General features: G+C 56.4%; 103 protein-coding genes, 2 tRNA genes, 1 pseudogene, 1 riboswitch and 1 other annotated feature (1 of these 108 running past the window's edge). Of the genes and pseudogenes, 67 read left to right on the plus strand and 39 right to left on the minus strand.

What is annotated here, in order from left to right; genetic code table 11:
* The 3 genes from QMN93_RS08345 to rsmC all read right to left on the minus strand — a co-directional run bounded on the left by QMN93_RS08345 (position 1) and on the right by rsmC (position 1,393).
* Positions 1 to 69: transfer RNA gene (locus QMN93_RS08345), tRNA-Leu, on the minus strand.
* 36 nt (positions 70 to 105) lie between these two features.
* Positions 106 to 192, minus strand: a tRNA-Leu gene (locus QMN93_RS08350).
* Between the two features lie 172 nt (positions 193 to 364).
* Positions 365 to 1,393, minus strand: coding sequence for a 16S rRNA (guanine(1207)-N(2))-methyltransferase RsmC (gene rsmC, locus QMN93_RS08355; RefSeq protein ID WP_032660827.1), 1,029 nt, complete (start codon positions 1,391 to 1,393; stop codon positions 365 to 367).
* Between the two features lie 102 nt (positions 1,394 to 1,495).
* On the opposite strand from rsmC, the gene QMN93_RS08360 reads away from it, so the two are divergent.
* The 8 genes from QMN93_RS08360 (at position 1,496) to QMN93_RS08395 (ending at position 7,857) form a co-directional block, all read left to right on the plus strand.
* On the plus strand, positions 1,496 to 1,909 hold the full coding sequence (locus QMN93_RS08360; RefSeq protein ID WP_029740017.1) for a DNA polymerase III subunit psi: 414 nt from the start codon (positions 1,496 to 1,498) through the stop codon (positions 1,907 to 1,909).
* Positions 1,878 to 2,321, plus strand: a complete 444-nt coding sequence (rimI, locus tag QMN93_RS08365; RefSeq protein ID WP_033144573.1) for a ribosomal protein S18-alanine N-acetyltransferase — start codon at positions 1,878 to 1,880, stop codon at positions 2,319 to 2,321. Before QMN93_RS08360 ends, rimI begins: the two co-directional genes overlap by 32 nt.
* A gap of 19 nt (positions 2,322 to 2,340) precedes the next feature.
* Positions 2,341 to 3,018, plus strand: a complete 678-nt coding sequence (gene yjjG / locus QMN93_RS08370) for a pyrimidine 5'-nucleotidase (protein WP_039260913.1) — start codon at positions 2,341 to 2,343, stop codon at positions 3,016 to 3,018.
* A gap of 91 nt (positions 3,019 to 3,109) precedes the next feature.
* Positions 3,110 to 4,699, plus strand: coding sequence for a peptide chain release factor 3 (gene prfC / locus QMN93_RS08375; RefSeq protein ID WP_087823447.1), 1,590 nt, complete (start codon positions 3,110 to 3,112; stop codon positions 4,697 to 4,699).
* Positions 4,700 to 4,998: 299 nt separating this feature from the next.
* Positions 4,999 to 5,616, plus strand: a complete 618-nt coding sequence (osmY, locus tag QMN93_RS08380) for a molecular chaperone OsmY (protein ID WP_028015434.1) — start codon at positions 4,999 to 5,001, stop codon at positions 5,614 to 5,616.
* Between the two features lie 127 nt (positions 5,617 to 5,743).
* Complete coding sequence (locus QMN93_RS08385; protein WP_003856556.1) at positions 5,744 to 5,905, plus strand: DUF1328 domain-containing protein; 162 nt, start codon at positions 5,744 to 5,746, stop codon at positions 5,903 to 5,905.
* Between the two features lie 120 nt (positions 5,906 to 6,025).
* Positions 6,026 to 7,078 carry a patatin family protein gene (locus QMN93_RS08390; protein WP_064673199.1) on the plus strand — a complete coding sequence of 351 codons (1,053 nt, stop codon included), beginning with the start codon at positions 6,026 to 6,028 and terminating at the stop codon, positions 7,076 to 7,078.
* Positions 7,075 to 7,857, plus strand: a complete 783-nt coding sequence (locus QMN93_RS08395; protein WP_193138835.1) for a TatD family hydrolase — start codon at positions 7,075 to 7,077, stop codon at positions 7,855 to 7,857. The genes QMN93_RS08390 and QMN93_RS08395 overlap by 4 nt, the downstream gene beginning before the upstream one ends.
* Here the strand turns inward: QMN93_RS08395 and QMN93_RS08400 are convergent.
* The gene (locus QMN93_RS08400; RefSeq protein ID WP_064673201.1) at positions 7,852 to 8,712 is read right to left on the minus strand and encodes a YjjW family glycine radical enzyme activase; all 861 of its coding nucleotides are present in this window, start codon (positions 8,710 to 8,712) and stop codon (positions 7,852 to 7,854) included. The genes QMN93_RS08395 and QMN93_RS08400 overlap by 6 nt on opposite strands.
* Complete coding sequence (locus QMN93_RS08405) at positions 8,687 to 10,234, minus strand: YjjI family glycine radical enzyme (protein ID WP_193138836.1); 1,548 nt, start codon at positions 10,232 to 10,234, stop codon at positions 8,687 to 8,689. Before QMN93_RS08405 ends, QMN93_RS08400 begins: the two co-directional genes overlap by 26 nt.
* Positions 10,235 to 10,496: 262 nt before the next feature.
* Between QMN93_RS08405 and deoC the strand changes: the two genes are divergently transcribed.
* From deoC to deoD, 4 genes are all read left to right on the plus strand, one after another.
* Positions 10,497 to 11,276 carry a deoxyribose-phosphate aldolase gene (gene deoC, locus QMN93_RS08410; protein ID WP_023310320.1) on the plus strand — a complete coding sequence of 260 codons (780 nt, stop codon included), beginning with the start codon at positions 10,497 to 10,499 and terminating at the stop codon, positions 11,274 to 11,276.
* A gap of 109 nt (positions 11,277 to 11,385) precedes the next feature.
* Complete coding sequence (gene deoA / locus QMN93_RS08415) at positions 11,386 to 12,708, plus strand: thymidine phosphorylase (RefSeq protein ID WP_047060215.1); 1,323 nt, start codon at positions 11,386 to 11,388, stop codon at positions 12,706 to 12,708.
* A gap of 53 nt (positions 12,709 to 12,761) precedes the next feature.
* Positions 12,762 to 13,985: a phosphopentomutase gene (deoB, locus tag QMN93_RS08420; protein WP_193138837.1), complete on the plus strand. Its 1,224-nt coding sequence runs from the start codon at positions 12,762 to 12,764 to the stop codon at positions 13,983 to 13,985.
* Between the two features lie 125 nt (positions 13,986 to 14,110).
* Positions 14,111 to 14,833 carry a purine-nucleoside phosphorylase gene (deoD, locus tag QMN93_RS08425; RefSeq protein ID WP_010427122.1) on the plus strand — a complete coding sequence of 241 codons (723 nt, stop codon included), beginning with the start codon at positions 14,111 to 14,113 and terminating at the stop codon, positions 14,831 to 14,833.
* A 61-nt stretch (positions 14,834 to 14,894) separates the two neighbouring features.
* Here the strand turns inward: deoD and lplA are convergent, their stop codons facing one another.
* Both lplA and QMN93_RS08435 read right to left on the minus strand, forming a co-directional pair.
* Positions 14,895 to 15,911: a lipoate--protein ligase LplA gene (lplA, locus tag QMN93_RS08430; RefSeq protein WP_033144580.1), complete on the minus strand. Its 1,017-nt coding sequence runs from the start codon at positions 15,909 to 15,911 to the stop codon at positions 14,895 to 14,897.
* A gap of 39 nt (positions 15,912 to 15,950) precedes the next feature.
* A complete protein-coding gene (locus QMN93_RS08435) occupies positions 15,951 to 16,595 on the minus strand; it encodes a YtjB family periplasmic protein (RefSeq protein ID WP_032660794.1) in 645 nt (214 codons plus the stop codon).
* A 117-nt stretch (positions 16,596 to 16,712) separates the two neighbouring features.
* Here QMN93_RS08435 and serB point away from each other — a divergent pair, with 117 nt between their 5' ends.
* From serB to nadR, 3 genes are all read left to right on the plus strand, one after another.
* Positions 16,713 to 17,681, plus strand: coding sequence for a phosphoserine phosphatase (serB, locus tag QMN93_RS08440; protein WP_023310325.1), 969 nt, complete (start codon positions 16,713 to 16,715; stop codon positions 17,679 to 17,681).
* 74 nt (positions 17,682 to 17,755) lie between these two features.
* Entirely contained in the window at positions 17,756 to 19,141 is a 1,386-nt protein-coding gene (gene radA / locus QMN93_RS08445; RefSeq protein ID WP_014068810.1) for a DNA repair protein RadA, read from the plus strand.
* Positions 19,142 to 19,178: 37 nt separating this feature from the next.
* On the plus strand, positions 19,179 to 20,411 hold the full coding sequence (gene nadR, locus QMN93_RS08450) for a multifunctional transcriptional regulator/nicotinamide-nucleotide adenylyltransferase/ribosylnicotinamide kinase NadR (RefSeq protein ID WP_015572616.1): 1,233 nt from the start codon (positions 19,179 to 19,181) through the stop codon (positions 20,409 to 20,411).
* Positions 20,412 to 20,507: 96 nt separating this feature from the next.
* Here nadR and QMN93_RS08455 read toward each other — a convergent pair whose 3' ends face one another.
* Positions 20,508 to 21,509 carry a zinc-binding alcohol dehydrogenase family protein gene (locus QMN93_RS08455; protein ID WP_193138838.1) on the minus strand — a complete coding sequence of 334 codons (1,002 nt, stop codon included), beginning with the start codon at positions 21,507 to 21,509 and terminating at the stop codon, positions 20,508 to 20,510.
* A 108-nt stretch (positions 21,510 to 21,617) separates the two neighbouring features.
* On the opposite strand from QMN93_RS08455, the gene QMN93_RS08460 reads away from it, so the two are divergent.
* Positions 21,618 to 22,517: a LysR family transcriptional regulator gene (locus tag QMN93_RS08460; protein WP_193138839.1), complete on the plus strand. Its 900-nt coding sequence runs from the start codon at positions 21,618 to 21,620 to the stop codon at positions 22,515 to 22,517.
* A 129-nt stretch (positions 22,518 to 22,646) separates the two neighbouring features.
* Here the strand turns inward: QMN93_RS08460 and ettA are convergent, their stop codons facing one another.
* Positions 22,647 to 24,314 carry an energy-dependent translational throttle protein EttA gene (gene ettA / locus QMN93_RS08465; protein WP_047060206.1) on the minus strand — a complete coding sequence of 556 codons (1,668 nt, stop codon included), beginning with the start codon at positions 24,312 to 24,314 and terminating at the stop codon, positions 22,647 to 22,649.
* 227 nt (positions 24,315 to 24,541) lie between these two features.
* Between ettA and sltY the strand changes: the two genes are divergently transcribed.
* Entirely contained in the window at positions 24,542 to 26,479 is a 1,938-nt protein-coding gene (gene sltY, locus QMN93_RS08470; protein ID WP_039260878.1) for a murein transglycosylase, read from the plus strand.
* 55 nt (positions 26,480 to 26,534) lie between these two features.
* Positions 26,535 to 26,864, plus strand: a complete 330-nt coding sequence (trpR, locus tag QMN93_RS08475) for a trp operon repressor (RefSeq protein WP_023310330.1) — start codon at positions 26,535 to 26,537, stop codon at positions 26,862 to 26,864.
* 27 nt (positions 26,865 to 26,891) lie between these two features.
* On the opposite strand, the gene yjjX is transcribed toward trpR, so the two are convergent.
* A complete protein-coding gene (yjjX, locus tag QMN93_RS08480) occupies positions 26,892 to 27,407 on the minus strand; it encodes an inosine/xanthosine triphosphatase (RefSeq protein ID WP_023334447.1) in 516 nt (171 codons plus the stop codon).
* A 50-nt stretch (positions 27,408 to 27,457) separates the two neighbouring features.
* On the opposite strand from yjjX, the gene gpmB reads away from it, so the two are divergent.
* On the plus strand, positions 27,458 to 28,105 hold the full coding sequence (gpmB, locus tag QMN93_RS08485; protein ID WP_023310332.1) for a 2,3-diphosphoglycerate-dependent phosphoglycerate mutase GpmB: 648 nt from the start codon (positions 27,458 to 27,460) through the stop codon (positions 28,103 to 28,105).
* Here gpmB and robA read toward each other — a convergent pair.
* Positions 28,102 to 28,971: an MDR efflux pump AcrAB transcriptional activator RobA gene (robA, locus tag QMN93_RS08490; RefSeq protein ID WP_033144587.1), complete on the minus strand. Its 870-nt coding sequence runs from the start codon at positions 28,969 to 28,971 to the stop codon at positions 28,102 to 28,104. The genes gpmB and robA overlap by 4 nt on opposite strands.
* A gap of 211 nt (positions 28,972 to 29,182) precedes the next feature.
* On the opposite strand from robA, the gene creA reads away from it, so the two are divergent.
* Genes creA through creD form a run of 4 tightly spaced genes read left to right on the plus strand, consistent with a single transcriptional unit; the run spans position 29,183 to position 33,190 of the window.
* A complete protein-coding gene (creA, locus tag QMN93_RS08495) occupies positions 29,183 to 29,653 on the plus strand; it encodes a protein CreA (protein ID WP_023334448.1) in 471 nt (156 codons plus the stop codon).
* A gap of 14 nt (positions 29,654 to 29,667) precedes the next feature.
* A complete protein-coding gene (gene creB / locus QMN93_RS08500; protein ID WP_069303645.1) occupies positions 29,668 to 30,357 on the plus strand; it encodes a two-component system response regulator CreB in 690 nt (229 codons plus the stop codon).
* A complete protein-coding gene (gene creC, locus QMN93_RS08505) occupies positions 30,357 to 31,781 on the plus strand; it encodes a two-component system sensor histidine kinase CreC (protein ID WP_193138840.1) in 1,425 nt (474 codons plus the stop codon). Before creB ends, creC begins: the two co-directional genes overlap by 1 nt.
* Positions 31,782 to 31,837: 56 nt before the next feature.
* Positions 31,838 to 33,190, plus strand: coding sequence for a cell envelope integrity protein CreD (gene creD / locus QMN93_RS08510; protein ID WP_193138841.1), 1,353 nt, complete (start codon positions 31,838 to 31,840; stop codon positions 33,188 to 33,190).
* 46 nt (positions 33,191 to 33,236) lie between these two features.
* On the opposite strand, the gene arcA is transcribed toward creD, so the two are convergent.
* On the minus strand, positions 33,237 to 33,953 hold the full coding sequence (gene arcA, locus QMN93_RS08515) for a two-component system response regulator ArcA (RefSeq protein WP_003856501.1): 717 nt from the start codon (positions 33,951 to 33,953) through the stop codon (positions 33,237 to 33,239).
* Positions 33,954 to 34,048: 95 nt separating this feature from the next.
* Here arcA and yjjY point away from each other — a divergent pair, with 95 nt between their 5' ends.
* The 7 genes from yjjY to QMN93_RS08550 all read left to right on the plus strand — a co-directional run bounded on the left by yjjY (position 34,049) and on the right by QMN93_RS08550 (position 40,875).
* The gene (yjjY, locus tag QMN93_RS08520; RefSeq protein WP_085928893.1) at positions 34,049 to 34,189 is read left to right on the plus strand and encodes a protein YjjY; all 141 of its coding nucleotides are present in this window, start codon (positions 34,049 to 34,051) and stop codon (positions 34,187 to 34,189) included.
* Positions 34,190 to 34,588: 399 nt separating this feature from the next.
* Positions 34,589 to 35,275, plus strand: coding sequence for a tRNA/rRNA methyltransferase (locus QMN93_RS08525; protein ID WP_029740855.1), 687 nt, complete (start codon positions 34,589 to 34,591; stop codon positions 35,273 to 35,275).
* 211 nt (positions 35,276 to 35,486) lie between these two features.
* Entirely contained in the window at positions 35,487 to 35,555 is a 69-nt protein-coding gene (gene thrL, locus QMN93_RS08530; RefSeq protein WP_015572623.1) for a thr operon leader peptide, read from the plus strand.
* Positions 35,494 to 35,611 (plus strand) — a sequence feature (Thr leader region). Its footprint overlaps the gene before it by 62 nt.
* Positions 35,612 to 35,635: 24 nt before the next feature.
* Complete coding sequence (gene thrA, locus QMN93_RS08535; protein ID WP_039260867.1) at positions 35,636 to 38,098, plus strand: bifunctional aspartate kinase/homoserine dehydrogenase I; 2,463 nt, start codon at positions 35,636 to 35,638, stop codon at positions 38,096 to 38,098.
* Between the two features lies 1 nt (position 38,099).
* Positions 38,100 to 39,029 (plus strand): homoserine kinase, encoded by a 930-nt coding sequence (thrB, locus tag QMN93_RS08540; RefSeq protein WP_032660770.1) that lies wholly within the window; start codon positions 38,100 to 38,102, stop codon positions 39,027 to 39,029.
* Between the two features lie 3 nt (positions 39,030 to 39,032).
* Positions 39,033 to 40,319: a threonine synthase gene (thrC, locus tag QMN93_RS08545; RefSeq protein WP_182383034.1), complete on the plus strand. Its 1,287-nt coding sequence runs from the start codon at positions 39,033 to 39,035 to the stop codon at positions 40,317 to 40,319.
* 253 nt (positions 40,320 to 40,572) lie between these two features.
* The gene (locus QMN93_RS08550) at positions 40,573 to 40,875 is read left to right on the plus strand and encodes a DUF2502 domain-containing protein (RefSeq protein WP_048979033.1); all 303 of its coding nucleotides are present in this window, start codon (positions 40,573 to 40,575) and stop codon (positions 40,873 to 40,875) included.
* 32 nt (positions 40,876 to 40,907) lie between these two features.
* On the opposite strand, the gene yaaA is transcribed toward QMN93_RS08550, so the two are convergent.
* Together yaaA and QMN93_RS08560 are read right to left on the minus strand one after the other, a co-directional pair.
* Positions 40,908 to 41,681 carry a peroxide stress protein YaaA gene (yaaA, locus tag QMN93_RS08555; protein ID WP_039260860.1) on the minus strand — a complete coding sequence of 258 codons (774 nt, stop codon included), beginning with the start codon at positions 41,679 to 41,681 and terminating at the stop codon, positions 40,908 to 40,910.
* A gap of 66 nt (positions 41,682 to 41,747) precedes the next feature.
* Positions 41,748 to 43,178 carry a sodium:alanine symporter family protein gene (locus QMN93_RS08560; RefSeq protein WP_182383035.1) on the minus strand — a complete coding sequence of 477 codons (1,431 nt, stop codon included), beginning with the start codon at positions 43,176 to 43,178 and terminating at the stop codon, positions 41,748 to 41,750.
* Between the two features lie 262 nt (positions 43,179 to 43,440).
* Between QMN93_RS08560 and tal the strand changes: the two genes are divergently transcribed.
* The 3 genes from tal (at position 43,441) to QMN93_RS08575 (ending at position 46,536) form a co-directional block, all read left to right on the plus strand.
* Positions 43,441 to 44,394, plus strand: a complete 954-nt coding sequence (gene tal, locus QMN93_RS08565; protein ID WP_023310342.1) for a transaldolase — start codon at positions 43,441 to 43,443, stop codon at positions 44,392 to 44,394.
* 110 nt (positions 44,395 to 44,504) lie between these two features.
* Positions 44,505 to 45,092: a molybdopterin adenylyltransferase gene (gene mog, locus QMN93_RS08570; RefSeq protein ID WP_023310343.1), complete on the plus strand. Its 588-nt coding sequence runs from the start codon at positions 44,505 to 44,507 to the stop codon at positions 45,090 to 45,092.
* Between the two features lie 121 nt (positions 45,093 to 45,213).
* The gene (locus tag QMN93_RS08575; RefSeq protein ID WP_029740862.1) at positions 45,214 to 46,536 is read left to right on the plus strand and encodes an MFS transporter; all 1,323 of its coding nucleotides are present in this window, start codon (positions 45,214 to 45,216) and stop codon (positions 46,534 to 46,536) included.
* Here QMN93_RS08575 and satP read toward each other — a convergent pair.
* Positions 46,513 to 47,079: an acetate uptake transporter gene (satP, locus tag QMN93_RS08580; protein WP_008502042.1), complete on the minus strand. Its 567-nt coding sequence runs from the start codon at positions 47,077 to 47,079 to the stop codon at positions 46,513 to 46,515. The genes QMN93_RS08575 and satP overlap by 24 nt on opposite strands.
* A gap of 296 nt (positions 47,080 to 47,375) precedes the next feature.
* On the opposite strand from satP, the gene dnaK reads away from it, so the two are divergent.
* From dnaK to nhaR, 4 genes are all read left to right on the plus strand, one after another.
* A complete protein-coding gene (gene dnaK / locus QMN93_RS08585; protein ID WP_023310346.1) occupies positions 47,376 to 49,289 on the plus strand; it encodes a molecular chaperone DnaK in 1,914 nt (637 codons plus the stop codon).
* An 87-nt stretch (positions 49,290 to 49,376) separates the two neighbouring features.
* Positions 49,377 to 50,522 (plus strand): molecular chaperone DnaJ, encoded by a 1,146-nt coding sequence (gene dnaJ, locus QMN93_RS08590; protein WP_023310347.1) that lies wholly within the window; start codon positions 49,377 to 49,379, stop codon positions 50,520 to 50,522.
* Positions 50,523 to 50,694: 172 nt separating this feature from the next.
* Positions 50,695 to 51,870 (plus strand): Na+/H+ antiporter NhaA, encoded by a 1,176-nt coding sequence (nhaA, locus tag QMN93_RS08595; RefSeq protein WP_039260856.1) that lies wholly within the window; start codon positions 50,695 to 50,697, stop codon positions 51,868 to 51,870.
* Positions 51,871 to 51,928: 58 nt separating this feature from the next.
* A complete protein-coding gene (gene nhaR, locus QMN93_RS08600) occupies positions 51,929 to 52,828 on the plus strand; it encodes a transcriptional activator NhaR (RefSeq protein WP_193138842.1) in 900 nt (299 codons plus the stop codon).
* Positions 52,829 to 52,885: 57 nt separating this feature from the next.
* Here the strand turns inward: nhaR and rpsT are convergent, their stop codons facing one another.
* On the minus strand, positions 52,886 to 53,149 hold the full coding sequence (gene rpsT / locus QMN93_RS08605; RefSeq protein WP_003856458.1) for a 30S ribosomal protein S20: 264 nt from the start codon (positions 53,147 to 53,149) through the stop codon (positions 52,886 to 52,888).
* A 101-nt stretch (positions 53,150 to 53,250) separates the two neighbouring features.
* On the opposite strand from rpsT, the pseudogene QMN93_RS08610 reads away from it, so the two are divergent.
* The 13 genes and pseudogenes from QMN93_RS08610 to folA all read left to right on the plus strand — a co-directional run bounded on the left by QMN93_RS08610 (position 53,251) and on the right by folA (position 68,549).
* Positions 53,251 to 53,469: pseudogene (locus QMN93_RS08610) on the plus strand (DUF2575 domain-containing protein).
* Between the two features lie 7 nt (positions 53,470 to 53,476).
* The gene (ribF, locus tag QMN93_RS08615) at positions 53,477 to 54,403 is read left to right on the plus strand and encodes a bifunctional riboflavin kinase/FAD synthetase (RefSeq protein WP_182383037.1); all 927 of its coding nucleotides are present in this window, start codon (positions 53,477 to 53,479) and stop codon (positions 54,401 to 54,403) included.
* Positions 54,404 to 54,448: 45 nt separating this feature from the next.
* Positions 54,449 to 57,265, plus strand: a complete 2,817-nt coding sequence (gene ileS, locus QMN93_RS08620; protein ID WP_063439487.1) for an isoleucine--tRNA ligase — start codon at positions 54,449 to 54,451, stop codon at positions 57,263 to 57,265.
* Positions 57,265 to 57,765 carry a signal peptidase II gene (lspA, locus tag QMN93_RS08625; protein ID WP_064673216.1) on the plus strand — a complete coding sequence of 167 codons (501 nt, stop codon included), beginning with the start codon at positions 57,265 to 57,267 and terminating at the stop codon, positions 57,763 to 57,765. The genes ileS and lspA overlap by 1 nt, the downstream gene beginning before the upstream one ends.
* A 52-nt stretch (positions 57,766 to 57,817) precedes the next feature.
* On the plus strand, positions 57,818 to 58,267 hold the full coding sequence (fkpB, locus tag QMN93_RS08630) for an FKBP-type peptidyl-prolyl cis-trans isomerase (protein ID WP_182383038.1): 450 nt from the start codon (positions 57,818 to 57,820) through the stop codon (positions 58,265 to 58,267).
* A gap of 1 nt (position 58,268) precedes the next feature.
* Entirely contained in the window at positions 58,269 to 59,219 is a 951-nt protein-coding gene (ispH, locus tag QMN93_RS08635) for a 4-hydroxy-3-methylbut-2-enyl diphosphate reductase (protein ID WP_033144603.1), read from the plus strand.
* A 205-nt stretch (positions 59,220 to 59,424) separates the two neighbouring features.
* Complete coding sequence (gene dapB / locus QMN93_RS08640; RefSeq protein ID WP_033144604.1) at positions 59,425 to 60,246, plus strand: 4-hydroxy-tetrahydrodipicolinate reductase; 822 nt, start codon at positions 59,425 to 59,427, stop codon at positions 60,244 to 60,246.
* Positions 60,247 to 60,699: 453 nt separating this feature from the next.
* Positions 60,700 to 61,848 carry a glutamine-hydrolyzing carbamoyl-phosphate synthase small subunit gene (gene carA / locus QMN93_RS08645; RefSeq protein WP_010427050.1) on the plus strand — a complete coding sequence of 383 codons (1,149 nt, stop codon included), beginning with the start codon at positions 60,700 to 60,702 and terminating at the stop codon, positions 61,846 to 61,848.
* Positions 61,849 to 61,866: 18 nt separating this feature from the next.
* The gene (carB, locus tag QMN93_RS08650; protein ID WP_039260850.1) at positions 61,867 to 65,091 is read left to right on the plus strand and encodes a carbamoyl-phosphate synthase large subunit; all 3,225 of its coding nucleotides are present in this window, start codon (positions 61,867 to 61,869) and stop codon (positions 65,089 to 65,091) included.
* A gap of 138 nt (positions 65,092 to 65,229) precedes the next feature.
* Positions 65,230 to 65,463 (plus strand): YgdI/YgdR family lipoprotein, encoded by a 234-nt coding sequence (locus QMN93_RS08655; protein ID WP_023310357.1) that lies wholly within the window; start codon positions 65,230 to 65,232, stop codon positions 65,461 to 65,463.
* 103 nt (positions 65,464 to 65,566) lie between these two features.
* A complete protein-coding gene (gene kefF, locus QMN93_RS08660; protein WP_023310358.1) occupies positions 65,567 to 66,097 on the plus strand; it encodes a glutathione-regulated potassium-efflux system oxidoreductase KefF in 531 nt (176 codons plus the stop codon).
* On the plus strand, positions 66,090 to 67,955 hold the full coding sequence (gene kefC / locus QMN93_RS08665) for a glutathione-regulated potassium-efflux system protein KefC (protein ID WP_069303656.1): 1,866 nt from the start codon (positions 66,090 to 66,092) through the stop codon (positions 67,953 to 67,955). Before kefF ends, kefC begins: the two co-directional genes overlap by 8 nt.
* Positions 67,956 to 68,069: 114 nt before the next feature.
* On the plus strand, positions 68,070 to 68,549 hold the full coding sequence (folA, locus tag QMN93_RS08670) for a type 3 dihydrofolate reductase (RefSeq protein WP_008502023.1): 480 nt from the start codon (positions 68,070 to 68,072) through the stop codon (positions 68,547 to 68,549).
* 39 nt (positions 68,550 to 68,588) lie between these two features.
* Here folA and apaH read toward each other — a convergent pair whose 3' ends face one another.
* Genes apaH through lptD form a run of 6 tightly spaced genes read right to left on the minus strand, consistent with a single transcriptional unit; the run spans position 68,589 to position 75,318 of the window.
* Positions 68,589 to 69,437, minus strand: coding sequence for a bis(5'-nucleosyl)-tetraphosphatase (symmetrical) ApaH (gene apaH, locus QMN93_RS08675; RefSeq protein WP_023310360.1), 849 nt, complete (start codon positions 69,435 to 69,437; stop codon positions 68,589 to 68,591).
* Between the two features lie 4 nt (positions 69,438 to 69,441).
* Complete coding sequence (apaG, locus tag QMN93_RS08680) at positions 69,442 to 69,819, minus strand: Co2+/Mg2+ efflux protein ApaG (RefSeq protein WP_023310361.1); 378 nt, start codon at positions 69,817 to 69,819, stop codon at positions 69,442 to 69,444.
* A gap of 3 nt (positions 69,820 to 69,822) precedes the next feature.
* A complete protein-coding gene (gene rsmA / locus QMN93_RS08685; RefSeq protein WP_023310362.1) occupies positions 69,823 to 70,644 on the minus strand; it encodes a 16S rRNA (adenine(1518)-N(6)/adenine(1519)-N(6))-dimethyltransferase RsmA in 822 nt (273 codons plus the stop codon).
* On the minus strand, positions 70,641 to 71,627 hold the full coding sequence (pdxA, locus tag QMN93_RS08690; RefSeq protein ID WP_064673218.1) for a 4-hydroxythreonine-4-phosphate dehydrogenase PdxA: 987 nt from the start codon (positions 71,625 to 71,627) through the stop codon (positions 70,641 to 70,643). The genes rsmA and pdxA overlap by 4 nt, the downstream gene beginning before the upstream one ends.
* Positions 71,627 to 72,913 (minus strand): peptidylprolyl isomerase SurA, encoded by a 1,287-nt coding sequence (gene surA / locus QMN93_RS08695; RefSeq protein ID WP_033144608.1) that lies wholly within the window; start codon positions 72,911 to 72,913, stop codon positions 71,627 to 71,629. The genes pdxA and surA overlap by 1 nt, the downstream gene beginning before the upstream one ends.
* A 53-nt stretch (positions 72,914 to 72,966) precedes the next feature.
* Complete coding sequence (gene lptD, locus QMN93_RS08700) at positions 72,967 to 75,318, minus strand: LPS assembly protein LptD (protein ID WP_064673219.1); 2,352 nt, start codon at positions 75,316 to 75,318, stop codon at positions 72,967 to 72,969.
* Positions 75,319 to 75,557: 239 nt separating this feature from the next.
* On the opposite strand from lptD, the gene djlA reads away from it, so the two are divergent.
* Positions 75,558 to 76,373 (plus strand): co-chaperone DjlA, encoded by an 816-nt coding sequence (gene djlA / locus QMN93_RS08705; protein ID WP_008502016.1) that lies wholly within the window; start codon positions 75,558 to 75,560, stop codon positions 76,371 to 76,373.
* A gap of 30 nt (positions 76,374 to 76,403) precedes the next feature.
* Here djlA and rluA read toward each other — a convergent pair whose 3' ends face one another.
* From rluA to araB, 6 genes are all read right to left on the minus strand, one after another.
* On the minus strand, positions 76,404 to 77,063 hold the full coding sequence (rluA, locus tag QMN93_RS08710; RefSeq protein WP_008502014.1) for a bifunctional tRNA pseudouridine(32) synthase/23S rRNA pseudouridine(746) synthase RluA: 660 nt from the start codon (positions 77,061 to 77,063) through the stop codon (positions 76,404 to 76,406).
* A gap of 12 nt (positions 77,064 to 77,075) precedes the next feature.
* Positions 77,076 to 79,982: an RNA polymerase-associated protein RapA gene (rapA, locus tag QMN93_RS08715; RefSeq protein WP_182383040.1), complete on the minus strand. Its 2,907-nt coding sequence runs from the start codon at positions 79,980 to 79,982 to the stop codon at positions 77,076 to 77,078.
* A 128-nt stretch (positions 79,983 to 80,110) separates the two neighbouring features.
* Positions 80,111 to 82,468, minus strand: a complete 2,358-nt coding sequence (gene polB / locus QMN93_RS08720; protein WP_182383041.1) for a DNA polymerase II — start codon at positions 82,466 to 82,468, stop codon at positions 80,111 to 80,113.
* Positions 82,469 to 82,542: 74 nt separating this feature from the next.
* A complete protein-coding gene (gene araD / locus QMN93_RS08725) occupies positions 82,543 to 83,238 on the minus strand; it encodes an L-ribulose-5-phosphate 4-epimerase (RefSeq protein WP_039260840.1) in 696 nt (231 codons plus the stop codon).
* 47 nt (positions 83,239 to 83,285) lie between these two features.
* Complete coding sequence (gene araA / locus QMN93_RS08730) at positions 83,286 to 84,788, minus strand: L-arabinose isomerase (RefSeq protein WP_193139948.1); 1,503 nt, start codon at positions 84,786 to 84,788, stop codon at positions 83,286 to 83,288.
* Positions 84,789 to 84,798: 10 nt separating this feature from the next.
* On the minus strand, positions 84,799 to 86,508 hold the full coding sequence (araB, locus tag QMN93_RS08735; protein ID WP_182383042.1) for a ribulokinase: 1,710 nt from the start codon (positions 86,506 to 86,508) through the stop codon (positions 84,799 to 84,801).
* A gap of 337 nt (positions 86,509 to 86,845) precedes the next feature.
* Between araB and araC the strand changes: the two genes are divergently transcribed.
* Together araC and QMN93_RS08745 are read left to right on the plus strand one after the other, a co-directional pair.
* A complete protein-coding gene (araC, locus tag QMN93_RS08740) occupies positions 86,846 to 87,691 on the plus strand; it encodes an arabinose operon transcriptional regulator AraC (RefSeq protein ID WP_023310373.1) in 846 nt (281 codons plus the stop codon).
* Positions 87,692 to 87,819: 128 nt separating this feature from the next.
* Positions 87,820 to 88,587, plus strand: coding sequence for a DedA family protein (locus tag QMN93_RS08745; protein ID WP_047060155.1), 768 nt, complete (start codon positions 87,820 to 87,822; stop codon positions 88,585 to 88,587).
* A 44-nt stretch (positions 88,588 to 88,631) separates the two neighbouring features.
* Here the strand turns inward: QMN93_RS08745 and thiQ are convergent, their stop codons facing one another.
* The 4 genes from thiQ to sgrR all read right to left on the minus strand — a co-directional run bounded on the left by thiQ (position 88,632) and on the right by sgrR (position 93,710).
* Complete coding sequence (gene thiQ / locus QMN93_RS08750) at positions 88,632 to 89,333, minus strand: thiamine ABC transporter ATP-binding protein ThiQ (protein WP_069303660.1); 702 nt, start codon at positions 89,331 to 89,333, stop codon at positions 88,632 to 88,634.
* A complete protein-coding gene (gene thiP / locus QMN93_RS08755; protein WP_069303661.1) occupies positions 89,317 to 90,927 on the minus strand; it encodes a thiamine/thiamine pyrophosphate ABC transporter permease ThiP in 1,611 nt (536 codons plus the stop codon). The genes thiQ and thiP overlap by 17 nt, the downstream gene beginning before the upstream one ends.
* On the minus strand, positions 90,903 to 91,886 hold the full coding sequence (gene thiB, locus QMN93_RS08760) for a thiamine ABC transporter substrate binding subunit (RefSeq protein ID WP_323618935.1): 984 nt from the start codon (positions 91,884 to 91,886) through the stop codon (positions 90,903 to 90,905). The genes thiP and thiB overlap by 25 nt, the downstream gene beginning before the upstream one ends.
* Positions 91,887 to 91,917: 31 nt before the next feature.
* Positions 91,918 to 92,018, minus strand: a riboswitch (TPP riboswitch).
* Between the two features lie 36 nt (positions 92,019 to 92,054).
* Complete coding sequence (gene sgrR / locus QMN93_RS08765; protein ID WP_193138843.1) at positions 92,055 to 93,710, minus strand: HTH-type transcriptional regulator SgrR; 1,656 nt, start codon at positions 93,708 to 93,710, stop codon at positions 92,055 to 92,057.
* Between the two features lie 88 nt (positions 93,711 to 93,798).
* Between sgrR and sgrT the strand changes: the two genes are divergently transcribed.
* Together sgrT and QMN93_RS08775 are read left to right on the plus strand one after the other, a co-directional pair.
* Complete coding sequence (sgrT, locus tag QMN93_RS08770) at positions 93,799 to 93,951, plus strand: glucose uptake inhibitor SgrT (RefSeq protein WP_023334488.1); 153 nt, start codon at positions 93,799 to 93,801, stop codon at positions 93,949 to 93,951.
* A gap of 119 nt (positions 93,952 to 94,070) precedes the next feature.
* Positions 94,071 to 95,249, plus strand: coding sequence for a sugar efflux transporter (locus QMN93_RS08775; protein WP_023310380.1), 1,179 nt, complete (start codon positions 94,071 to 94,073; stop codon positions 95,247 to 95,249).
* A 48-nt stretch (positions 95,250 to 95,297) separates the two neighbouring features.
* Here QMN93_RS08775 and QMN93_RS08780 read toward each other — a convergent pair whose 3' ends face one another.
* From QMN93_RS08780 to leuL, 7 genes are all read right to left on the minus strand, one after another.
* Positions 95,298 to 95,879: a cytochrome b/b6 domain-containing protein gene (locus tag QMN93_RS08780; RefSeq protein WP_064673228.1), complete on the minus strand. Its 582-nt coding sequence runs from the start codon at positions 95,877 to 95,879 to the stop codon at positions 95,298 to 95,300.
* 106 nt (positions 95,880 to 95,985) lie between these two features.
* The gene (locus tag QMN93_RS08785) at positions 95,986 to 96,876 is read right to left on the minus strand and encodes a cation diffusion facilitator family transporter (protein WP_182383043.1); all 891 of its coding nucleotides are present in this window, start codon (positions 96,874 to 96,876) and stop codon (positions 95,986 to 95,988) included.
* Between the two features lie 162 nt (positions 96,877 to 97,038).
* Positions 97,039 to 97,644: a 3-isopropylmalate dehydratase small subunit gene (leuD, locus tag QMN93_RS08790; RefSeq protein WP_039260825.1), complete on the minus strand. Its 606-nt coding sequence runs from the start codon at positions 97,642 to 97,644 to the stop codon at positions 97,039 to 97,041.
* Between the two features lie 10 nt (positions 97,645 to 97,654).
* Complete coding sequence (leuC, locus tag QMN93_RS08795; protein WP_033144624.1) at positions 97,655 to 99,055, minus strand: 3-isopropylmalate dehydratase large subunit; 1,401 nt, start codon at positions 99,053 to 99,055, stop codon at positions 97,655 to 97,657.
* A gap of 2 nt (positions 99,056 to 99,057) precedes the next feature.
* Positions 99,058 to 100,149: a 3-isopropylmalate dehydrogenase gene (gene leuB, locus QMN93_RS08800; RefSeq protein WP_047060144.1), complete on the minus strand. Its 1,092-nt coding sequence runs from the start codon at positions 100,147 to 100,149 to the stop codon at positions 99,058 to 99,060.
* The gene (gene leuA, locus QMN93_RS08805; protein WP_029741222.1) at positions 100,149 to 101,720 is read right to left on the minus strand and encodes a 2-isopropylmalate synthase; all 1,572 of its coding nucleotides are present in this window, start codon (positions 101,718 to 101,720) and stop codon (positions 100,149 to 100,151) included. The genes leuB and leuA overlap by 1 nt, the downstream gene beginning before the upstream one ends.
* Before the next feature lie 91 nt (positions 101,721 to 101,811).
* Positions 101,812 to 101,898 (minus strand): leu operon leader peptide, encoded by an 87-nt coding sequence (leuL, locus tag QMN93_RS26265; RefSeq protein ID WP_071786497.1) that lies wholly within the window; start codon positions 101,896 to 101,898, stop codon positions 101,812 to 101,814.
* Between the two features lie 605 nt (positions 101,899 to 102,503).
* Between leuL and leuO the strand changes: the two genes are divergently transcribed.
* From leuO to murD, 12 genes are all read left to right on the plus strand, one after another.
* The gene (leuO, locus tag QMN93_RS08810) at positions 102,504 to 103,448 is read left to right on the plus strand and encodes a transcriptional regulator LeuO (protein ID WP_033144625.1); all 945 of its coding nucleotides are present in this window, start codon (positions 102,504 to 102,506) and stop codon (positions 103,446 to 103,448) included.
* A gap of 379 nt (positions 103,449 to 103,827) precedes the next feature.
* Positions 103,828 to 105,552, plus strand: a complete 1,725-nt coding sequence (gene ilvI / locus QMN93_RS08815; protein ID WP_033144626.1) for an acetolactate synthase 3 large subunit — start codon at positions 103,828 to 103,830, stop codon at positions 105,550 to 105,552.
* A 1-nt stretch (position 105,553) separates the two neighbouring features.
* Positions 105,554 to 106,045, plus strand: a complete 492-nt coding sequence (gene ilvN / locus QMN93_RS08820) for an acetolactate synthase small subunit (protein WP_023310389.1) — start codon at positions 105,554 to 105,556, stop codon at positions 106,043 to 106,045.
* A 179-nt stretch (positions 106,046 to 106,224) separates the two neighbouring features.
* Positions 106,225 to 107,232, plus strand: coding sequence for a catabolite repressor/activator (gene cra / locus QMN93_RS08825; protein ID WP_008501993.1), 1,008 nt, complete (start codon positions 106,225 to 106,227; stop codon positions 107,230 to 107,232).
* Positions 107,233 to 107,831: 599 nt separating this feature from the next.
* A complete protein-coding gene (mraZ, locus tag QMN93_RS08830) occupies positions 107,832 to 108,290 on the plus strand; it encodes a division/cell wall cluster transcriptional repressor MraZ (protein ID WP_021240528.1) in 459 nt (152 codons plus the stop codon).
* A 2-nt stretch (positions 108,291 to 108,292) separates the two neighbouring features.
* A complete protein-coding gene (rsmH, locus tag QMN93_RS08835; RefSeq protein ID WP_021240527.1) occupies positions 108,293 to 109,234 on the plus strand; it encodes a 16S rRNA (cytosine(1402)-N(4))-methyltransferase RsmH in 942 nt (313 codons plus the stop codon).
* Positions 109,231 to 109,596, plus strand: a complete 366-nt coding sequence (gene ftsL, locus QMN93_RS08840) for a cell division protein FtsL (protein ID WP_008501989.1) — start codon at positions 109,231 to 109,233, stop codon at positions 109,594 to 109,596. Before rsmH ends, ftsL begins: the two co-directional genes overlap by 4 nt.
* A gap of 15 nt (positions 109,597 to 109,611) precedes the next feature.
* A complete protein-coding gene (locus QMN93_RS08845) occupies positions 109,612 to 111,378 on the plus strand; it encodes a peptidoglycan glycosyltransferase FtsI (RefSeq protein WP_033144627.1) in 1,767 nt (588 codons plus the stop codon).
* Positions 111,365 to 112,852 carry a UDP-N-acetylmuramoyl-L-alanyl-D-glutamate--2,6-diaminopimelate ligase gene (gene murE, locus QMN93_RS08850; RefSeq protein ID WP_048979011.1) on the plus strand — a complete coding sequence of 496 codons (1,488 nt, stop codon included), beginning with the start codon at positions 111,365 to 111,367 and terminating at the stop codon, positions 112,850 to 112,852. Before QMN93_RS08845 ends, murE begins: the two co-directional genes overlap by 14 nt.
* A complete protein-coding gene (murF, locus tag QMN93_RS08855; protein WP_193138844.1) occupies positions 112,849 to 114,207 on the plus strand; it encodes a UDP-N-acetylmuramoyl-tripeptide--D-alanyl-D-alanine ligase in 1,359 nt (452 codons plus the stop codon). Before murE ends, murF begins: the two co-directional genes overlap by 4 nt.
* The gene (gene mraY / locus QMN93_RS08860) at positions 114,201 to 115,283 is read left to right on the plus strand and encodes a phospho-N-acetylmuramoyl-pentapeptide-transferase (RefSeq protein ID WP_008501985.1); all 1,083 of its coding nucleotides are present in this window, start codon (positions 114,201 to 114,203) and stop codon (positions 115,281 to 115,283) included. The genes murF and mraY overlap by 7 nt, the downstream gene beginning before the upstream one ends.
* Positions 115,284 to 115,285: 2 nt before the next feature.
* A protein-coding gene (murD, locus tag QMN93_RS08865) for a UDP-N-acetylmuramoyl-L-alanine--D-glutamate ligase (protein ID WP_069303667.1) crosses the window boundary here: on the plus strand, positions 115,286 to 115,343 show its 5' portion. The gene runs 1,259 nt beyond the window's last position; the window shows 58 of its 1,317 coding nt (coding positions 1–58); the start codon lies at positions 115,286 to 115,288; its stop codon lies off the right edge, out of view.

Consider the following 115,343-nt stretch of genomic DNA (forward strand, 5'->3'; position numbering starts at 1 on the left):
GGGGGGACTCGAACCCCCACATCCGTAAGGACACTAACACCTGAAGCTAGCGCGTCTACCAATTCCGCCACCTTCGCCCAGTGCGAGCAATATCATTGTGATTTATGGTGCGAGGGGGGGGACTCGAACCCCCACATCCGTAAGGACACTAACACCTGAAGCTAGCGCGTCTACCAATTCCGCCACCTTCGCATACCATCGATACTGTAAAAGTATCGTAACCACGGAGGCGCATTCTAGATGTTTTCAGCTTTACGTCAACAGAAAAGTGCGCGCGACGCCTTGATTGCTGCAAAAATGGCCGATGCAGGCGCCATGCGGAGCCGGATGGCGCTTGCGCTTATCCGGCCTGCTGGAGCGGAGATTACTTTTTGGCCTGGCGCGTCATGACGGTACGGTAGACCTTAAAGCGGCCGGTCTGGGCGATCACTTCGTGGAAGCCGAAGGTTTCGTCCAGCACTTTCGGGTACGCCAGGAAGGCGTTCGCGACAATACGCAGCTCGCCGCCGCTGTTCAGATGACGGGTTGCGCCGCGGATCAGCGTTTGTGCCGCTTCAAGGCTGGTCTCCATACCGTCGTGGAACGGCGGGTTGGAGATAATCATGTCGAAGCGACCGGTGATGTCGGAGAAGACGTTGCTGGCAATCACCTCGCCTTCAATGCCGTTTGCGGCAAGCGTTGCGCGGCTGGCTTCTACCGCCGGGGCGCTCACGTCACACAGGGTTAAGCGCACTTTTGGTGAATGGCTGGCAAGCACGGTAGAGAGCACGCCCGCGCCGCAGCCCACGTCCAGCACTTTGCCTTTGGTATGCGGCGTCAGGGTGGAGAGCAGCAGCTTGCTGCCCGTATCCAGCGCGTCGCGGCTGAACACGCCCGGCAGGGTTTTGATGGTCAGGCCGTCAAGCTGGTACTCGTCCCAGTATGCCTGTGGATCGAACGTTGTCTGCTTTTCCAGACGGCCATGATACAGACCACAGCGGCGTGCGCTGTCGACTTTATTCAGCGGCGCGTAGCCTTCCAGCATCTGTTCAGCGCTACGCACGCCGCTGCGGTTCTCACCCACCACGAAAATATCGCAGCCTACCGGCAGCAGGGAGAGCAGGTTCATCAGCTGGAACTGGGCTTCAGGCTTGTTCTTCGGCCAGTAGTAAATCAGCGTATCGCAGTCGGCGATATCGCTCTGCTCCGCCACCAGGCTAAAGCGCGCGCGCTCGCCCATCTGGCGGCTCAGCACCTGCCAGTGGTGGTAGTATTGGGTGTGGGCACGGCTTTCAGCACAGTCGAAACGCGCAGGCAGGTCATCCTGCATATCTCCGGCAAACAGAATACGGCTTTCTTCGAAATCATCACTGTGACGCAGCAAGACTTCACTTGCCGGGGTAAATGCAGACATGAATTGTTCCTCAATAAACTCAGGCGGGGATTATAGTAGGTAGATGGCGCACTTTCGACACATTTGCTATATTTGCGCGCCTGAGAGACAGGAGTTTTCCCTATGACATCCCGACGAGACTGGCAGTTGCAGCAGCTGGGCATTACCCAGTGGGCTTTGCGTCGCCCGACGGCGTTGCAGGGCGAAATCGCCATTTCCATCCCTGCGCACGTACGCCTGGTGATGGTGGCGGAAGAACTGCCTGCCCTGAATGAACCCCTGATCGATGATGTCCTTCGCAGCCTGAAGATGACGGCCGACCAGGTTTTACAGCTGACGCCAGAGCGTGTCGCGATGCTTCCTCCTGATAGCCGCTGTAACAGCTGGCGTATCGGAGAGACAAACGAGATCCCCCTCCAGGGGAGCCAGATCTGCACGCCAGCGCTGGACGAACTGAAAGCCAACCCAAAAGCGCGCAGCGCGCTATGGCAACAAATCTGCGAATATGAACACGATTTCTTCCCTCACGACGCCTGACCTGACCACAGCGTTTGCGATTGAAACACGCGCCCACGCCTTTCCGTGGAGCGAAAAAACCTTCGCCAGCAATCAGGGCGAACGGTATCTGAACTTCCGTCTGGACGTTGACGGCACCATGGCCGCCTTCGCGATCACGCAGGTTGTTCTTGATGAAGCGACGCTGTTTAATATTGCGGTTGATCCCGCGTTCCAGCGCCGTGGGCTGGGAAGAGAACTGCTCGAGCACCTCATTCGTGAGCTCGAAACCCGTGACGTTTTCACCCTGTGGCTGGAGGTGCGCGCGTCGAATGTCGCCGCCATCGCGCTCTATGAAAGCTTAGGCTTTAACGAGGCGACGGTCCGCCGTAACTACTACCCCACCGCAGAGGGACGTGAAGACGCCATCATAATGGCTCTGCCGATTGGATAACGAATATAAGGTTGTAACGATGAAATGGGACTGGATTTTCTTTGATGCCGACGAAACGCTGTTTACGTTTGACTCGTTCGGCGGCCTGCAGCGGATGTTTCTCGACTATAGCGTGACCTTCACCGCTGAAGATTTTCAGGACTATCAGGCGGTAAACAAGCCGCTGTGGGTGGATTACCAGAACGGTGCCATCACCGCGTTACAGCTTCAGCACCAGCGTTTTGACGTCTGGGCGGAACGCTTAAAGGTCAGTCCGGGAACGCTGAACGATGCCTTCCTGAACGCGATGGCCGATATCTGTGCGCCACTGCCGGGTGCGGTTTCCCTGCTGAATGCGTTGAAAGGGAAGGTGAAACTGGGGATCATCACCAACGGTTTTACCGCCCTGCAGCAGATCCGCCTCGAGCGCACCGGCCTGCGCGATCATTTCGACGCGCTGGTGATCTCGGAAGAGGTGGGCGTACCTAAACCGGATCCGCGTATTTTCGACTACGCGCTGGCCCAGGCCGGTCATCCTGACCGCGATCGCGTCCTGATGGTGGGTGATACGGCAGAGTCAGATATCCTGGGCGGCATGAAGTCAGGTTTGTCGACCGTCTGGCTCAACGCTCATGGCCGCGTGAAGCCTGAAGGCATCGAGCCGACCTGGACCGTGACGTCGTTGAACGAACTGGAGCAACTCCTGTGTAAACAATGATTGCCTGCCCCCCATTGATGGGTAAAATAGCCGCAATTTTGTATTCCATGATGCGTGGCGTGCTGCCGCGCTTATAAAAGAAGATTTAATTATGACGTTGTCTCCTTATCTGCAAGAGGTGGCCAAGCGCCGCACTTTTGCCATTATCTCGCACCCGGATGCCGGTAAAACGACCATCACTGAGAAGGTGTTGCTGTTCGGACAGGCGATCCAGACTGCGGGTACCGTTAAAGGCCGTGGCTCCAGCCAGCATGCAAAATCTGACTGGATGGAGATGGAAAAGCAGCGTGGTATTTCGATTACCACCTCCGTGATGCAGTTCCCGTATCACGACTGCCTGGTGAACCTGCTGGACACCCCGGGCCACGAAGACTTCTCCGAAGATACCTACCGTACCCTGACGGCGGTGGACTGCTGTCTGATGGTGATCGACGCCGCGAAAGGTGTAGAAGACCGGACCCGTAAGCTGATGGAAGTCACCCGTCTGCGCGATACGCCGATCCTCACCTTCATGAACAAACTCGACCGCGACATCCGTGACCCGATGGAAGTGATGGACGAAGTGGAAAGCGAGCTGAAAATCGCCTGTGCGCCAATCACCTGGCCAATTGGCTGCGGTAAGCTGTTCAAAGGGGTGTATCACCTCTATAAAGACGAAACCTACCTGTATCAGACCGGTAAAGGCCACACCATTCAGGAAGTTCGCGTGGTGAAAGGTCTGGATAACCCTGAGCTGGACGCGGCAGTCGGCGAAGAGCTGGCCGCGCAGCTGCGCGACGAGCTGGAGCTGGTGAAGGGGGCGTCTCACGAGTTCGATAAAGAGCTGTTCCTGAGCGGTGAAATCACCCCGGTCTTCTTCGGTACCGCGCTGGGTAACTTCGGCGTTGACCACATGCTGGACGGTCTGGTGGAGTGGGCGCCGCGTCCGATGCCGCGTAAAACCGACACCCGTGAAGTGGAAGCGAAGGAAGAGAAATTCACCGGCTTCGTGTTCAAAATTCAGGCCAATATGGACCCGAAACACCGCGACCGCGTGGCCTTTATGCGCGTGGTGTCCGGTAAGTATGAAAAGGGCATGAAGCTGCGCCAGGTGCGTACCGGGAAAGACGTGGTGATCTCCGATGCGCTGACCTTTATGGCGGGCGACCGTTCGCACGTTGAAGAGGCGTATCCGGGCGACATCATCGGTCTGCACAACCACGGCACGATTCAGATCGGCGATACCTTTACCCAGGGTGAAATGATGAAGTTCACCGGTATTCCGAACTTCGCGCCGGAGCTGTTCCGTCGTATCCGTCTGCGCGATCCGCTGAAGCAGAAACAGCTGCTGAAAGGCCTGGTTCAGCTCTCCGAAGAGGGCGCCGTGCAGGTGTTCCGCCCAATCGCGAACAACGATCTGATCGTGGGTGCGGTCGGCGTGCTGCAGTTCGACGTGGTTGTCGCGCGTCTGAAGAGCGAGTACAACGTGGAAGCGATTTACGAGTCTGTGAACGTCGCGACCGCGCGCTGGGTTGAGTGTTCTGACGTGAAGAAATTCGAAGAATTTAAGCGTAAGAACGAAATTCAGCTGGCGCTGGATGGCGGCGATAACCTGACCTATATCGCGCCAACCATGGTGAACCTGAACCTGACGCAGGAACGTTACCCTGACGTTCAGTTCCGTAAAACCCGCGAGCACTAATCCCCTCTCAGAGCACGGCTCCCGCCGTGCTCTTCTTTAATTCCTGTCTTATTAATCCCTTGCGGAATGTTCTTAATTCAACGCAATTTCACGCTATTCGCGCGTTTTTTACTCAATTCTGAAAGCGGCTCTGTGAGAGTGATCTATATTTAACTCAGTGTTTAACACCGGGCGTGGATAAATTAACTGTTCAATGCATGACTTTAGGTTGTCCATTTTGCCCGTGTGTTTATTCGCAATATATAAAACTACTAAGGAAGTATGTAGCCCGAATAACGGGTAAACACAGGAATAGATCGATGAATATGACAAGACTGAAGATTTCGAAAACTCTGCTGGCTGTAACCCTGGGTAGCGTTCTGGTGAGCGGTTCCGCTCTGGCGGAAAGCAGCACAATGGATAAAGCCCAGTCCACGGCCGATACCGCAGGGCAAAAAATCGATAGCTCTATGAATAAAGTCGGCAACTTCATGGACGACAGCTCAATCACAGCAAAAGTGAAAGCCGCACTGGTGGATGATGAAGCCATCAAAAGTACCGATATTTCCGTTAAGACCGACAAGAAAGTGGTCACGCTGAGCGGCTTCGTGGAAAGCCAGGCTCAGGCCGAACAGGCGGTGAAAGTCGCGAAAGGCGTTGAAGGCGTTGCGTCCGTCAGCGATAAGCTGCACGTACGTGACGGTAAAAACGCGTCGGTGAAAGGTTATGCCGGTGATGCAGCCACCACCAGCGAAATCAAAGCTAAACTTTTAGCAGATGACATCGTGCCGTCCCGCAAGGTGAAAGTGGAAACCACCGATGGTGTGGTTCAGCTCTCCGGTACGGTAGATTCGCAGGCGCAAAGTGAACGCGCCGAGTCCATCGCGAAAGCGATTGACGGTGTGAAAAGCGTTAAAAACGATCTGAAAACGAAGTAAATCTGGACCATTCGCCCGTCTGGTTAAAACCTGCGGGCGAAATAAGAACGACTCTGGAAAAACGCCGGTGAGTGACCTGAGCGCTCACGTTTAGCGGCCGACATTAACTATGGTAAAGGAGAAGCTTATGTTTCGTTGGGGCATTATATTTCTGGTTATCGCGTTAATTGCCGCCGCATTGGGCTTTGGTGGACTGGCAGGTACAGCGGCATGGGCAGCTAAAATTGTCTTCGTTGTGGGTATTATTCTGTTCCTGGTCAGCCTGTTTACGGGTCGTAGACGTCCGTAGCAAACGCAATATTCCTTCAACAAAATAAAGCCAGTCACTGTGACTGGCTTTTTCTTATTTGCGGAACAGGTCGGGTGCGTTACTGTGGTGTTATAAAATAATCAAAACAGGAAAGCAGAGGTGGGGCAACGAATTCCCGTTACGCTCGGCAATATTGCGCCGCTGACGTTAAAGCCGTTTCGCTCAGGACAACTCGCACTGGTTTGCGAGGGGGGAGGGCAGCGCGGCATCTTCACCGCCGGCGTGCTGGATGAATTTATGCGCGCGCAGTTCAACCCGTTTGACCTTTACTTCGGCACCTCTGCCGGGGCGCAGAACCTCTCTGCCTATGTATGTAACCAGCCCGGCTACGCGCGAAAGGTCATCATGCGCTACACCACGGCGAAAGAATTTTTTAATCCGGTGCGCTTTGTGCGCGGCGGTAACCTGATCGATCTTGACTGGCTGCTGGAATCGACCTCCAGCCAGATGCCGCTGGCCATGGATACCGCTGCCCGTCTGTTTGATAGCGGCAAAGAGTTCTGGATGTGCGCCAGCCGGGGCGATGACTATTCGCCGGGCTATTTTTCTCCTCAGAAGGAGAACTGGCTGGACATCATCCGCGCCTCCAGCGCGATCCCCGGCTTTTATCGTACCGGTGCCCTGCTGGACGGTATTAGCTACCTGGACGGGGGGATCAGTGACGCGGTGCCGGTGCAGGAAGCCGCCCGGCGCGGGGCGAAAACCATTGTGGTGATCCGTACCGTACCGTCGCAAATGTATTACACGCCGCAGTGGTTCAAACGGATGGAGCGCTGGTTGGGCGACAGCAGCCTGCAGCCGCTGGTGAACATCGCGAAGCAGCATGAAACCACTTACGGCGCGATGCAGCGCTTCATTGAAAAACCGCCGGGCAAGCTGCGTATTTTTGAAATCTATCCGCCTAAGCCGCTGCTGAGCATGGCCCTGGGCAGCCGCGTCCCTGCGCTGCGCATGGATTACAAAACGGGGCGGCTGTGCGGGCGTTACTTCCTGGCGACGGTGGGGAAAATGCTGGCGGAGCAACCGCCGCTTCATCGCCATAAACGCATTATTTTGCCGCCTGCGATTGTCGCCAACGACGCCCTGACGATGCCGCTGGTGGATATTCCGCAGGCGAATGACGCTTTACTGGATAACGAGGATCTGGCGTGACGCTCCGCTTTGTCGATACCCACTGCCACTTTGATTTTCCGCCGTTTACCGGGGATGAAGCGCAAAGCATAGCGAAAGCGGCCGAAGCAGGCGTTCAGGCTATCATTGTGCCGGCAGTGGAAGCGGCCTATTTTTCCCGGGTGCTGGATCATTCCGCGCGGCACCCCGCGCTCTATGCCGCGCTCGGCATGCATCCGATTGTGATTGAACGGCATCTTGATGAGCACATTGAGAGGCTTGATGAGGTTGTGCAAACCGCAGGAGACAAACTTGTCGCCATCGGTGAGATCGGCCTCGATCTTTATCGTGAGGATCCGCAGTTTGAGCGCCAGCAGACGATCCTCGACGCGCAGCTCAGGCTGGCGAAGCGCCACGATCTGCCGGTGATCCTCCACTCAAGACGCACGCACGATAAGCTGGCGATGCACCTGAAACGCATCGATCTGCCGCGAAAAGGGGTCGTGCACGGTTTCTCCGGCAGCCTGCAGCAGGCGCAGCGTTTTATTGAACTGGGCTATAAAATTGGCGTCGGTGGCACCATCACCTATCCGCGCGCCAGTAAAACCCGGGACGTGATGGCACAGCTGCCGCTGTCGGCGCTCCTGCTGGAAACCGACGCGCCGGATATGCCGCTGAATGGTTTTCAGGGCCAGCCGAATCGCCCGGAACAGGCGGCGCGCGTGTTTACCACCCTATGTGAACTGCGAAAAGAGCCTGAAGAGGTGATTGCCGATGCGCTGCTGGAAAATACCCGTTCGGTATTTGGCATCACGCTATAGGTAAAGTGCCGGACGAATCACCGTTATCTTCTGTTTTTCCAGCGCCAGCGCCAGCGGTTCAACGTCCTCGGGCGTGGCGCTGCGCCATGAGGCCGCCTCACCGTAAACGCCATGCGCATGAAACGCGTTGATGCGCACCGGCACATTCCCAAGCCCGTGGATAAAGGTCGTTAGCGGTTTGAGGTGTTCCAGATAATCACACTGCTCCGGAATCACCAGCAGGCGGAGTTCCGTCAAACGGTGACGATCTGCCAGCCAGCGGATGCTCTGCTTAATCTGCGGGTTTTCGCGCCCGGTCAGGAAGCGGTGATGCTCGTTCCCCCACGCCTTCAGATCCAGCATCGCGCCATCCAGTACCGGCAGCAGCTTTTGCCAGCCGGTTTCGCTTAACAGACCGTTGCTGTCTACCAGGCAGGTGAGGTGACGCAGGGCGGGATCGGCTTTGATCGCGGTGAACAGGGCGATCAAAAACGGCAATTGCGTTGTGGCTTCGCCGCCGCTGACGGTGATCCCTTCGATAAACGGTGCGGATTTGCGGACCTGAGCGAGGATCTCTTCCACGCTGAAGCGGTGCGCCATAGGTGTTGCCTGCTGCTGGCACAGGTGCAGGCAGGTGTCGCACTGCAGGCAGTCACTCTCCTGCCACCAGACGCGTCCGGCCTGAATCGTCAGCGCGTCGTGCGGGCAGTGGGGCACGCAGTCCCCGCAGTCGTTGCAGCGGCCGATCGTCCACGGGTTGTGGCAGGTTTTACAGCGCAGGTTGCAGCCCTGCAGGAACAGCGCCAGGCGGCTGCCCGGCCCGTCCACGCAGGAAAAAGGAATGACCTGACTAACTAAAGCGCATCTGCTGTTCATGGCTTATCACGCGCGGCTGACGTTCCAGAATACGGGTATTGCGTGCGGCCTCTTCCCCCAGCCACGTGGTATTGGTGCGCGATCCGGCTTCCCGGTATTTCTCCAGATCCGACAAGCGAACCATGTAGCCGGTCACGCGGACCAGATCGTTACCCGCTACGTTGGCGGTAAATTCACGCATTCCCGCCCTGAATGCGCCCAGGCAAAGCTGAACCACCGCCTGCGGGTTGCGTTTGACCGTCTCCTCCAGGGTGAGAATATCGCTGATTCCGGAGTGATAGTGTTTGTGATGCGGCGCAACGACCAGCAGATGGCTGATGGGATCCGGCTCGTCGCCGTAAGGCAGGCGCGCGCCCGGCGTGTTGCCCGAATCGGAACTGATCCCCGACTGCGCGTGCAGCATCGCGCGAAGCTTCCAGCCGTGCTTCACCGGCGTGCTTTCAACGAACGCTGCAAGCTGTTCGCTGATGCGATAGCCCAGCGCGTTGGCCTGCCCGCCTTTTCCGTAACGGCCTTCAATGCCCTCCTTTTCACAGAGCGTATTCACCGCTTCCGCCAGGCCGTACATGCCAAACATGGGCACAAACCGATCCGCATCAATCAGCCCCTCTTTGACCAGGAAGCTATTCTCAAAGAAGCCAGATTGCCCGTACAGAAAATCGCAGCGTGCATCGATGATGGCAATTTGCTGCTGGCAGTAGTGCGGGAGCGTGCGGGTAAAGAAGTCGTCAATTGATGCGCTGCGTTCAGCAATGGCTTTGAGGTTAAGGCGCACCAGGGTGCTGCCGCCGCCTGCAAGCGGCAGGGAGTTGTAACAGCTCACCACGCCGTAACGGCCTTTTGTGAAAATTTTATCATTCATCGGGCCATTAGAAATATGCGGTTTGCTGCATTCACAAATGTTTTTCGCCACCTCAAGCAGCAAATCATGTGGGGTGATATCGGGATCGTAGATAAAGGTCAGGTTCGGCGCGACCTGCTTCAGCTCTGCATCGGCACGCAGAATGGCGCGCGTGACGGGCGTATCTTCAGGCCCGATGTTTGCGTGCATAAACGCATCCGGCAGCGTACGGTCGAGATAGCGCCAGAAACGTTTTATTCGGCTATCGATCTCTTCTTGTGTTAGAATTCTAACATATGGAGTCAATATCGCATCAAGCTGACCGAGATAGACCGGCATCGATGTGACGGACGGAACATGATGGTAGAGGATGGTTAACAGCGAGAGGGCGTCGTCGAGATCTTTCGCGCCTTCCAGCTCCAGCCACTCTGAACCGTTAGCCAGAAATTTTGCGTAATCCGGCAGAACGTAACGGGGTTTGTAAGGCGCATGGCCTTCGAACATGTCGCAGATAACCCCCTCGTCCAGCGCGGCTCGTGCGGCCTCAGGAAGTGCCGGGTAAGGCAGGTTGTTTTCCGCTTCCAGCGCCAGAAAATGACGTTTTTGTTCCGGGGTTAACACCGGGCTTGTGACAATGTGCTGGCAACGTTGTTGCAGGGCGTCGGGGCTGGAGTGGGGCATAGTCGCTTCCTTGAGTGTTCTGCGGATGATGAACGGATTGTAGAAAGCCAGCCTGTCGGGGCTTTTGATCCGACAGGGGGTATCGCTGCTTTAGTCGGCAATTTACGCGCTAAAGTTTGAAGAAGATCTCATTACAGTAATGCAAATTTGTATGCAGTTTTCATTAACTGTGATGAATGTCGAAGTGTGGATGCGGGTGAATGTTAGAATACTCACAGACCCGCAAGGTAAAATTTATACGGCACTGCCGTTGGAGAATGTTATGACCGATTTAACTGCAAGCAGCCTGCGCGCGTTGAAACTGATGGACCTGACCACCCTGAACGATGACGACACCAATGAAAAAGTCATCGCCCTGTGCCATCAGGCGAAAACGCCGGTGGGTAACACCGCAGCCATCTGTATCTACCCGCGCTTTATCCCGATTGCCCGTAAGACGCTGAAAGAGCAGGGTACGCCGGACGTGCGCATTGCAACCGTAACTAACTTCCCGCATGGCAACGACGATATCGAGATCGCGCTGGCAGAAACCCGCGCGGCGATTGCTTACGGCGCAGACGAAGTTGACGTGGTGTTCCCGTACCGCGCGCTGATCGCCGGTAACGAGCAGGTCGGTTTTGACCTGGTGAAAGCCTGTAAAGACGCGTGCGCGGCGGCAAATGTGCTGCTGAAAGTGATCATCGAAACCGGCGAGCTGAAAGAAGAGGCGCTGATTCGTAAGGCATCTGAAATCTCCATCAAAGCCGGTGCGGATTTCATTAAAACCTCTACCGGTAAAGTGCCGGTGAATGCGACCCCGGAAAGCGCGCGCATCATGATGGAAGTGATCCGCGACATGGGCGTATCCAAAACCGTTGGTTTCAAACCTGCGGGCGGCGTGCGTACTGCTGAAGACGCGCAGCAATTCCTGGCGATTGCCGACGAGCTGTTTGGCGCCGACTGGGCCGATTCCCGTCACTACCGCTTCGGTGCGTCCAGCCTGCTGGCCAGCCTGCTGAAAGCGCTGGGTCATGGCGACGGTAAGAGCGCAAGCAGCTACTGATTGCCAGACAATGCCGGATGACGCTTCGCTCATCCGGTCGACAGGATCGTAGGGCGGGTAAGCGTAGCGCCACCCGCCACAACTCCCCCGATTCCGCATGGAGGTTACCGTGTTTCTCGCACAAGAAATTATTCGTAAAAAACGTGATGGTCATGCATTAAGCGATGAAGAGATCCGCTTCTTCATCAACGGCATTCGTGATAACACCGTCTCAGAAGGGCAAATTGCGGCTCTGGCGATGACCATTTTCTTCCACGATATGTCGATGCCTGAGCGCGTGTCGCTGACCATGGCGATGCGAGATTCAGGAACCGTTCTGGACTGGAAAAGCCTCAACCTTAACGGCCCGATTGTGGATAAACACTCCACCGGCGGCGTGGGCGACGTGACGTCTCTGATGCTCGGCCCAATGGTGGCAGCCTGCGGCGGTTACATCCCGATGATCTCCGGGCGCGGCCTGGGTCACACCGGCGGTACGCTCGACAAACTGGAAGCCATTCCGGGCTTCGATATCTTCCCGGACGACAACCGCTTCCGCGACATTATTAAAGACGTTGGTGTGGCGATTATCGGCCAGACCAGCTCTCTTGCTCCGGCAGACAAGCGTTTCTACGCCACCCGCGACATCACCGCGACCGTTGACTCCATCCCGCTGATCACCGCCTCTATCCTGGCGAAGAAACTGGCAGAAGGGCTTGACGCGCTGGTGATGGACGTGAAGGTGGGCAGCGGCGCCTTTATGCCGACCTATGAACTTTCAGCTGCGCTCGCGGAAGCGATCGTTGGCGTCTCCAACGGCGCGGGCGTGCGCACCACCGCGCTGCTCACCGACATGAACCAGGTGCTGGCCTCCAGCGCCGGTAACGCCGTCGAAGTGCGTGAAGCGGTACAGTTCCTCACCGGTGAATACCGTAACCCGCGTCTGTTCGACGTCACCATGGCGCTGTGCGTTGAGATGTTAATCTCCGGCAAGCTGGCCAAAGACGACGCAGAAGCCCGCGCGAAACTGCAGGCGGTGCTGGATAACGGCAAAGCGGCGGATATTTTCGGCCGCATGGTCGCAGCCCAGAAAGGCCCGACCGATTTCGTCGAAAACTACGCGAAATACCTGCCAACCGCGACGCTCAGCAAAGCGGTGTATGCCGATAGCGAAGGGTTTGTCTCTGCAATGGACACCCGTGCGCTGGGTATGGCAGTAGTCTCGATGGGCGGCGGCCGTCGTCAGGCGTCAGACACCATTGATTACAGCGTCGGCTTTACCGATATGGCCCGTCTGGGCGACAGCGTTGACGGTCAACGTCCGCTTGCGGTGATCCACGCGAAAGACGAAGCCAGCTGGCAGGAAGCGGCTAAAGCGGTGAAAGCGGCAATTACGCTTGACGATAAAGCGCCGGAAACCACACCGACTGTCTATCGCCGTATCACCGAATAGCGGTATACTGATCTGATCGATAATTTTTGAAGCACTACGTACGGAGAACAATTATGAAACGTGCATTTATTATGGTGCTGGACTCATTCGGCATCGGCGCAACCGAAGATGCAGAACGTTTTGGTGACGTGGGTTCCGATACCATGGGCCATATCGCGGAAGCCTGTGCAAAAGGCGAGGCGGACAACGGTCGTAAAGGCCCTCTGACTCTACCTAACCTGACCCGCCTTGGTCTGGTGAAAGCGCATGAAGGTTCTACCGGTAAAATCGCAGCCGGTATGGACGGCAACGCGGAAGTCGTGGGCGCCTACGCCTGGGCTCACGAGCTCTCCTCCGGTAAAGACACCCCGTCTGGCCACTGGGAAATCGCCGGTGTGCCGGTGCTGTTCGACTGGGGTTATTTCTCCGAGCACGAAAACAGCTTCCCGCAGGAGCTGCTCGATAAGCTGGTGAAGCGTGCCAACCTGCCGGGCTACCTCGGTAACTGTCACTCTTCCGGTACCGTGATTCTGGATCAGCTCGGCGAAGAGCACATGAAAACCGGCAAGCCGATTTTCTACACCTCTGCTGACTCCGTGTTCCAGATTGCGTGCCATGAAGAGACGTTTGGCCTGGATAAACTCTACGAGCTGTGCGAAATCGCCCGTGAAGAGCTGACCGAAGGCGGCTACAACATCGGCCGCGTGATCGCGCGTCCGTTTGTGGGCGACAAAGCGGGTAACTTCCAGCGTACCGGTAACCGTCACGACCTGGCGGTTGAGCCACCGGCGCCAACCGTGCTGCAGAAGCTGGTTGAAGAGAAAGACGGCCACGTGGTTTCCGTGGGTAAAATCGCGGATATCTACGCCAACTGCGGCATCACCAAAAAAGTGAAAGCCACCGGTCTGGATGCGCTGTTCGATGCCACCATCAAAGAGATGAAAGAAGCGGGCGACAAGACCATTGTCTTCACCAACTTCGTGGACTTCGACTCCTCCTGGGGCCACCGTCGCGACGTTGCGGGCTATGCAGCGGGTCTTGAGCTGTTCGACCGCCGTCTGCCGGAGCTGATGGAGCTGGTGGGTGAAGATGACATTCTGATTCTGACCGCGGATCACGGCTGTGACCCAACCTGGACCGGTACCGACCACACCCGTGAGCACATTCCGGTGCTGGTGTACGGCCCGAAAGTGAAGCCGGGCTCGCTCGGTCACCGTGAAACCTTCGCGGACATCGGCCAGACCCTGGCGAAATATTTTGGTACGTCTGACATGGAATATGGCAAGGCCATGTTCTAAACGGATTGGGTGCGGCCTGATGCCCTCATCCCGACCCTCTCCCACAGGGAGAGGGAGAACAGAATGTAGGCCGGGTCAGGCGTAGCCGCCACCCGGCAAAAACAACAATGTAAAAGGAACTGAAGATGGCAACTCCTCACATTAACGCAGAAATGGGTGATTTCGCTGACGTCGTATTGATGCCGGGCGACCCGCTGCGCGCGAAGCACATTGCAGAAACTTTCCTGGAAGACGTGCGTGAAGTGAACAACGTTCGCGGCATGCTGGGCTTCACCGGTACCTATAAAGGCCGCAAAATTTCCGTTATGGGCCACGGCATGGGTATCCCATCCTGCTCCATCTACACCAAAGAGCTGATCACCGACTTCGGCGTGAAGAAAATCATCCGCGTAGGCTCCTGCGGCGCGGTGCGCATGGACGTTAAGCTGCGCGACATCGTTATCGGCATGGGTGCCTGCACCGATTCCAAAGTTAACCGCATGCGTTTCAAAGACCATGACTTCGCGGCTATTGCTGACTTCGGCATGGTGCGTGACGCGGTTGACGCGGCAAAAGCGCTGGGCGTTGAAGCGCGCGTGGGTAACATCTTCTCTGCTGACCTGTTCTATGCCCCGGACGGCGGCGAGATGTTCGACGTGATGGAAAAATACGGCATTCTGGGCGTGGAAATGGAAGCGGCAGGTATCTACGGCGTGGCGGCTGAGTTTGGTGCGAAAGCGCTGACCATTTGCACCGTGTCTGACCACATTCGTACCCACGAGCAGACCACCGCTGCCGAGCGTCAGACCACCTTCAACGACATGATCAAAATCGCGCTGGAATCCGTTCTGCTGGGCGATAAAGAGTAATTCTGTCTCTTCCCTCCCTCTCCCTGTGGGAGAGGGCAGGGGTGAGGGCACCAGACCGTACCTAGCGCACGGCCTGTGCAATCCACGCCGACAGCTCCCGCAGCTCTTTTTCCTGCTCCGGAAAATCCCCGATCAACGCGTCGCATTCCTGCTGCAGCATATCCGCCCTGTACAAACAGCCCTGCAAACGTGCCGCCAGCGCCTCTAACGGTGCCGGGTTCAGGCTATCGGTAAACACCTGCGTGCGGGTGATATGGCCTTTCTCCACGTCAAAATGCAGCTCCACGCCGCCCCAGGTGAAACGCTCGTCCAGCAGATGGGAAAAGGCAGGAGCCTGACCGAAGTTCCATTCCCAGCTGCTCTGGCGGGCGAAGGTTTCGGCGAAGTTGGGCAGGTCCGGGGTTTTGTCAGGGGAGATGACTTCTGCTTCCACGCGCTCGCCGTAATGTTCAAAGAACGCGTCACGGATGGCATCGCAAATCTGCTCGTGCGTAATTCCCGGCAGCAGTTCCACCAGATTTGCCACGCGGCCGCGCACGGAGGTAATTCCTTTGGCCTGGAGCTTTTTCTTATCCGGATTCAGGTAGTTCGCCAGACGGCTGAGGTCAGCGTTAAGCAACAGGGTGCCGTGGTGGAACCCGCGATCCATCGTTTCGCGGTAGGCGGAGCCGGAGACCTTCCGGTCGCCCTCGGGGGTTTTCACCACCAGATCGTTACGCCCGGACGCTTCTGCCGTCACGCCGAGTGAATTGAGGGCATTAAGGACGATGGAGGTTGAGATGGTTTTGTCGTACTCCGGTTTACCCGCCATAAAGGTAAAGCAGGTATTGCCCAGATCGTGAAACACCGCGCCGCCGCCGCTGCTGCGACGTGCGAGACGGACGTTGTCCTCTTCCATACGCCGCGTATTGCACTCTTTCCAAGGGTTTTGCGCGCGGCCGATGACCACCGTATCGGCGTTCCGCCAGAGAAACAGTACGCGCTGGGTGGCGGGCATCTGGCGGAAGATGCACTCTTCTACCGCGAGATTAAACCAGGGATCGTAAGAGTCAGAGATAAGCAGGCGTAACGTCGTCATGGCAAAGTTCCTTTTCCGAATCGTTCGCCTACTTTATCACTAATCTTTCTTCTCGCTCTCTTCGTCTTCGGGGACGGATTTGCTGGCGGTCAGCAGGAACGGGGATTGCTGCCAGCGCGAGCGCTTGCCGCGAAGCAGGGTGCGCGCCAGCACAACGCCGATGGCAAGTGAAAGCAGCAGCATCAGGCGCAGAATATTGGTGGTATTATCGACCTGTTTGGCTTCAGTAGGCAGGGTGTGGGTATCGAGGGTCAGGCGCAGATAGCCCAGTGGGCCATTCTTCCCCTGAATAGGTTCGACAATCTGCTGGTTAAAGTAGCCCCCGGCTTTTTTCCCGTCCAGCGCCAGCCTGTCGCGCACGTCGACGTGTTCGCCAGCGCGGGCAATCAGGTTGCCTTGCTCATCATAGACGCCGGCATCAAGAATGCGGCTATTCTCCGTGAGCAGGCGTAAAACCTGGCCTATCCGCTTCTCGTCCGGCGTTTCGGTACGCATGGACGGCGCGACGTTGAGCGTCACCTGGCGTGCCAGCGTGCGGGCCAGCTCTTCAAACTGCGGGTTGCGTTGCCGTTGATGGTTCTGGCTAAACCACGATGCCCCTTGCATCAGCACCACTAATAGTGCGAGACAGGAAAGGACAATCACGGCGCGATGGAGCCGGAATTTCAGTTTTGCGCGAGCCATATTCCACCTGCTGAAAATTTACGGCTTAATGTTGCCAGAAGTGATGGTTACAGGGTAGCCTCATGCGTTATTTTCCCTCTGCAACCTTCCGGCGCGAACGAAATTACAGGAGCTTTAATGCCGAACATTACCTGGTGTGACCTGCCAACGGATGTCTCTTTATGGCCAGGATTGCCGCTCTCTTTAAGTGGCGATGAGGTGATGCCTCTGGATTACCACGCCGGTCGTAGCGGCTGGCTCCTCTACGGACGCGGTCTGGATAAGCAACGCCTGACCCAGTATCAAAGCAAGCTGGGTGCGGCAATGGTCATCGTCGCCGCCTGGTGCGTGGAAGACTACCAGGTTATTCGCCTGGCGGGTTCCCTGACGCAGCGCGCAACGCGTCTGGCGCATGACGCCGGGCTGGACGTCGCGCCGCTGGGTAAAATTCCGCATCTGAAAACCCCGGGCCTGCTGGTCATGGACATGGACTCAACCGCCATTCAGATCGAGTGTATTGACGAGATTGCGAAGCTGGCGGGCAGCGGCGAGCTGGTGGCGGAAGTCACCGAACGTGCGATGCGCGGCGAGCTGGACTTCACCGCCAGCCTGCGCCAGCGCGTGGCGACCCTGAAAGGGGCCGATGCCAACATTCTGCGTCAGGTGCGCGACGTGCTGCCGCTGATGCCAGGGCTGACGCAGCTGGTGCTGAAGCTGCAGTCCCTCGGCTGGAAGGTGGCGATTGCCTCCGGTGGCTTCACCTTCTTCGCGGATTACCTGCGGGAAAAACTGCATCTGACCACCGTGGTGGCCAATGAGCTGGAGATCATGGACGGCAAGCTGACCGGCCAGGTGATTGGCGATATCGTGGATGCCCAGTACAAAGCCAATACGCTGACGCGTCTGGCGGAAAAATATGAAATTCCGGTTGTCCAGACCGTCGCCATCGGCGATGGCGCGAACGACCTGCCGATGATCAAAGCCGCCGGGCTGGGCATTGCCTACCACGCCAAGCCAAAAGTGAATGAAAAGACGGAAGTCACTATCCGTCACGCTGACCTGATGGGGGTGTTCTGCATTCTCTCCGGCAGCATTAATCAGAAATAACGGCCTGCTTTGTAGGCCGGGTAAGCGTAAGCGCCACCCGGCACGCAGGCCGCACAGAAATAACGAGGTAAACCGTGGCGAAAGCTCCAAAACGCGCATTTGTCTGTAATGAATGTGGTGCGGATTATCCGCGCTGGCAGGGGCAATGCAGCGCCTGTCATGCCTGGAACACCATCACCGAAGTGCGTGGTGTGGCGGCTTCGCCGAGCGTGGCGCGCAATGAGCGCCTGAGCGGCTATGCCGGTAACGCGGGCGTGGCGAAGGTGCAAAAACTTTCGGACATCAGCCTCGAAGAGCTGCCGCGCTTCTCCACCGGGTTCAAAGAGTTTGACCGCGTGCTCGGCGGCGGCGTGGTGCCGGGCAGCGCGATCCTGATCGGCGGTAACCCGGGCGCGGGTAAATCGACCCTGCTGCTGCAAACGCTCTGCAAGCTTGCCGAACAGATGAAAACCCTGTACGTCACGGGCGAGGAGTCTCTGCAGCAGGTGGCGATGCGCGCGCACCGTCTGGGCCTGCCGACCGGCAACCTGAACATGCTCTCCGAAACCAGCATCGAGCAGATCTGCATGATTGCCGAAGAAGAGCAGCCGAAGCTGATGGTGATCGACTCCATTCAGGTGATGCACATGGCGGACATTCAGTCCTCACCGGGCAGCGTCGCGCAGGTGCGTGAAACCGCGGCTTACCTGACGCGCTTTGCCAAAACGCGCGGCGTGGCGATTGTGATGGTCGGCCACGTGACCAAAGACGGCTCGCTGGCCGGACCGAAGGTGCTTGAACACTGTATCGACTGCTCCGTGATGCTCGACGGCGACGCGGATTCCCGTTTCCGTACCCTGCGCAGCCATAAAAACCGCTTTGGCGCGGTGAACGAACTGGGCGTGTTTGCCATGACCGAACAGGGGCTGCGCGAAGTCAGCAACCCGTCGGCCATCTTCCTGAGCCGTGGCGATGAGATCACCTCCGGTAGCTCGGTGATGGTGCTGTGGGAAGGGACGCGCCCGCTGCTTGTCGAAATTCAGGCGCTGGTGGACGTGTCGATGATGGGCAACCCGCGGCGCGTGGCGGTCGGTCTGGAACAGAACCGTCTGGCGATCCTGCTGGCGGTGCTGCACCGTCACGGCGGGCTGCAGATGGCGGATCAGGACGTCTTCGTTAACGTGGTCGGCGGCGTCAAAGTCACGGAGACCAGCGCAGACCTGGCGCTGCTGCTGGCGATGGTCTCCAGCCTGCGCGACAGGCCGCTGCCGCAGGACCTGGTCGTCTTCGGCGAAGTGGGCCTCGCCGGAGAAATCCGTCCGGTACCCAGCGGCCAGGAGCGTATCTCCGAGGCGGCAAAACACGGTTTCCGCCGGGCGATAGTTCCCGCCGCCAACGTGCCGAAAAAGATCCCGGAAGGGATGCAGGTATTTGGCGTGAAAAAACTCGCAGATGCGTTAAATGTCTTTGACGACTTATAATTACGTAAATTTGATTTTGCAGGAGGCACCGTAATTTATGTCATCATTTGACTACATCAAGACCGCAATCCGCCAGAAAGGCTGCACGCTGCAGCAGGTGGCGGACGCCAGCGGCATGACCAAAGGCTACCTGAGCCAGCTGCTGAACGCCAAAATCAAAAGCCCCAGCGCGCAGAAGCTCGAAGCGCTGCACCGTTTTCTGGGGCTGGAGTTCCCGCGTATGCAAAAGAACATCGGCGTGGTGTTCGGCAAGTTTTACCCTCTGCATACCGGGCATATCTATCTGATCCAGCGCGCCTGTAGCCAGGTTGACGAGCTGCACATCATCATGGGCTACGACGAAACCCGTGACCGTCAGCTGTTTGAAGACAGCGCCATGTCGCAGCAGCCGACCGTGCCGGACCGCCTGCGCTGGCTGCTCCAGACCTTTAAGTACCAGAAAAATATTCGTATTCATGCCTTTAACGAAGAGGGCATGGAGCCGTATCCGCACGGCTGGGACGTGTGGAGCAACGGCATCAAAGCGTTTATGGAAGAGAAGGGCATTGCGCCTAACTGGATCTACACCTCTGAAGAGTCCGACGCGCCGCAGTTCCGCGAGCATCTGGGCATCGAGACGGTGCTGATCGACCCGAAACGCACCTTTATGAACATCAGCGGGGCGCAGATCCGCGAAAACCCGTTCCGCTACTGGGATTACATCCCGACTGAGGTGAAGCCGTTCTTCGTGCGTACCGTCGCGATCCTGGGCGGCGAGTCGAGCGGGAAATCGACGCTGGTCAACAAGCTGGCGAACATCTTCAATACCACCAGCGCGTGGGAGTACGGCCGCGATTATGTCTTCTCGCACCTTGGCGGCGACGAGATGGCGCTGCAATATTCCGATTACGACAAAATCGCGCTCGGTCATGCCCAGTACATTGATTTTGCGGTCAAATACGCCAACAAAGTGGCGTTTATCGATACCGATTTCGTGACCACACAGGCGTTCTGTAAAAAATACGAAGGGCGCGAGCACCCGTTCGTGCAGGCGCTGATTGACGAATACCGCTTTGACCTGGTGATCCTACTGGAAAACAACACCCCATGGGTGGCCGACGGCATGCGCAGTCTCGGCAGCTCCGTGGACAGGCGAGAGTTTCAGACCATGCTGGTGGAGATGCTCAACGAAAACAACGTTGAGTTTGTCCATGTGGAAGAGTCTGACTACGACTCCCGTTTCCTGCGCTGCGTCGAGCTGGTGAAGGAGATGATGGGGGAGCAGGGGTAAAAACTTACCCCTCACCCTAACCCTCTCCCACAGGGAGAGGGGACTTTAACCTCCCTCTCCCTGTGGGAGAGGGCCGGGGTGAGGGCATCAAGCCACTCAGAACTCAATCACCACTTTCCCACGCATATGTCCCTCCAGCACTTTACGGTGCGCCTCGGTAATGCTTTCCACGCTCAGCCCGTGCAGCGTTTCGCTGAGCGAACTTTCCACCACGCCGTTATCCACCAGTTTTGCCACCTCATTGAGGATCTCCCCCTGACGCGCCATATCCGCGCTCTGGTACATGCTGCGGGTGTACATAAACTCCCAGTGCAGGGCGGCGGATTTGGACTTCAGCTTGTCCTGGTTCAGCGGATGTTCATTTTCAACGATGGAACAGATATGCCCCTGCGGCGCAATCAGTTCGCTGACCGCATCCCAGTGCCCGTCGGTGTCGTTAAGGATGAAAATGTAATCCACAAAGGTGAGCCCCTGTTTCGCCAGCTCGCCTTTCAGATCGCGGTAGTTGACGACAATATCAGCCCCGCGATCGCGGCACCACCGGGCGGAATCTTCTCGTGAAGCCGTTGCGACGATCTTCACCTTGCTGTTGTGCTTCGCAAAGGGGATCGCCAGCGATCCCACGCCGCCCGCGCCGCCGATGATCAGCAGCGTTTTGTCCGCCCCGGCATCCTGAATGTTCAGGCGTTCAAACAGACCTTCCCACGCGGTGAGCGCGGTCAACGGCAGTGCAGCGGCAGCCGCCCAGCCGAGGCTGGCAGGCTTGTGGCCGACTATGCGTGCATCAATCAGCTGGTGCGTGGCGTTGCTGCCCGGGCGGGTGATGTCGCCCGCGTACCAGACCTCGTCACCCGGTTTGAATCCGGTCACGCCAGCCCCCACGGCTTTGACGATCCCGCTGGCGTCCCACCCGAGAATACGCGGCTCGCTCAGCCCGTTTTTAGCAATGCCCGCGTGGACTTTGGTATCGACCGGGTTAACAGAGACGGCCTTCACCTCTACCAGCAGATCGTGCTCGCCGGGCTGCGGCATTGGCGGGGTGATTTCAATGAAGGTGGACGGATTTTCTGGGTTAACGGCAATAGCTTTAACAGACATGGTGTGTTCCTCAATGGCATGCGTTTTGTTGAGGCTAGTCTATTAAGTGGCCAGCTGCATGATAAGATGGACAATCAAGAACTCAGCGTTCGTACAGGATGAACAATCATGTTTAAACAGCTGCAGGATATGGCGCTGTTCGCGCTGGTGGCGGAGATGGGCAGCTTTACCGCGGCGGCGCAGAAGGCGGAACTGCCTAAATCCAGCGTTAGCCAGCGAATTAGCCAGCTGGAGCAGCAGGTGGGTATCCGCCTTCTGAACCGCACCACGCGCAGGATCAGCCTCACGTTTGCGGGCGAGCACTATCTGGTGCACTGTCGTGAGATGCTGGCGGCCAGCGAGCGGGCAGAGTACGCCATTCAGCGGCTGCGCGAAAACCCGAGCGGGCGGCTGCGGATCACCTGTCCGGCGGGGATTGGGGCGACGCTGCTGGCGCACATGAATGCCGAGTTTCAGCTTCGCTATCCTGACGTGTCGCTGGATGTGTCGATCTCTGATGACGTGGTGGATCTGGTCGAGGCCGGTTTTGACGTGGCGCTGCGCACCGGCAAGCCGCAGGACTCCTCCCTGATTGGCCGGATGATCGGGCACTGCCCGCGCTACATGCTGGCCTCACCGGACTATCTGGCGCGTCGGGATCCGCTGACGCATCCCCGTCAGCTGGTGGAGCACCGCTGCATTACGCACCGGGCGTGGTCGGAGTGGCTTCTGCGAAGCGAGAGCGAGGATTACCGCTACCTGCCGGATAACGCGCACATGACCGATAATCTGGTCTACGCCCGCGAGTGTGCGATTGCAGGGGCGGGGATCACGCTGTTACCCGCATTTCTGCTGGAGGATAAGATCGAAAAGGGCGCGCTGGTACAGGTACTGCCGGAGTGGAATGTTGAAGGTAACGATCTGTGGCTGGCCTATCCGAGCCGCAAGCTGAATTCGCCCGCGCTAATGAGCTATATCGAGTTTGCAATGCAGTTTGATGAGGTGAAGCGGTATTACGTGGGCAAATAAAAAAAGCCGGGTGGCGGCTTCGCCTTACCCGGCCTACAAAGTGTGCAGCCTGATGCCCTCACCCTGGCCCTCTCCCACGGGGAGAGGGTACAAACATAAAAAACGGCAACCGAGGTTGCCGTTTTGCTTTTATTTCGAAATACGCTTGTACTTAATACGCTTCGGCTCCAGCGCGTCGGCGCCCAGCGTGCGTTTCTTGTACTCTTCGTATTCGGTGAAGTTACCTTCGAAGAACTCCACCTTACCTTCGTCCTGATAGTCCAGGATGTGGGTCGCGATACGGTCCAGGAACCAGCGGTCGTGCGAGATAACCATCGCACAGCCCGGGAACTCCAGCAGGGCGTTTTCCAGCGCGCGCAGGGTTTCGATATCCAGGTCGTTTGTTGGTTCATCGAGCAGCAGAACGTTACCGCCCACCTGCAGCAGCTTCGCCAGGTGCAGACGACCGCGCTCACCGCCGGACAGCTCGCCCACGCGTTTGCCCTGGTCGGTGCCTTTGAAGTTAAAGCGGCCAACATAGGCGCGGCTTGGCATCTCGGTGTTGCCGATACGCATGATATCCAGACCGCCGGAGACTTCTTCCCACACGGTTTTGCTGTTATCCATCGCGTCACGGAACTGGTCAACGGAGGCCAGCTTCACGGTTTCACCCAGGGTGATAGAGCCGCTGTCAGGCTGTTCCTGACCGGACATCATGCGGAACAGGGTCGATTTACCCGCGCCGTTCGGACCGATGATCCCGACGATAGCGCCTTTCGGTACGGAGAAGGTCAGGTCGTCGATCAGCAGACGGTCGCCGTAGGATTTACGCAGGTTGGTCACTTCAACCACTTTATCCCCCAGACGTGCTCCAGGTGGAATAAACAGTTCGTTGGTTTCGTTACGTTTCTGGTATTCGGTGTTGTTCAGCTCTTCGAAGCGTGCCAGACGGGCTTTGCCCTTAGACTGACGGCCTTTCGCGCCCTGACGAACCCACTCCAGCTCTTTCTCGATAGACTTACGACGCGCCGCTTCCTGAGAAGCTTCCTGCGCCAGACGCTGATCTTTCTGCTCCAGCCAGGAAGAGTAGTTGCCTTCCCACGGAATACCTTCACCGCGGTCCAGCTCCAGGATCCAGCCGGCGACGTTGTCGAGGAAGTAACGGTCGTGGGTAATCGCCACAACGGTGCCTTCGAAGTCGTGCAGGAAGCGCTCCAGCCACGCCACGGATTCTGCATCCAGGTGGTTAGTCGGTTCGTCGAGCAGCAGCATGTCTGGTTTTTCCAGCAGCAGGCGGCACAGCGCCACGCGGCGGCGTTCACCCCCGGAGAGGTTCGCGATTTTCGCATCCCAGTCCGGCAGACGCAGGGCATCAGCCGCGCGCTCCAGCTGCACGTTCAGGTTGTGACCGTCGTGCGCCTGGATGATCTCTTCATACTTGCCCTGCTGCGCGGCCAGCTTGTCGAAGTCCGCATCCGGCTCAGCGTATTTGGCATACACTTCATCCAGACCTTTCAGCGCGTTAACCACTTCGGATACCGCTTCTTCAACGGATTCGCGAACGGTGTGTTCCGGGTTCAGCTGAGGTTCCTGCGGCAGGTAACCAATCTTGATGCCAGGCTGCGGACGGGCTTCACCTTCGATGTCTGTATCAATGCCGGCCATGATGCGCAGCAGGGTGGACTTACCGGCACCGTTGAGACCCAGAACACCGATTTTTGCGCCCGGGAAGAAGCTCAGCGAGATATTTTTAAGAATATGACGTTTCGGCGGGACAACTTTGCCGACACGATGCATGGTATAAACGAATTGAGCCACGTTGGACTTCGCCTCTTTTATCGTAATGAGAAGGAATTTCAGCCTCGAAGTGTAGCCTTTTTCACGTCCTAATCCCAGCCAGGAACGTCGGGAGTGTTAAAACGCGCAAGAAAGGTAAAAAAGTGTCCATGACGTGGCGCGTTGAAGAATGCCTGGTTAGCATAAGTTAATTAGACTTTGACGTGGCAAGACGCTGCAATTGACGAAAAAACAATGAGGAAGAGCTTGTGGAAAAAGCCAAACGGGTGGTCTGGCGTCTGCTGGCTGCCAGCGTATGCGTAATGGCGGTAAGCCAGGCGGTGCATGCCGATTCACTGGATGAACAACGTAACCGCTACGCCCAGATTAAACAGGCGTGGGACAACAAGCAGATGGATACCGTGCAGGCGCTGATGCCGACGCTAAAGGATTATCCGCTGTATCCGTATCTGGAGTATCGCCAGATAACCGACGATCTGATGAACCAGCCTACCGTCACCGTGAATAACTTCATTCAGGCGAACCCAACCCTGCCGCCAGCCCGAAATCTCCAGTCTCGCTTTGTGAATGAGCTGGCGCGTCGCGAAGACTGGCGCGGACTGCTGGCTTTTAGCCCGGAAAAGCCGAACGCCACCGAAGCGCAGTGTAACTATTACTACGCAAAATGGGCGACCGGCCAGCAGGAAGAGGCCTGGGCCGGAGCGAAAGAGCTCTGGCTGACCGGAAAAAACCAGCCGAACGCCTGTGATTCCCTGTTTAGCGCGTGGCGTGCTTCCGGCAAGCAGGATCCGCTCTCCTACCTTGAACGCATCCGTCTGGCGATGAAAGCCGGCAACACGCGTCTGGTGACCACGCTGGCGGGGCAGATGCCGTCCGATTACCAGACGATCTCCACGGCGGTTATCTCACTGGCTAACGATCCAAACAGCGTCCTGACCTTTGCCCGCAGCACGGGCGCGACCGATTTTACCCGCCAGATGGCGGCGGTGGCCTTTGCCAACGTGGCGCGTGACGATGTGGAAAACGCGCGGCTGATGATCCCGCAGCTGGTGCAGGCGCAGCAGCTTAATGAGGAGCAAACCCAGGAGCTGCGCGACATCGTAGCGTGGAGACTGATGGGCACCGATGTGACCGATGAACAGGCGCGCTGGCGTGACGATGCCATTATGCGTTCGAATTCTACGTCGCTGGTGGAACGCCGCGTGCGCATGGCGCTGGGCACGGGCGATCGTCGTGGGCTCAATACCTGGCTCGCGCGGTTGCCAATGGAGGCCAAAGAGAAAGACGAATGGCGCTACTGGCAGGCCGATCTGCTGATGGAGCGCGGTCGTGATGATGAGGCCAAAGAGATCCTCCATTCGCTGATGCAGCAGCGCGGGTTTTACCCAATGGCTGCCGCGCAGCGTCTGGGTGAGGAATACACCTTCCGTATAGATAAAGCGCCTGCCAACGCGAACCCGGCGCTGACGCAGGGGCCAGAAATGGCGCGCGTTCGCGAGCTGATGTACTGGAATATGGATAACACCGCGCGCAGCGAGTGGGCGAATCTGGTGACCAGCCGCACCACCGATGAGAAAGCCCAGCTTGCCCGCTATGCGTTTGATAATCACTGGTGGGATCTCAGCGTGCAGGCGACGATCGCCGGCAAGCTTTGGGATCATCTGGAAGAGCGTTTCCCGCTGGCGTACAAAGATCTGTTCGATCGCTATACCAGCGGCAAAGATATCCCGCAAAGCTACGCGATGGCGATTGCCCGTCAGGAGAGCGCATGGAACCCGAAAGTCCGCTCCCCGGTGGGCGCCAGCGGCCTGATGCAGATTATGCCAGGCACGGCGACGCACACGGTGAAGATGTTTAATATTCCTGGCTACAGCAGTCCGTCGCAGCTTCTGGATCCGGATACCAACATCAACATCGGTACCAGCTATCTCCAGTACGTGTATCAGCAGTTCGGCAATAACCGCATCTTCTCTTCGGCGGCGTATAACGCGGGGCCAGGACGCGTACGCACCTGGCTCGGCAACAGCGCCGGACGCATCGACGCGGTAGCGTTTGTGGAGAGCATCCCGTTCTCGGAAACGCGCGGCTACGTGAAGAACGTGCTGGCCTATGACGCTTACTATCGCTACTTCATGGGGCAGAAAGATACCCTGATGAGCGATGCCGAGTGGCAGAGACGTTACTGATCGGCGTGGGTTGTGTTATGCTGTACTCGCTAAAGAGTACAAGAGGCAGCATAACATGACCCAGCATTCCCCGTATTCCTCGGCAATGGCCGAACAACGTCATCTGGAGTGGCTTCGTTTTGTGGAGCTGCTGCGTCAGTCATACGAACAGGATCTGCATTTACCCCTTATGCAGCTGATGCTCACGCCGGACGAGCGCGAGGCGCTGGGCACCCGCGTGCGGATCATTGAAGAGCTGCTGCGCGGAGAGATGAGCCAGCGCGAGCTGAAAAATGAGCTCGGCGCGGGTATTGCAACGATCACCCGCGGCTCGAACAGCCTGAAGTCGGCCCCGGTTGAGCTGCGCCAGTGGCTGGAAGCGGTATTGTTGAAAAACGCCGGATGACGGCTTTGCCTTATCCGGCCAAAAAACTTACCGATAAATCGCGTTATGGAACGGGCTTAAGGCCAGAATCACGGCCTGATGATAAACGCCTGAACGCGTCAGCGCGCCTGCGGTAAAGACGCCAATCGCCCCTTCTTTACGGCCAATCTCATCGATGCCGGTGTACTGCGACATCACCGGCCCGAGCGCTTCACCCGCACGGACTTTTTCCAGAATGATCTCCGGCAGCGGCAGGGTGGCCGAACGTGCTTCACCGCGCTGCTCGCGGCTTTCGATGACAACCCAGCTAAAGGTTGCGCCTTCGTCGATACCTGCTTCAATCGCTACCCAAAAGTCGGCATTCGGTGCCGCGGCCTTAGCGTTTGCCACGCGATTTCGTGCGCCAGCGCGCGTTTCCTCGCTGCCAAACGGCTGTTCAGGTACGCCGCTCTCGACGCCGATGGCCTCAATATGGCAGGATCCTGCGCCGAAGATCTCGTCAAATGCCCTTAGAATTGCCTGAATTTTGGCAGGATTAGTGGTAGCAGAGACAACATGGTGCATAATTAAGCTCGATTCAAAAAAAACTCATCGCAGTATAACGGAAAAAAAGCATGTTACAGGTATACCTTGTTCGCCACGGTGAAACGCAGTGGAACGCCGAGCGACGTATTCAAGGCCAGTCAGACAGTCCTCTCACCGAGAAGGGTGTGCAGCAAGCGTGGCAGGTGGCGGAACGCGCCAGAACGCTGGGTATTACCCACGTGATCACCAGCGATTTAGGTCGCACACAGCAGACGGCGCGCATCATCGCAGATGCCTGCGGCTGTGACGTCATGCTGGAGCCGCGCTTGCGCGAGCTGGATATGGGCGTGCTGGAGAAACGCCATATCGATACGCTGACGGAAGCGGAGGAGGGCTGGCGCCGCACGCTGGTGAACGGTACCGAAGATGGCCGTATTCCTGAAGGCGAATCCATGCAGGAGCTTAGCGTACGCATGCATGCCGCCCTGGCGGAGTGCCTGAAGCTGCCGGCGGGAAGCCGTCCGCTGCTGGTGAGTCACGGGATTGCGTTGGGTTGCCTGGTGAGCACTATTCTGGGGTTACCGGCTTACGCTGAGCGCCGTTTGCGCCTGCGCAACTGCTCCATTTCCCGGATTGATTATCAGGAAAGCGCGTGGCTGGCGTCGGGCTGGGTAGTAGAGATGGCAGGGGACATTTCGCATCTTGATGCCCCTGCGCTTGACGAACTGCAGCGTTAACGACGTATCGGAATCAAGAATTCCATACGCAGATTGATTGGGCCTTCTTCCGGTTTGGCATCCTGCGCCGGGTAGTAGCGCTCAATGTCCTGACCTTTACGGCGATTCAGATTCAGCATCGGCATGCAGGTTCCGTAAACGGTCAGGATAAACTCCTGAACCCCCGTTCCCAGCCCTTCATAGGCGAACATCACGTATTCGCCGCCTTCCAGCACGACTGGCTTCGAACCCTGAATATACCCATTGGCCATCTCTGGCGTCAGCGCGGTGGTGTAGAACACCTCCTGCTCGTCGTCTTTTTCCTGGCTTGGGTGCGTTTCGTTGAGGCCATACAGGATTGGCGGGATCGTCGGTGCGTGGCTCAGGAAGTCGCGCCAGAACTGGACGCGCATCTGATGACGGAACTCTGAAATCTGCTCCAGTGAACAGGAGTAGCTTTGTGTCGTGCCGATCAGATGGGTTTCAGGCAACGTGACAATTTCGTATTTTGGCATCGCGAACTCGCCCAGACGCAGCGGCGGACGCATGCCAAACGAGCTCCAGTCAGGCGAGCGACGATAAAGCGCTGGCGTCAACGAGAACTGTTTTTTGAAGGCGCGGGTGAAGGTCTGCTGTGAATCGAAACGATATTGCAGGGCAATATCCAGAATAGGCCGCGCGGTCAGGCGCAATGCCACAGCAGATTTTGATAAACGACGTGCGCGAATATAGGCCCCGATAGCATGACCGGTGACATCCTTGAACATCCTTTGCAGATGCCACTTGGAATAGCCTGCTTTAGCCGCCACATTATCCAGTGACAAAGGCTGGTCGAGATGACCTTCCAGCCAGGTGAGCAGGTCGCGAATAATTCCAGCCTGATCCATATACTATCCTCATCCTTAAAACAGCAGGTGCCTGATAACAGGTTAGCGGATAATAGCATTTTTTGATGTTTTAGCATTCAGTGTTTTTTTTGCGCATTCATGCTTTTTAGAGCACATTACAGGCAGATATATTCTAATCCTGTGATCTTGCTACATTTTTGTCTAAAGTGTTGAATAATCGCTCAGTGTAATTTTAAAGAATGGTAACAATATGAAATACAAGACTTTGATCTTCACCGCGTTGATGCTGATGGTCGGGCGCGTGGCGCAGGCAGAACAGATTGGCTCCGTCGATACCGTGTTCAAAATGTTCGGCCCGGACCACAAAATCGTGGTGGAGGCGTTTGACGATCCGGACGTGAAAAACGTCACCTGCTACGTCAGCCGCGCGAAAACGGGTGGTATCAAAGGCGGGCTGGGACTGGCGGAAGATACCTCCGATGCGGCGATTTCCTGTCAGCAGGTGGGGCCGGTTGAGTTGAGCGATAAAATTAAAAACGGCAAAGCGCAGGGCGACGTGGTGTTCCAGAAACGGACCTCGCTGGTGTTCAAAAAACTGCAGGTGGTGCGTTTCTATGATGCCAAACGCAACACCCTGGCTTACCTTGCCTACTCTGACAAAGTGGTGGAAGGCTCGCCGAAAAACGCGATCAGCGCGGTGCCGATTATGCCGTGGCATTAATTCAGGGATGAACTATGCAACAACCTGTGGTCTGGCTGGTTGAAGACGAAACCAGCATCGCCGATACGCTGATCTACATGCTTCAGCAGGAAGGATTCGCGGTAAAGGCGTTTGAACGCGGTTTACCCGTGCTGGAGGAGGCGCGGCGGCAGGTTCCGGCGCTCGCTATTCTGGACGTCGGGCTGCCGGACATCAGTGGATTTGAGCTTTGCCGCCAGCTTCTGGCGCAGCATCCCTCACTGCCCGTGCTGTTTCTGACGGCGCGCAGTGATGAGGTAGACAAGCTGCTTGGCCTGGAAATGGGGGCTGATGACTACGTTGCGAAACCTTTCTCCCCTCGTGAAGTCTGCGCCCGGGTGCGGACGATTTTACGGCGCATGCAGAAATCCGTCGCACCATCAGAAACGTTGCGTATCGGGCAGTTTGAACTGAACGAGCCTGCCGCGCGAATCAGCTGGTGCGGGGAAGCATTGCCCCTGACCCGCTACGAATTCTTGCTGCTCAAAACCTTGTTGCAGGCCCCCGGGCGGGTCTTTTCTCGTCAGCAGCTCATGGACAAGGTGTGGGGTGAAGACGGCGACAGCTTCGATCGTACCGTGGACACCCACATCAAAACCCTGCGCGCCAAGCTGCGGGCGGTGAACGAGGAACTGTCACCCATCAGCACCCATCGCGGTATGGGCTATAGCCTGGGGCTGTATTAATGCGCATTGGGATGCGTCTGCTGCTGGGGTATTTCCTGATCGTGGCCATCGCCGCGTGGTTTGTGCTGTCGATCTTTGTTCAGGAAGTAAAGCCAGGCGTGCGCAGGGCAACCGAGGGCACGTTAATCGATACCGCGACCCTGTTGGCTGAAATTGGACGTGATGATTTGCTTTCGGGCCATGCTCAGCAGGGCAAACTGGCACAGGCCTTTTCTCAGCTTCATCAGCGCCCTTTCCGCGCCAATATCGGCGGGATTCATAAAGTGCGTAACGAGTACCACGTCTACATGACCGATGCGCAGGGCCGTGTCGTGTTTGATTCCGCCGGTCTGGCCGTGGGTCAAGATTACTCGCGCTGGAACGACGTCTGGCTGACGCTTCGCGGCGAATACGGCGCGCGCAGTACCCAGAGCCATCCTGACGATCCGGAGAGCACGGTGATGTATGTTGCCGCGCCGGTTGTGGAGCAGGGCAAGATTATCGGCGTGCTGTCGGTCGGGAAACCTAACAGCGCGATGGCACCGGTTATCCATCGCAGCGAGCGGCGGATCCTGTGGGCAGGCGGGGCGCTGCTCGGCATTGCCCTGCTTATCGGTCTTCTCGTTGCCTGGTGGATCAATCGTTCTATCAGTACGTTATCGCGCTATGCCGACTCGGTGACCACGGATACGCCTCTACCGCTGCCTAATCCTGGCAGTAGCGAACTGCACAAGCTGGCATTGGCGCTGGAGAGTATGCGCATTCGCCTGGAAGGGAAAAACTACATTGAACACTATGTCCATGCGCTGACCCACGAGCTGAAAAGCCCCATCGCCGCCATACGCGGCGCGGCGGAAATTCTCTCCGAGCAGCCGCCGCCGCAGGTGGCCGCGCGGTTTATCGATAATATTCTGGTGCAAAACGCGCGTATGCAGTCGCTGGTTGAAAAACTGCTCACCCAGGCGCGGCTTGAAAATCGCGTCGAGATTACGCCTCAGACCGTCCGTGTCGATCTGCTGTTTACGCGTCTTGCCGACGCGCGCTCGGCGCTGATGGCGGCAAAAGAGATTCGGCTGACCCTCCAGCCCGCTTCGCTTCATGTTGAAGGCGATCCCGACCTGCTCGAACAGGCGCTCGGTAATTTGCTGGATAACGCTATCGATTTTACGCCGCAGGGCGGCGCCATTGAACTGGCGGCCCGGGAAGAGCAGGGGCAGATACAGCTGATCGTCACCGACAGCGGAAGCGGGATCCCGGATTACGCGCTGGATCGTATTTTTGAACGCTTTTATTCTCTGCCGCGCGAGAACGGATTGAAGAGCAGCGGACTCGGGCTGGCGTTTGTTCAGGAGGTGGCGCGTCTGCATCAGGGAGAGATTATATTGCGTAATCGTGATGAAGGTGGCGTGATGGCCACGCTGATACTTCACCGTCCCTTCACATAACTTCAAACTGACCCCACACGGCCTGGTTACGCTCTCCTCATCATAAAGGAGACGTAATGATGAAATCCCCACTGTTCTGGAAAATTAGCACCCTGCTGGGGTGCATCCTGCTGCTGTTAGTCCCGCTTTTTATGGTCAGTAACCTGATATCAGAGCGGGAGAGCTACCGCAATGATGTCGAAAATACGCTTCGCCAGAGTACCAGCGGACCGCAAAAACTGGTCGGCCCGATGATTGCGATTCCGATGACGGAGATCTTCTACAAGATAGAGGACGAGAAGAAGGTCGAATACAAGAAAAGCTACATGCATTTCATTCTGCCGGAATCTCTGGTTGTTGAAGGGAACCAGCGCGTTGAGTCGAGAAATATTGGTATCTATGACGGGCAGATCTGGAACACGGACCTGAAGATAAAAGCGCAGTTTAATACCGAAGAGCTGAAGCAGTTGAAAGGGGAAACGATCGCGACAGGGCAGCCGTTTATCGTGACGGGCGTTGGCGACGCGCGGGGTATTGGCACGGTCAGTATCTCTAAAATCAATGGTGAGACCCTAAGCGTGGAACCCGGTTCAGGCGTCTACGGTGCGTTTGCTGGGATCCATATCCTGCTGACCGACAAAGCGCTGGAAGCCAAAACGTTTGCGCTTGAGATGTCCCTCAGCCTGGCGGGAACTGGCAGTTTTGCGGTGGTACCGGTAGGGCGTAATAGCGAGATGACGCTCAACAGCAACTGGCCGCATCCGGGCTTTATGGGCGATTATCTCCCCGTTAAGCATCAAATAGGCGAGTCTGGTTTCCAGGCGAACTGGCAGAGCAGCTGGTTTGCAAATAACCTTGAGAGCTGGTTCTACGGCAAGGAGTCGCCGGAGTGGGAGGCGCTCCCGGCCTTTAGCGTGACGGTAGCGACGCCAGCCGACCAGTATCAATTGACCGACCGGGCAATTAAATACGCTATTTTGCTGATTGCGCTGACGTTTATGGCTTTCTTTGTCTTCGAAACCTTAACCGGATTACGCCTTCATCCGATGCAGTATCTGCTGGTGGGGCTGTCGCTGGTCCTGTTCTATCTGGTGTTGCTGGCGCTGTCTGAACACGTCGGGTTTACGCCAGCCTGGGTTGTTGCAAGCCTGGTTGGCGCAGCGATGAACGGAATGTACCTGCAGGCCGTGCTGAAAAGCTGGAAACGCAGCGGGCTGTTTGTGCTGGCACTACTCGGACTGGATGTCGTGATGTGGTTCCTGCTGCGCTCGGAGGACAGCGCATTGCTACTGGGCTCTGCTGTTCTTGCCCTGGCGCTGTTCGCGGTGATGTACCTGACCCGGCATTTCGACTGGTACTCGCTCTCTCAGCCGAAGCGACCAGAGCCACCCGCAGCATCTGATAACGATACGATGCGGATCTGGAAATAAAAAAACGGCGCAAATGCGCCGTTTTTTTAATGCGTTAACTGCAGGATTACTCCTGCAGATCGCCGCAGAAACGATACCCTTCGCCGTGGATCGTGGCGATGATTTCCGGCGTATCTGGCGTAGATTCGAAATGCTTACGAATACGACGAATGGTCACGTCTACGGTACGGTCGTGCGGTTTCAGCTCACGGCCGGTCATTTTCTTCAGCAGCTCTGCACGGGACTGAATTTTGCCCGGGTTTTCGCAGAAGTGCAGCATCGCGCGGAATTCACTGCGCGGCAGTTTATACTGCTCACCGTTCGGGCTAATCAGCGAACGGCTATTGATATCAAGTTCCCAGCCGTTGAATTTGTAGCTGTCTACGCTACGACGCTCTTCGCTGACCGTACCCAGGTTCATGGTGCGGGACAGCAGGTTGCGTGCACGAATGGTTAACTCGCGAGGATTGAACGGCTTGGTGATGTAGTCATCCGCACCGATTTCCAGGCCAAGAATTTTATCAACTTCGTTATCACGGCCCGTCAGGAACATTAACGCGACGTTCGCCTGCTCGCGCAGTTCGCGCGCCAGAAGAAGACCGTTTTTGCCCGGCAGGTTAATATCCATGATCACCAGGTTGATATCATTTTCAGAAAGGATCTGATGCATCTCTGCGCCATCGGTCGCTTCAAAGACATCGTAGCCTTCTGCTTCGAAAATGCTCTTTAACGTGTTGCGTGTTACCAACTCGTCTTCAACGATAAGAATGTGCGGGGTCTGCATGTTTGCTACCTAAATTGCCAACTAAATCGAAACAGGAAGTACAAAAGTCCCTGACCTGCCTGATGCATGTCGCAAATTAACATGATCGGCTTAACGTGACTAAAGTACGTAATTGCGTTCTTGATGCACTTTCCATCAACGTCAACAACATCATTAGCTTGGTCTTGGGTACTTTCCCTTTGGACCCGACAGTGTCAAAAACGGCTGTCATCCTAACCATTTTAACAGCAACATAACAGGCTAAGTGACACCAGACACCCAATAAAACTACGCTTCGTTGACATATATCAAGTTCAATTGTAGCACGTTAACAGTTTGATGAAATCATCGTAGCGGAATGCTAGCCTTTGTCACAATTTTTCAATAAACCAACTAGTTGCGGACATTGATTTATAAACGAAGCGAATCCAATCAGAATAGGGTATTCATGTCGCTATTATCATTATAAAACATAGGGATAATAGTGTTCTGTTAACATTCTAACTGATTGTTCAGACAAGGAATAGTTTAGCGTTTTTAATTTGTTATGAAACGCTATTTCGGTGATTTGTGTTGCATTTTTGTAAATTCGCGCCGCGTAATATGTTGAAGTGCATCACATTTTTGCCCGCTAACTGATTAAAAAGAGAGCATAAATGCATCTGTCGATTGTACTGGTTGCCCCAGCCAGAGCCGAAAATATAGGCGCTGCCGCGCGCGCCATGAAGACCATGGGTTTTACCGATTTACGTATCGTGGACAGCACTGCCCACCTGGAGCCTGCGGCACGTTGGGTAGCGCACGGATCGGGAGATATCCTCGATAATATAACCACTTACGCGACGCTTGCTGATGCGCTGCACGACATTTCGTTTACCGTTGCGACCACCGCGCGCAGCCGGGCGAAGTTCCATTACTATGCCACGCCAGCGGAGCTGGTGCCGATGCTGAGCGAGAAAAGCCAGTGGCTGGATAAAGCCGCGCTGGTGTTTGGTCGCGAAGATTCCGGATTAACCAACGAAGAGCTGGAGCTGGCGGACGTTCTTACCGGTGCGCCGATGGTCGCCGATTATCCCTCCCTGAATTTAGGCCAGGCGGTCATGGTTTATTGCTATCAATTAGCCTCCCTAATACAAATCCCCCAGCCTCCGGCAGAAGGGGCAAATGAAAATCAGCTGGCTGCGCTGCGCGCTCGCGTTGAGCAACTGTTGTCTCAGTTGGGTGTGGCGGACGATCAAAAAATGGCTGACTGGCTGCAGCAGCGTCTTGGGCGTCTTGAGCAGCGGGACACCGCAATGCTGCACCGTTTGCTGCACGATATTGAAAAAAAATTGGCGGAGTAAAATCCTGTCATAAGTTTTTACTATGGTGAATAAGTCTGTACTGATGGGTTGCACTTGGGCGAATCGGATGAAAATAAATCTGCAAACAGCGGGACGTGAGAGTCTCCTGAATTGTGATCAAATTAAAAATTCGTTGACTTAAGGTGCCCGATCCTTTAACCCTAAAAGAATACAGGACAGACAGATAATAATGACAGAGTACACAACATCCATGAAACGCATCAGCATCACCACCATTACTACAACCATCATCATTACCACAGGTAACGATGCGGGCTGACGCGTACAGGAAAAACAAAAAAAAGCCCGCACCTGAACAGTGCGGGCTTTTTTTTCGGCTAAAGGAAACGAGGTAGAACCATGCGAGTGTTGAAGTTCGGCGGTACATCAGTGGCAAATGCAGAACGTTTTCTGCGTGTTGCCGATATCCTGGAAAGCAATGCCAGGCAGGGGCAGGTTGCTACCGTGCTCTCTGCCCCGGCAAAAATCACGAACCATCTGGTGGCGATGATTGAAAAAACCATCGGTGGCCAGGATGCACTCCCGAACATCAGCGACGCAGAGCGTATCTTCGCTGACTTACTGCAAGGGCTGGCAGAGGCGCTGCCTGGCTTCCCGCACGCTCAGCTGAAGTCCTTCGTTGAGCAAGAATTCGCGCAAATCAAACATGTCCTGCACGGCATCAGCCTTCTCGGCCAGTGCCCGGACAGCGTCAACGCGGCGCTGATCTGCCGGGGCGAAAAACTCTCTATCGCCATCATGGCCGGCGTGCTGGAAGCGCGCGGACATAGCGTGACCGTGATCGACCCGGTTGAAAAACTGCTGGCGGTGGGCCACTACCTCGAATCCACCGTTGATATTGCCGAATCAACCCGCCGTATCGCCGCAAGCAAAATTCCTTCTGACCATATGATCCTGATGGCAGGCTTCACCGCCGGTAACGAGAAGGGCGAGCTGGTGGTGCTGGGCCGTAACGGCTCCGACTACTCCGCCGCCGTGCTGGCTGCCTGTTTACGCGCGGACTGTTGTGAAATCTGGACTGACGTCGACGGCGTTTATACCTGCGACCCGCGCCAGGTACCCGATGCCAGACTGCTGAAGTCGATGTCGTACCAGGAAGCGATGGAGCTTTCCTACTTCGGCGCCAAAGTGCTTCACCCTCGTACCATCTCCCCGATTGCCCAGTTCCAGATCCCTTGCCTGATTAAAAACACCGGTAACCCGCAGGCGCCGGGTACGCTGATTGGCGCGAGTACCGATGAAGACGGTCTGCCGGTCAAAGGCATCTCCAACCTGAACAACATGGCGATGTTCAGCGTCTCCGGCCCGGGGATGAAGGGGATGGTCGGCATGGCGGCGCGCGTCTTTGCGGCTATGTCCCGCAACGGTATCTCGGTGGTGCTGATTACCCAGTCTTCTTCCGAATACAGCATCAGCTTCTGCGTGCCGCAGGCTGACTGCCTGCGCGCCCGTCGCGCGCTGGAGGAGGAGTTCTATCTGGAACTCAAAGAAGAGCTGCTGGAGCCGCTCGCCATTCAGGAACGCCTGGCGATTATCTCCGTGGTCGGCGACGGCATGCGCACGCTGCGTGGTATTTCCGCCAAGTTCTTTGCCGCGCTGGCGCGCGCCAATATCAATATCGTGGCGATTGCCCAGGGCTCGTCAGAGCGTTCAATTTCCGTTGTTGTGGACAACGATGACGCCACCACCGGCGTACGCGTGGTTCACCAGATGCTGTTCAACACCGATCAGGTTATCGAGCTGTTCCTGATTGGCGTCGGCGGCGTGGGCGGCGCGCTGCTGGAGCAGGTGAAGCGTCAGCAGGAGTGGCTGAAGAAGAAACATATCGATCTGCGCGTCTGCGGGATTGCCAACTCCAGAGCGTTGCTCACTAATGTTCACGGTCTGAACCTGGAGAACTGGCAGGCCGAGATGAACGAGGCGAAAGAGCCGTTCAATCTGGGCCGCCTGATCCGTCTGGTGAAAGAGTATCATCTGCTTAACCCGGTGATTGTCGACTGTACCTCTAACCAGGCGGTGGCCGACCAGTACGCCGACTTCCTGCGCGAAGGGTTCCACGTGGTGACGCCGAACAAAAAGGCCAACACCTCGTCGATGGATTACTATCACCAGCTGCGTCTGGCGGCGAGCAAGTCGCGCCGCAAGTTCTTGTACGATACCAACGTGGGCGCGGGCCTGCCGGTTATCGAGAACCTGCAGAACCTGCTGAACGCGGGCGACGAACTACAGCGTTTCTCCGGCATTCTTTCCGGCTCGCTGTCGTTTATCTTCGGCAAGCTGGATGAGGGGATGAGCCTCTCGGACGCGACCCGCGCCGCACGCGAGCTGGGCTATACCGAGCCGGATCCGCGTGACGATCTCTCTGGTATGGACGTGGCGCGTAAGCTGCTGATTCTGGCACGTGAAACGGGCCGTGAGCTTGAGCTTTCTGATATCGTGATTGAACCGGTCCTGCCGGCAGAATTTGACAGCAGCGGTGATGTCGCTGCATTCATGGCAAATTTGCCGCAGCTTGACGATGCTTTTGCCGCGCGCGTTGCGAAAGCCCGTGATGAAGGTAAGGTATTGCGCTATGTTGGCAACATTGAAGAAGATGGCGTGTGCCGGGTGAAGATTGCCGAAGTGGATGGCAACGACCCGCTGTACAAAGTTAAAAACGGCGAAAACGCCCTCGCGTTTTACAGCCACTATTATCAGCCATTGCCGCTGGTGCTTCGCGGCTATGGCGCAGGGAACGATGTTACGGCGGCGGGTGTGTTTGCCGATCTGCTGCGTACCCTGTCATGGAAGTTAGGAGTTTAACATGGTCAAAGTTTATGCCCCGGCTTCCAGCGCGAATATGAGCGTCGGATTTGACGTGCTGGGCGCGGCGGTGACGCCGGTGGATGGTTCACTGCTGGGCGATACGGTCACGGTGGAAGCGGCAGACAGCTTCAGCCTGAACAACGTGGGCCGCTTCGCCAGCAAACTGCCGTCTGAGCCGCGCGAAAATATCGTCTATCAGTGCTGGGAACGCTTCTGTCAGGAGATCGGCAAAAACGTGCCGGTTGCCATGACGCTGGAAAAAAGTATGCCGATTGGCTCGGGGCTGGGTTCCAGCGCTTGTTCGGTGGTCGCCGCGCTGGTGGCGATGAACGAGCACTGCGGCAAGCCGCTGAACAACAACCGCCTGCTGGGGTTGATGGGCGAGCTGGAAGGGCGCATCTCCGGCAGCATTCACTATGACAACGTGGCGCCGTGCTTCCTCGGCGGCATGCAGCTGATGATCGAAGAAAATGGCATCATCAGCCAGCAGGTGCCAGGGTTTGATGAGTGGCTGTGGGTGCTGGCCTATCCGGGCATTAAGGTCTCTACCGCGGAAGCGCGTGCGATCCTGCCCGCGCAGTATCGTCGCCAGGACTGTATCGCCCACGGGCGTCATCTGGCGGGCTTTATTCACGCCTGCTACACCCGTCAGCCGCAGCTGGCGGCGAAGCTGATGAAGGACGTCATTGCCGAGCCGTACCGCACAAAGCTGCTGCCCGGCTTTAACGAGGCGCGACAGGCATCGATGGATATCGGCGCGCAGGCGTGCGGCATCTCCGGCTCCGGCCCGACGCTATTCGCCCTGTGCGACAAGCCTGACACCGCGCAGCGCGTGGCGGACTGGCTCTCTAAACACTACCTGCAAAATCAGGAAGGCTTTGTTCATATTTGCCGTCTGGACACGGCTGGCGCACGAGTACTGGGATAATTAATGAAACTCTATAACCTTAAAGATCATAACGAGCAGGTCAGCTTCGCGCAGGCGGTAACTCAGGGGCTGGGCAAAAATCAGGGGCTGTTCTTCCCGCATGACCTGCCGGAATTCCAGCTGACCGAGATCGACGAGCTGCTGAAGCAGGACTTCGTCACCCGCAGCACCAAAATTCTGTCTGCGTTTATCGGCGACGAAATTCCGCAGGAGCTTCTGGAAGAGCGCGTGCGTGCGGCGTTCGCTTTCCCGGCGCCGGTTAAGCAGGTTGAGCCTGACGTTGGCTGCCTGGAGCTGTTCCACGGCCCGACCCTGGCGTTTAAAGACTTCGGCGGCCGCTTTATGGCGCAGATGCTGACCCACATCAGCGGCGACAAACCGGTGACCATCCTGACCGCGACCTCCGGCGATACCGGTGCGGCGGTGGCGCATGCCTTCTACGGCCTGAAAAATGTCCGCGTGGTGATCCTTTATCCGAAAGGCAAAATCAGCCCGCTGCAGGAAAAACTGTTCTGTACGCTCGGCGGCAACATTGAAACCGTGGCAATTGACGGCGATTTCGATGCCTGCCAGGCGCTGGTCAAGCAGGCTTTCGACGACGAAGAGCTGAAGGTGGCTCTGGGTCTGAACTCTGCCAACTCCATCAACATCAGCCGTCTGCTAGCGCAGATCTGCTACTACTTCGAAGCGGTGGCGCAGCTGCCGCAGGAAGCGCGCAACCAGCTGGTGATCTCCGTGCCGAGCGGTAACTTCGGTGACCTGACGGCGGGCCTGCTGGCGAAATCCCTGGGTCTGCCGGTCAAACGCTTTATCGCGGCGACCAACGCCAACGACACCGTGCCGCGCTTCCTGAAAGACGGGAAGTGGGCGCCGAACGCCACGCAGGCGACGCTCTCCAACGCGATGGATGTGTCACAGCCGAACAATTGGCCGCGCGTGGAAGAGCTGTTCCGCCGTAAGATCTGGCGTCTGGGTGACCTGGGTTACGCCGCGGTGACGGATGAAACCACCAAAGAAACCATGCGCGAGCTGAAGGCGGTGGGGTATACCTCTGAACCGCACGCGGCGATTGCCTACCGCGCGCTGCGCGACCAGCTTAACCCGGGTGAATATGGCCTGTTCCTGGGCACCGCGCATCCGGCGAAGTTCAAAGATAGCGTGGAAGCGATCCTGGGCGAAACGCTGCCGCTGCCGAAAGAGCTGGCCGAGCGCGCCGACCTGCCGCTGCTGTCACATGAGCTGCCCGCGGATTTTGCCGCGCTGCGTAAGCTGATGATGACGCGCGCGTGATTGTGTAGCCCGGTGGCGGCTACGCCTTACCGGGCTACAACGACCACGATGACCTAATCGTAGGCCGGGTAAGCGCAGCGCCACCCGGCTTTTTTATGGAGAAATTAAGGAGAGAAAAAGCAGGAAAAAAGCAGAAATTCCCAATAAATGCGGTCACTTAGCGTTTAGGATTGCAGAGAATAACATCCCCCGTTCCCCTCGCGTAATCTCCTTACATCGGCCCACGTTGGGCAAGAAGAATAAGGAGTCACCTGTGTCTACACTGAAACCTGCACTCATCGCGCTTTCACTGGTGCTGGCCGCCCCCATGGCGGTTCAGGCATCTGAAATTACCCTCGTACCTGCAGTCAAACTGCAGATTGGCGACCGGGATAACAACGGGCATTACTGGGACGGCGGCCGCTGGCGCGACCACGACTGGTGGAAGGCGCATTATGACTGGCGTGATAACCACTGGCGCCCACATGATGAGCATCGTAAACACGACGATCGTCACGATGACCATCACCACGATGACCGCCGTGACGATCGCGGCCCGGACTGGAAACACCATTAATGCAAAACCCCGCCAGCTGGCGGGGTTTGTTTTTACTGCTCGTGGCGCTTAAACACCAGCTCGCCTTTCCCTGACGACGCCTCGTCAAAGAAATAGCCTTCGCTGTTAAATTTGGTTAACTGCTCCGGCTTCGTCAGGCGGTTCTGGATGATGTAGCGGCTCATCAGGCCGCGCGCTTTCTTAGCGTAGAAGCTGATCACTTTGAACTTACCGTTCTTCTCGTCGAGGAACACCGGTTTGATAATCTCCGCATCCAGCTTTTTCGGCTTCACCGACTTATAGTATTCGTCGGATGCCAGGTTAATCACCACGTTATCGCCCTGAGCGTGCAGCGCCGCGTTCAGCTTGTCGGTAATGATATCGCCCCAGAAATGATACAGGTCTTTGCCTTTGGCATTTTCCAGGCGAATCCCCATCTCCAGACGATACGGCTGCATCAGATCCAGCGGGCGCAGTACGCCGTACAGACCTGACAGCATGCGCAGATGCTGCTGGGCAAAATCGAAATCGGCTTCGCTAAAATCTTCCGCCTGCAGGCCGGTGTAGACATCACCTTTAAACGCCAGAATCGCCTGGCGAGCGTTAGCCGGGGTGAAATCCGGGTGCCACTCGTGAAAGCGGGTCGCGTTAAGATCGGCCAGCTTGTCGCTGATGCTCATCAGCGAGGCGATTTGCGGCGCAGAGAGCTTACGCGCTTCGCGGATCAGCTGTTGCGAGTAGTCCAGCAGTTCAGGCTGGGTATAGCGCTCGGTGGCGAGCGGGCTCTGGTAGTCGAGCGTTTTTGCAGGTGAAATCAGAATCAGCATATCCAGTCCTTGCAGGAAATTTAGAGCGACTTTAGCAAAAAATCGCCCTGAATTGATCGATAGCTGTTATTGCCGCGGCAAATCATCCCACGTGCCGGGGGCAAGCTGCGCCTTAATATCGGGATAGCGGGCGGGATCAAATACCGGCGGAACGCCGAGTTTGCGCTGACGCAGATAGTCTCTGGCAATCAGGGTCACAACGGGCGAGAGCAGCAGGATAGCGGTGAGGTTCGTGATCGCCATTAGCGCCATAATGATATCGGCCAGCTGCCAGACCAGCGGCATACTGAGGAAGGAGCCAGCGATGATCATCAGAATGACCGCGAGCCGCAGGGCTCCGATTGCGGTACGGGAGTCGAGCTTCAGGAAAATAAGGTTATTTTCGGCGTAGAGGTAATTCACCACAATCGAGCTGAAGGCAAACAGCACCAGGACGAGCGAGACAAAACCTGCACCCCAGCCGCCGGTCAGGTTCACCAGCGCCTGCTGGAGAAGCTGTATCCCGGCGGTTCCAGAGGAGTGCGGGACGGGGCCTGCCAGCAGCAAAATCATGGCGCTGGCGGAACAGATGATAATGGTATCGGTAAAGACGCCAATCATCTGCACAATGCCCTGTGCGGCCGGGTGCGGCGGCCAGGAAGAGGCGGCAGCGGCCGCGTTGGGGGTTGATCCCATACCGGCTTCATTGGAGAACATGCCCCGCTGAAAACCCGCCATCAGCGCCTGGCTGAAGGTATAGCCCAGCGCCCCGGAGGCCACCTCGCGCCAGCCAAAAGCGCTTTTGACGATGGTCGCAATCACGCCAGGCACCTGGTCGATATGCAGGGCGGCGACGAACAGGCTCGCGACAACCCAAAGCAGCGCCATAACGGGAACCAGCCACTGCATCAGGCGGGCAACGCCCCTGAGACCGGCAGAAATGGTGAGCAGAACGACGAGGGCTAAAGCAATACCGGCGACCCACTCCGGGCAGGAGAAGGCATAGCGCAGGGCATTGGCGACAGAATTTGCCTGGACGGTATTAAAAATAAGGCCGTATGCGAGCAGTAAAAAAAGCGAGAACAGAATGCCCATCCAGCGCATCCCCAAACCACGCGCCATGTACCAGGCAGGACCGCCGCGAAACTGGCCGTTTTTATCTTTCTCTTTATACAGCTGGGCGAGCGAACTTTCTGCAAAGGAGGTGGCCATTCCGAGTAGCGCCGTCACCCACATCCAGAGGACCGCGCCTGGCCCGCCGGCGCTGATGGCTAGCGCAACGCCCGCCAGATTCCCGCTGCCGAGGCGTGCCGCCAGGCTGGTACAGAGTGCCTGGAACGACGTTAATCCGCCCGGCTGGGGCGTAACGCTGTTTTTCAGACTTCTGCCAAACTTGCGAATATAACGAAACTGGATAAACCCACTGCGTAGCGTAAACCAAATACCTGCTCCCAGAAGCAGGTAAATCATTATCGAACCCCACAGGACTTCGTTAATAAAGAAAAAGAAATCAGGCATTAACGTCCCTCTTGTTGATGCCAAAGTGAATATGTAAGCGCTACCACTGATTGGGCATGCTGTTGCTTAGCAGCCTGTTAATCTTCCGAGTTTACCATACTCTACCTAAGCGCACTGTCTGCGGTTGCGCTACCCCTCCGTCGTGTTATCATCAGGGCAGACCGGTTACATCCCCCTAACAAGTAAACCTGTCATTTTTCCGCTGCAGACATGCTGTCGGTAGCGTGAATTATCCAGGGCACGTTAAAAGAGAAACACTATCATGACGGATAAATTGACCTCCCTTCGTCAGTTCACCACTGTCGTAGCTGACACCGGAGATATCGCGGCAATGAAGCTGTACCAGCCGCAGGATGCCACAACTAACCCTTCTCTGATCCTTAACGCCGCACAGATCCCTGAGTATCGCAAACTGATTGACGACGCAGTGACCTGGGCGAAAGCACAGAGCAACGACCGCGCGCAGCAGGTTGTGGATGCCACCGACAAACTGGCAGTGAACATCGGTCTGGAAATCCTGAAGCTGGTACCTGGCCGTATCTCTACCGAAGTGGATGCACGTCTCTCCTACGACACCGAAGCGTCTATCGCCAAAGCGAAACGTCTGATCAAAATGTACAACGATGCAGGCATCAGCAACGACCGTATCCTGATCAAACTGGCTTCTACCTGGCAGGGTATCCGCGCGGCAGAGCAGCTGGAAAAAGACGGTATCAACTGTAACCTGACCCTGCTGTTCTCCTTCGCGCAGGCGCGTGCATGTGCAGAAGCAGGCGTATACCTGATTTCTCCGTTCGTGGGCCGTATTCTGGACTGGTACAAAGCCAACACCGATAAGAAAGAGTACGCGCCGGCTGAAGATCCAGGCGTGGTTTCTGTTACTGAAATCTACGAATACTACAAACAGCACGGCTATGAGACTGTAGTTATGGGCGCAAGCTTCCGTAACGTCGGTGAAATCATCGAGCTGGCTGGCTGTGACCGCCTGACCATCGCCCCTGCGCTGCTGAAAGAGCTGGCAGAAAGCGAAGGTACCATCGAGCGTAAGCTGTCTTACACCGGTGAAGTGAAAGCACGCCCAGAGCGCATCACTGAATCCGAGTTCCTGTGGCAGCACAACCAGGATCCAATGGCTGTCGATAAGCTGGCGGACGGTATCCGTAAGTTTGCTGTTGACCAGGGTAAACTGGAAAAAATGATCGGCGACCTGCTGTAATCATTCTGCGTGACCGGGCTCCCGGTCACGCGACTTCTTTCGTACCCTGTCTGAATCTCCTCTCTGCGTGTATCATTCCCTTTAATCAGTACTTTTTGAATGGAATGGATATGAATACCTTACGCATCGGCTTAGTGTCGATTTCTGACCGCGCCTCCAGCGGCGTTTACCAGGATAAAGGCATCCCCGCTCTGGAAGAGTGGCTTGGCAGCGCGCTGACCACCCCCTTTGACATTCAGACCCGCCTGATCCCTGACGAACAGCCGATCATCGAGCAGACGCTCTGCGAGCTGGTGGATGAGATGAGCTGCCACCTTGTTCTGACGACGGGCGGAACCGGCCCCGCGCGCCGCGACGTGACGCCGGACGCAACGCTGGCGATTGCCGATCGCGAAATGCCGGGCTTTGGCGAGCAGATGCGCCAGATAAGTCTACACTTTGTCCCGACGGCCATTCTTTCCCGCCAGGTGGGAGTGATCCGCAAGCAGGCGTTGATTCTGAACCTGCCGGGGCAGCCGAAGTCGATCAAAGAGACGCTTGAAGGGCTGAAAGCGGAAGATGGCAGCGTCCTCGTTCACGGCATCTTTGCAAGTGTACCGTATTGTATACAGCTGCTTGACGGTCCGTATGTGGAAACCGATGAGAAAGTGGTAGCAGCTTTTCGCCCGAAAAACGCACGTCGCGAAACAATCTCCTGAAATTAACCAATATGTGGCATTAGCTGAAGCGGCGATGGCGTGGTAAAGCTTTTACGGTATAGTAATTTTTTCTTTACGATTGCTGTAAAAATAATTCCACAATATACGCAAATGGTTCGCTATGTCACATAACACCCGACCTCTGAATCGACAGGACTACAAAACTCTCACGCTCGCGGCCTTAGGCGGCGCGCTGGAGTTTTACGACTTCATCATCTTTGTTTTCTTTGCCGCCGTGGTGGGAGAACTCTTCTTCCCGGCGGATATCCCGGAATGGCTGCGTCAGGTGCAAACCTTCGGCATTTTTGCCGCCGGGTATCTGGCGCGTCCGCTGGGCGGCATTATCATGGCCCACTTTGGCGATCTGGTCGGGCGTAAGAAGATGTTTACCCTTAGCATCCTGCTGATGGCCGTGCCGACGCTGGCTATTGGTCTGCTGCCCACCTATGCCTCGATGGGCATTCTCGCTCCGTTGCTGCTGTTGCTGATGCGCGTTCTTCAGGGCGCGGCGATTGGCGGTGAAGTGCCGGGCGCGTGGGTGTTTGTCGCGGAGCATGTTCCGGCGCGCCGCATTGGAATCGCCTGCGGAACCTTAACCGCGGGCTTAACGGTAGGGATTTTGCTCGGTTCCGTCGTCGCGACAATTGTAAACACCAGCATGACGCAGCAGGCCGTGCATGACTGGGGCTGGCGTATTCCGTTCCTGCTGGGCGGGGCGTTTGGTCTGGTCGCGATGTACCTGCGCCGCTGGCTGCAGGAGACGCCGATTTTCCTCGAGATGCAGCAGCGCAAAGCGCTGGCGCAGGAGCTGCCGGTGAAGGCGGTCGTGGTTCGCCATAAAAAAGCGGTGGTGGTGTCGATGCTGCTCACCTGGCTGCTCTCGGCGGGCATTGTGGTGGTGATATTGATGTCCCCGGTGTGGCTGCAAAAGCAGTACGGTTTCGCCCCTGCCGTGACGCTACAGGCGAACAGTATCGCGACAATCATGCTCTGCTTTGGCTGTCTGGCCGCCGGGCTGGCAGCAGATCGTTTCGGTGCCAGCGTTACCTTTATCGTCGGCAGCCTGCTACTGGCCGCGTCAAGCTGGGCGTTTTACCATCTGGCGGGCAGCCATCCTGAACAGCTGTTCCTGCTGTACGGCGTGGTAGGGCTGTGCGTGGGCGTAGTGGGTGCTGTGCCTTACGTCATGGTACGAGCTTTCCCGCCGGAAGTTCGTTTTACCGGGATCTCGTTCTCTTACAACGTCTCATATGCCATTTTCGGCGGGCTGACGCCTATTGCGGTTACCGTACTGATGGGCGTGTCGCCGATGGCGCCAGCCTGGTATGTACTCGCGCTCTCGCTGATGGGGCTGGTATTAGGATTTTGGCTTCGTCAGGCGGGGGGATGTCGTGCCCGCGAGGCGGACACGACAGAGGGATCAGTGTTTTTCACCAATCGGTAGAACGGTGCGGTCAAACTGCTCGTTCAGCACTTCACCCATTGCGAGGTAGATAGCGCTTGCGCCGCAAACCAGACCAATCCAGCCTGCAACATGAACGATGCCTTCGTTATCCACCAGGTGACCGATCGCCAGCAGGGCGAACAGCACGGTCAGGCTCAGGAAAACGAACTGCAGCATGCGGTTACCTTTCAGGGTACCGAAGAACATGAACAGGGTGAAGACGCCCCACAGGCCCAGGTAAACGCCCAGGAAGTGGGCGTTTGCCGCGTCTGCCATGCCCATTTTAGGCAGCAGCAGAATGGCAACCAGGGTCAGCCAGAAAGAACCGTAAGAGGTGAAGGCGGTTAAGCCGAAGGTATTGCCTTTCTTATATTCCAGCAGGCCCGCGAAGATTTGCGCGATACCGCCGTAAAAAATGCCCATCGCCAGGATGATGCCATCCATCGGGAACATCCCGATATTGTGCAGGTTCAGCAGGATAGTGGTCATGCCAAAACCCATCAGGCCCAGCGGAGCCGGATTAGCCAACTTAGTGTTGCCCATAAGTCCTCAAAAAAATCATCATTAATATGGTGAAATGGTTAAACCCGCGTCAGTTCTCCCTGACTGGGCGCGGCATCATAATGGGCGCAATCGGTGGCGTCTATGATCTCATCAGGGTGAAATTAAAATTTTTTTTATGCTTGCCCCTTGATGGATGCCGTCGCGACCCCATCTTGTAGTCAACCGCAGTGTGTGGACCTGAAAAAAATCAAATCTGGGCAGTTGAAAAAGCACGTTCTGCCCTTATTACAGGTACACAACCACATGTTGACTGAATTTTTAGTGGAGACGTTTAGATGGGTAAAATTATTGGTATCGACCTGGGTACTACCAACTCTTGTGTAGCGATTATGGATGGCACTACTGCACGCGTGCTGGAGAACGCCGAGGGCGATCGCACCACGCCTTCTATCATTGCTTATACCCAGGATGGTGAAACTCTGGTTGGTCAGCCGGCTAAACGTCAGGCAGTGACAAACCCGCAAAACACCCTGTTTGCGATTAAACGCCTGATCGGCCGCCGCTTCCAGGACGAAGAAGTTCAGCGTGACGTTTCCATCATGCCTTACAAAATCATCGCGGCAGATAACGGCGATGCATGGCTTGATGTGAAAGGCACCAAAACTGCACCACCGCAGATTTCTGCTGAAGTGCTGAAAAAAATGAAGAAAACCGCTGAAGATTACCTGGGTGAGCCGGTAACTGAAGCTGTTATCACCGTACCTGCCTACTTCAACGATGCTCAGCGTCAGGCAACCAAAGATGCTGGCCGTATCGCAGGTCTGGAAGTAAAACGTATCATCAACGAACCAACCGCTGCTGCACTGGCTTACGGTCTGGATAAAGAAGTTGGCAACCGTACTATCGCGGTTTACGACCTGGGTGGTGGTACCTTCGATATCTCTATTATCGAAATCGACGAAGTTGACGGCGAAAAAACCTTCGAAGTTCTGGCAACCAACGGTGATACCCACCTGGGTGGTGAAGACTTCGATACCCGTCTGATCAACTACCTCGTTGACGAGTTCAAGAAAGATCAGGGCATTGACCTGCGTAACGACCCGCTGGCCATGCAGCGCCTGAAAGAAGCCGCTGAGAAAGCGAAGATCGAACTTTCTTCCGCTCAGCAGACCGACGTGAACCTGCCGTACATCACCGCAGACGCGACCGGTCCTAAACACATGAACATCAAAGTGACCCGTGCGAAACTGGAAAGCCTGGTAGAAGACCTGGTGAACCGTTCAATCGAGCCGCTGAAAGTTGCTCTGCAGGACGCTGGCCTGTCCGTATCCGATATCCAGGACGTTATCCTGGTCGGTGGTCAGACCCGTATGCCAATGGTTCAGAAGAAAGTGGCTGAGTTCTTTGGTAAAGAGCCACGTAAAGACGTTAACCCGGACGAAGCGGTCGCAATCGGTGCTGCGGTTCAGGGTGGCGTACTGACCGGTGAAGTTAAAGACGTACTGCTGCTGGACGTTACCCCGCTGTCTCTGGGTATCGAAACCATGGGCGGTGTGATGACTGCGCTCATCAACAAAAACACCACCATCCCAACGAAACACAGCCAGGTGTTCTCTACCGCTGAAGACAACCAGTCTGCGGTAACCATCCATGTGATTCAGGGTGAGCGTAAGCGTGCGGCGGATAACAAATCTCTGGGTCAGTTCAACCTGGACGGTATTAACCCGGCACCGCGCGGCATGCCGCAGATCGAAGTGACCTTCGACATCGATGCTGACGGTATCCTGCACGTGTCTGCGAAAGACAAAAACAGCGGTAAAGAGCAGAAGATCACCATCAAGGCATCTTCTGGCCTGAACGAAGCGGAAATCGAAAAAATGGTTCGCGATGCCGAAGCTAACGCGGAATCCGACCGTAAGTTCGAAGAGCTGGTTCAGACCCGTAACCAGGGTGACCATCTGCTGCACAGCACCCGTAAGCAGGTTGAAGAAGCAGGCGATAAACTGCCAGCGGAAGACAAGACTGCTATCGAAGCTGCACTGAGCGCGCTGGAATCCTCACTGAAAGGTGAAGACAAAGCGGACATCGAAGCGAAGATGCAGGAACTGGCGCAGGCTTCTCAGAAGCTGATGGAAATCGCTCAGCAGCAGCACGCTCAACAGCAGGCGGGCGCTGACGCTTCGGCGAACAACGCGAAAGACGACGACGTTGTCGACGCTGAGTTCGAAGAAGTTAAAGATAAAAAATAATCGCCCTGATGCAGGGTAATTAATCGGCACGGGCGTAGGAGAACTCTCCACGCCCGTGCTCGCATGTTAAGGGGCTTAAAAAAACCAATGGCAAAGCAAGACTATTACGAGATTTTAGGCGTTCCGAAAACTGCGGAAGAGCGTGAAATCAAAAAGGCGTATAAGCGCCTGGCCATGAAATTCCACCCGGACCGTAACCAGGGTGACAAAGAGGCTGAAGCCAAATTTAAAGAGATCAAAGAAGCCTACGAAGTCCTGACCGATGCACAAAAACGTGCGGCCTATGACCAGTACGGTCACGCTGCCTTTGAACAGGGCGGCATGGGCGGCGGTGGATTCGGTGGCGGCGGCTTTGGCGGCGGCGCTGACTTCAGCGATATCTTTGGCGATGTATTTGGCGACATCTTTGGCGGCGGCCGTGGTCGTCAGCGCGCGGCGCGCGGCGCGGACCTGCGCTACAACATGGAGCTGACGCTGGAAGAGGCCGTTCGCGGCGTAACCAAAGAGATCCGTATCCCGACGCTGGAAGAGTGTGACGTTTGCCACGGCAGCGGCGCGAAAGCGGGCACACAGCCTCAGACCTGTCCAACCTGTCACGGCTCTGGTCAGGTACAGATGCGTCAGGGCTTCTTCGCGGTACAGCAGGCCTGTCCTCACTGTCACGGTCGCGGCACGCTGATTAAAGATCCATGCACCAAATGCCACGGCCACGGTCGCGTTGAGAAAACCAAAACTCTGTCCGTTAAGATCCCGGCTGGCGTCGATACGGGCGACCGCATCCGTCTGGCCGGTGAGGGCGAAGCAGGCGAGCACGGCGCACCGGCAGGCGATCTGTACGTTCAGGTCCAGGTGAAACAGCACGCCATCTTCGAGCGTGAAGGTAATAACCTGTACTGCGAAGTGCCGATCAACTTCGCGATGGCGGCACTCGGTGGCGAAATCGAAGTGCCAACGCTGGACGGTCGCGTGAACCTGAAAGTGCCTGGGGAAACCCAGACCGGCAAGCTGTTCCGCATGCGCGGAAAAGGCGTTAAATCCGTTCGCGGTGGCGCGCAGGGCGATCTTCTGTGCCGCGTCGTCGTCGAAACGCCGGTTGGCCTGAACGACAAGCAGAAACAGCTGCTGAAAGAGCTGCAGGAAAGCTTTGGCGGCCCGACGGGCGAGAAAAACAGCCCGCGTTCCAAAAGCTTCTTCGATGGCGTCAAAAAATTCTTCGATGATTTGACTCGCTAATTCGTTAGCTGGTTTTCATCTTCTCAAAGCCCGGAAGCGATTCCGGGCTTTTTTATTTGCGCTTATAGCTCGGTTAAACTGAGTCTATACTCAACATTAATCTGTTTTTGCCGAGCTATTTGGCTTGGTATTATGGTTTTATCGAGGTATTGTTGTAAAAGAGAGAACGTAAATGAAATTACTACACCGTTTCTTTAGCAGTGAGGCGTCCGGTGGCGTGATCCTGATTATTGCCGCAGCGGCCGCGATGGTGCTGGCTAACCTTGGCATCACGCAGGATCTCTACCATGCATTTCTGGAAACGCCCGTTGAGCTGAAGGTCGGGGCGCTGGAAATTAACAAGAACATGCTGCTGTGGATCAACGATGCGCTAATGGCGGTGTTCTTCCTGCTGGTAGGTCTTGAGGTTAAGCGTGAGCTGGTTCTGGGCTCGCTTGCCAGCCGCCAGCGCGCGGCGTTTCCTGTGATCGCAGCCATCGGCGGAATGGTTGTTCCGGCGTTGCTCTTCCTGGCGTTCACCTGGCAGGATCCTGTTGCGCGTGACGGCTGGGCGATCCCGGCCGCGACGGATATCGCCTTTGCGCTAGGTGTCTTAGCCTTGCTCGGTAGCCGCGTGCCGGTAGCCCTGAAAATCTTCCTGATGGCGCTGGCGATCATCGATGACTTGGGTGCCATTGTGATTATCGCGCTGTTCTACACCAGCGATCTGTCGATCCTGTCCCTGAGCGTCGCCGCCGGGGCGATTGCGGTGCTGGCGCTGCTGAATATCTTCAATGTTCGCCGCATCGGTATCTATATCCTGGTGGGGATGGTGCTGTGGACGGCGGTACTGAAATCCGGCGTGCACGCCACGCTGGCTGGTGTGATTGTCGGCTTCTTCGTGCCGCTTAAACCGCAGGACGGCAAGTCGCCTGCCAAACAGCTGGAGCATGTGCTGCACCCTTGGGTTGCCTTTATGATCCTGCCGCTGTTTGCGTTTGCCAACGCGGGCGTTTCCCTCGGCGGCGTGACGCTGGACGGGCTGACGTCCGTGCTGCCGCTGGGCATTATTGCCGGGCTGTTTATCGGTAAGCCGCTGGGCATTAGCCTCTTCTGCTGGCTGGCGACGAAGCTGAAGCTGGCGTCATTGCCGCATGGCACCACGTTTTCGCAAATTATGGCCGTCGGCGTGCTGTGTGGAATCGGGTTTACGATGTCGATCTTTATTTCGACGCTGGCGTTTGGTACGCATGCGCCTGAGCTTATCGTCTGGGCTAAACTCGGCATTCTCATCGGGTCATTACTGGCCGCGGTAATCGGTTATACCTTGTTGAAGGTGAAGTTGTCCGGACAGGCCGTCCAGGCATAACGGAACACCGGGAGGAGGCGATCCTTCTCCCGATACACACTCAGGGAGAGAAGACGCGATGTCTCATTTAAATTACAACCATCTGTACTACTTCTGGCACGTCTATAAACAGGGCTCGGTGGTGGGGGCGGCAGAGGCGCTCTACCTGACGCCGCAAACCATCACCGGGCAAATCAAGGCCCTGGAAGAGCGTCTGCAGGGGAAGCTGTTCAAGCGTAAGGGGCGTGGGATTGAACCCAGCGAACTGGGTGAACTGGTGTTCCGCTATGCGGACAAAATGTTCACCCTGAGCCAGGAGATGCTGGATATCGTCAACTACCGCAAAGAGTCGAACCTGCTCTTTGACGTTGGCGTGGCGGATGCGCTGTCCAAGCGGCTGGTGAGCGGCGTGCTGGATGCGGCGGTAGTTGAAGACGAGCAAATTCACCTGCGCTGCTTTGAATCCACCCACGAGATGCTGCTGGAACAGCTGAGCCAGCACAAGCTGGAAATGATTATCTCGGACTGCCCGATTGACTCCACCCAGCAGGAAGGGCTGTTCTCGGTGAAGATTGGCGAATGTGGCGTGAGCTTCTGGTGTATCAACCCGCCGCCGGAGAAACCCTTCCCGGCCTGCCTGGAAGAGCGTCGCCTGCTGGTGCCTGGGCGACGCTCAATGCTCGGACGCAAGCTGCTGAACTGGTTTAATTCGCAGGGGCTTAAGGTAGAAATCCTCGGTGAGTTCGACGATGCGGCGCTGATGAAAGCCTTTGGCGAAGCGCATAATGCGATCTTCGTTGCGCCGACGCTGTACGCGCACGATCTCTATTCAGACGACAAGATTACGGAGATAGGCAGAGTGGATAACGTGATGGAGGAGTACCACGCCATATTTGCCGAAAGAATGATTCAGCACCCGGCGGTGCAGCGAATCTGCAACCGTGACTACTCGGCGCTGTTTACGCCACCGGCAATCTGAAGGCATAAAAAAACCCGCGTTAAGCGGGTTCTTTAAACAAGCAACAACAAGTAGCGATTAAGCCAGTTTGTTGATCTGCGCGGTCAGGTTTGCTTTATGACGCGCTGCTTTGTTTTTGTGGATCAGACCTTTAGCAGCCTGACGATCCACGATTGGTTGCATTTCGTTAAATGCGTTCTGCGCTGCAGCTTTGTCGCCTGCTTCGATTGCTGCGTATACTTTCTTGATGAAAGTACGCATCATAGAGCGACGGCTTGCGTTGTGCTTACGAGCCTTTTCAGACTGAACGGCACGTTTCTTAGCTGATTTGATATTAGCCAAGTCCAACTCCCAAATATGTTCTATGTGGACAATTCAAAGGCCGAGGAATATGCCCTCTTTGCCTTCTTTTGTCAATGGATTTGTGCAAATAAGCGCCGTTAATTAGCGACGCTACGTTACGTAGTGATGGCGCAGGATTCTACCAGCTTGTCTTCCCTGAATACAGCCTTTCGGCATAAAAATCGCAGTTCACGAGCAGATTTTTTCGCTGCGAAAGGTCAGCCTGATGAAATCATTACGGCTTTCTGTTTTGCGCGAACAATCGCCGGTTAACCTTAACCGCTGTACAAGGTATACTTTGGCGATTTTCACTGTTTTGAGCCAGACATGAAGCTGATACGCGGCATACATAATCTCAGCAGCGCGCCACACGGGTGCGTGCTGACTATTGGTAATTTCGACGGCGTGCATCGTGGTCATCAGGCGCTGTTGCAGGGATTGCGGAAAGAAGGGGAGGCCCGTGGCCTGCCCGTTGTAGTGATGATTTTCGAGCCGCAGCCGCTGGAATTGTTTGCGGGCGATAAATCTCCCGCCCGACTCACTCGCCTGCGCGAGAAATTGCGCTATCTGGCGGAGTCCGGCGTGGACTATGTATTGTGTTTACGTTTCGATCGTCGCTTTGCCGCGCTGACAGCACAAAATTTCGTCAGCGACCTGCTGGTTAAGCGTCTTGGCGTACAGTTTCTCGCCGTGGGTGATGATTTCCGCTTTGGCGCTGGTCGTCAGGGCGATTTCTTGCTATTACAGAAGGCTGGTCTGGAGTATGGATTTGACGTCACCAGCGCGATGACCTTCTGCGAAGGCGGCGTGCGCGTCAGCAGCACGGCGGTGCGTCAGGCGCTGGCTAATGATGACCTGGACACGGCAGAAACCCTGCTGGGCCATCCGTTCACCATCTCTGGCCGCGTGGTCCATGGCGATGCGCTGGGCCGCACGATAGGCTTCCCGACGGCGAATATACCGCTGCGTCGTCAGGTTTCCCCGGTTAAAGGGGTGTATGCGGTGGAAGTGGCAGGACTGGGCGATAAGTCGTTCTACGGCGTCGCCAACATTGGCACGCGTCCGACCGTCGCCGGTGTGCGTCAACAGTTAGAAGTGCACCTGCTGGACGTTGTAATGGACCTCTATGGTCGCCATATAGATGTGATACTGCGTAAAAAAATACGCAACGAGCAGCGATTTGGTTCGCTGGATGAACTAAAAGCGCAAATTGCGCGAGATGAATTGACGGCCCGCGAGTTTTTTGGGCTTTGAACCCGGCTTAACTGCCTACGTGATAAATACGGAACCGAGAATCTGATGAGTGACTATAAATCAACCCTGAATTTGCCGGAAACAGGGTTCCCGATGCGCGGCGATCTCGCCAAGCGCGAACCGGGAATGCTGGCGCGTTGGACCGATGATGACCTGTACGGCATCATTCGTGCAGCCAAAAAAGGCAAAAAAACCTTCATTCTGCATGATGGCCCTCCATATGCGAATGGCAGCATTCATATTGGTCACTCGGTTAACAAGATTCTGAAAGACATTATCGTGAAGTCAAAAGGCCTCACGGGATACGACTCGCCTTATGTTCCGGGCTGGGACTGCCACGGTCTGCCAATCGAGCTGAAAGTGGAGCAAGAGTTCGGCAAGCCGGGTGAGAAGTTCACCGCCGCCGAGTTCCGTGCGAAGTGCCGCGAATACGCAGCCACGCAGGTTGACGGTCAGCGCGCTGACTTCATCCGTCTGGGCGTGCTGGGCGACTGGTCGCACCCGTACCTGACCATGGACTTCAAAACTGAAGCCAACATCATCCGTGCGCTGGGTAAAATCATCGGTAACGGCCACTTGCACAAAGGCGCTAAGCCGGTGCACTGGTGCGTGGACTGCCGCTCTGCGCTGGCAGAAGCGGAAGTTGAATATTACGACAAAACCTCTCCGTCTATCGACGTGGCGTTCAACGCTGTCGATCAGGATGCGGTGAAGGCTAAATTTGGCGTCTCCTCGGTAAACGGCCCGATCTCTCTGGTGATCTGGACCACCACCCCGTGGACCCTGCCGGCGAACCGTGCGATCTCCCTGTCCGGTGAGTTCGAATACGCGCTGGTTCAGATTGACGGTCAGGCGGTTATCCTGGCGAAAGATCTGGTTGAGAGCGTGCTGAAGCGCGCGCATATCACCGACTACACCGTGCTGGGCACCGTGAAAGGCGACGCGCTGGAGCTGATGCGCTTCAAACACCCGTTCCTGGACTTCGACGTTCCGGCGATCCTGGGCGACCACGTGACGCTGGAAGCGGGTACCGGTGCGGTGCATACCGCCGGTGGCCATGGTCCTGACGACTACAACATCAGCCTGAAGTACGGTCTGGAAATCGCTAACCCGGTTGGCCCGGACGGATCTTACCTGCCAGGCACCTATCCGGCGCTAGACGGTATCAACGTCTTCAAGGCGAACGACATCATCGTCGACATGCTGCGCACCAGCGGCGCGCTGCTGCACGTTGAAAAAATGCAGCACAGCTATCCGTGCTGCTGGCGTCACAAAACCCCGATCATCTTCCGTGCGACCCCGCAGTGGTTCGTCAGCATGGATCAGAAAGGCCTGCGCGAGCAGTCTCTGAAAGAGATCAAAGGCGTGCAGTGGATCCCTGACTGGGGCCAGGCGCGTATCGAATCCATGGTGGCTAACCGTCCTGACTGGTGTATCTCCCGTCAGCGTACCTGGGGAGTGCCGATGTCTCTGTTCGTACATAAAGAGACGCAGGAGCTGCACCCGAACACCCTGGAACTGATGGAAGAAGTGGCGAAGCGCGTCGAAGTTGACGGCATTCAGGCGTGGTGGGATCTCGACTCCCGCGACATCCTGGGCGCTGACGCAGACAACTACGAGAAAGTGCCGGATACCCTGGACGTGTGGTTCGACTCCGGGTCTACCCACTCCTCCGTGGTTGACGTGCGTCCGGAATTTGCCGGTCACGCTGCCGATATGTATCTGGAAGGGTCTGACCAACACCGCGGCTGGTTCATGTCATCTCTGATGATCTCCACCGCCATGAAGGGTAAAGCGCCTTACCGTCAGGTACTGACTCACGGCTTCACCGTGGATGGTCAGGGCCGTAAGATGTCCAAATCTATCGGTAACACCGTTTCTCCGCAGGATGTGATGAACAAGCTGGGCGCAGACATTCTGCGTCTGTGGGTGGCCTCTACCGATTACACCGGCGAAATGGCGGTGTCTGACGAGATCCTGAAGCGTGCTGCCGACAGCTATCGTCGTATCCGTAACACCGCGCGCTTCCTGCTGGCGAACCTGAACGGGTTCGATCCGGCAAAAGACATGGTGAAACCGGAAGAGATGGTGGTGCTGGACCGCTGGGCGGTAGGCTGCGCGAAAGCGGCGCAGGAAGATATCCTGAAAGCCTATGAGTCTTACGACTTCCACGAAGTGGTGCAGCGCCTGATGCGCTTCTGCTCCATCGAGATGGGCTCGTTCTACCTCGACATCATCAAAGACCGCCAGTACACCGCGAAAGCGGACAGCGTGGCGCGTCGTAGCTGCCAGACCGCGCTGTTCCACATCGCAGAAGCGCTGGTGCGCTGGATGGCGCCGATCATGTCCTTCACCGCGGATGAAATCTGGGGCTACCTGCCGGGCGACCGTGAGAAGTATGTGTTCACGGGCGAGTGGTACGAAGGTCTGTTCGATCTCTCCAGCACCGAAGCGATGAACGATGCCTTCTGGGACGAGCTGCTCAAAGTGCGTGGCGAAGTGAACAAGGTTATCGAGCAGGCGCGCGCGGACAAGAAAGTCGGCGGCTCTCTGGAAGCGGCAGTTACGCTGTATGCCGAACCGGAGCTGGCGGCGAAGCTGACGGCGCTGGGCGATGAATTACGATTTGTCCTGTTGACCTCCGGTGCGAAAGTTGCGGATTATGCCGATGCTTCTGCTGATGCTCAGCAGAGCGAACTGCTCAAAGGACTGAAAGTCGCGCTGAGCAAAGCCGACGGTGAGAAATGCCCGCGTTGCTGGCATTACACCACCGATGTTGGCCAGGTGGCGGAACACGCAGACATCTGCGGACGCTGTGTAAGCAACGTCGCCGGTGACGGCGAAAAACGTAAGTTTGCCTGATGAGTAAAACTCTCTGTTCAACAGGACTGCGCTGGCTATGGCTGGTTGTGGTGGTGCTGATTATCGATCTGGGCAGCAAGTTCCTGATCCTCCAGAATTTCGCTCTGGGGGAGACGGTTCCGCTATTCCCGTCGCTTAACCTGCACTACGCGCGTAACTACGGCGCAGCGTTTAGTTTCCTTGCCGACAGCGGTGGCTGGCAGCGCTGGTTCTTTGCGGGTATCGCTCTCGGTATCTGCGTGATCCTCGCGGTGCTGATGTACCGCTCGAAGGCCACGCAAAAGCTGAATAACATTGCCTACGCGCTGATCATTGGCGGCGCGCTGGGCAACCTGTTTGACCGCCTGTGGCACGGCTTTGTGGTTGATATGATCGACTTCTACGTCGGCGACTGGCACTTCGCGACCTTTAACCTTGCCGATACGGCAATTTGTATCGGTGCGGCGTTAATCGTGCTGGAAGGCTTCTTGCCTAAACCGGCCGTGAAAGAGCAGGCGTAACACACTCGCCCGGTGGCGTAATGCTACCGGGCAAAACAAGCGAGCAATTTGCATGTCTAAATCCGTACAGAGCAACAGCGCGGTTCTCGTTCACTTCACGCTGAAGCTGGATGACGGCTCCACGGCCGAATCCACCCGCAATAACGGCAAACCGGCCCTGTTTCGTCTTGGCGATACCTCCCTGTCTGAAGGTCTTGAGCAGCAGCTTCTGGGCCTGAAAGAGGGTGAGAAAAAAGCCTTTTCGCTGGAGCCGGATGCCGCGTTTGGCGTGCCGAGTCCGGACCTGATCCAGTATTTCTCGCGCCGCGAGTTTATGGACGCGGGTGAACCGGAGATCGGAGCGATTATGCTCTTTACCGCTATGGACGGCAGCGAAATGCCTGGCATGATCCGCGAAATCAACGGCGACTCTATTACCGTTGACTTCAACCATCCGCTTGCCGGGCGTACCGTTCATTTTGATGTTGAAGTGCTGGAAATCGATCCTGCACTGGAGGCCTGAAATGCAGATCCTGTTGGCTAACCCGCGCGGCTTCTGCGCCGGTGTAGACCGCGCTATCAGCATTGTTGAAAACGCGCTGGAGATTTACGGCGCGCCGATTTATGTACGTCACGAAGTGGTGCACAACCGCTACGTGGTCGACAGCCTGCGCGAGCGCGGAGCCATCTTCATTGAACAAATCAGCGAAGTGCCGGACGGTGCGATCCTGATCTTCTCCGCGCACGGCGTCTCTCAGGCGGTACGTAACGAAGCGAAAAGCCGCGATCTGACCGTATTCGATGCCACCTGCCCGCTGGTGACAAAAGTGCATATGGAAGTGGCTCGCGCCAGCCGTCGTGGTGAAGAGTCGATTCTGATTGGCCATGCCGGTCATCCGGAAGTCGAAGGCACCATGGGCCAGTACAGTAACCCGGAAGGAGGGATGTATCTGGTTGAGTCGCCTGAAGATGTCTTTACGCTGAACGTGAAAAATGAAGCCCGTCTGTCGTTTATGACCCAGACAACGCTCTCCGTAGACGATACTTCAGACGTGATTGACGCGCTGCGTCAGCGCTTCCCGAAAATCGTTGGCCCGCGTAAGGATGATATCTGCTACGCGACCACTAACCGTCAGGAAGCGGTGCGCGCACTGGCTGAAAAGGCGGATGTGGTGCTGGTAGTCGGCTCCAAAAACTCGTCTAACTCAAACCGTCTGGCCGAACTGGCGCAACGCATGGGGAAAGCGGCTTTCCTGATTGATGACGCGTCGGATATTCAGGAGGCGTGGGTTAAGCACGCGGCATGTGTCGGCGTGACGGCCGGGGCGTCTGCGCCAGATATTCTGGTACAGAACGTCATTTCTCGTTTGCAGGAACTGGGCGGTGGCGAAGCGGTGCCGCTGGAAGGACGTGAAGAAAACATCGTTTTTGAAGTCCCGAAAGAACTGCGCATCGACGCCCGCGAAGTCGAATAGTCCTTTTTCTGATGAAAGGCCAGCACCTCCTGTGCTGGCCTTTTTTTTACCCGTTACTTTATCGTGACGACAAAATCATGTCTTTTACTGATATTTAAGTCGGTTTCACGTTAAATTCTAATTATCGGTGTTTTCAGTTGGCAGTGCTTCTCAAGGCTGGTTAATCTGAAAACGGTTTACATCATTTTAACGTAAGAGAATAACTATGCATGATGCACAGATCCGTGTCGCCATTGCGGGCGCGGGTGGACGTATGGGCCGTCAGCTTATTCAGGCGGCACTTCAGATGGATGGCGTCGCGCTTGGCGCGGCTCTGGAGCGTGAAGGCTCTTCACTTCTGGGGACCGATGCCGGTGAGCTGGCGGGCGCAGGCCACACAGGCGTTACCGTGCAAAGCAGCCTGGAGGCGGTAAAAGAGGACTTCGATGTATTCATCGATTTTACCCGCCCGGAAGGGACGCTCACGCATCTGGCGTTTTGTCGTCAGCACGGCAAGGGGATGGTGATCGGCACCACCGGTTTTGACGATGCGGGCAAGCAGGCTATCCAGGATGCATCAAAAGAGATTGCGATTGTCTTCGCGGCAAACTTCAGCGTGGGCGTTAACGTCATGCTGAAGCTGCTGGAGAAGGCCGCGAAGGTGATGGGCAACTATACCGATATTGAGATCGTAGAAGCTCACCACCGTTACAAGGTTGATGCGCCATCGGGTACGGCGCTGGCGATGGGCGAAGCGATTGCTCATGCACTTGATAAAGACTTAAAAGACTGCGCGGTCTATACCCGCGAAGGTTACACCGGCGAACGCGTGCCGGGCACTATTGGCTTTGCAACCGTGCGAGCGGGTGACATCGTCGGCGAACATACGGCGATGTTCGCCGATATTGGTGAACGTGTCGAAATTACGCATAAAGCCTCCAGCCGAATGACGTTTGCCAACGGCGCCGTACGCTCTGCTTTGTGGCTTAAAAACAAGAAAAACGGCCTTTTTGATATGCGAGATGTGCTCGATCTCAACAATTTGTAAGCATTATTACCCATCGTGATGTGGTTATTGCAGTCGTAATTATTTGATTGCATAGGGCAATATTTTATTGCCCTTTTATTTTGTCTGTTTTATAGCGTATTTTTGTTTAAGTCTCTAAATATCTATCTCTTGTGGCGTTTTAACGTTACTGAAATGTAAATTTTGACCATCTGGTCTACTTTATAGTGCTGCACCATCTCATTTTTCATTAAACCAGGCGCGCAAGCGTTTTCCGCAGTGATTTACCTGATCTTTTTGTCGCTTAAGCCGCATTCCACTCGCCAGACTTGCAAAAGAGTAAACAAAATATCCGTTTTAAGTTGACTTTTACCCACCAAATCCCCAGAATGCCGCCGTTTGCCAAAAATCCGCTGGCAACACATTTGCATTGATCCATGACATGCTATGAATTAATATGCAAATAAAGTGAGTGAATATTCTCTGGAGGGTGTTTTGATTAAGTCAGCGCTATTGGTTCTGGAAGACGGAACCCAGTTTATCGGTCGGGCCATAGGGGCAACGGGTTCGGCGGTTGGGGAAGTCGTTTTCAATACTTCAATGACCGGTTATCAAGAAATCCTCACTGATCCTTCCTATTCTCGCCAAATCGTTACTCTTACTTATCCTCATATCGGCAATGTCGGCACCAATGCGGCTGACGAAGAATCTTCTCAGGTACATGCGCAAGGCCTGGTCATCCGCGACCTGCCGCTGATTGCCAGCAACTTCCGCAATACCGAAGACCTCTCTTCTTACCTTAAGCGCCATAACATCGTGGCGATTGCCGATATCGATACCCGTAAGTTAACGCGTCTGCTGCGCGAGAAGGGTGCACAGAACGGCTGCATTATCGCGGGTGATAACCTCGATGCGACGCTGGCGCTGGAAAAAGCGAAAGCCTTCCCGGGCCTGAACGGCATGGACCTGGCGAAAGAAGTGACGACCGCTGAAGCCTACAGCTGGACTCAGGGTAGCTGGACGCTGGAAGGCGACCTGCCGGAAGCGAAAAAAGAGAGCGAGCTGCCGTTCCACGTGGTGGCCTACGATTTCGGCGCCAAGCGCAACATCCTGCGCATGCTGGTTGACCGCGGCTGCCGCCTGACGGTAGTTCCGGCACAAACGTCTGCCGAAGACGTGCTGAAGATGAATCCGGACGGTATTTTCCTGTCCAACGGCCCTGGCGACCCGGCGCCGTGCGATTACGCCATCGCCGCCATCAAGTCCTTCCTGGAAACCGACATCCCGGTATTCGGCATCTGCCTCGGCCATCAGCTGCTGGCGCTGGCGAGCGGTGCGAACACCGTTAAGATGAAGTTCGGCCACCACGGTGGTAACCACCCGGTGAAAGACATCGATAACAACACGGTGATGATCACCGCGCAGAACCACGGCTTTGCCGTCGATGAAGCCTCGATGCCGGCTAACCTGCGCGTGACCCATAAGTCGCTGTTTGATGGCACCCTGCAGGGGATTCATCGCACCGATAAGCCAGCATTCAGCTTCCAGGGTCACCCGGAAGCCAGCCCGGGCCCACACGACGCCGCGCCGCTGTTCGATCACTTCATCGAACTTATCGAGCAATACCGTAAGACCGCTAAATAATCAGGAGCCGAGAAGACCATGCCAAAACGTACAGACATAAAAAGCATCCTGATCCTTGGCGCTGGCCCGATCGTGATCGGCCAGGCCTGCGAATTCGACTACTCCGGCGCGCAGGCGTGTAAAGCCCTGCGTGAAGAGGGTTACCGCGTAATCCTGGTAAACTCTAACCCGGCAACCATCATGACCGACCCGGAAATGGCTGATGCAACCTACATCGAGCCGATTCACTGGGAAGTGGTGCGTAAAATCATCGAGAAAGAGCGTCCGGACGCGGTGCTGCCAACCATGGGCGGCCAGACGGCGCTGAACTGTGCGCTGGAGCTGGAGCGTCAGGGCGTACTGGAAGAGTTCGGTGTGACCATGATTGGTGCGACCGCCGACGCGATTGATAAAGCAGAAGACCGTCGCCGCTTCGACGTGGCGATGAAGAAAATCGGCCTCGACACCGCGCGTTCCGGTATCGCACACAACATGGAAGAAGCGCTGGCCGTTGCGGCTGACGTGGGCTATCCGTGCATCATCCGTCCATCGTTCACCATGGGCGGCACCGGCGGCGGTATCGCCTACAACCGCGAAGAGTTCGAAGAAATTTGCGAACGCGGTCTGGATCTCTCTCCAACCAAAGAGCTGCTGATTGATGAATCGCTGATTGGCTGGAAAGAGTACGAGATGGAAGTGGTGCGTGATAAAAACGACAACTGCATCATCGTCTGCTCCATCGAAAACTTCGATGCGATGGGTATCCACACCGGCGACTCCATCACCGTTGCGCCAGCCCAGACCCTGACCGACAAAGAGTATCAAATCATGCGTAACGCCTCGATGGCGGTACTGCGTGAAATCGGCGTGGAAACCGGCGGTTCTAACGTGCAGTTCTCGGTGAACCCGAAAACCGGCCGTCTGATTGTTATCGAAATGAACCCGCGCGTGTCCCGTTCCTCCGCGCTGGCCTCTAAAGCGACCGGCTTCCCGATTGCGAAAGTGGCGGCGAAGCTGGCGGTGGGTTACACCCTCGACGAGCTGATGAACGACATCACCGGTGGCCGCACCCCTGCGTCCTTCGAGCCGTCCATCGACTACGTTGTGACCAAAATTCCACGCTTCAACTTCGAGAAATTCGCAGGCGCGAACGACCGTCTGACCACCCAGATGAAATCTGTCGGTGAAGTGATGGCGATTGGCCGCACGCAGCAGGAATCCCTGCAGAAAGCGCTGCGCGGCCTCGAGGTGGGCGCGACCGGCTTCGACCCGAAAGTGAGCCTGGACGACCCGGAAGCGCTGACCAAAATCCGCCGCGAGCTGAAAGACGCGGGCGCAGAGCGTATCTGGTATATCGCCGATGCCTTCCGTGCGGGCCTCTCCGTCGACGGCGTGTTCAATCTGACCAACATCGACCGCTGGTTCCTGGTGCAGATTGAAGAGCTGGTGCGTCTGGAAGAACAGGTCGCGGAGCTGGGCATCAACGGCCTGGACGCTGACTTCCTGCGCGTGCTGAAGCGCAAAGGCTTCGCCGATGCGCGTCTGGCTAAGCTGGCGGGCGTGCGTGAAGCGGAAATCCGCAAGCTGCGCGACCAGTACGACCTGCACCCGGTCTACAAGCGCGTGGACACCTGTGCGGCTGAATTCTCGACCGACACCGCCTACATGTACTCCACCTATGAAGACGAGTGCGAAGCGAACCCGTCCGTCGACCGCGACAAGATTATGGTGCTGGGCGGCGGTCCAAACCGTATCGGCCAGGGCATTGAGTTCGACTACTGCTGCGTACACGCCTCGCTGGCGCTGCGCGAAGACGGTTACGAGACCATCATGGTCAACTGTAACCCGGAAACGGTTTCTACCGACTACGACACCTCTGACCGCCTCTACTTCGAGCCGGTTACCCTGGAAGACGTGCTGGAAATCGTGCGCATCGAGAAGCCAAAAGGCGTTATCGTGCAGTACGGCGGCCAGACCCCGCTGAAGCTGGCGCGCGCGCTGGAAGCAGCAGGCGTGCCGGTTATCGGCACCAGCCCGGACGCGATTGACCGTGCGGAAGACCGCGAGCGTTTCCAGCAGGCGGTTGACCGTCTGAAGCTGAAACAGCCGGCGAACGCCACCGTCACCGCCATTGAAATGGCCGTTGAGAAGGCGAAAGAGATTGGCTACCCGCTGGTGGTGCGTCCTTCCTACGTGCTGGGCGGCCGCGCGATGGAAATCGTGTATGACGAAGCCGACCTGCGTCGCTACTTCCAGACTGCGGTGAGCGTCTCCAACGATGCGCCAGTGCTGCTCGACCGCTTCCTCGACGACGCGGTTGAAGTGGACGTTGACGCCATCTGCGATGGCGAAATGGTGCTGATTGGCGGCATCATGGAGCATATCGAGCAGGCAGGCGTGCACTCCGGCGACTCCGCCTGTTCTCTGCCAGCGTACACCCTGAGCCAGGAGATTCAGGACGTGATGCGCCAGCAGGTGCAGAAGCTGGCCTTTGAGCTGCAGGTTCGCGGTCTGATGAACGTCCAGTTCGCGGTGAAAGATAACGAAGTCTACCTGATTGAAGTGAACCCGCGTGCGGCGCGTACCGTACCGTTCGTCTCCAAAGCCACCGGCGTACCGCTGGCGAAAGTGGCGGCGCGCGTGATGGCGGGCCAGACGCTGGCGCAGCAGGGCGTGACCAAAGAGATCATTCCACCGTACTACTCGGTGAAAGAAGTGGTGCTGCCGTTCAATAAATTCCCGGGCGTTGACCCGCTGTTAGGGCCAGAAATGCGCTCTACCGGGGAAGTGATGGGCGTGGGCCGCACCTTCGCAGAAGCGTTCGCGAAGGCGCAGCTGGGCAGTAGCTCCACCATGAGAAAATCAGGCCGTGCGCTGCTCTCCGTTCGCGAAGGCGACAAAGAGCGCGTGGTTGACCTGGCCGCCAAGCTGCTGAAACAGGGCTTCGAGCTGGACGCGACCCACGGTACCGCGATTGTGCTGGGCGAAGCCGGCATCAACCCGCGTCTGGTGAACAAGGTGCATGAAGGTCGTCCGCACATTCAGGACCGTATCAAGAATGGCGAATACACCTACATCATCAACACCACCGCAGGCCGCCAGGCGATTGAAGACTCCAAGCTGATTCGTCGCAGCGCGCTGCAGTACAAAGTGCACTACGACACCACCCTGAACGGCGGTTTCGCAACGGCCATGGCGCTGAACGCGGATGCCACCGAGAAGGTGATTTCAGTGCAGGAAATGCACGCGCAGATTAGCAAATAAGTAAAAATGCCCGGTGCCGTTCGGCTGCCGGGCATTCTCCCATCTTCAGAACCTTCTGGTTTTTCATCCGCTTTCAGTCAGTTAGCCTAAAATGGTTAGGTCGATAACGAAATTCAACTGAGAGCAGGGGAAAACACCATGCAAAATAAATTACTGATCGCTTCCGTTCTGGCTGCCACGACAATGTTTACCGTTGCGGGCTGTTCGTCTAATCAGGCCGTAAAAACCACCGATGGCAAAACCATTGTCACCGACGGCAAACCTCAGGTGGATGACGATACCGGTCTGGTGTCGTACAAAAACGCCGAAACCGGTCAAACCGAGCAGATCAACCGTGACCAGGTGAAATCCATGGGCGAGCTGGATAACTAATTCAGAATTCTGACGTAAGCCCGTCAATAATATTCACTATTAGCCTGTTGAATTACTGACTACACTCTTTTGTTAAAAGAAAGCAGTAACAACAGGCTAATCAATGATTCTGATAATTTATGCCCATCCTTATCCGCAGCACTCGCATGCGAATAAGCGGATGCTTGAGCAGGTAAGGACGCTTGATAACGTAGAGATACGTTCCCTCTATCAACTTTATCCCGATTTTAATATCGATATCGCCGCCGAACAGGAGGCGCTTTCCCGTGCCGATCTGATTATCTGGCAGCATCCAATGCAGTGGTACAGTACGCCCCCGCTCCTGAAGCTGTGGATTGATAAAGTCTTCTCCCACGGCTGGGCGTATGGCCACAACGGCAATGCGCTAAAAGGAAAAAGCCTGATGTGGGCGGTCACCACCGGCGGTGGGGAAAGCCATTTTGATATCGGTTCCTTCCCGGGTTTTGACGTCCTGGCGCAGCCGCTGCAGGCGACCGCGCTCTATTGCGGTCTGAACTGGCTCCCGCCGTTTGCGATGCACTGCACGTTTGTTTGCGACGATGAAACGCTGCAGGCGCAGGCTCGTCATTATAAACAACGCTTACTTGAGTGGCAGGAGACGCACCATGGATAGCCATACGCTGATACAGGCGCTGATTTACCTCGGCGCGGCGGCGCTGATTGTGCCCGTGGCGGTACGCCTGGGGCTGGGCTCGGTGCTCGGCTACCTGATTGCGGGCTGCGTCATTGGGCCGTGGGGCTTTAGACTGGTCACGGATGCCGAGGCGATTCTCCATTTCGCTGAGATTGGCGTGGTGCTGATGCTGTTTGTGATTGGCCTGGAGCTCGACCCGCAGCGGCTGTGGAAGCTTCGCGCCTCGGTATTTGGCGGCGGGGCACTGCAGATGGTGGCCTGCGGGCTGCTGCTGGGTGGGTTCTGCATCCTGTTGGGTATGGACTGGAAAGTGGCAGAGCTCATTGGCATGACGCTGGCGCTCTCCTCCACGGCGATTGCCATGCAGGCGATGAACGAGCGAAATCTGACGGTCTCCCAGATGGGACGCAGCGCGTTCTCGGTGCTGCTGTTCCAGGACATTGCCGCTATCCCGCTGGTGGCGATGATCCCGCTGCTGGCGGCCAGCGGTTCCTCTACCACGCTGGGCGCTTTCGCGCTGTCGGCACTGAAGGTGGCGGGCGCGCTGGCGCTGGTGGTGGTGCTTGGCCGCTACGTGACCCGCCCGCTGCTGCGGTTTGTCGCCCGCTCTGGCCTGCGCGAAGTGTTCAGCGCCGTGGCGCTGTTCCTGGTGTTTGGCTTCGGTCTGCTGCTGGAGGAGGCCGGGCTGTCGATGGCGATGGGGGCGTTCCTCGCAGGCGTTCTGCTGGCGAGCTCTGAATACCGTCACGCGCTGGAAAGCGATATCGAGCCGTTCAAAGGGTTGCTGCTGGGACTGTTTTTCATCGGAGTCGGGATGTCCGTCGACTTCGGTACGCTGGTGACGCACCCGCTGCGGATCGTCATCCTGCTCGTCGGCTTCCTGGTCATTAAAATGGTGATGCTGTGGCTGATTGCTCGCCCACTGAACGTGCCGGGCAGGCAGCGCCGCTGGTTCGCCGTGCTGCTGGGGCAGGGGAGTGAATTTGCGTTCGTGGTCTTTGGCGCCGCGCAGATGGCAAACGTGCTCGATCCCGAGTGGGCGAAAGCGCTGACGCTGGCGGTCGCCCTGTCGATGGCGGCGACGCCTGTGCTGCTGGTGGTGCTGACGCGCCTGGAAAAATCGGACAGCGGGCAGGAGCGCGAGGCCGATGAGATCGACGAGGAGCAGCCGCGCGTCATCATCGCCGGATTTGGCCGCTACGGGCAGATCGTGGGTCGTTTACTGCTGTCGAGCGGGGTGAAAATGGTCATCCTCGATCACGACCCCGACCATGTCGATACCCTGCGTAAATTTGATATGAAGGTGTTTTACGGGGATGCAACCCGCGTCGATCTGCTGGAATCCGCCGGGGCGGCAAAAGCCGAGGTGTTGATTAACGCCATTGACGATCCGGAAACCAGCATGCAGATGGTGGAGCTGGTAAAAGAGCATTTCCCGGCGCTGACTATTATCTCCCGCGCGCGCGATGTGGATCACTACATCCGGCTGCGGCAGGCGGGCGTAGACGCGCCGGAGCGTGAAACCTTCGAAGGTGCGCTGAAGTCTGGCCGCATGGCGCTGGAAAACCTGGGACTTGGCGCGTATGAAGCACGCGAACGGGCAGACCTGTTCCGCCGCTTTAATACCGAGATGGTCGAAGAGATGGCGGCGATGGCCGGCAGTACGGCCACCGAGCGTGCGGCGGTGTTCAAACGCACCAGCGCGATGCTGACGGAAATCATTAACGAGGACCGTAACCACCTGTCGCTGATCCAGCGCCATGGCTGGCAGGGCACGGAAGAGGGCAAGCATACCGGCGATCCGGCTGACGAGCCCGAGAGTAAACCTTCCGCGTGAAGTGGAGTTGCCAGCAATATTAAAAAATTTCTTTATCTTTACCCTGCCGCCAGTCGACGAAAGATTAAGCTTTCCGTATAGTGGCGGCAATTTTTTGCATCCGGGAAATTTTCAATGATCAGTCTGATTGCAGCGCTGGCGGTGGACCGCGTTATCGGTATGGAAAATGCCATGCCGTGGAACCTGCCTGCCGATCTCGCATGGTTTAAACGTACTACGTTAAACAAGCCGGTAGTGATGGGCCGCCTGACCTGGGAGTCGATTGGTCGTCCATTGCCGGGCCGTAAGAATATCGTTATCAGCAGCCAGCCGGGCACTGACGATCGCGTCGAATGGGTAAAATCAGTAGACGAGGCGATTGCTGCATGCGGCAATGCCGAAGAGATCATGGTGATTGGCGGTGGGCGCGTGTACGAGCAGTTCCTGCCAAAAGCGCAGAAGCTGTATCTGACCCACATTGATGCAGAAGTGGAAGGGGATACTCATTTCCCGGACTACGATCCGGACGAGTGGGAATCGGTATTCAGCGAATTCCACGATGCGGATGCACAGAACTCCCACAGCTACTGCTTCGAGATTCTGGAACGTCGTTAAGTGATTTTCCCTCTCCCGGCCGGGAGAGGGAATAACGTATCAGGAGGCAACGGCCTCGCTTTCCCCCAGGTCCAGCTGTCGGTTGGACGGTTGCACAAAGTAAGCTTTATCTTCCCAGCGTAAGCAGGTTAACTCTCCGCCCCAGCAGCATCCGGTATCCAGACCGTAAATCCCTTCCGGTGTGCCTTTTCCTTCCAGTGCAGCCCAGTGACCAAATACCACGCTGTACTCGCTTGTCACCGGCCCCGGAATGGCAAACCACGGCTTGAGCGGCGCGGGCGCGCTCTCCGGCGTCTCTTTGGAATACATATCCAGCTGTCCGTTCGGGAAGCAGAAGCGCATGCGGGTGAACGCGTTGGTGATAAAGCGCAGACGGGCCAGACCGCTGAGATCCTCGCTCCAGTGGTTCGGCATATCGCCGTACATGGCATCGAGGAAGAAAGGATACGAGTCGCTTGCCAGCACCGCCTCAACGTCACGCGCGCAGGTTTTCGCCGTCTCAAGATCCCATTGCGGGGTGATCCCGGCATGCGCCATGACCAGCTTTTTCTCTTCGTCGATCTGCAGCAGGGGCTGACGGCGCAGCCAGTTAATCAGATCGTCCGCGTCCGGCGCATCCAGCAGTGGGGTGAGGCGATCTTTAGGTTTGTTGCGGCTGATCCCGGCGAAAACCGCCAGCAGATGCAGATCGTGATTGCCCAGCACCATGCGCACGCTATCACCCAGCGATTTGACGAAACGTAATACTTCAAGGGAGCCGGGGCCACGCGCGACTAAATCGCCCGTCAGCCAGAGCGTGTCCTGTCCTGGCGTAAAGTCGACCTGTTTTAATAATGCGATCAGTTCATCGTAGCAACCGTGAACGTCGCCAATCAGATATGTAGACATTAGATTAATGAATGAGTGTGGTTACGGCGAGACGGAACACAGGAATGGCAACGCGGAAATCATTGCCATCGACGTCGACCATTTCATAATGGCCCTGCATGGTACCCATCGGCGTTTCAATCACCGCGCCGCTGGTGTACTGGTACTCTTCGCCAGGGGCGATGTGGGGCTGTTCACCAACCACACCTTCGCCCTGAACTTCGATTTCGCGGCCATTGCCGTTAGTGATAAGCCAGTAGCGCCCGCGCAGCTGCACGGGCATCCGCCCCAGATTGCGAATGGTCACGGTGTAAGCGAAAACAAAACGTTCTTCGTCCGGTGAGGACTGTGATTCAACATAGACGCTTTGTACATGGACACATACGCGGGGCGAATCAATCATGGCTTAACTCTCCTTCGGCGGCGCATTATCGCTGATGTAATTAGCCAGCTTGCAGTACTGCTCTACGGAAATGTTCTCCGCACGCATTGCCGGGTCGATCCCCAGCTCGGCTAACACCTCAACGGTAAACGAATTGCTCAGGCTGTTACGGATCGTTTTACGGCGCTGGTTAAAGGCTTCTGTGGTAATGCGGCTCAGTACGCGCAGATCTTTAACCGGATACGGTTTCGTCTTGTGCGGCACAAGGCGCACAACCGCTGAATCCACTTTCGGTGGTGGTGTGAACGCTGACGGCGGTACTTCGAGTACCGGGATCACGTTGCAGTAATACTGTGCCATCACACTTAAACGACCATACGCTTTACTGTTCGGGCCTGCAACCAGACGGTTAACAACCTCTTTTTGCAACATGAAGTGCATGTCGGCAATGGCATCAGTATAGCTAAAGAGGTGGAACATGAGCGGCGTGGAGATGTTGTACGGCAGGTTGCCGAAGACGCGCAGCGGCTGGCCCATTTTTTCGGACAGCTCGCCAAAGTTCATGGTCATGGCGTCCTGCTGATAGATGGTCAGCTTCGGCCCGAGGAACGGGTGCGTTTGCAGGCGTGCGGCCAGATCGCGGTCCAGTTCGATGACGGTCAGCTCGTCGAGGCGTTCGCCTACCGGCTCGGTCAGCGCGGCAAGGCCCGGGCCGATTTCGACCATCGCCTGACCTTTTTGCGGATTAATAGCCGAGACAATGCTTTCGATCACGAACTGATCGTTAAGGAAGTTTTGCCCGAAACGTTTACGGGCTAAGTGGCCCTGATGGACTCGATTAGTCATTGAGTATTAACAATCATTTTGATGGCGAGATTAAGCGCCGTAATAAAACTGCCGACATCCGCTTTCCCCTGGCCTGCCAGATCCAGCGCAGTACCGTGGTCAACGGACGTTCGAATAAAGGGTAAACCGAGGGTGATATTCACCCCGCGGCCAAAGCCCTGGTATTTTAGCACGGGCAGGCCCTGATCGTGGTACATCGCGAGCACGGCGTCGGCATTATCCAGGTATTTCGGCTGGAAAAGGGTATCTGCAGGCAGCGGCCCGCTGAGGTTCATCCCCTTCGCCCGCATTTCGTCGAGCACCGGAATAATGGTGTCGATCTCTTCGGTACCCATGTGCCCGCCTTCACCGGCGTGTGGATTCAGGCCGCAGACCAGCACGTGCGGCTGCGGGATCCCAAACTTTGTCTGCAGATCGTGGTGCAAAATCCCGATGATCTCGCGCAGGAGTTCAGGGGTGATCGCATCAGGAATGGCTCTGATCGGCAGATGGGTAGTCACCAGCGCAACGCGCATTTCCTCCGTCGCCAGCATCATCACCACTTTCGGGCTGTGCGAGCGCTCTTCGAAGAACTCCGTATGCCCGGTAAAGGGTATACCCGCTTCGTTGATGACGCCTTTGTGGACGGGGCCGGTAATAAGGGCGGCAAATTCGCCCTTCAGGCAACCGTCGCAGGCGCGCGCCAGGGTTTCAACGACATAGTGGCCGTTTTCCGTGCAGAGCTGGCCCGGAATAACCGGCGTACGAAGGGGAACAGAAAGAAGGGTGAGGGTACCGGCTTGCTGCGGTGCTGGCTGTTGGCCTTCAACGTAAGGGATGAGCGTTAAAGGCAGACCGAGCAGCGTTGCCCGGTCTTGTAACAGTGTTGCATCGGCGCAGACAACCAGTTCTACCGGCCAGCTGCGCTGGGCGAGCTGGACAACGAGGTCAGGCCCAATCCCGGCGGGTTCGCCGGGCGTGATAACAACACGATGCTGTTTCATTAGTTGCTCAGAACTTTCACGTAAGCGCTGGCGCGTTGTTCCTGCATCCAGGTTGCGGCTTCTTCAGAGAACTTACGGTTAAACAGCATACGGTAGGCTCTGTCTTTCTGTGCCGCATCCGTTTTATCAACGTTACGGGTGTCCATCAGCTCGATCAGATGCCAGCCAAATGAAGAGTGGACCGGCGCGCTGATCTGGCCTTTGTTCAGCTTCATCAACGCATCGCGGAAGGCAGGATCGTAAATATCCGCAGCCGCCCAGCCCAGATCGCCGCCCTGGTTAGCAGAGCCTGGATCCTGAGAGAACTCTTTTGCTGCTTTCGCAAATGAGGTTTTACCGCTCTTAATGTCAGCTGCGATCTGTTCCAGCTTCACACGCGCCTGATCGTCAGTCATGATCGGTGACGGTTTCAGAAGTATGTGGCGAGCGTGAACTTCGGTGACGGAGATATTTTGGCTCTGGCCGCGCAGATCGTTCACCTTCAGAATGTGGAAGCCCACGCCTGAACGGATAGGACCAACGATATCCCCTTTCTTCGCCGTGCTCAGCGCCTGGGCAAAGATAGATGGCAGCTCCTGAATACGTCCCCAGCCCATCTGGCCGCCTTTCAGCGCCTGTTGGTCAGCGGAGTAGGTGATTGCCAGCTTGCCAAAGTCGCCGCCGTTACGCGCCTGTTCAACAATCGAACGCGCCTGGCTTTCGGCTTCCGCAGCCTGATCGGACGTTGGGTTCTCTGGCAGTGGGATCAGAATGTGGCTCAGGTTCAGCTCTGTGCTCGCATCGTTCTGGTTACCCACCTGTTTTGCCAGCGCGTCCACTTCCTGAGGCAGGATGGTGACGCGGCGACGCACTTCGTTGTTACGCACTTCCGAAATCAGCATCTCTTTACGGATCTGATTACGGTAGGTGGCGTAGCTGATGCCGTCATAGGCCAGGCGGCTGCGCATCTGGTCTAAAGACATATTGTTCTGCTTCGCGATGTTAGCGATCGCCTGATCGAGCTGCTCGTCAGTGATCTTCACACCCATTTTCTGCCCCATCTGCAGAACGATCTGATCCATGATCAGACGCTCCAGGATCTGGTGGCGCAGCGTGGCGTCATCCGGAAGCTGTTGACCGGCTTCGCCCGAATTGAGCTTCACCGATTTCATCAGACCGTCAACGTCACTTTCAAGCACGACGCCGTTGTTAACCACAGCAGCGACTTTATCAACAACCTGGGGGGCGGCGAAGCTGGTATTCGCAACCATAGCGACACCGAGCAGCAGCGTTTTCCAGTTCTTCATACTTTTTCCATTTCAATTAACCGCAAAGCGGATTACGTTGCAAATCAAGCACATTACAAGGCGCTACTGTACGGCAGAATATTCGAGCGCAGCATTTTCTGCGTACCCAGACCGTAGTTGGAACTCAGGCCGCGTAACTCGAAGTTAAAGCCAATCACGTTATCGTATTTGCTCTGATTGTTTTCACTGTTCCAGCCGTTAAGCTTGCGTTCGTAGCCGACACGCAGCGCGTAACAGCAGGAGTTATATTGCAGACCCACCATCTGGTCAGCAGGTTTATTAGCGTTAGTGTCAAAGTAGTAAGCGCCTACGATTGACCAGCGGTCGGCGATTGGCCAGCTCGCTGCGCCACCCACCTGCGAAATACCGTCTTTATACTGCTCTGCAGTACCATAGTTTGGTAACGTCGCCTGAATATATTCCGGGCTGGCATAACGATAGGTCAACTGCACCATACGATCTTCATCCCGGCGGTACTCAATCGCCGCCGTACTGTTGGCGATATTGTCGAGACGGGTGTCATATTGCACGCCACCGCGAAGACCCCAACGATCGGTCATACGCCAGTAGGTATCACCAGCCCAAATCAGCGAACCTGTCTTGTTATCTTTCTCCCACTTAATATTGTCATCGCCGGTGCGAGACTCGGTGAAATAGTAGATTTGACCAACAGAAACGTTAAAACGTTCAACGGCAGCGTCATCATAAACGCGTGATGTGACCCCGGTCGTTAACTGGTTCGCTGAGGCGATGCGGTCAAGGCCACCGTAGGTACGGTCGCGGAACAGGCCGCTGTAATCAGATTGCAGTAAAGAGGAGTCATAGTTATTGATGTTGCTCTGATCGCGATAAGGCACATACAGGTACTGCATACGTGGCTCCAGCGTCTGGGTATAGCCATCCGCCAGAAGTCCCATATTGCGTTCGAAGATCAGCTTACCGTCCATTTTGAACTGTGGAAGCGTACGGTTTACGCTTTCCTCTAGATGAGCGTTGTTGCTGGTGTTGTAATCATCAATATTTTTTTGCTGATAGTGTGTCGCCATCAGCTTGGCTTCCGTGTTCAGGCTTGCCCAGTCATTCGACCATGGCAAGTTGATGACGGGCTCCAGGTGAACTCGGGTGGCTTCCGGCATATTGGAATTGGTGTTTACAAAATGCACCGCCTGACCATAAATACGGGTGTCGAACGGACCCACGTCATTCTGGTACCAGTTAACGTCCAGCTGCGGCTCGGCACCATAGGTACTCGCGGTCTGGCTGGAGAACACCTGGAACTGCTTGTTGGTTACCGTCGCATCGAAGTTCTGCACCGCATAGCCAACGCTGAAGATCTGCGTGGCATAACCGTCGGTACTCGAACCGTATTTTGACGAGAAATCGTTGAAGTAGTTCGGGTCACTGACCTTGGTGTAGTTAACGTTAAAACGCCAGACCTGATCCATTACCCCGGAATGCTGCCAGAAATACATCCAACGGTGTTTATCGCCTTCGGTCGGATGCTCGTCCTGGAAGACTTTATCCGACGGCAGATAATCCAGCTCCATCAGTCCCGCACCGGCGTGGGTCAGATAGCGGAACTCGTTCTCCCACATGATGTTGCCGCGCTTGTGAATATAGTGCGGCGTGATCGTCGCATCCATGTTTGGCGCGATGTTCCAGTAATACGGCAGGTAGAACTCAAAGTAGTTCGACGTGCTGTATTTGGCATTCGGGATCAGGAAACCGGAGCGACGTTTGTCACCCACGGGAAGCTGCAGATAAGGGCTGTAGAATATGGGAACAGGGCCCAGCTTGAAGCGGGCGTTCCAGATCTCTGCGACCTGTTCTTCGCGGTCATGGATAACCTCGCTCCCGACCACGCTCCAGGTATTGGAACCCGGCAGACATGACGTGAACGTGCCGTTTTCCAGGATCGTATAGCGGTTTTCACCGCGCTGTTTCATCAGGTCAGCGTCACCGCGCCCCTGGCGACCCACCATCTGGTAATCACCTTTCCAGACGTTAGTATCTTTAGTATTCAGGTTTGACCAGGCTTTCGGACCTTTCAGGATGACCTGATTGTCGTCATAGTGCACATTACCCAGCGCATCCACCGTTCGTACCGGCTCGGCCGCACCTTCCGGCTGTTTCTGGTGCAACTGCACTTCATCTGCCTGCAGGCGGCTATTGCCCTGATTAATATCGACATTGCCCGTAAACGTGGCATTGTCAGGGTAAGTCCCTTTCGAACTGTCGGCAGTAATGGTTACCGGCAAGCTATTTGTATCGCCACTCACCAGTGGGCGATTATAACTTGGAACGCCAAGCATACACTGCGAGGCGAGATCGGCCGCCAGACCCTGTTGACTGTACAGGGCGGAGCCAATCATTGTGGCCAGGAGGGTGGGGATACGTTTTTTCATACGTTGTATTTTATTGTTCCGTCATCAGTGGCTACGGCTTACAAACGCTCAGAGACTATCTTACTCATCTGCGCAGTACCAGCGTTAATCCTGCCCGTTTGCGTGCCAGAGTGTTAGGCTCGCTATCGAATGACGAGTATGATAAAGCAAATTATAGGCGATGTCCTTCAATTGACCGTGACTTGAACACAGTGATGATGACGTTGCGTCGGCCAGGAATATGACTATCCGGGGAGTATATGCAGTATTGGGGTAAAATAATCGGCGTTGCGTTCGCCATCATCATGGGTGCCGGGTTCTGGGGGATTGTGCTTGGGCTTATTATCGGCCATATGTTTGATAAGGCGCGCAGCCGCAAAATGGCCTGGTTTGCCAATCAGCGCGAGCGTCAGTCACTCTTTTTCTCCACCACCTTTGAGGTCATGGGGCACTTAACCAAATCCAAAGGGCGTGTCACAGAAGCCGATATTCAGATTGCCAGCGTCTTTATGGATCGCATGAATCTGCACGGCGACTCCCGTCTGGAAGCGCAAAATGCGTTTCGCATCGGTAAGTCGGATAATTATCCGCTTCGCGAAAAAATGCGTCAGTTCCGCAGCATCTGCTTTGGACGTTTTGATTTAATTCGGATGTTTCTGGAAATTCAAATCCAGGCGGCCTTCGCGGACGGTTCACTTCACCCTAATGAACGTGACGTGCTGTACGTCATTGCGGAAGAGCTGGGCATCTCCCGCATGCAGTTCGACCAGTTCCTGCGCATGATGCAGGGCGGGGCGCAGTTTGGCGGCGGCTATCATCAGCAGTCGTCCGGCGGTGCCTGGCAGCAGGCGCAGCGTGGTCCGACGCTGGAAGACGCCTGCAACGTGCTTGGCGTTAAGCCCTCTGACGATCAGACCACGATTAAACGTGCCTATCGTAAGCTCATGAGCGAACACCATCCGGACAAACTGGTCGCGAAAGGCTTACCGCCAGAAATGATGGAGATGGCGAAGCAAAAAGCGCAGGAAATCCAGAAGGCGTACGAGCTCATTAAAGAGAAGAAAGGTTTCAAATAAGAAAAAGCCCGACGATGTCGGGCTTTTTTTTTAGAAGTCCACCGGGGCTTTAAACGTCATCGCGTTACCGAAGGCCGGATGGGTGATGGTGAGCGTCTGCGCGTGCAGCTGCAGACGTGGCGCTAAGGCCAGCGCTTCAGGCGGCGCGTAAAACCGGTCGCCCAGAATCGGATGACCCAGGGCGAGCATATGCACGCGCAGCTGGTGCGAACGTCCGGTAATCGGCTTAAGCAGGACGCGCGCGGTATTATCCGGCGCGTACTCCAGCACTTCGTACTCGGTCTGCGCGGCCTTGCCGGTTTCGTAACACACCTTCTGCTTAGGCCGGTTCGGCCAGTCGCAGATCAGCGGTAAATCTACCAGCCCTTCCGCCTGCGCGGGGTGGCCCCAGACGCGGGCGACATACTGCTTTTTCGGCTCGCGCTCGCGGAACTGGCGCTTTAACTCGCGTTCCGCCGCTTTGTTCAGCGCCACCACAATCACGCCGCTGGTGGCCATATCCAGGCGATGGACAGACTCCGCCTGCGGATAATCGCGCTGAATGCGCGTCATCACGCTGTCTTTGTGCTCGTCCAGACGCCCCGGCACGGACAACAGGCCGCTGGGCTTGTTGACCACCATAATGTGTTCATCCTGATACAGAATGACCAGCCAGGGATCCTGCGGCGGATTGTAAGGCTCCATCACCATCTTGCGCTCCGTTTACTGATGCGTCACAACGATAAGACGCAGGGCATCCAGACGCCAGCCAGCCTGATTCAGGCTTTCCAGCACCTGCTGACGGTTGCTTTCAATCGCCGCCAGCTCGTCGTCGCGGATGTTCGGGTTGACGGCTTTTAACGCTTCCAGACGGGACAGCTCCGCAGACAGTTTCTCGTCGGCTTCACTGCGCGCGGCGTCAATCAGCGCTCTGGCCGCTTTTTCAATCTGGGTTTCGCCCAGTTGCAGAATAGCGTGCACATCCTGCTGTACCGCGTTCACCAGCTTGCTGCCCGTGTGGCGGTTTACCGCGCTCAGCTGTCGGTTGAAACTCTCGAATTCAACCTGTCCCGCCAGGTTCGTGCCGTTTTTATCCAGCAGCAGACGCACCGGTGTTGGCGGCAGGAAGCGGTTGAGCTGCAGCTGTTTCGGCGCCTGCGCTTCCACAACGTAGATCAGCTCCACCAGCAGGGTGCCCACCGGCAGCGCCTTGTTTTTCAACAGGGAGATGGTGCTGCTGCCGGTATCGCCGGAGAGGATCAGGTCCAGACCGTTGCGGATCAGCGGGTGTTCCCAGGTGATAAACTGGGCATCTTCGCGGGACAGCGCCACGTCACGCTCGAAGGTGATGGTACAGCCATCTTCCGGCAGGCCCGGGAAATCCGGAACCAGCATGTGATCGGACGGAGTCAGGACAATCAGGTTCTCGCCGCGGTCGTCCTGGTTGATGCCGACGATGTCGAACAGGTTCATGGAGAAGCCGATCAGGCTGGTATCATCATCCTGTTCTTCAATACTCTCAGCCAGCGCCTGCGCTTTTTCACCGCCGTTGGAGTGGATCTCCAGCAGGCGGTCGCGGCCCTGCTCCAGCTGCGCTTTCAGCGCATCGTGCTTCTCACGGCAGGACTTGATCAGCTCATCAAACCCTTCCGCGTTTTCCGGCGCGGCCAGGTAGCCGATCAGATCGCCATGCACTTGATCATAAATGGTGCGGCCCGTCGGGCAGGTATGTTCAAACGCGTCCAGACCTTCGTGGAACCAGCGTACCAGCACGGACTGGGCGGTTTTTTCCAGATACGGCACGTGGATCTGAATATCATGCGCCTGGCCGATACGATCCAGACGGCCGATGCGCTGCTCGAGCAGATCCGGGTTAAACGGCAGATCGAACATCACCAGGTTGCTGGCGAACTGGAAGTTACGGCCTTCAGAGCCGATCTCCGAGCACAGCAGAACCTGTGCGCCGCTGTCCTCTTCTCCGAACCACGCCGCGGCGCGGTCGCGCTCGACGATGGACATGCCTTCGTGGAACACGGCGGCGCGAATGCCTTCGCGCTCGCGCAGGACCTGCTCCAGCTGCAGCGCGGTGGCCGCTTTGGCGCAGATCACCAGCACCTTCTGGGAGCGGTGCGCGGTCAGGTAGCCCATCAGCCACTCCACGCGCGGATCGAAGTTCCACCAGGTGCCGGTATCGCCTTCAAACTCCTGGTAGATTTGTTCCGGATAAAGCATGTCGCGGGCGCGCTCTTCCTGAGTTTTGCGCGCACCCATAATGCCGGAGACTTTAATCGCCGTCTGATACTGCGTCGGCAGCGGCAGTTTAATCGTATGCAGCTCGCGTTTCGGGAAGCCTTTGACGCCGTTACGGGTGTTACGGAACAGCACGCGGCTGGTGCCGTGGCGGTCCATCAGCATGTCGATCAGCTCTTTACGCGCGGATTCCGCGTTGTCGCTCTCGCTGTTCGCAGCCTGCAAAAGCGGCTCGATATCCTGCTCGCCAATCAGATCGCTCAGGGTGTTGAGTTCGTCATCAGAAAGACGCTTGCCCGCCAGCAGCATGGCGACGGCATCGGCGACCGGACGGTAGTTATTCTGTTCTTCCACGAACTGCGCAAAGTCGTGGAAACGGTTTGGATCGAGCAGGCGCAGACGGGCGAAGTGGCTTTCCAGACCCAGCTGCTCCGGCGTTGCGGTCAGCAGCAGGACGCCAGGCACGCGTTCCGCAAGCTGCTCGATAGCCATGTATTCGCGGCTCGGCGCGTCTTCGCTCCAGACCAGGTGGTGCGCTTCGTCAACAACCATAATGTCCCACTCGGCATCGCACAGGTGCTCAAGACGCTGCTTGCTGCGGCGCACGAAGTCGAGGGAGCAAATGACCAGCTGTTCGGTTTCAAACGGGTTGTCGGCGTCGTGCTGCGCTTCGGCATAGCGTTCATCGTCGAACAGGGAGAAACGCAGGTTAAAGCGGCGCAGCATCTCAACCAGCCACTGGTGCTGCAGGGTTTCTGGCACCACGATCAGCACGCGTTCGGCAGCGCCGGAAAGCAGCTGTTGATGCAGGATCATGCCCGCTTCGATGGTTTTACCCAGACCCACTTCATCTGCCAGCAGCACGCGCGGCGCGTGGCGACGGCCCACGTCGTGGGCGATGTTCAGCTGGTGGGGGATCAGGCTGGTGCGCTGGCCGCGCAGGCCGCTCCACGGCATGCGGTACTGTTCACTCTGGAACTTACGCGCGCGATAGCGCAGGGAGAAGCGATCCATACGGTCGATTTGCCCGGCAAACAGGCGGTCCTGCGGCTTGCTGAACACCAGTTTGCTGTCGAGCAGCACTTCACGCAGGATGACATTGGCTTCATCCGTATCAAGACGAGTACCAATGTAGGCGAGCAGTCCATTCTCTTCTTTTACGTCTTCAATCTTGAGCTGCCAGCCGTCATGGCTGGTCACGGTGTCGCCCGGATTGAACATCACGCGGGTAACAGGGGAGTCATTGCGAGCGTACAGACGGTTTTCACCGGTGGCAGGGAAGAGGAGGGTAACCATACGCGTATCGATTGCTACGACGGTTCCTAGTCCAAGTTCGCTTTCTGTATCGCTGATCCAGCGTTGACCAAGTGTAAAAGGCATAGTTGTTCGGCTCTAATCTTTAATTGCAGGCAATAGTTCGACTACCGTCAAAAAAGACGGTCAACGAAAAATGGGTCCAGGAATGGAAAGGGCGCTATGGTACTGGATGGCAGCCATTTCGTCACGCGTCAAAATAGGCCAAGTTGCCCTGTAACCAGTGTAGCAAAATCATCGTCGATGAAGGGCAAAATTCCGTCGGCAACCGGCTGAAGCTGGCGCGTCAGATAGTGTTCGTAATCCAGAGGAGAGTGCTGATAATCCACGGGTTCCGGGCCGCTAATGGTCCAGACGTATTTGATGGTTCCCCGGTTTTGATACTGCGGCGCGCGGCCACGGCGTACGTTTTCCTCATCCGCCAGGCGCGCGGCGCGTACGTGCGGAGGAACGTTGCGCTGGTACTCCGCCAGCGGGCGGCGCAGGCGCTTGCGGTATACCAGCTGCGCGTCAAGTTCGCCCGCCATCAGGCTGGCTATCGTCTCGCGCACGTAGTCCTGATAGGGCTCATTGCGAAACACCCGCAGATAGAGCGTCTGCTGGAACTGCTGCGCCAGCGGCGTCCAGTCGGTACGTACCGTCTCCAGCCCTTTAAAAACCATCCGCTGCGCGTCGCCTTCCTGAATTAGCCCGGCGTAGCGCTTCTTGCTGCCCTGATCGGTGCCGCGAATGGTGGGCATTAAAAAGCGGGCGAAATGGGTTTCAAATTCCAGCTCCAGCGCGCTGGTTAACCGCTCTTTCTGCAAATGTTCCTGCCACCAGTCGTTTACGAAGGCGACCAGCGCTTTGCCGATTTGCGCGGCGTCGTCTTCTGAATGCGCGCCCTTAAGCCACACAAAGGTGGAGTCCGTGTCGCCGTAGATGACGTCATAGCCCCGGGACTCAATCAGCGCTTTGGTCTCGCGCATGATCTCGTGCCCGCGCATGGTGATCGAGGAGGCCAGACGCGGGTCAAAGAAGCGGCAGGCGCTGGTGCCCAGCACGCCGTAAAAGGCATTCATAATGATTTTCAGCGCCTGTGATAGCGGCTTGTTGCCGTGGCGCTTGGCCTCATCGCGGCCGTGCCAGATGTTTCCCACGATTTCAGGCAGGCAGTGTTTTTCCCGCGAGAAGCGTGCGCCGAGGAAACCTTCGGTGCTGTGCTCATCGTCCGGCTGGGCCATGCCCTCAACCAGCCCGACGGGATCGATCAGGAAGGTACGGATAATCGACGGGTAGAGGCTTTTGTAGTCCAGCACCAGAACGGAGTCATACAATCCTGGCCGGGAGTCCATGACGTAGCCACCGGGGCTTGCCTGCGGCGGTACGTCCCCGAGGTTGGGGGCGACGTATCCCGCCCGGTGCATGCGCGGAAAATAGAGGTGGCTAAAGGCCGCCACGGAGCCGCCGTGCCTGTCTGCCGCCAGGCCGTTTACCGTCGCGCGCTCCAGCAGGAACGGCATAATCTCGGTTTTGTGGAAAATCTGCGTGACCAGCTCGCAGTCTTTCAGGTTATAGGTGGCAAGCGCCGGTTTATCTTCATTAAAGCGCCGGTCGATCTCGTCCATTCTGTCCCAGGGGTTGTCGATGGATTTGCCTTCGCCAAGCAGCTCCTGTGCGACCGCTTCGAGGGAGAATGAAGAGAAGTTCCAGAAGGCGGACTTAAGCGCCTCAATGCCGTCGATAATCAGGCGACCGTTAGCCTGCGCGAAGAAAACGCCGTTCTTAAAACCGTGCTCACGCCATTCCAGCTCGCTGTTTCCGCGCCCCAGCATCAGCGGGATGCGGTAGCGCTCGGCGTGCTTTTGCAGGACGCGCAGGTCGAACTGCACCACGTTCCAGCCGATCAGGACGTCGGGGTCGTTGTCGGCAAACCACTGGTTAAGCTTCTCCAGCAGCTGCGGGCGGCTGTTGACGTACTCAAGCCGGAAATCCAGCGCGGACGCATCGCCATTCGGCGGCCCGAGCATATAAACAACCCGATCGCCGCAGCCTTCCAGACCGATGCAGTACAGTTCGCCGTGGCGGGTGGTTTCTATATCCAGTGAGACCCACTTCAGCGGCGGGCGGTAGTGCGGATTCGGCTTCAGGCGCGCGTTAACGAGGCTGCCGCAATGCGCGGTGCCGTCGACCCAGACGGGGGCGGTAATAAACCGCTCCATCAGAAAGCGTTCCGGTGGGCGGATATCCGCCTCATAGAGCGTCACGCCAGCCTCGCGGAGCAGTTTTTCATAGCGCATCAGCTGACGATGGGCGCGACAGTAGAGGCCATAAACCGGCTGGCGGTGGAAATCCTTCAGCTCAAGCGGGGTGATGCGCCAGCCGTTTTCGCCGCGCAGCAGCTGCTTTACCTTTTCGACGTGGGCTTCAAGAATAAAGGCCACGGATTCCTGCGGGGGCAGCGTAACGTGCAGCGGACCGCTGTCGGTTGCCAGCCAGAACGCGACCTCGGTGCCCTGAGGGGTATCCCGCCAGTGTCGGGTCAGTAAAAAGCCTTCTTGCGCCTGCGCCACGCCGTTATCCCAGAAAACAAAACCAGGCCTGATTATAGCCTGGTTAAGATTTTAATGCTGGGTTTATATACAGTTTACTGCCCGTAATAGGCCTTCGCGCCGTGCTTGCGCAGGTAATGCTTATCCAGCAGGGTTTGCTGCATATCCGGCAGCTGCGGCGCCAGCTGGCGACAGAAGATCCCCATATAGGCGACCTCTTCGAGCACGATGGCGTTATGCACCGCGTCTTCCGCGTTTTTACCCCAGGCAAACGGGCCGTGGGAGTGCACCAGCACGCCGGGCATCTGCGCGGCGTCGATCCCCTGTTTTTCGAAGGTTTCGACAATCACGTTGCCTGTTTCCCACTCATATTCGCCGTTAATCTCGGCGTCGGTCATCAGACGCGTGCAGGGAATGGTGCCGTAAAAGTAGTCCGCGTGCGTGGTGCCGGTCGCCGGGATGGACTGGCCCGCCTGCGCCCAGATGGTGGCGTGGCGCGAATGGGTATGCACGATGCCGCCGATGGTCGGGAATGACCGATACAGCAGGCGGTGAGTCGGCGTATCGGAGGACGGTTTTTTCTTACCTTCGACCACTTCGCCGGTCTCAAGGCTGACAACGACCATATCGTCTGCGGTCATCACCGTGTAATCCACGCCGGAAGGCTTAATCACGAACACGCCTTTTTCGCGGTCAACGGCGCTGACGTTGCCCCATGTCAGGGTGACCAGATTATGTTTCGGCAGCGCCAGGTTGGCTTCGAGCACCTGACGTTTGAGATCGTCTAACATCGTTATCTCCCTGCCCGGTGAGCGTAGCGTCACCGGGCATTCCGTACTTAGCGTTTTGAACCGTAATAGACTTCGTTCCAGCGCAGCGCGTCTTTGAAGGCGGGCAGGCGGGTATCGTTATCAATCACGGTCAGCTCGATGTCGTGCAGCTCGGCGAACTGACGCATGTCGTTCAGATCAAGGGCGTGGCTGAACACCGTGTGGTGCGCGCCGCCGGCCAGGATCCAGGCCTCTGAGGCGGTTGGCAGGTCAGGCTGTGCTTTCCACAGGGCGTTGGCCACCGGCAGTTTCGGCAGAGAGTGCGGCGTTTCAACCGCATCGACGCAGTTCACCAGCAGGCGGAAGCGATCGCCCAGGTCGATCAGGCTGGCGTTGATGGCCGGGCCCGTACGGGTGTTGAAGATCAGACGCGCCGGATCGGCTTTCCCGCCGATGCCGAGGTACTGCACGTCGAGGATCGGTTTCTCTTCCACGGCGATCGTCGGGCACACTTCCAGCATGTGCGAGCCGAGCACCAGGTCGTTGCCGTTTTCGAAGTGATAGGTGTAGTCCTCCATAAAGGAGGTGCCGCCCTGCAGACCGGTCGACATCACCTTCATGATGCGAAGCAGAGCGGCAGTTTTCCAGTCGCCTTCGCCCGCAAAGCCGTAGCCCCGCTGCATCAGACGTTGTACTGCCAGACCCGGCAGCTGTTTCAGGCCGTGGAGGTCTTCAAAGGTAGTGGTAAAGGCGTGGAAGCCGCCCTGTTCCAGGAAGTGCTTCATGCCCAGCTCGATGCGCGCCGCGTCCAGCACGTTCTGACGCTTGTCGCCGTTGATTTGTGCCGCAGGCGTCAGGCGGTAGCTGCTTTCGTACTCGTCCACCAGCGCGCTCACGTCGCCGTCGCTGACTTCATTCACCACCTGCACCAGGTCGCCCACGGCCCAGGTATTCACGGAGAAGCCGAACTTGATCTGCGCGGCCACTTTATCGCCGTCGGTGACCGCCACTTCACGCATGTTGTCGCCAAAACGCACCACTTTCAGATGGCGGGTGTCCTGCTTAGAGACCGCCTGACGCATCCAGGAGCCGATACGCTGTTGCGCTTTGCCATCCTGCCAGTGGCCGGTGACCACCGCGTGCTGCTGGCGCATACGCGCGCCGATGAAGCCGAACTCGCGGCCGCCGTGCGCGGTCTGGTTCAGGTTCATAAAGTCCATGTCGATGCTGTCCCACGGCAGGGAGGCGTTGAACTGGGTATGGAACTGCAGCAGCGGTTTGTTGAGGATAGACAGGCCGTTGATCCACATTTTGGCGGGTGAGAAGGTGTGCAGCCACACCACCAGACCGGCGCATTTATCGTCGTAGTTGGCGTCGCGGCAGATGTGGGTAATTTCGTCAGGCGTCGTGCCCAGCGGTTTCAGCACCAGTTTGCACGGCAGTTTAGCTTCCGCGTTCAGCGCGTTAACGACGTGCTCCGCGTGTTTCGTCACCTGCTGTAGCGCTTCCGGTCCGTACAGATGCTGGCTGCCAATCACAAACCACACTTCATAGTTATTAAAAATGGTCATCATCGTGTCCTTAATGGGTCAGGGTTGCCGTAGTGTCCGCGGTGCTTTTGGCCGGGGCGGCGACAGGGAGATAGTGAAGTTCGGCGCTTTTTGCCCATTGCTGGTAGCGCTGATAAAGCTGTTCAAAGCGTTGCGCCTGCTGGGCACGCGGCTGAAGCGTGTTTTCGACGGCGCTCGCCATATGCTTCTGCGCGGTCGGAATGTCGACATGCACGCCCGCAGCCACGGCGGCGAAAATCGCCGCGCCCAGCGCGCAGCACTGATCGGAGGCCACAATCTGCAGCGGACGGTTCAGCACGTCGCAGCAGGCCTGCATGATCACCGGGTTTTTACGGGCGATGCCGCCCAGCGCCATCACGTTGTTCACGTCGATGCCCTGCCCGGTGAAGCACTCCATAATGGCGCGGGCACCGAAGGCCGTTGCGGCAATCAGACCGCCGAACAGCGCAGGGGCGTCGGTCGCCAGGTTGAGATCCGCGATCACCCCTTTCAGACGCTGGTTGGCAAACGGCGTGCGGCGGCCGTTAAACCAGTCCAGCACCACCGGCAGGTGATCGAGAGACGGATTTTTTGCCCAGGCTTCGGTGAGCTGCGGCAGAAGCTGCTTTTTGCTGTCGGCTATCTGGGTTTTTAGTTCAGGATGTGCCGCCGCCAGCTGGTCCAGCGGCCAGCCGAGCACGCGACCAAACCAGGCGTAGATATCGCCAAACGCGGACTGACCGGCTTCAAGACCGATGAAGTCCGGCACCACGCTGCCGTCAACCTGGCCGCAGATGCCTTTCACCGCGCGGTCGCCAACGGTGGCTTTATCCGCCGTCAGGATGTCGCAGGTTGAAGTCCCGATGACTTTGACCAGCGTGTTTGGCTGTGCCCCCGCGCCCACGGCGCCCATATGGCAGTCAAAGGCGCCGCCGGAGATGGCCACGTTCTGAGGCAGGCCGAGGCGCGTCGCCCACTCTTCGCAGAGGGTGCCGACCGGAATATCGGCGGTAAAGGTGTCGGTAAACAGCGGGTACGTCAGGCTCTTGTTGAGGATCGGGTCGAGCTCATCGAAGAACGTGGCCGGAGGCAGGCCGCCCCAGCTTTCGTGCCACAGGGATTTATGCCCGGCGCTGCAGCGGCCGCGGCGGATATCCTGCGGGCGAGTGGTGCCGGAGAGCAGGGCAGGCACCCAGTCGCACAGCTCAACCCATGACGCCGCAGCCTGCGCAACGGCTGCGTCGGCACGGGTGACGTGGAGGATCTTGGCCCAGAACCATTCGCTGGAATAAATCCCGCCGATGTAGCGCGAGTAGTCTGTTTTGCCCGGCTGGTGGCACAGGCGCGTAATGGCTTCGGCCTCTTCTACGGCGGTGTGGTCTTTCCACAGCACGAACATGGCGTTCGGGTTGTCGGCAAACTCCGGGCGCAGCGCCAGCACGCGGCCTTCGGCATCGACAGGAGCAGGCGTGGAGCCGGTGCTGTCGACGCCAATTCCGACAATCTCAGCCCGCTGGGCGTCAGTCAGTTCGGCAAGGACGGTTTTGATCGCCGCTTCCATCGACTCGATATAGTCACGCGGGTGGTGACGGAACTGGTTGTTCGGCGCATCACAGTAGCGCCCCTCTTGCCAGCGCGGGTACCACTCAACGCTGGTTGCTATCTCCTGGCCGGACGTACAGTCCACTGCCAGCGCGCGAACCGAATCGCTGCCAAAATCGAGGCCAATCGCAATTGCCATGGTGTTGCTCCATCGAAAAAACAGGTATGGAAGAACATTAGAGACTGGGGAAAAAAGTCGTCAGGCAGGATCCGCTAATCTTATGGACTAAATTGCTGTTACAACGGAAAGTGTGACGCCGTGCAAATATTCAATGTGGACATTTCTGCCGCACTTATAGACACTTTTGTTACTGGTTATCTGCCTGCTCTGGCGGAGAAATCAGGGGGAAAGGCTGAAACATGGCGGACGTAAAAGCGGCGTGATGCTTTTTGGATCTTTTCGCGGGCCATTTTAAAGCTGCTTTTAGTGATATGGACAATTGGTTTCCTTCAGGACCCTTGGGAGAACTGAATCTATGGCCGAAACGCAAAACGATCCCCTGCTGCCGGGATACTCGTTTAACGCGCACCTTGTGGCGGGACTGACCCCTATCGAGGCTGAGGGATACCTCGACTTTTACGTCGACCGACCGCTCGGCATGAAAGGGTATATCCTCAACCTGACCGTGCGAGGAGAAGGGATCATCAAGAACGGCGACCAGCAGTTTGTCTGCCGCCCCGGCGATATCCTGTTGTTCCCGCCGGGGGAGATCCACCACTATGGCCGTCATCCGGATGCCAAAGAGTGGTATCACCAGTGGGTCTATTTCCGTCCGCGCGCCTACTGGCAGGAGTGGCTTTCGTGGCCCGCCATTTTTGCGCATACCGGTTTTTATCGCCCGGATGAGGTTCATCTGGCGCAGTTTCGCGAGCTTTTTGCGCAGATTATCGAGGCGGGACAGGCCGGTGGTCGCTACGCCGAACTGCTGGCGATTAACCTGCTTGAACAGCTGCTGCTGCGACGGATGGAGGCGATTAACGAGTCGCTTAATCCCCCGCTGGACAACCGCGTGCGCGACGCCTGCCAGTACATCAGCGATCACCTGGCCGATAGCCAGTTTGATATCGCCAGCGTTGCTCAGCACGTCTGCCTGTCGCCGTCGCGTCTGTCGCATCTGTTCCGCCAGCAGCTGGGCGTCAGCGTATTGAGCTGGCGCGAGGATCAGCGCATCAGCCAGGCAAAGCTGCTGCTCAGCACCACCCGGATGCCGATTGCCACCGTCGGACGCAACGTGGGCTTTGAGGATCAGCTCTATTTCTCCCGGGTATTTAAAAAATGCACCGGCGCCAGCCCGAGCGAATTCCGCGCGGGATGTGAATAAACGGTAAAAAAAGATAAACAAACAGGTGAATGCAGAAAGCAACCTGTAAACTATTCAGACAATTGTTGCCTTGACGCGGTGCGGGGCGCTAAGCAGAATCGCTGATTCGTTTTCTGACCGGAATAGTTATGCAGGCATTGCTGGAACACTTTATTACCCAGTCCGTTATGTACTCGCTCATCGCCGTGGCGCTGGTGGCGTTTCTGGAATCGCTGGCGCTGGTTGGGCTGATCCTGCCCGGCACCGTGATGATGGCAGGGCTTGGGGCGCTGATTGGCAGCGGCGAGGTTAATTTCTGGCAGGCGTGGCTGGCCGGGATTATCGGCTGCCTGCTCGGCGACTGGATCTCCTTCTGGCTGGGCTGGCGCTTTAAGAAGCCGCTGCACCGCTGGTCGTTCATGAAAAAGAACAAAGCCTTGCTGGATAAAACCGAGCATGCGCTGCATCAGCACAGCATGTTTACCATCCTCGTCGGCCGCTTTGTCGGGCCAACGCGTCCGCTGGTGCCGATGGTGGCGGGGATGCTGGATCTGCCCGTCGCGAAATTCGTGGTGCCGAACATTATCGGCTGCGTCTTCTGGCCGCCGTTCTACTTCCTGCCGGGGATTCTGGCCGGCGCGGCCATCGATATCCCTGACGGTATGCAAAGCGGTGAGTTTAAGTGGCTGCTGCTGGGTACGGCTGTGCTGCTGTGGCTGGCGGCATGGCTCTGCTGGCGGCTGTGGCGCAGTGGGAAAGCCAGCGTCGATCGCCTGACGCGCTATCTTCCGCGCTCTCGCCTTTTGTGGCTGGCCCCGCTGACGCTTGGCGTGGCTGTGGTGGCGCTGGTCGCGCTGATTCGCCACCCGCTGATGCCGGTGTACGGCGAGATTTTATTGAAAGTGGTGAGCCGTTAACGACGATTTCCCTCTCCCCGTGGGAGAGGGCCAGGGTGAGGGCATCAGACCGCACGAATGCCCAACAGTGAAGACGCCCCCGCCTTACCGCTCAGCAGTTCTTCTGTTTTTCCATCCCACAAAATACGCCCTTCGGCAATCACCACCGATCGCGGGGCGATGCGGGCAGCATCCTCAATACTGTGTGAAACCATCAGCATCGTCAGCTGCTGGCGCTGACAGACGTCCTGCACCAGGGCGAGCATCTCCAGGCGCAGCGCGGGATCGAGCGCCGAGAACGGCTCATCCAGCAGCAGGATCGGCTGCTCGCGGACAAGACATCGCGCCAGCGCCACGCGCTGACGCTGGCCGCCGGAAAGCTCGCCCGGCAGCCTGTCGATGAACTGGTTGATCCCCATCTGGGCGGCAATGATCTCCAGCTTCTGGCGCTGGGCATCGTTCAGCCTGAGTCCCGGATGCATCCCCAGCGCGATGTTTTGCCGCACCGTCAGATGGGTAAACAGGTTGTTTTCCTGAAACAGCATTGAGACCGGACGTTTTGCAGGCGGCGTGTGGGTATGATCGTGATTGTTAATGACGATCGCGCCGCTTGCCGGCTGCAGAAAACCCGCAATCAGATTAAGCAGCGTGCTTTTTCCCGCGCCGCTTGGACCAAGCACGGCGATTATCTCCCCCTGGCGCACGGAGAGCGTGAAGCGCATCGGCAGATGCTGGTAAAGCCAGGTTACATCAGTCAGTTTTAACATCACGCCCCGGAAGTTTTTCGATAACGGTAAATAAGGCAAAGCACAGCAGCAGCAGTAACAGCGCGGTGACCGCGCCGTCCTGACTGCGATAAGAGCCGATCTGCTGATAGAGCCAGTATGGCAGCGTGCGGAAATCTTCATTGCCAAAGAGAGCCACCACGCCAAAATCCCCAATCGACAGCACGCAGGCAAACGCCAGCGCCTGCGCCAGCGGACGTTTTAGCGCGCGCAGTTCCACCACCTTCAGCCGCTGCCAGCCCTGCATGCCCAGCGACTGGCACAGCAAACCGTAGCGGCTGTTGACGTCGCGCATCGGGTTTTCCAGCACTTTGAGCGCGTAAGGAATGGCCATCAGGGCGTTGGTGAAAATCACAATGCCATCGGCCCTTTCCGGCAGGCCGACGGTGCTGTTGAACAGTAAAAAGAAGCCCGTCGCCAGTACGATGCCCGGCATCGCCAGAATCAGCATGCCCGTCAGCTCCAGCGCCTGCCCGGCCTTTTGGGCCTGCCGGGCATAGAGTTCACGGCTGCTCCACAGCAGCATCATGGTCAGCACGACGCACAGTAACCCTGCCGCCAGCGCGATACGTAGCGAGGTCCAGGTCGCCTGCCAGAGGATGGGCTGTTGCAGGACGGACATGAGATTGAGGTTCAGTCCGTCAACGATAACGGCCATCAGCGGCGGCAGCAGAAGCAGGAGCGCCAGCGCGATCAGGATAAAATCGGTAACGCGGCTGTGCAGGCTGTCCTGCGGGTCGCGCCAGCCGGTTATTTGATTACTGCCAGCAGGAATGGCTTTACTCAGCCGCTGGCTCAACAGCACCAGCACAAGGCAGCACGCCATCTGCACCATCGCCAGCAGCGCGGCGCGACCGGGATCGTAGTCGTAACTCAGCGCCTGGTAAATCGCCAGCTCAATGGTGGTGGCCTGCGGCCCGCCGCCGAGCGACAGCACGGTGGCAAAGCTGGCAAAGCAGAGCATAAAGATTAACGCCGCGACGGGCGGGATCTGGCGGCGCAGCCACGGCCATTCGACAAAGCGGAAGAATGAAACGCCGCGCATGCCGAGCTGGGCGGCAATCTGACGCTGTTCGCCGGGAATGTTTTCCAGCGCCTGCAAGAAGAGGCGCGTTGCCATCGGCATATTGAAAAACACGTGCGCGAGCAGAATGCCCTGCAATCCGTAAGGAGAGAATGACCATTCCAGACCAAGCTGGCCGAACAGCGAAGCCAGCCAGCCCTGGCGACCGTAAACGCTGAGGATGCCAAATACCGCCACCAGCACGGGCAGGATCAGCGTCATGGCGCACAGGCGCAGCAGTGCCAGCCTGCCGGGGAAACGCCGGCGATACAGGGCGCGCGCAAGAAAAATAGCCGGGAGCACCGACAGCAGGGCTGAGAGAGACGCCTGCCAGAAGGAGAAACGGATAACGTGCCAGAGGTAGCTGTCGTGCCAGAGGGCGAGCAGGTCGCTCTCTGGCGCGTTGAACCACAGTGCAAGAAAAGCCCCCAGGCTGACCGCCACCATCACTGTGGCGGCGAGCAGCCCGGGAAGTAACCAGCCGGGAATCAACGGCTGACGGCGCGTTGCCATTCACTTACCCATGCTGCACGCTGCGCGGCGACCTGCTGCGGCGTAAACTCCAGCGAGGTTTTTGGTTTGGTCAGCTGCTCGAAACCTGCGGGCAGCGCAACGTTCGTGACCGGATACATCCAGTTGCCTGCGGGAATCGCATTCTGGAACGCCGGTGAAACCATAAACTTCAGGAACTTCTCGGCCAGCTCCGGCTGTTTGCTGGCGGCGGTACGCGCGGCGACTTCCACCTGCAGATAATGCCCTTCAGCAAAATCAGCGGCAGCATAGTTATCTTTCTTCTCGGCGATAATGTGGTAGGCCGGAGAGGTGGTGTAGCTCAGCACCAGGTCGCTTTCGCCTTTCAGGAACAGGCCATAGGCTTCGCTCCAGCCCTTGGTCACGGTGACGGTTATGGCGGCCAGTTTCTGCCACGCTTCCGGCGCTTTATCCCCGTAAACCTTTTGCATCCAAAGCAGCAGGCCCAGGCCTGGCGTACTGGTGCGCGGATCTTCATAAATCACGCGCCATTTCTGGTCACTCTCAACCAGTTCTTTCAGGCTCTTCGGCGGGTTTTTCAGCTTATTTTTGTCGTAAACAAAAGCAAAGTAGCCATAGTCGAACGGCACAAAGGTGTCGTTTTTCCAGCCGCCCGGCACGTTAACGGCATCTGCCGCGACGCCGCTTTTGGCAAACAGTTTGGTTTGCGAGGCGGCCTCCAGCAGGTTGTTATCCAGCCCGAGCACTACGTCGGCCTTGCTGTTTTTCCCTTCCATGCGCAGACGGTTGAGCAGCGATACGCCATCTTCCAGCGCCACGAACTTCAGCTCGCAGTTACAGTCAGCTTCGAAGGCTTTTTTAACCACCGGGCCAGGGCCCCAGTCGGCAGAGAAGGAGTCATAGGTGTAGACCGTCAGGACGGGCTTCGCAAAAGCAGGCAGCGCAAACAGCGCCAGCAGGGGGAGAACTTTTTTTAACACTTTGCACCTCAAAGTTGAGTGGCAAAGGATTTTGAGAGACAGCCTCAAATCCCTTCGCCGGCGTTATCCGGATCAGGTTCGACGGGTATTATCTCAGCGCACATCTGTGATGCAGCACCCCGTTGAGAACGGCGCTATTGTAATGATTTGGTGAATATTACGAAAGCGTTATGGCTCCGGCGGCGCAAACCAGGCGGATTTAAAATCAAACCAGCCCAGGGTGTTCATCCGCAGGCCGCGCATGCTGCGCTGGCCCTGGATCATCAGCCAGTGGTGGATCAAGGGTACGATCGCCTGCTCGGCCAGAAGCTGCTGGCACCACGCTGCAAGATTCATTTCGCCCGCGCGCCACAGGGCGGCATCCTGCTGCCAGTCACGGTCGATGCAGTGCTGGATCAGCGGGACTTCATACAGATGCGAGAAAAGCGAAAAATCGAGCGGCAGGGTAAAGTTGGCGCTGTTGAGCCAGATATCACTGGCGATCTCCCCCTGATGCCATTCGTCATAGTCCACTTCCCTGACCTCTAACGTGACCCCCTCGGCTGCCAGCAGCCGGGTCATGATTCTGGCGATAAAACGATGCTCCACGTGTTCGCGGTAGTAGGTCAGGGTGATGGACTCCAGCCCTGCGGGTTTGTCGCAGTGCACCGGGCGGGCGTGGTGCCAGCGCGGAAGCAGGCCGTACGCCGGGAACCAGTATGTCTGGTACTGCTCTTCCGCATGGTAAATCAGATTGGAAGGGGACAAAACGTGGCTAACCCACTTGCGGACGGCCTGGTTTGCCCCACGGTGGGTGCGGCGGTCAAACAGGAGATAGTAACACCCTTCCTCGAGGCGACTCTCCACGGCTTTTTCTCCCGTGGTGGGGCCTTCCAGCGTCAGCCCGCAGCTCAGGTCTTCATTGAGATCCGGTAATACCCAGACGTTCACTTCGTCGATCAGCGCCCTATAGCCAAAGTAGTCGTCGAACGCGCGGATTTTCAGCTGATTGCTGTTATTGCGGGACACGGAGTAAGGCCCGGTGCCAATCGGCAGGCTGGCAAAATTGTTCATTGATTCCCACTCGCCGGGCAAAATCATCGACGGCACGTAGCCCAGCAGCCAGGGAAGCCACTTATCCTGCTGCGACAGCTCAATATCCAGCGTCCAGGCCGTGGGCGAGTGGATGCGGGAGATATGCGAGTAGAGCGGTAGCCTGCGGGCACGTTCCAGGGAGGCGATGACGTCGTGCATTTCCAGCTCGCGGCCGTGGTGAAAGTGGATGCCGGGGCGTAAAAAGAAGCGCCAGTGGCGCGGCGAAAGCTGCTGCCAGTGGTGCGCGATATCCGCCTCCAGTTCCCCGTTTTCCTCATTTATCCGCGTCAGGCCGCTGAAGATTTGCCGGGCCATATGCGTTTCTGAGCGGCGTAAGGCCGTGCCGGGCAACAGATTTTTCATCGGACGGTAGTAGAGCACCCGCAGAATGTGTCGACCCTGACGAAAGCTGCGGCCGAGATGGGAAACCAGCATCTGGCGCACGGCGGCTTTGTCGCCAACCAGCTGTACCAGCTGATCGATGCGGTCCTGCTCGAGCAGATCTTCCGCGCGCTGCTGCTGCAGCGCCAGCCCGGTATAGAGGAAGGTCAGCCGCGAATGTTTGCCGCGTCCCGCCTCCGCTTCCCAGCTTAACCAGCCCTGCTGCTGCATGGTGTTGAGCAGCGTGCGCATATGGCGGCGGGAGCAGCTAAGCAGGTCAGCCAGCTCGTTGAGCGTAGTCTCCTGCGATTGCCCCTCGCAGCACTGCCAGAGGCGGATAAACTGTTGTTGCAGACGACCGGAAGGCATAAAAGGGGAACTCCTGACAAAAAACCAGCAATTTATTTATCCCTATATTAGGCCAATAATTCTCCCCGATGAAGCGAGGAGGTAAATTATGAAGAGGTCTACCGCACGTCAGTTCTATCAGCAGTACTTTTCAGCGACAAAAGGATCGTCCTGGCTGGCCCGCCGGTGTGCAGAGCAACGGCTGAAAACGTTAGAAGAATTGATGCAGTGGGACGTTACAACACCGACCTCTTCCCGCTAACTCGCCTCGATCATGTGTGACTGAGTATTGGTGCTTATCACCCGCCAGCAAAATGTTTTTGCTGGCTTTTTTCGTTTACTATTCACCCAATTTCGATTCGCTCTCACAAGGACTTGCGCATGCTCTGGTTGATGACGATGGGGCGACGCCTGAACGGCGTGTATGCCGCTTTTATGCTGGTGGCCTTTATGATGGGCGTGGCGGGGGCGCTGCAGGCGCCGACGCTGAGCCTGTTTCTCAGCCGCGAGGTGGGGGCGCAGCCGTTTTGGGTCGGCCTGTTTTACACCGTTAACGCCATTGCCGGGATCCTGGTCAGCCTCGCGCTGGCGAAACGATCGGACAGCCAGGGCGATCGCCGCAGGCTGATCCTCTTTTGCTGCGCCATGGCCGTGGGAAACGCGCTGCTCTTTGCCTTCAACCGTCATTATCTGACGCTCATTACCTGCGGCGTGCTGCTGGCGTCACTGGCGAACACCGCCATGCCGCAGCTGTTCGCGCTGGCCCGTGAATATGCGGATAACTCGGCGCGTGAAGTGGTGATGTTCAGCTCGGTGATGCGCGCCCAGCTTTCGCTGGCGTGGGTCATTGGTCCGCCGCTGGCCTTCATGCTGGCGTTGAACTACGGCTTTACCACCATGTTTTCCATCGCCGCCGGGATTTTTGTCATCAGCCTGGCGCTGATTGCCTTCGCGCTGCCGTCCGTGGCGCGCGTCGAACAGACGACGGATAAACCTGTCACCGAGGTGAGCGGCTGGCAGGACAAAAACGTCCGCATGCTGTTTATTGCCTCCACCCTGATGTGGACCTGCAACACCATGTACATCATCGATATGCCGCTGTGGATCAGCAGCGATCTGGGCCTGCCGGACAAGCTTGCGGGGATCTTAATGGGAACTGCCGCCGGGCTGGAAATTCCGGCAATGATTCTGGCGGGTTACTACGTTAAGCGCTTTGGAAAGCGCAGGATGATGATTGTCGCCGTGGCGGCCGGGGTGCTGTTCTACGCGGGGCTGATCCTTTTCCATTCGCGGGAAGCGTTGCTGGCGCTGCAGCTGTTTAACGCCGTGTTTATTGGGATTGTTGCCGGGATCGGCATGCTCTGGTTTCAGGATCTCATGCCCGGTCGTGCCGGCTCGGCGACCACGCTTTTTACCAACAGCATTTCAACCGGGGTGATTCTGGCGGGCGTGATTCAGGGGGCGCTGGCGCAAAGCTACGGGCATGCGTCTGTCTACTGGATGATTGCGGCGCTATCCGTCGTGACGCTCCTGCTGACCTGCCGCGTAAAAGACGTGTGATCGGATGAGCGAAACGGAGCCCGGGAACGCCGGGCTCTGTGAACCGTTTTATTCTGAATACTGATATTTACGCTGCGCGCGTAGCGTCAGGTACATATGAACGAGGCCCATGAAGCCGTGTGCCCAGAAATATGTCTCAATAAAGACCGTCAGGAATTTATGCAAATCCAAGACGGATTCCGTGACGGACGAAACCGGCCCGAGCGTGGCGTTCAGCACGAACCAGGCCGCGCCGCAGAGTGCAACGCCCAGCAGCGCCAGCACGCCCAGACCTTGCACCGTTGCTGCCATACCGCCGGCATGCGCGTCAGGAAGCTGACGCTGCGCGAGGGTGCGAATATCGTCAACAATTCCGCGAAAATCCAGCGCCAGCCAGGCGAAGTAATACTTAAATCCGCGCTGGGTTAACATCCATGCCATCATGGCAATGCCACAAAAAATTAAACCAAACCCGGAGATAACATGGATCCAGGTGACAATTCCGTTCAGCCCGGATTCGTGGAGGGCTTCACTTTCGGTGAAATTAGAATTGATAATCTGGGCGAGGACCAGTACGGCCACAAGAATGTGCAGTATGCGAAGAAAAGGCGTTTCTTTATGGGGAAGCGTATCGCGTAAATTTGGTTTCATCGCTTTTTACCTCAATAATGAGAGAGCTGATGCGATGCAGTGTGACGCAGATTAATTAACGAAACCTTAACGGTCGCTTGCGTCACACTGTATTTATGCGTTCCGGTTAGTGGGCAGGATCAATATGCGTCATCACGTTCAGCACATTGAATTTTTGCATCACGTTATTTCTGGCATTCACGGCAATCTGATGTCCTTCTTTTACGCTTAATTCGCCGTTCACTTCCAGATGGACATCGACAAGGGCTAAATCGCCCATCTTGCGGGTTTTTAAATCATGGAGTCCGGTGACGCCCTCGGTTGCGAGAAGACACGTTTTGATGTCGTGCTCCAGCTCGGGCTCAAGCGAACGGTCCATCAGATCGTGCAGGGCATCGGCAGCAAATTTGTAACCCATGTGGGCGATGAATACTCCGACAATCAGGGCCGCAATGAGGTCCATCGCGTGAAAACCCACTAAATTCCCGGCAATGCCGATGGCGACAACCACTGACGACGCTGCGTCAGAACGGGCATGCCAGGCATTGGCTATCAGCAGCGAGGACTGAATACGTTTTCCCGTGGCAAACATGTATCTGAACAGGCTTTCCTTCACCACCAGCGCCAGTATCGCCACCCACAGCGCGGCCCCTTTCACCAGCTGATGCGTCTCGGGGTGAAGCAGTTTATTGCCTGCGGACCAGAGCATCCCGACCCCCACAAGCAGCAGAATAGCGCCAATAATGAGCTTTGCACCGTTTTCGAAACGCAGATGACCGTAATGATGATCGATATCAGAAGCTTTCTGACTCTTTTTATTCGCAATCAAAACGACAAAGTCGGAGAATAAATCGGAAAGAGAATGAATCCCATCAGCAATTAAACCCTGTGAGCCGGAAAATATTCCTGCAACTATCTGAAAGGCGGTGAGTAAACTATTTATTATTACGCTCACTAATGTGCATTTATGTATTTCCCGAGAACGGATATGAGACTCATTGCCATTTTTCTTTTTCATGATTATTTCCGCTACCAGCTGATTGAGCGATTATTTTGCGCACGGAACATTAAATTGACATTAAATATAACGTCATTATTGGCTGGGTTTGGGAAGTATTTACAGAAGGAGGGGGGGCTCGGGATAAAACGCGGCCTGCAGAGTGGACTGCAGGCCGGAGGATTATTTCATAAATGCGGGTTGTTTGTTTTCGTAAGCGGCAATCGCCGCGTCGTGCTGGAGGGTTAAACCAATGCTGTCCAGACCGTTCAGCATGCAGTGACGGCGGAACGCATCAATGCTGAAGCTGTAGGTCTTATCCCCGGCTTTCACCACTTCTGCTTCCAGATCCACTTCAAACGAAATGCCCGGATTCGCCTTAACCAGCGCGAACAACTCATCGACCTGTTCATCGCTCAGCGTGACGGGCAGCAGCTGGTTGTTGAAGCTGTTACCGTAAAAAATATCCGCGAAGCTTGGGGCAATGACCACTTTAAAACCGTAGTCGGTGAGCGCCCACGGCGCGTGCTCACGGGATGAGCCGCAGCCAAAGTTTTCGCGTGCCAGCAAAATGGAGGCGCCTTTATATTCCGGGAAGTTCAGAACGAATTCCGGATTAGGCACTTCTCCCTTATCGTCCAGGAAACGCCAGTCGTTAAACAGATGTGCGCCGAAACCGGTACGCGTCACTTTCTGCAGAAACTGTTTTGGAATAATAGCGTCAGTATCGACGTTAGCGGCGTCCAGCGGGACAACACGGCCCGTATGTTGGGTAAATTTCTCTGCCATGATTGTCTCCTTATTTCAGGCTGCGAATATCGGCGAAATGGCCGGTGACTGCCGCAGCGGCGGCCATTGCCGGGCTGACCAGATGGGTACGCCCACCGCGGCCCTGACGGCCTTCAAAGTTACGGTTGCTGGTGGAGGCGCAGCGCTCGCCCGGATTCAGGCGATCGTTGTTCATGGCCAGACACATGGAGCAGCCGGGCAGACGCCACTCGAAGCCCGCTTCGATAAAGATCTTATCCAGACCTTCGGCTTCCGCCTGGGCTTTCACCGGGCCGGAGCCAGGTACCACCAGCGCCTGCACGCCAGGTGCCACTTTGCGGCCTTTGGCAATTTCGGCGGCGGCACGCAAATCTTCGATACGGGAGTTGGTGCAGGAACCGATAAAGACTTTATCAATGGCGACATCGGTCAACGGCACGCCGGGCTTCAGCCCCATGTAGGCCAGCGCTTTTTCCGCACTGGCGCGCTCGACCGGATCGGTAAAGGATGCCGGGTCAGGGATATTGTCGTTAACGGAAATCACCTGGCCCGGATTGGTGCCCCAGGTCACCTGAGGCGCAATCTCTTCTGCCTGCAGCGTGACGACGGTGTCAAAGGCTGCGCCATCGTCGGTTTTCAGGGTTTTCCAGTACGCGACCGCGTCGTCAAAATTCTGACCTTTCGGCGCGTGCAGACGACCCTTCACGTAGTTGAAGGTGGTTTCGTCCGGCGCGACCAGACCGGCTTTTGCGCCCATCTCAATCGCCATATTGCACAGGGTCATGCGTCCCTCCATGCTCAGCGCCTGGATGGCTTCCCCGCAGAACTCAACAACGTGACCGGTGCCGCCTGCGCTGCCGGTTTTACCGATGATGGCCAGCACGATGTCTTTTGCGGTAATACCCGGTGCGGCTTTACCCTTCACTTCAATCTTCATGGTTTTGGCGCGGCCCTGTTTCAGGGTCTGCGTTGCCAGCACATGTTCCACCTCGGAAGTGCCAATCCCGAACGCCAGAGCGCCAAACGCGCCGTGGGTCGCGGTATGGGAGTCACCGCAGACGATGGTCATGCCCGGCAGGGTGATCCCTTGCTCTGGCCCCATCACGTGGACGATACCCTGATACGGATGGTTCAGGTCGTACAGCTCAACGCCAAATTCATTGCAGTTCTTAATCAGCTCCTGCATCTGGATACGCGCCATCTCACCCGAGGCATTGATGTCTTTGGTCTGGGTGGAAACGTTGTGATCCATCGTCGCGAAGGTTTTACCCGGCTGACGTACCGGACGCTTGTGCGCGCGCAGGCCGTCAAATGCCTGAGGAGAGGTCACTTCGTGCACCAGATGACGGTCAATGTACAGCAGCGGGGTTTCGTTTGGTGCCTCGTAAACAACGTGCGCATCAAACAACTTTTCATATAACGTCTTAGCCATGATTACACCCCTTCAGCGACATAGCGGGCAATGATGTCGCCCATTTCATCGGTACTGACTGCCGCCGTGCCGCGTGCTAAATCGCCGGTACGGACGCCTTCTTCTAACGCCCGGTTAATGGCGTTTTCAATTGCGGTTGCCGCCTCGCCTGCATCCAGGCTGTAGCGCAGCAGCAGGGCCAGGGAGAGGATCTGCGCAATCGGGTTGGCAATATTTTTGCCGGCAATATCCGGCGCGGAGCCGCCCGCAGGCTCGTACAGGCCAAAGCCTTCTTCATTCAGGCTTGCGGAGGGCAGCATGCCCATGGAGCCGGTGATCATCGCGCATTCGTCAGAGAGAATATCGCCGAACAGGTTGGAGCACAGCAGCACGTCAAACTGGGACGGATCCTTAATCAGCTGCATGGTCGCGTTGTCGATGTACATGTGCGACAGCGCGACGTCCGGGTACTGCTTAGCGACTTCACTGACGATCTCGCGCCACAAAATGGAAGACTGCAGCACGTTCGCTTTATCAATGGAGGTCACTTTATGGCGGCGTTTGCGCGCCGACTCGAACGCGATGTGGGCGATACGTTCGATTTCGAAACGGTGATACACCTCGGTGTCGAACGCTTTCTCGTGTTGTCCGCTGCCTTCGCGTCCTTTTGGCTGACCGAAATAGATCCCGCCGGTCAGTTCACGCACGCACAGAATGTCGAAACCGTTGGCGGCGATATCCGCGCGCAGCGGGCAGAACTCTTCCAGACCCTGATACAGCTTCGCCGGACGCAGGTTGCTGAACAGCTTGAAATGTTTACGCAGCGGCAGCAGCGCGCCGCGCTCTGGCTGCTCTGCCGGCGGCAGGTGTTCCCATTTCGGGCCACCGACGGAACCAAACAGCACGGCATCGGCATTTTCGCAGCCTTCCACGGTCGCTTTCGGCAGCGGCGTACCGTGGTTATCAATCGCAATACCGCCCACGTCGTAGTGGCTGGTGGTGATTTTCATCGCAAAACGCGCGCGAACGGCTTCCAGTACTTTCAGCGCCTGTGCCATCACTTCCGGACCAATACCGTCGCCCGGCAACACAGCAATATGGTAATTCTTCGACATTACACGGTTTCCTTGTTGTTCTCTTTATTCTGAGCTTTGCGTTGCAACTCTTTTTCGACTTCGGCGGCGCGCCAGATGTTGTTCAGAACATGCACCATCGCTTTCGCGGAGGATTCAACGATATCGGTCGCCAGGCCCACGCCATGGAAGCGGCGGCCATTGTGGGTAACAACAATGTCGACCTGACCCAGTGCATCTTTGCCGTGGCCCTTGGCCGTCAGGTCATATTTCACCAGCTCAACGTCGTACTCGGTGACGCGATTAATCGCCTGGTAGATGGCATCGACAGGGCCGTTACCGTTAGCGGCCTCTGCTTTAATTTCATCGCCGCAGGCCAGTTTGACCGAGGCGGTGGCGATGTCGCTGGAGCCGGACTGCACGTTGAAGTAATCCAGACGGAAGTGCTCCGGCTCTTCCTGCTGCTTGTTAATAAAGGCCAGCGCTTCCAGGTCATAGTCGAACACCTGGCCTTTTTTGTCGGCCAGCTTCAGGAACGCGTCGTACAGCTGATCCATGTTGTAATCGCTGTCCTTATAACCCATCTCTTCCATACGGTGTTTAACCGCGGCGCGACCGGAACGGGAGGTCAGGTTCAGCTGCACCTGATTCAGGCCGATGGATTCCGGGGTCATGATTTCGTAGTTTTCACGATTCTTCAGGACGCCATCCTGGTGGATACCAGAGGAGTGCGCGAAGGCGCCGGTACCGACAATCGCTTTGTTAGCCGGAATGGGCATGTTGCAAATCTGGCTGACGGTCTGGCTGGTGCGCCAGATTTCGTTGTGATTAATGCGGGTGTGCACGTCCATGATGTCTTTGCGCACTTTGATCGCCATGATCACTTCTTCCAGCGAACAGTTGCCCGCGCGTTCGCCGATACCGTTCATCGCGCCTTCTACCTGACGCGCGCCAGCGTGGACGGCGGCGATAGCATTGCCTACGGCCAGACCCAAATCATCGTGGGTGTGGACGGAGATAATTGCTTTATCAATATTCGGCACGCGGTCATACAGGCCGGTGATGATGTTGGAGAACTCAAACGGCATGGTGTAGCCGACGGTGTCCGGGATGTTGATGGTTTTCGCGCCCGCGTTGATGGCGGCTTCCACAACGCGCGCCAGGTCTTCGATTGGCGTACGGCCCGCATCTTCACAGGAGAATTCAACGTCATCGGTGTAGTTGCGTGCGCGCTTAACCATGTACACCGCGCGCTCAATCACCTCATCCAGCGTGCTGCGCAGCTTGGTTGCGATGTGCATAGGCGAGGTAGCAATAAAGGTGTGGATACGGAACGCTTCGGCGACCTTCAGCGACTCGGCGGCGACGTCGATGTCTTTCTCTACGCAGCGCGCCAGGGCACAGACGCGGCTGTTTTTAATGGTGCGCGCAATGGTCTGTACGGATTCGAAATCACCTGGGGAAGAGACAGGGAAACCGACCTCCATCACGTCAACACCCATACGTTCGAGAGCCAGCGCGATCTGCAGTTTCTCTTTTACACTCAGGCTTGCCTGTAATGCCTGTTCACCGTCACGTAAAGTTGTATCGAAAATAATGACTTGCTGGCTCATGGGTTAGGTCCTTGTCAGTCTTAGGGCGCCTTGCTACGAGCATAAAAAAACCCGCGCAGTGGCGCGGGTTTCTAGTCTTACTGGTGACGATTCAACGCTGAATTTCGCCCGCCAGTCTACCGCGCACAGTGGATGCGTTTAGTAGTAGTAGACCGGTGAAACGAATGGTGCGTGTCATGAATCGTGCTCCGTTAAATTCAATATGCTTTTAGTGGTACTGGATACGGTTGTTCATGTCAACCCCTGAGGATGAAAACGGGCCCGACAGACGGAATCAACAGGGTATTCACTTTAGCTAATTGTGCTGGTTTTAGCTTTTTTGACCCGATTAATTGTCTAATTTTGGACTTGAGAAAAGAGTTGCACATACCAATAAATATAAATGTTTAAAAATGAGTGAAATGTTTTATGAGGATGCTTTGTGTTTAAATAGTTTTGATATCATAAACTTATAAATGCAGTGAATCTTTTCCGGAATGCTGGAAAGCGAATAGAGATAACAGGTTGTTAACTAACTGTAGGTCGATAGTAATAACAGTTTAATAATACTTAAATCATCATTAACCTGACGGCAATTGTATATTGGTTTGATTTATGGTTTCATTTAAATCCTAAAGTCAAACATATCAGTTTTGCTCATTAATTTTCGTTAATATACAGTCTTTATTTATTCCGAATTTTAAATAATTCTCTTTCGCTGATCGTATTTGCATGATAAATGATATTTTTCAGGATTATTACCGTACGTTGGCAAAGGGGTGTAGCGTGACAGTGGAGTCAGAAGTGCCAGAAAATAATATTAAACAACCTCAAGCTACTGATGGGATTAAACCGCAGTTACGCACGGTGGATCTGAATCTTCTGACGGTGTTTGATGCTGTCATGCAGGAACAGAATATCACCCGCGCTGCCCAAAGCTTGGGGATGTCACAACCTGCCGTGAGTAATGCCGTTGCCAGGCTTAAGCTTATGTTTAACGACGAATTATTTGTTCGCTACGGGAGGGGGATCCAGCCTACGGCGCGCGCATTCCAGCTGTTTGGCTCCATTCGTCAGGCGTTGCAACTGGTCCAAAATGAGCTGCCGGGATCGGGCTTTGAACCGTTAAGCAGCGAGCGCGTATTCCATCTTTGTGTCTGTAGCCCTTTAGACAATTATTTAACGTCGATTATCTATAATAAAGTTGAAGAGATCGCACCCAATATCAATCTTGTTTTTAAATCATCCCTGAATCAAAACACAGAACATCAGTTACGCTATCAGGAGATCGAATTCGTTCTGGGGTATGAAGAGTTCCGTCGTCCGGAATTTTCCTGCGTGCCGCTGTTTAAAGATGAAATGGTTTTGGTCGCCAGTAAAAAACACCCGCGCCTGAATTCTCCGCTGCGAGAAAACGATGTTTATAACGAGCAGCACGCCGTTGTTGCGCTCGACAGATATGCTTCCTTTAGCCTGCCGTGGTATGACACTGCGGATAAACAGGCGAGCGTGGCTTATCAGGGCATGGCCATGGTCAGCGTATTAAACGTGGTTTCCCAGACACAGCTGGTGGCAATTGCGCCGCGCTGGCTGGCAGAAGAGTTTTCTGACCCTTTAAATCTGCAAATTTTGCCTCTGCCGCTCAAGCTAAATAGCCGTACCTGTTATCTTTCCTGGCATGAAGCAGCGGGCCGGGATAAAGGACATCAGTGGATGGAAGAGTTGCTGGTTGGCATCTGTCGCCGGTAAACGCATCAGGATAAATCGCATCGGTTTATGTGATTTATCCTGAATTTTTTTAGATAACTGCTATTTTCTTCGGTGATGATTTTTTTTGGCTGCTCTACGGCACGCAAAAATAGATGATTTCCTGCATTGTCGCGCTTTTCAGCGATGATTTATCACCTCACTCTCTATTTCCAGATGAATTAACCATATCTTCTGTGAACGGCTGCTTTTTCTGCTTTACGCACCGTTTATCTCCCCGGGTTTGCTAATTGCCTGCCTCATAACGAGCGGTTAAGGTAAAGAACACTCTGCAAAATATAAGATTGGTTCATCCCAATCGTAAGACGGTGCGGAAATGAATTCGGCAGTCCGTCTATAACAAAATGCCTGGAGGCAAAGCATGGAGATGTTGTCTGGCGCGGAAATGGTCGTTCGATCGCTGATCGATCAGGGCGTAAAGCAAGTGTTCGGCTACCCTGGCGGTGCGGTTCTCGATATTTATGATGCGCTGCATACGGTTGGGGGCATTGACCATGTTCTGGTACGTCACGAGCAGGCGGCGGTACACATGGCTGACGGCCTGGCACGTGCGACGGGTGAAGTGGGCGTGGTGTTAGTCACGTCAGGCCCCGGCGCGACAAACGCCATTACCGGGATTGCGACGGCCTATATGGACTCTATCCCGCTGGTGATCCTCTCCGGGCAGGTGGCAACCTCACTGATTGGCTACGATGCGTTTCAGGAGTGCGACATGGTTGGGATTTCGCGTCCCGTTGTGAAGCACAGCTTTCTGGTCAAGCAAACAGAAGACATTCCCGGCGTACTGAAAAAAGCCTTCTGGCTGGCGGCGAGCGGACGCCCGGGACCGGTGGTGGTCGATCTGCCTAAAGATATTCTCAATCCTGCAAACAAGCTGCCTTATGTCTGGCCGGAATCGGTCAGCATGCGCTCTTATAATCCCACAACGCAGGGGCATAAAGGTCAGATCAAGCGAGCGTTGCAAACGCTTCTGGCAGCCAAAAAACCGGTGGTCTATGTCGGTGGCGGGGCGATCAACTCTGCCTGTGAAGCCCAGCTTCGTGAACTGATTGAAAAGCTTAACCTTCCCGTTGCGTCGTCACTGATGGGGCTGGGGGCGTTTCCTGCCACCCATCGTCAGGCGCTGGGGATGCTGGGTATGCACGGTACTTATGAAGCCAACATGACAATGCATCATTCCGATGTGATCTTTGCCGTCGGCGTGCGCTTTGACGATCGCACCACCAACAACCTGGCGAAGTATTGCCCGAACGCCACCGTGCTGCACATTGATATCGATCCAACGTCAATTTCAAAAACGGTGTCGGCTGATGTGCCGATCGTCGGTGATGCCCGTCAGGTTCTGGAACAAATGCTGGATCTGCTGACTCAGGAGAGTGCAACCCAGCCGCTGGATGAGATCCGCGACTGGTGGCAGCAGATTGAGCAATGGCGCGCGCGTCAGTGCCTTAAATATGACACGCAAAGTGAAAACATTAAGCCGCAGGCGGTCATTGAAGCGGTGTGGCGACTGACGAAAGGTGAGGCGTACGTGACCTCAGACGTGGGGCAGCATCAGATGTTTGCCGCCCTGTATTACCCGTTTGATAAACCGCGACACTGGATCAACTCCGGTGGTTTGGGAACTATGGGCTTTGGTCTGCCTGCCGCGCTGGGCGTGAAGCTGGCGCTGCCGAATGAAACCGTCGTCTGCGTGACGGGGGACGGCAGTATTCAGATGAACATTCAGGAGCTGTCTACCGCGCTGCAATATGAACTGCCGGTACTGGTGCTGAACCTGAATAACGGGTATCTCGGTATGGTGAAGCAGTGGCAGGATATGATCTACTCTGGCCGCCACTCTCAGTCATACATGAAATCGCTGCCGGATTTTGTTCGTCTTGCTGAAGCTTACGGCCATGTAGGCATGCGGGTGACCGATCCGGCTGAGCTGGAGACGAAGCTCGCGCAAGCGCTTGAGCACGTTAAAAACAACCGCCTCGTCTTTATGGATGTGATTGTTGATGGGACCGAGCACGTTTATCCGATGCATATTCGTGGTGGTGGTATGGATGAAATGTGGTTAAGCAAAACGGAGAGAACCTGATATGCGCCGGATATTATCTGTTTTACTGGAAAACGAGTCTGGCGCACTGTCTCGCGTCATTGGCCTTTTTGCGCAGCGCGGTTATAACATTGAAAGCCTGACCGTTGCCCCAACGGAAGACCCGACGCTGTCGCGCATGACGATCCAAACCGTCGGCGATGCCAAAGTGCTTGAGCAAATTGAAAAACAGCTGCATAAGCTGGTCGACGTACTGCGCGTGAGCGAGCTGGGGCAGGGGGCCTACGTTGAGCGTGAGGTCATGCTGGTGAAAATCCAGGCCAGCGGCTACGGGCGTGATGAAGTCAAACGCAATGCGGATATTTTCCGCGGACAAATTATCGACGTCACGCCTTCTCTTTATACTGTGCAGCTGGTCGGGACAAGCGACAAGCTGGATGCTTTCCTCGCGTCCGTGCGGGACGTTGCAAAAATTGTCGAGGTGGCGAGATCGGGTGTCGTAGGTCTGTCACGCGGCGAGAAAATCATGCGTTAGTTGTCAAAAAGGTTCGCCTCTTTCTGCCCGGTCACCAAAGCCGGGCTTTTTTTTGCGTAATCAGCCGACAACGCAGATAAAAGCGGTTGCCGCGAAGTCTTTTCTGCGTTTAGATGTTAAAAGATTTAACCATAACCTTGACAGGGCCATGGACTCTTTTCTTTTTTTAAGGGGCAATTGTGAAACTGGATGAAATCGCCCGGCTAGCCGGCGTGTCACGAACAACGGCCAGCTATGTGATTAACGGTAAAGCAAAGCAGTACCGTGTCAGCGACAAGACCGTTGAAAAAGTTATGGCGGTGGTTCGTGAGCATAACTACCATCCGAATGCTGTCGCAGCCGGTCTGCGTGCCGGGCGTACCCGCTCTATTGGTCTGGTGATCCCTGACCTGGAAAACACCAGCTATACCCGTATCGCCAACTATCTTGAACGTCAGGCGCGCCAGCGCGGCTATCAATTGCTGATTGCCTGCTCGGAAGACCAGCCCGACAACGAAATGCGTTGCATTGAGCATCTGCTCCAGCGCCAGGTGGATGCCATCATCGTGTCGACCTCCTTGCCGCCAGAGCATCCGTTCTACCAGCGCTGGGCGAACGACCCGTTCCCAATCGTGGCGCTGGATCGCGCGCTCGATCGCGAGCATTTCACCAGCGTCGTGGGTGCGGATCAGGATGATGCCGAAATGCTGGCCGCAGAGCTCAGAACGTTCCCCGCTGAAACAGTGCTGTATCTTGGCGCGTTGCCCGAGCTTTCCGTGAGCTTCCTGCGTGAGCAGGGATTCAGAACCGCCTGGAAAGACGATCCGCGCGAGGTTCACTACCTCTATGCCAACAGCTACGAACGCGAAGCCGCAGCGCAGCTGTTTGAGAAATGGCTGGAAACGCATCCGATGCCTCAGGCTCTGTTCACCACGTCATTTGCGCTGTTGCAGGGCGTCATGGATGTGACCTTACGTCGTGAAGGTAAACTGCCCTCCGACCTGGCGATTGCCACGTTCGGGGATAATGAGCTGCTCGACTTCCTGCAGTGCCCGGTGCTGGCGGTAGCACAGCGTCACCGCGATGTGGCTGAACGCGTGCTTGAGATTGTGCTGGCAAGCCTGGATGAGCCGCGCAAACCGAAGCCGGGTCTGACGCGTATCAAACGCAATCTCTACCATCGCGGAATTCTAAGCCGCCAAAAATGAAATGACCGGGGCGGAGAAATCTGCCCCATTTTGTTGTGATTATTCGTGCAGATAATTCCCGGAGAGAAATTAGGATAATTCTTGCGGGATCGTAATCGCCTATTTTTTTAATTCATTCTGGCTTTTAAATTGTCCTTTAAAAGAACGTCCGGGCGATTTTAAACAGCTATCTTTGTATTATTTTGTTACAAACCCTCTTCGGTCGATGAATATTCAGACGTTTTTCCTCTTACTGCTCCAGCTTACGTGGCAACCTCCGCGCTTACCGGGCACCTGGATGAATCTGGCGCTGTTATCCCCTGAGAATCTGTCATAAAATGCTGCCCGCGTCGCAAACTGACACTTTATATTTATCTGCGATGATATTGAGTGAGCTTTAACGCTAGTGTGCATATTCGGTTTTTTTCTTACAAATATTCATAACGTTAATTTTGCCTCGCCAGTTGTGCAGTTATTAACCAGGACTGTTTATCTCTGTAAATAGAGGGCTTTCGGGTCCTTATAGGGAGAGTCCTGGCTTGACAAGCTTTTCCCTCGCTCCGTAAACTCCTTTAGGTGGGAATTTGTGGGTTAAAGTGGTGAGGAGGGGTGAGACTGGCATGTTCCGTGGAGCTACGTTAGTCAATCTCGACAGCAAAGGGCGTTTATCGGTACCAACCCGATACCGCGACCAGCTGATTGAGAACGCTGCGGGTCAAATGGTTTGCACCATTGACATTAACTCCCCCTGCCTGCTGCTTTACCCCTTGCCTGAATGGGAAATTATTGAGCAAAAGCTGTCGCGACTGTCGAGCATGAACCCGCAGGAACGCCGCGTGCAGCGGCTGTTATTGGGACATGCCAGTGAATGTCAGATGGATAACGCAGGGCGGTTACTGATTGCCCCTGTGTTGCGGCAACATGCCGGTCTGACCAAAGAAGTGATGCTGGTCGGGCAGTTCAACAAGTTTGAACTGTGGGATGAAACGACCTGGTATCAACAGGTCAAGGAAGATATCGACGCTGAGCAGTCTGATTCCGCGACATTATCGGAACGGCTGCAGGACTTGTCTCTATAAATATGATGGAAAATTATAAACACAAAACGGTGTTACTGGACGAGGCCGTAAACGGTCTGAATATTCGTCCGGATGGCATCTACATTGATGGCACGTTTGGTCGCGGTGGTCACTCGCGTTTGATTCTCTCCCAGCTTGGAGAGGAAGGACGTCTGCTGGCAATCGATCGCGATCCGCAGGCAATTGCCGTTGCACAAACCATCAATGACCCACGCTTTTCCATCGTGCATGGACCTTTCTCTGCGCTCGCGGATTATGTTGCCGAGCGTGGCCTGACGGGCAAGATCGACGGGATTCTTCTCGATCTTGGCGTCTCTTCACCCCAACTTGATGATGCTGAACGTGGTTTCTCCTTTATGCGTGATGGTCCGCTGGACATGCGTATGGACCCGACGCGCGGTCAGTCTGCCGCTGAGTGGTTACAGACCGCTGACGAAGCAGATATTGCATGGGTCATCAAAACGTTTGGCGAAGAGCGCTTTGGCAAACGCATTGCGCGCGCCATCGTTGAGCGCAATCGCATTGAGCCCATGACCCGCACCAAAGAGTTGGCCGAAGTGATCGCGGCGGCGACACCGGTGAAGGATAAGCACAAACATCCCGCGACCCGTACCTTCCAGGCGGTTCGCATCTGGGTAAACAGTGAACTGGAGGAAATAGAGCTGGCGCTAAAAAGCTCGCTCGACGTGCTGGCCCCGGGTGGGCGGTTATCCATCATCAGCTTCCATTCGCTGGAAGACCGTATTGTGAAACGCTTTATGCGTGAACAAAGCCGCGGTCCACAGGTGCCAGCGGGGCTGCCGATGACGGAAGAACAACTCAGGAAACTGGGTGGCCGTCAGTTGCGAGCATTAGGCAAGTTGATGCCGGGCGAAGAAGAAGTGGCAGAGAATCCACGCGCCCGTAGTTCAGTGCTGCGTGTTGCAGAGAGGACGAACGCATGATCGGCAGAGTGACAGAGACCCTAAGCAAAGTTAAGGATTCGTTAGGAAGCAACGAGCGCCATGCCTTGCCTGGCGTGATCGGCGACGATCTTTTGCGGTTTGGGAAACTGCCACTCTGTCTGTTCATTTGCATCATTGTCACGGCAGTTACGGTGGTGACCACCGCCCACCATACACGTTTATTGACTGCGCAACGCGAGCAGATGGTACTGGAACGCGATGCGCTGGATATTGAATGGCGAAATCTGATCCTTGAAGAAAACGCGCTCGGCGATCACAGCCGGGTTGAACGGATCGCAACGGAAAAGCTGCAGCTGCAGCATGTTGATCCTTCGCAGGAAAATATCGTAGTACAAAAATAAGGGAAAACGCGACGCATGAAAGCAGCGGCAAAAACGCTAAAACCAAAACGTCAGGAAGAACAGGCCAACTTTGTCAGTTGGCGTTTTGCGTTGCTTTGCGGCTGCATTTTACTCGCTCTGGGTTTTCTGCTGGGACGCGTGGCCTGGCTGCAAATCATCGCCCCTGACATGCTGGTGCGTCAGGGCGACATGCGCTCCCTGCGCGTCCAGGAAGTGTCGACATCCCGCGGGATGATCACCGACCGTTCGGGTCGTCCGCTGGCGGTGAGCGTGCCGGTGAAGGCGATCTGGGCCGATCCGAAAGAGCTGCACGACGCTGGCGGTATCACGCTTGATAACCGCTGGAAGGCGCTTGCGGATGCGCTGAAGATGCCGCTGGACCAGTTAGCTTCACGCGTAAATACGAACCCGCGAGGGCGCTTTATCTATCTGGCGCGTCAGGTGAACCCTGACATGGCGGACTACATCAAAAAATTGAAGCTGCCTGGGATCCATCTGCGTGAAGAATCCCGTCGTTACTATCCATCCGGCGAAGTGACTGCTCACCTCATTGGCTTTACTAACGTTGATAGCCAGGGGATTGAAGGCGTTGAAAAAAGCTTTGATAAATGGCTCACCGGCCAGCCCGGCGAGCGCATTGTGCGTAAGGACCGCTATGGTCGCGTGATCGAGGATATTTCCTCTACGGACAGCCAGGCCGCACACAATCTGGCCCTGAGTATTGATGAGCGGTTACAGGCGCTGGTTTACCGCGAGCTGAACAATGCCGTGGCCTTCAACAAAGCGGAATCGGGCAGTGCCGTGTTAGTCGATGTCAACACGGGTGAAGTGCTGGCGATGGCCAATAGCCCGTCCTACAACCCTAACAATCTTACCGGTACGCAGAAGGATATTATGCGTAACCGTACCATCACCGACGTGTTCGAACCGGGTTCGACCGTTAAGCCGATGGTGGTCATGACTGCCCTTCAGCGCGGTATCGTCAATGAAAACACCGTCCTGAATACCATTCCATACCGAATTAACGGCCACGAGATCAAAGACGTGGCGCGCTACAGCGAATTGACCCTGACCGGGGTGTTACAGAAGTCGAGTAACGTCGGTGTTTCAAAGCTGGCGTTAGCGATGCCGTCCTCAGCGTTAGTAGAGACTTACTCACGTTTTGGGCTTGGAAAGGCGACCAATTTGGGGTTGGTCGGAGAACGCAGTGGCTTATATCCTCAAAAACAACGGTGGTCTGACATAGAGAGGGCCACCTTCTCTTTCGGCTACGGGCTAATGGTGACACCGTTACAGTTAGCGCGAGTCTACGCAACGATCGGCAGCTATGGCGTTTATCGTCCGCTGTCGATTACCAAAGTTGATCCACCGGTTCCCGGCGAGCGTATCTTCCCGGAATCAACCGTCCGTACGGTTGTTCATATGATGGAAAGCGTGGCGCTGCCCGGCGGCGGCGGCGTGAAGGCGGCAATTAAAGGTTATCGCATCGCCATCAAGACCGGTACGGCGAAAAAAGTAGGGCCGGACGGCCGCTATATCAACAAATACATTGCCTATACCGCAGGCGTTGCGCCTGCAAGCAATCCGCGTTTTGCGCTGGTGGTAGTGATAAACGATCCACAGGCGGGGAAATACTACGGCGGCGCCGTCTCCGCGCCTGTGTTCGGGGCTATCATGGGCGGCGTGTTACGCACCATGAACATCGAACCGGATGCGCTGGCGACGGGCGAAAAAAGTGAATTTGTAATTAATCAAGGCGAGGGTACAGGTGGCAGATCGTAATTTGCGCGACCTTCTCGCTCCGTGGGTGCCAAATGCACCGGAGCGAGCACTGCGAGAGATGGTACTGGACAGCCGCGTGGCTGCTTCTGGCGATCTTTTTGTGGCGGTGGTCGGTCATCAGGCGGACGGGCGTCGTTATATCCCGCAGGCGATTGCGCAAGGTGTGGCTGCCATTATTGCTGAGGCCAAAGATGAGGCAACCGACGGTGAGATCCGTGAAATGCACGGGGTGCCGGTCATCTATCTCAGCCAGTTGAACGAGCGTCTTTCCGCGCTGGCGGGACGTTTTTATCACGAACCTTCCGACCAGCTGCGCCTGGTTGGCGTGACGGGTACCAACGGTAAAACCACCACCACGCAGCTCATGGCGCAGTGGGCCCAGCTGCTGGGTGAAACCGGTGCGGTGATGGGTACCGTGGGTAACGGCCTGCTGGGTAAAGTGAGCCCCACGGAAAACACCACCGGCTCGGCGGTAGACGTACAGCATGTGCTTGCCGGTCTGGCAGGGCAGGGGGCAACCTTTGCTGCGATGGAAGTCTCTTCGCACGGTCTGGTTCAGCACCGCGTCGCGGCGCTGAAATTTGCTGCTTCCGTGTTTACCAACCTGAGCCGCGATCATCTTGATTATCATGGTGATATGGAGCATTACGAAGCCGCGAAATGGCTGCTGTTCTCTACTCACCATTACGGACAAGCCATCATCAACGCCGACGACGAAGTGGGCCGCCGCTGGCTGGCGAAGCTGCCGGATGCGGTTGCGGTGTCGATGGAAGACCATATCAATCCGAACTGCCACGGCCGCTGGCTGAAGGCGGTTGAGGTGAATTATCACGACAGCGGGGCGACAATCCGCTTTGCCTCTTCCTGGGGTGAAGGCGAAATTGAAAGCCGCCTGATGGGCGCCTTTAACGTCAGCAATCTTCTGCTGGCGCTGGCAACGCTGCTGGCGCTGGGTTATCCAATGGCTGAACTGCTGAAAACCTCAGCGCGTCTGCAGCCGGTTTGCGGCCGTATGGAAGTGTTCAGCGCGCCGGGCAAGCCGACCGTTGTGGTTGATTATGCCCACACGCCGGATGCGCTGGAAAAAGCGCTGGAAGCGGCGCGCCTGCACTGCGCCGGTAAGCTCTGGTGCGTGTTTGGCTGTGGCGGCGATCGCGATAAAGGCAAACGCCCGCTGATGGGGGCTATTGCCGAGCAGTTCGCAGATATTCCGGTTGTGACCGATGACAACCCGCGTACCGAAGAGCCGCGCGCCATCATTAATGACATTCTGGCGGGCATGCTGGACGCGGGCCGCGCTCGCGTGGTGGAAGGGCGTGCGGAAGCCGTGACCAACACCATCATGCAGGCGCAGGAGAATGATGTTGTCCTGCTGGCGGGCAAAGGCCATGAAGATTATCAGATCGTTGGCAATCGCCGTCTGGACTACTCGGACCGCGTAACGGCAGCACGCCTGCTGGGAGTCGTGGCATGATTAGCATCACGTTAAGCCAGGCTGCTGCCATCCTGCAGGGCGACCTGCACGGGCAAGACCTGACCATTGATGCCGTAACGACGGACACCCGCAAGATTACCGCAGGCTGTCTGTTTGTGGCGCTGAAAGGCGAGCGTTTTGACGCGCATGATTTTGCAGAACAGGCCAAAGAGAACGGCGCCGGTGCGCTGCTCGTCAGCCGCAAGCTCGATATCGATCTGCCACAAATTGTGGTGAAAGATACGCGTCTCGCGTTCGGTGAGCTGGCCGCCTGGGTTCGCCAGCAGGTCCCTACGCGCGTTGTCGCCTTGACCGGTTCATCAGGCAAGACGTCGGTGAAAGAGATGACGGCGGCGATCCTCAGCCAGTGCGGGAATACGCTTTATACCGCGGGCAACCTCAATAATGACATCGGCGTGCCGATGACGTTACTCCGCCTGACCAAAGAACATGAATTTGCGGTAATCGAGTTAGGGGCAAACCACCAGGGCGAAATCGCCTGGACCGTGAGCCTGACTCGCCCGGAAGCCGCGCTGGTGAATAACCTCGCGGCGGCGCATCTGGAAGGCTTTGGCTCGCTGGAAGGCGTAGCGAAAGCCAAAGGTGAGATTTACACCGGTCTGCCGGATGACGGTATCGCCATTCTGAACGCCGACAACAACGACTGGCTGAACTGGCAAAGCATTATTGGTTCGCGTAAAACCTGGCGCTTCTCGCCGAATGCGGCCAACAGTGATTTTACCGCGACCAATATCCATGTGACGTCGCACGGTACGGAGTTCACCCTCACCACCCCAACGGGTGGCGTAGATGTGCTGCTGCCGCTGCCGGGTCGCCATAACATCGCCAATGCGCTTGCGGCGGCGGCGTTGTCGACGGCAGTGGGCGCGTCGCATGAAGCGATTAAAACCGGGCTGGCGAACCTGAAAGCCGTGCCGGGGCGTCTGTTCCCGATTCAGCTTTCGGAAAACAAGCTGCTGCTGGATGACTCCTACAACGCGAACGTGGGCTCGATGACGGCGGCGGTGCAGGTGTTATCTGAAATGCCGGGCTACCGCATCATGGTGGTGGGCGATATGGCAGAGCTGGGCGACGAAAGCGAAGCCTGCCATACCCAGGTCGGTGAAGCGGCGAAAGCGGCAGGGCTGGACTGCGTGCTGAGCGCAGGAAAACTGAGCCATGCGATTAGCCAAGCCAGCGGCGTTGGCGAGCATTTTGCTGATAAAACCGCGTTGATAGCGCGCCTTAAGGCGTTGATTACCGAAAAACAAATTGTGACTGTGTTAGTGAAAGGTTCACGTAGTGCCGCCATGGAAGAGGTTGTGCACGCATTACAGGAGAACGGGACATGTTAGTTTGGCTGGCCGAACATTTGGTCAAATATTATTCAGGCTTTAACGTCTTTTCGTATCTGACGTTTCGCGCCATCGTCAGCCTGCTGACTGCGCTGTTCATCTCGTTGTGGATGGGCCCGCGCATGATTGCCCGTCTGCAAAAACTCTCTTTCGGCCAGGTTGTGCGTAACGACGGTCCGGAATCGCACTTCAGCAAGCGCGGCACGCCGACCATGGGCGGGATCATGATCCTGACCGCCATCGTCGTTTCCGTGTTGCTGTGGGCCTATCCCTCCAACCCGTACGTCTGGTGCGTTCTGACGGTACTGGTGGGTTACGGGATCATCGGTTTTGTGGATGATTACCGCAAAGTCGTCCGCAAAGATACCAAAGGCCTGATCGCGCGCTGGAAGTATTTCTGGATGTCGGTGATCGCGCTGGGCGTGGCCTTCGCTCTGTATCTGGCCGGGAAAGATACGCCAGCCACCGAGCTGGTCGTGCCGTTCTTTAAAGACGTGATGCCACAGCTGGGGCTGTTCTACATCCTGCTGGCCTACTTTGTGATTGTCGGTACCGGCAACGCCGTTAACCTGACCGACGGTCTGGATGGCCTGGCCATTATGCCAACCGTCTTTGTGGCCGCCGGTTTTGCGCTGGTGGCGTGGGCGACCGGTAACATGAACTTTGCGAACTACCTGCACATCCCTTATTTGCGCCACGCGGGTGAGCTGGTGATCGTCTGTACGGCGATTGTCGGCGCGGGGCTGGGCTTCCTGTGGTTCAACACCTATCCGGCGCAGGTCTTTATGGGTGACGTCGGTTCTCTGGCCTTGGGCGGTGCGCTCGGCATTATCGCCGTACTGCTGCGTCAGGAGTTCCTGCTGGTGATCATGGGCGGCGTGTTTGTGGTTGAAACCCTGTCGGTGATTTTGCAGGTCGGTTCCTTCAAGCTGCGCGGTCAGCGCATCTTCCGTATGGCGCCGATTCACCACCACTATGAACTGAAAGGCTGGCCGGAGCCGCGCGTGATTGTGCGCTTCTGGATTATTTCGCTGATGCTGGTGCTGATTGGCCTGGCAACGCTGAAGGTACGTTAATCATGGCAGATTACCAGGGTAAAAAAGTCGTTATCATCGGGTTGGGCCTCACGGGGCTCT

This window comes from Enterobacter sp. R-1.6.2 (genome assembly GCF_035064085.1).
GTDB lineage: Bacteria > Pseudomonadota > Gammaproteobacteria > Enterobacterales > Enterobacteriaceae > Enterobacter > Enterobacter asburiae_B.

Coding starts and splice junctions, on each gene's coding strand:
- rsmC (WP_032660827.1), bottom strand. CDS start 1,393: ATGTCTGCATTTACCCCGGCAAGTGAAGTCTTGCTGCGTCACAGTGAT.
- QMN93_RS08360 (WP_029740017.1), top strand. CDS start 1,496: ATGACATCCCGACGAGACTGGCAGTTGCAGCAGCTGGGCATTACCCAG.
- rimI (WP_033144573.1), top strand. CDS start 1,878: ATGAACACGATTTCTTCCCTCACGACGCCTGACCTGACCACAGCGTTT.
- yjjG (WP_039260913.1), top strand. CDS start 2,341: ATGAAATGGGACTGGATTTTCTTTGATGCCGACGAAACGCTGTTTACG.
- prfC (WP_087823447.1), top strand. CDS start 3,110: ATGACGTTGTCTCCTTATCTGCAAGAGGTGGCCAAGCGCCGCACTTTT.
- osmY (WP_028015434.1), top strand. CDS start 4,999: ATGAATATGACAAGACTGAAGATTTCGAAAACTCTGCTGGCTGTAACC.
- QMN93_RS08385 (WP_003856556.1), top strand. CDS start 5,744: ATGTTTCGTTGGGGCATTATATTTCTGGTTATCGCGTTAATTGCCGCC.
- QMN93_RS08400 (WP_064673201.1), bottom strand. CDS start 8,712: ATGAACAGCAGATGCGCTTTAGTTAGTCAGGTCATTCCTTTTTCCTGC.
- QMN93_RS08405 (WP_193138836.1), bottom strand. CDS start 10,234: ATGCCCCACTCCAGCCCCGACGCCCTGCAACAACGTTGCCAGCACATT.
- deoC (WP_023310320.1), top strand. CDS start 10,497: ATGACCGATTTAACTGCAAGCAGCCTGCGCGCGTTGAAACTGATGGAC.
- deoB (WP_193138837.1), top strand. CDS start 12,762: ATGAAACGTGCATTTATTATGGTGCTGGACTCATTCGGCATCGGCGCA.
- deoD (WP_010427122.1), top strand. CDS start 14,111: ATGGCAACTCCTCACATTAACGCAGAAATGGGTGATTTCGCTGACGTC.
- lplA (WP_033144580.1), bottom strand. CDS start 15,911: ATGACGACGTTACGCCTGCTTATCTCTGACTCTTACGATCCCTGGTTT.
- QMN93_RS08435 (WP_032660794.1), bottom strand. CDS start 16,595: ATGGCTCGCGCAAAACTGAAATTCCGGCTCCATCGCGCCGTGATTGTC.
- serB (WP_023310325.1), top strand. CDS start 16,713: ATGCCGAACATTACCTGGTGTGACCTGCCAACGGATGTCTCTTTATGG.
- nadR (WP_015572616.1), top strand. CDS start 19,179: ATGTCATCATTTGACTACATCAAGACCGCAATCCGCCAGAAAGGCTGC.
- QMN93_RS08455 (WP_193138838.1), bottom strand. CDS start 21,509: ATGTCTGTTAAAGCTATTGCCGTTAACCCAGAAAATCCGTCCACCTTC.
- QMN93_RS08460 (WP_193138839.1), top strand. CDS start 21,618: ATGTTTAAACAGCTGCAGGATATGGCGCTGTTCGCGCTGGTGGCGGAG.
- trpR (WP_023310330.1), top strand. CDS start 26,535: ATGACCCAGCATTCCCCGTATTCCTCGGCAATGGCCGAACAACGTCAT.
- yjjX (WP_023334447.1), bottom strand. CDS start 27,407: ATGCACCATGTTGTCTCTGCTACCACTAATCCTGCCAAAATTCAGGCA.
- gpmB (WP_023310332.1), top strand. CDS start 27,458: ATGTTACAGGTATACCTTGTTCGCCACGGTGAAACGCAGTGGAACGCC.
- robA (WP_033144587.1), bottom strand. CDS start 28,971: ATGGATCAGGCTGGAATTATTCGCGACCTGCTCACCTGGCTGGAAGGT.
- creA (WP_023334448.1), top strand. CDS start 29,183: ATGAAATACAAGACTTTGATCTTCACCGCGTTGATGCTGATGGTCGGG.
- creB (WP_069303645.1), top strand. CDS start 29,668: ATGCAACAACCTGTGGTCTGGCTGGTTGAAGACGAAACCAGCATCGCC.
- creC (WP_193138840.1), top strand. CDS start 30,357: ATGCGCATTGGGATGCGTCTGCTGCTGGGGTATTTCCTGATCGTGGCC.
- creD (WP_193138841.1), top strand. CDS start 31,838: ATGATGAAATCCCCACTGTTCTGGAAAATTAGCACCCTGCTGGGGTGC.
- arcA (WP_003856501.1), bottom strand. CDS start 33,953: ATGCAGACCCCGCACATTCTTATCGTTGAAGACGAGTTGGTAACACGC.
- QMN93_RS08525 (WP_029740855.1), top strand. CDS start 34,589: ATGCATCTGTCGATTGTACTGGTTGCCCCAGCCAGAGCCGAAAATATA.
- thrA (WP_039260867.1), top strand. CDS start 35,636: ATGCGAGTGTTGAAGTTCGGCGGTACATCAGTGGCAAATGCAGAACGT.
- thrB (WP_032660770.1), top strand. CDS start 38,100: ATGGTCAAAGTTTATGCCCCGGCTTCCAGCGCGAATATGAGCGTCGGA.
- thrC (WP_182383034.1), top strand. CDS start 39,033: ATGAAACTCTATAACCTTAAAGATCATAACGAGCAGGTCAGCTTCGCG.
- yaaA (WP_039260860.1), bottom strand. CDS start 41,681: ATGCTGATTCTGATTTCACCTGCAAAAACGCTCGACTACCAGAGCCCG.
- QMN93_RS08560 (WP_182383035.1), bottom strand. CDS start 43,178: ATGCCTGATTTCTTTTTCTTTATTAACGAAGTCCTGTGGGGTTCGATA.
- tal (WP_023310342.1), top strand. CDS start 43,441: ATGACGGATAAATTGACCTCCCTTCGTCAGTTCACCACTGTCGTAGCT.
- mog (WP_023310343.1), top strand. CDS start 44,505: ATGAATACCTTACGCATCGGCTTAGTGTCGATTTCTGACCGCGCCTCC.
- QMN93_RS08575 (WP_029740862.1), top strand. CDS start 45,214: ATGTCACATAACACCCGACCTCTGAATCGACAGGACTACAAAACTCTC.
- satP (WP_008502042.1), bottom strand. CDS start 47,079: ATGGGCAACACTAAGTTGGCTAATCCGGCTCCGCTGGGCCTGATGGGT.
- dnaK (WP_023310346.1), top strand. CDS start 47,376: ATGGGTAAAATTATTGGTATCGACCTGGGTACTACCAACTCTTGTGTA.
- dnaJ (WP_023310347.1), top strand. CDS start 49,377: ATGGCAAAGCAAGACTATTACGAGATTTTAGGCGTTCCGAAAACTGCG.
- nhaA (WP_039260856.1), top strand. CDS start 50,695: ATGAAATTACTACACCGTTTCTTTAGCAGTGAGGCGTCCGGTGGCGTG.
- nhaR (WP_193138842.1), top strand. CDS start 51,929: ATGTCTCATTTAAATTACAACCATCTGTACTACTTCTGGCACGTCTAT.
- ribF (WP_182383037.1), top strand. CDS start 53,477: ATGAAGCTGATACGCGGCATACATAATCTCAGCAGCGCGCCACACGGG.
- ileS (WP_063439487.1), top strand. CDS start 54,449: ATGAGTGACTATAAATCAACCCTGAATTTGCCGGAAACAGGGTTCCCG.
- lspA (WP_064673216.1), top strand. CDS start 57,265: ATGAGTAAAACTCTCTGTTCAACAGGACTGCGCTGGCTATGGCTGGTT.
- fkpB (WP_182383038.1), top strand. CDS start 57,818: ATGTCTAAATCCGTACAGAGCAACAGCGCGGTTCTCGTTCACTTCACG.
- ispH (WP_033144603.1), top strand. CDS start 58,269: ATGCAGATCCTGTTGGCTAACCCGCGCGGCTTCTGCGCCGGTGTAGAC.
- dapB (WP_033144604.1), top strand. CDS start 59,425: ATGCATGATGCACAGATCCGTGTCGCCATTGCGGGCGCGGGTGGACGT.
- carB (WP_039260850.1), top strand. CDS start 61,867: ATGCCAAAACGTACAGACATAAAAAGCATCCTGATCCTTGGCGCTGGC.
- QMN93_RS08655 (WP_023310357.1), top strand. CDS start 65,230: ATGCAAAATAAATTACTGATCGCTTCCGTTCTGGCTGCCACGACAATG.
- kefF (WP_023310358.1), top strand. CDS start 65,567: ATGATTCTGATAATTTATGCCCATCCTTATCCGCAGCACTCGCATGCG.
- kefC (WP_069303656.1), top strand. CDS start 66,090: ATGGATAGCCATACGCTGATACAGGCGCTGATTTACCTCGGCGCGGCG.
- folA (WP_008502023.1), top strand. CDS start 68,070: ATGATCAGTCTGATTGCAGCGCTGGCGGTGGACCGCGTTATCGGTATG.
- apaH (WP_023310360.1), bottom strand. CDS start 69,437: ATGTCTACATATCTGATTGGCGACGTTCACGGTTGCTACGATGAACTG.
- apaG (WP_023310361.1), bottom strand. CDS start 69,819: ATGATTGATTCGCCCCGCGTATGTGTCCATGTACAAAGCGTCTATGTT.
- rsmA (WP_023310362.1), bottom strand. CDS start 70,644: ATGACTAATCGAGTCCATCAGGGCCACTTAGCCCGTAAACGTTTCGGG.
- pdxA (WP_064673218.1), bottom strand. CDS start 71,627: ATGAAACAGCATCGTGTTGTTATCACGCCCGGCGAACCCGCCGGGATT.
- surA (WP_033144608.1), bottom strand. CDS start 72,913: ATGAAGAACTGGAAAACGCTGCTGCTCGGTGTCGCTATGGTTGCGAAT.
- lptD (WP_064673219.1), bottom strand. CDS start 75,318: ATGAAAAAACGTATCCCCACCCTCCTGGCCACAATGATTGGCTCCGCC.
- djlA (WP_008502016.1), top strand. CDS start 75,558: ATGCAGTATTGGGGTAAAATAATCGGCGTTGCGTTCGCCATCATCATG.
- rluA (WP_008502014.1), bottom strand. CDS start 77,063: ATGGTGATGGAGCCTTACAATCCGCCGCAGGATCCCTGGCTGGTCATT.
- rapA (WP_182383040.1), bottom strand. CDS start 79,982: ATGCCTTTTACACTTGGTCAACGCTGGATCAGCGATACAGAAAGCGAA.
- araD (WP_039260840.1), bottom strand. CDS start 83,238: ATGTTAGACGATCTCAAACGTCAGGTGCTCGAAGCCAACCTGGCGCTG.
- araA (WP_193139948.1), bottom strand. CDS start 84,788: ATGACCATTTTTAATAACTATGAAGTGTGGTTTGTGATTGGCAGCCAG.
- araB (WP_182383042.1), bottom strand. CDS start 86,508: ATGGCAATTGCGATTGGCCTCGATTTTGGCAGCGATTCGGTTCGCGCG.
- araC (WP_023310373.1), top strand. CDS start 86,846: ATGGCCGAAACGCAAAACGATCCCCTGCTGCCGGGATACTCGTTTAAC.
- QMN93_RS08745 (WP_047060155.1), top strand. CDS start 87,820: ATGCAGGCATTGCTGGAACACTTTATTACCCAGTCCGTTATGTACTCG.
- thiQ (WP_069303660.1), bottom strand. CDS start 89,333: ATGTTAAAACTGACTGATGTAACCTGGCTTTACCAGCATCTGCCGATG.
- thiP (WP_069303661.1), bottom strand. CDS start 90,927: ATGGCAACGCGCCGTCAGCCGTTGATTCCCGGCTGGTTACTTCCCGGG.
- sgrR (WP_193138843.1), bottom strand. CDS start 93,710: ATGCCTTCCGGTCGTCTGCAACAACAGTTTATCCGCCTCTGGCAGTGC.
- sgrT (WP_023334488.1), top strand. CDS start 93,799: ATGAAGAGGTCTACCGCACGTCAGTTCTATCAGCAGTACTTTTCAGCG.
- QMN93_RS08775 (WP_023310380.1), top strand. CDS start 94,071: ATGCTCTGGTTGATGACGATGGGGCGACGCCTGAACGGCGTGTATGCC.
- QMN93_RS08780 (WP_064673228.1), bottom strand. CDS start 95,879: ATGAAACCAAATTTACGCGATACGCTTCCCCATAAAGAAACGCCTTTT.
- QMN93_RS08785 (WP_182383043.1), bottom strand. CDS start 96,876: ATGAAAAAGAAAAATGGCAATGAGTCTCATATCCGTTCTCGGGAAATA.
- leuD (WP_039260825.1), bottom strand. CDS start 97,644: ATGGCAGAGAAATTTACCCAACATACGGGCCGTGTTGTCCCGCTGGAC.
- leuC (WP_033144624.1), bottom strand. CDS start 99,055: ATGGCTAAGACGTTATATGAAAAGTTGTTTGATGCGCACGTTGTTTAC.
- leuB (WP_047060144.1), bottom strand. CDS start 100,149: ATGTCGAAGAATTACCATATTGCTGTGTTGCCGGGCGACGGTATTGGT.
- leuA (WP_029741222.1), bottom strand. CDS start 101,720: ATGAGCCAGCAAGTCATTATTTTCGATACAACTTTACGTGACGGTGAA.
- leuL (WP_071786497.1), bottom strand. CDS start 101,898: ATGACACGCACCATTCGTTTCACCGGTCTACTACTACTAAACGCATCC.
- ilvI (WP_033144626.1), top strand. CDS start 103,828: ATGGAGATGTTGTCTGGCGCGGAAATGGTCGTTCGATCGCTGATCGAT.
- ilvN (WP_023310389.1), top strand. CDS start 105,554: ATGCGCCGGATATTATCTGTTTTACTGGAAAACGAGTCTGGCGCACTG.
- mraZ (WP_021240528.1), top strand. CDS start 107,832: ATGTTCCGTGGAGCTACGTTAGTCAATCTCGACAGCAAAGGGCGTTTA.
- rsmH (WP_021240527.1), top strand. CDS start 108,293: ATGATGGAAAATTATAAACACAAAACGGTGTTACTGGACGAGGCCGTA.
- ftsL (WP_008501989.1), top strand. CDS start 109,231: ATGATCGGCAGAGTGACAGAGACCCTAAGCAAAGTTAAGGATTCGTTA.
- QMN93_RS08845 (WP_033144627.1), top strand. CDS start 109,612: ATGAAAGCAGCGGCAAAAACGCTAAAACCAAAACGTCAGGAAGAACAG.
- murF (WP_193138844.1), top strand. CDS start 112,849: ATGATTAGCATCACGTTAAGCCAGGCTGCTGCCATCCTGCAGGGCGAC.
- mraY (WP_008501985.1), top strand. CDS start 114,201: ATGTTAGTTTGGCTGGCCGAACATTTGGTCAAATATTATTCAGGCTTT.